We start from the raw sequence: 115,343 nt of genomic DNA, 5'->3' as shown, positions 1-115,343 counted from the left end.
GAACCGTTTCCGGAAGAGCTCAAAATAGACGTTTCGGATGTTCCGGTACGATTGGCCGCAGACGAGAGCGTTCACGATTTGCATGACGTATCGGAACGAATCGATCTCGGATACGGGGCGTTTGCGCTCAAGCCGGTAGCCAAAACGATGAGTTTGAGCCTAAGGATGGCCAAACTGGCGCGGGATAGAGGCGTCCCTTGCTTCTGTGCCGATTTGACCGCGAATCCCGTTCTTGTTGACTGGAACAAAAATTTGGCGGCCCGGCTCGAGCCGATCCCCGGCCTCAAGGTAGGCGTTATCGAAACGAACGGACACCAAAATTATCGGAACTGGGAACGGATGAAAAGCTGGCATCCGCGTGCCGGCTCCGACTGGATCGAAGCGGACAGAGGCGTATTCCGGTTGAACGACGGCTTCTATGTTCATGACGGCGGCGCCTTGGAGACAGGAATTCACTATGCCGCTTTATGCAGAGGAGGACAATCCGAATGAACAGATTGCGCATCGGTCTCGTTGACCTGGATACGTCGCACCCCGGCAGTTTTATCCCGGTATTAAAAGAAATGGGGCATGAAGTAGCCGCCGTATACGATGGAGGGTCGATCCACCCGCCTGGCTATGCGGAAAAGTTCGCGCAAGATCACGGCATTGCCAACGTCTGCGCCACAATCGAAGACATGGTCGGGCTTGTGGATGCAGCGTTTGTTCACAGCTGCGATTGGGATTTGCATGTCGAACGATCCAGGCCGTTTGTCGAGGCCGGCATTGCTGTCTTCATCGACAAGCCGATTGCCGGGAACGTCCGTCATTTGCGGCAAATCGCGGAGTGGGTCCAAGGGGGGGCGCGCATTACCGGCGGATCGTCCTTGATGTACAGCCGCGAACTGCAGGAATGGCACGCACTCGGCGTACCGAAAGAAGAATGGGTGTACGCGGTTGCAGGCTGTTCCGTTGACGAGTTCAACTACGGCATCCATGCTTTCTCGCTGCTGCACGGCTTGATGGGTCCGGGCGTCAGACATGCCCGCTATATCGGAACGGGAGGCGGCCAACGGCAATTGGAGCTGACTTGGAAGGACGGCAGGCGGGGAATCGTAAGCGTCGGCAAGACGGCAGCCTATTTGCCAAGCTACGCAAACGTAGTGACGCAGAGGCGCGTCGATTTCATCAAAATCGACAGCAGCAGGCTGTACCGAGCCTTGCTCGAAGCGATCATGCCTTATTTGGCAGGCGATGGGCCGGCCCCGTTGCCGATAGGGCAACTGATAGAGGTGGAGCTGTCCGCGATCGCGGCCAAACTTTCTCATGAGCGTGGGGGCGCTATCATCGCGCTGCCTGAAATACCCGACGATTACGCCGGTTATGACGGTGCCGCCTTTACCGTATCTTACAAGGAAATGAAATATCCCAAGGCATAACAAAACGCGGATATAATTAAAAAGGAGGCATAGTCGTCAGATGAACATCGGCATTACGGGGGATCGAGTTCTGGTTCGAAACCGGGCAGGAAACGCCTGTCGTTCTGCTGCGCACGATCCAGCGGGTCGGCACAAATAACCTGGGCATTAATTATGACCCCGCGAACCTGATCCTCTATGGGAAAGGCAACTCGGTTGAAGCGCTTGACATGATCGGGCCATATATCCGGAACATTCATGTGAAAGACGGATTCTATCCGACGGACGGTGAGCATCTGGGACGACAAGTTGCGGTAGGCCAAGGCAAAGTCGATTTTCCGCGGCTGCTTGCCGGCTTGAAAAAGCTGGGCTTTCAAGGAGAATAGATCATCGAACTCGAAGGCCAAGTAGGCGAAGACGAGAAAAATCGCGACATCGTAAACACGATTCAATATCTGGAAGAAAGTGTTGACTGGTAGTCCGAGCGGATAACCGGTTGCAAGCGCATAAAGCTTATATTTGCCGGCGCGATCTTGAAAGCTTGATCATACGGCGAATCCGCATTTCGCTAAAGGAGTGTTCGGCATCATGCTCGCGATTCCGCCATCCCGGACGCAGGACAGCTTCGGCAAAAGCTACGGCGTGCTGCAAAGCCGCAGACGGTACAAGCGCAAATGGCACATGTGGAATCGCGAGCTGCTCCGCCGCTTTTCGGATCGCGGCGGCATCGAGCCGATCCCGCTGCATGTCAATCTCGATACGGCGCGCAACATGCCGGTCGAGCTGATCGAAGGCAACGCCCGCAACATGCGGACGGAAATTCGGCAAAACAACGGCGTCCATCCCGCGCCGGAAGGATATCGGCAAATGGCGGACGTTTTGTACGCCTGGCTCAAGCCGTAATCCGGCAGTCTTCCGGCAATCGGAAACGATGCGCCGCCGTACATTGACAAACCGTAATCTCCCATATAATATTATGGGATGAATACGGTTTTTTGCGCGTACGTGCAACTAACTTGAACGGCATATCGCCCAACGCCATGACGAAACGAGTAAGCCGTCGACCTTGATCCAGAGAGAAGGTTCCGGCGCCGGAATGCGGCCGCATCCGATGCCAGGCTGAGAGAACCTTTATGAAGAAGGATGGCCGAAGCTGCTTCGGAGCGTGGATAAACTCCACCGGTTCGGAACCGTTATATTCCCCTTAAGGCGATTGCGGGCCGCTGCCCGGTCGCGACGCACGTCTTGTGTTTGTTTCCCGAGGGGAGCAGGCGGCAAGGCAGGGCGCTTCGCACCGTACCAGCACGCGCAGTAACCAGGGTGGTACCGCGAGAACGATCTCGTCCCTGATATTCAGGGGCGTTTTTTGTTTTTTCGGAGAGTTCGGGCCCGATGCAATCGCGGTTCGGGTCGGAGTTTGAGCGATAGCGAACTGAATTTGCTTATTTACGAACCACATTTGCTTATGCGGCTTTAAATTGATGAATTAGCGGAAATAGTGAACTTAAGTAATCAATTACTGAACTTGAGTTCACTAATAATGGAGTAAAGTTCGCTAACTGCCCGAACGGACGAAAAACCGACCCATTAGCGAATTGAGGTTCACTAATTGTGAATGTTAGTTCACGATCGGATCCACGGCAGGAATTGAACCTATAACCCCAAATAAACGGAGGAGCATATCGATGAAAGCAAGTGAAATTCGCCGCAAGTGGCTGGAGTTTTTCGCAGGAAAAGGACACAAGATCGAGCCGAGCGCATCGCTCGTGCCGCACAACGATCCGTCGCTGCTCTGGATCAACGCCGGCATGGCCCCGCTCAAGCCGTATTTCGACGGCCGGGTCGTCCCGGAAAATCCGCGCATCGCCAACTCGCAGAAGTGCATTCGCACGAACGACATCGAAAATGTCGGCAAAACGCGCCGACACCATACGATGTTCGAAATGCTCGGCAACTTCTCGATCGGCGACTACTTCAAGGAAGAGACGATTACGTGGGCGTGGGAGTTTCTGACCGACAAGAAATGGATCGGCTTCGATCCGGACAGACTGTCCGTTACGGTATATCCAGAAGATACGGAAGCATACGAGTTCTGGAACAAGAAGATCGGCATTCCGGAGAACCGCATCTACAAGCTTCAGGAAAATTTCTGGGACATCGGGGAAGGCCCGTGCGGTCCGTGTACGGAAATATTTTACGACCGCGGCGACAAATACGGCGATCTGAACGATCCCGAATGCTGGCCCGGCGGGGAGAACGAACGGTTCCTCGAAGTGTGGAACCTCGTGTTCTCGCAATTCAACCATAACAAGGACGGCAGCTACACGCCGCTGCCGAACAAAAATATCGATACCGGCGCCGGTCTGGAGCGGTTCGCGTCGATTCTTCAGGACGTTGACTCGAACTTCGATACCGACCTGTTCCAGCCGATTATCCGGGAGACGTGCACAATCGCCGGAGTCGCTTACCACACGAACGCGGATCACGACGTTGCGCTGAAAGTGATTGCCGACCATATCCGCACGGTCGTATTCGCCGTTGGCGACGGCGTATTGCCGTCGAACGAAGGTCGCGGCTACATTATTCGCCGCCTGCTGCGCCGCGCCGTGCGCTACGGCAAATCGCTCGGCATCGACAAGCCATTCTTGTTCAAGCTGACCCCGATCGTCGGCGAAATTATGGGAACGTACTATCCGGAAGTCGTCGAGAAGCGGGAATTCATCGAGAAGGTGATCCGCACCGAGGAGGAGCGCTTCCACGAAACGCTGTCCGACGGTCTCGACATGCTGTCGACGATTATCGCCGGATTGAAGAAAGAAGGCCGCACCGTCATCGGCGGGCACGACGCTTTCCGCTTGTACGACACGTACGGCTTCCCGCTCGACTTGACCGAGGACTTCGCCTCGGAGAACGGATTTACCGTCGATCACGAAGGGTTCGAGAACGAGATGGAGGCTCAGCGCAGCCGCGCCCGTTCGGCCCGTCAGGAAACGGACAGCATGAAGGTGCAGGGCGGCCCGTTCGCCGATTATACGGTTAAAACCGAGTTTGTTGGGTATACTGATCTGGTAACAAGTGCTAAAATTACCGCTATCGTGCACGGCGATTCGTTTGTCGATATCGTCGGCGCGGGCGAAACGTGCCAAGTTGTGCTCGACCGCACGCCTTTCTATGCCGAAAGCGGCGGCCAAGTGAGCGATCGCGGCACGATTGCGAACGATCAGGTGCAGGCGGAAGTGGAAGACGTATGGAAAGCTCCCCACGGCCAAACCGTGCAAACGGTCAAGGTCGTGAAAGGAACGCTGCGCTCGGGCGATACGGTTCAAGCCGAAGTTCTGGCGGGCAATCGCGAGGATATCGTCAAAAACCATACCGCCACGCACTTGCTTCACAAGGCACTCAAAGAAACGCTCGGCGATCACGTCAATCAGGCGGGCTCGCTCGTCGAGCCGGACCGGCTCCGCTTCGACTTCTCCCACTTCGGCAGCATCAGCGCCGAGGAGCTGGCGCGGATCGAGCAGCGCGTCAACGAGCAAATTTGGAAGCAGACGGGCGTCAACATCGAGCAGAAGCCGATCGCGGAAGCGAAGGCGATGGGCGCGATGGCGCTGTTCGGCGAGAAATACGGAGATATCGTCCGCGTCGTGCAGGTCGGCTCCTACAGCATCGAGCTTTGCGGCGGCTGTCATGTGCGCAACACGGCGGAGATCGGTCTGTTCAAGATCGTGAGCGAGAGCGGAATCGGCTCCGGGGTGCGCCGGATCGAAGCCGTGACGGGACGCAGCGCTTACCTTTACTTGGACGGCCAGCTCCAGCTACTGCGCGAAGCGGCATCGCTGCTCAAGTCGAACGTCCCGGACGTGCCGAAGCGGGTCGAGGCCGCGCTTGCCCAGATCAAGGAGCTGAACCGCGAGAACGAATCGCTTCGCGGCAAGCTGAGCTCGATCGAAGCGGGATCGCTGACGGACAATGCGAAAACGGTCGGAGGCGTTACGCTGCTTGCGGCCAAGGTGAACGCCGGCGATATGGATTCGCTCCGCAACATCGTCGACCAAATGAAGGTGAAGCTGGGCTCGGCCGTTATCGTGCTCGGCGCCGTCTCCGACGACAAGGTCAATCTCGTCGCCGCGGTTACGCCGGATTTGGTGCAGAAAGGATTCCATGCCGGCAAGCTCGTGAAGGAAGCGGCAGCCCGCTGCGGAGGCGGCGGAGGAGGAAGACCGGACATGGCGCAAGCCGGGGGCAAAGATCCGTCCAAGCTTTCCGAGGCGCTTGCCGCCGTCGAAGCGATCGTGGCGGGGCATTCTTAAGCCGCTCCTTGACCGCTTTACGAACAAGTTGTGAATTTTTCTCCGATCCGACAGGAATTTTGCGGAGAATGACGAATAAATAGATTAGAGCGCATACTAAAATTTGACAAAGACAGTACACAAATGGCGTTTCAGCAATCGGGGGGTGTTCTGGTAATGAATCCGATGGACAAAACGATGAAATTCGACGTCAAAGCCGATGGCGTGGAAACTTCGCCGAAGGAGGTTCTTCTGGCGGTATACGATGCCTTGCAGGAGAAAGGGTACAATCCGATCAACCAAATCGTCGGTTATTTGTTATCCGGCGACCCTGCATTCATACCCCGTCATAACAATGCAAGAAGCCTGATCCGCAAAAGGGAACGAGACGAGCTGATCGAAGAACTGGTCCGTTTCTATCTGCAGCACCATAAATGACCGATGGCCGGTGGAAGTTTTTCCATCGGCTTCCGTGCTTATTCGCGGGGAGCGTGCAGCGGGAAGCCGGCCGACGGCGAAGGGGAACGCAATGGCTCGAACGATGGGATTGGACTACGGAGATAAAACGATTGGAGTCGCGGTCAGCGACGAGTTCGGATGGACGGCGCAAGGGATCGAAGTGATCCGGCGGCGCAAGCCCGAAGACGATTTGGAACGTTTGCGGCAGCTCGCCGACGAATACGAAGTAACGAGTATCGTGGTCGGGCTGCCGAAAAACATGAACAATACGATCGGTCCGCGGGGAGAGCTTTGCATCGCATTTTCCGATACGCTCAAGGATGCTCTGCAAATGCCCGTCATGATGTGGGACGAACGGCTGACGACCGTTTCGGCGCAGCGGACGCTGCTCGAGGCCGATGTGAGCAGGAAGAAGCGGAAGCAGGTCGTCGACAAGATGGCGGCCGCGCTCATTCTGCAAAACTATTTGGATTCCAAATCGAACAGGTGAGGTGTGCTTATGTCTAAGGAAGAAGAGTTGAACTTGGAAGAGCCGGAAATCATCTATATTCCGGATGAGGAAGGCAACGAGGAAGAATTCGAGGTCATCATGAAGTTCGAAGTCGAAACGGGACAATTCGCCGGCAACAAATACATGATGGTCGTACCCGTAGAAGTAGACGAGGAAGACGAAGAAACCGACGAAGTGTATGCATTCCGATACGAGGAAGACGGCGACGATCTTCAACTGTATACGATCGATAACGAAGAAGAGTGGAACGAAGTGGAAGAAACGTTCAACACGCTCGTAGCGGAGTCGGAGCAAGAGGAACAAGCATGAGCGGCCAACAAGGATGGGGCCAGGCGGAGCCGGTACGGCTGCTGCGCGAAGCTTACGGGGACGAAATCGAGCTGTTCGACGAGCAGGACGAATCGGTCGCTTATCGGATTATGGCCGAGTTCCGGTACAACGGCAGCGTGTACGCGGTTCTCCAGTCGGATGAACTGAGGAAAGAGAAGGAAGTCGCTATCTTCAAAATATCCGCTTCCGGCGACGGCGAGCCCGAGCTGGAAACGATCGAAGATGACGATGAATGGGAGACGGTCTCGGAGCTGTACGACGAAATGTCGTTTCCTATTCAGGACCGGCCTTGACCCGGGTGCGCGCACCCGGTCCGGCCGGATAGGAGACGGCGACCACGGGCGGCTGACGGACCGCTCTTTTTTTCGTATTCCGGCCCGGCCCGCCATTCTTGAAACGACATGGGAGAGGAAACAGATTGAAACGAATCGCATTCATCACGCTATCGGTCGTCCTGCTTGCTCTGGTGCTGGCCGGGGCGGGTACGGCGATGTATGTCGCTTATGCGCTGAAGCCTACCGAAGCGTCGGAGCAAGAAGTGAGGATAACGGTACCGCCCGGGATGGGGTCGGGACAAATCGCCAAGCTGCTCGAGGAGAACGGCTTGGTCCGCGACGCGAAAGTATTCCGCTATTATTTGATTTATAAGAAAGAAGGCGGCCGGTTCCAAGCCGGCGAGTATGTGATGCGGCCCGGCATGGAGCTGGACGAGATGATCGGGAAATTGAACGAAGGCGACACGGTCAAGCAGGAAGCTTTGCGGTTTACGATTCCCGAAGGGTACACCGTCCTGCAAATTGCGGACAGGCTGGAAGGAAGGCCGGGCTTCGACCGGCAGCTTTTTCTCGAACTGACGGATAAGAAGCAGGACTACGGTTCGGTCAAATGGGTGGCGGATATTCCGGACGACCCCGGGCTCCGGCACCGGCTGGAAGGGTATTTATTCCCGGAGACGTACGAATTCAAGCTGGACAGCACGACGAAAGATATGGTGCTGCGCATGGCTTCCGAGCTGGACAGGAAGCTCGCGGGGCTGCCGGCGGACTGGCCGGACAAGCTGAAGCAAAGCGGGTTGACGTTTCACCAAATGATGACGGTCGCCTCGTTGATCGAACGCGAGGTGGTCGATGATGAAGAACGGCCGATCGTGGCAAGCGTCATCTACAACCGGATCAAAATCGGCATGAAGCTGCAGATCGACGCCACGGTCCAATACGCGCTCGACAAGCCGAAGGAAAGGCTGTTCGAGAAAGATTTGCAGATCGACAGTCCTTATAATACGTACAAAATCGCCGGACTGCCTCCGGGTCCGATCGCAAGCCCGAGCCTGAAATCGATTCAGGCCGCGCTTTACCCTGTGGATACGAAGTATTTGTTCTACGTCACGAAAAGCGACGGAACGCAAAAGCATACGTTCGCGGAGACGTACGAGCAGCACTTGAAAAATATAGCGGATAGCAAGAAGAGGTGACATCCACGATGAGCGACAATGCGAAACAACTGGCTGCGGCATTCCGCAAACCGGAGCTGCTGATCGGCGCCGGCTCGATCGAGCAAATCGAACGCCTGGCGGATGCCGGCGCCGATGCTTTCTATATCGGGGATCAGCGCTTCGGGATGCGTCTGACGGGGGATATTCCGCCCGAACGGATCGGGGAAGCGATCCGGCTTGCCCATGGGAAGGGGGCGAAGGCGTATGTCGTATGCAACGGAATTTTGCATAACGAGGTGCTCCCGGAGCTTCCCGGTTATTTAAAGCTCGTTGCGGACTCGGGCGCGGATGCGGTCGTATTCGGCGATCCGGCGGTGTTGATCGCCATGAGGCAGGCAGGCGTCCAGCTTCCGCTCCATTGGAACGCCGAGATGACGTCGACGAATTACGTGACGGCCAACTATTGGACAGGCAAAGGGGCTACGCGCGTCTTTCTAGCCCGGGAGCTCAATATGGACGAAGTGGTCGATATCAAGCGGCATGTCATGGCCGAGGTGCAGGTGCAGGTACACGGCATGACGAACATTTACCATTCGAAGCGGACGCTGTTGAAAAATTACTGGGAGCATCAGGGGCAATCGGCGCAAGGCGAGCGTCTCGATGCGGACCGCAAGCTGTTTCTGATCGAAGAGGAGCGCAAGGACGAGAAATATCCGGTCTATGAGGATGCGAACGGTACGCATGTGATGAGCGGCGACGACATGTGCATGCTGGAAAGCCTGCACGAGCTTATGGAAGCGGGCATCGACAGCTTCCGGATCGAAGGGCTGCTTAAGCCGGTCGAATACAACGAGACGGTCGTCCGCTGCTACCGGAAAGCGATCGACGCCTATGCGGCCGATCCCGCCGGGTACGTCTTCGACGAGGAATGGCTGGAACCGATACGCGAGCTGCAGGACCCGGACCGGGAGCTGTCGTTCGGATTTTACTATAAGGAGCAAGTTTACTGATGCAGCTACAAACCGTTCATACGAAGCTGAAGCCGGGGCAGAAGCCGGAGCTGCTCGCTCCGGGAGGCAGCTTGGAGAAGCTGAAGTTCGCGATCCACTACGGTGCCGATGCCGTCTATATCGGCGGGCAAAAATACGGACTGCGTTCGAATGCCGACAACTTCACATTCGAGGAAATGCGCGAGGCGGTCGAGTTCGCGAACCGGTACGGAGCCAAAGTGTTCGTGGCGGCTAATATTTACGCGCATAACGAGGATATCGCCGGTATCGAGGACTATTTGCGCAATTTGCAGGATGCGGGCATCGCCGCCATTATCGTCGCCGATCCGGCGATTATCGAGACGTGCAAAAGGGCAGCACCGAAGCTGGAAATCCATCTGAGCACGCAGCAATCGACCGTCAACTGGCAGGCCGTGCAGTTTTGGAAGGAAGAGGACGTTCACCGGGTCGTGCTCGGCCGGGAAGCGACTATGGAGGAAATACTCGAGATCAAGCGGAACGTCGACATCGAGATCGAGACGTTTATCCACGGCGCGATGTGCAGCTCCTACTCCGGTCGATGCGTGCTGTCCAACCATTTCACGGACCGCGACTCGAACCGGGGCGGCTGCTGCCAATCGTGCCGCTGGAAGTACGACCTGTTCGAAGACGGCGATGTCGAGATCGAGCAGATCGTGACCGAGGAGCAGGCGGCGTCGGATCAGACGTTGAAGCGGTTCAAGGAAGGCATGACGGGGACCCCGCTCTTCCAAGGGGAAGATCCGTTCATGATGAGCGCCAAGGATCTGTGCATGATCGAGCATATTCCCGAGATGATTCGTTCCGGCGTGGAAAGCTTCAAGATCGAAGGCCGGATGAAGAGCATCCACTATGTAGCGACGGTCGTGAACGCGTACCGTCAGGCGATCGACGCTTATTATGAAGATCCGGAAGGGTATGAGCTGAAGGAAGAATGGCTGCAGGAAATATACAAGGCGGCGAACCGACCGCTGAATACAGGCTTTTTCTTCGATGCTCCGGGCCATGAGGATCATATTTTCGGACCAGAGGACAAACGGGTCGACTTCGATTTCGCCGGACTTGTCGTCGATTACGATGAGGCGACGGGTGTGGCCACGGTTCAACAGCGCAACCATTTCAAGCCGGGGCAGGAAGTCGAATTTTTCGGTCCGGGAGGGACGTTCTTCAAGCAGCAGGTTGGCGAGCTTACGGACGAGGAAGGCAACGTGCTGGACGCCGCGCGGCATCCGCTGCAGCTGGTGAAGTTCAAGGTCGAGCAGCCGGTCAAGCCGATGGACATGATGCGCAAGCAGGTCGGCCGGAAGAAGTGAGCCATCAATCGCATAGCGGAAAATGAAGGGAGCGGCCGCAGGGCCGCTCCTTTTTGCCATTACTTCGCCATCAATTCCGCGATTTTCTTGTCCGCTTTCTCTTGCCCTTCCCGGAGAACCGTATTGATATCCTTTTTGTTGACCGCCATTTCCTTGCGCATATCGCGAATGACCGTCTGCACTTCTTTGTCCGCAATATGCGGCTGTGGGGTTTTGGAAGGCGTATATTTGTAGATGGCCTCTATGTTTTTGCCTTTAAGCGACGGGGTATTCGCACCGAATTGCTTCACGACCTCGTCGTCCTTCAGGACGGTAAGCCGGGCATCCCGGGTCATCTTGATTTGCTGCTCGCGGGACGTCAGCAGTTGAATGACCTGCATCGCTTGTTCCTTGTATTTGCTCGGTTTCGTAATGATCAGCATGTCGGCCAGCACATGGCGTCCTTTGCCTACGGTATCCTCGAAGTTCGGAACCGTCGCGAGATCCCAGTTCGGTGCCGCCTGCTTCGCTTCGGCTTGGAGGAGATCGCTTACGAGCTTGCTGACCCAGTCGGCCTGCATGGCCAATATGTGAGTCGTCACGAATCCGCCCGGTCCGTAAGCATACTCGTTTTTCGGTCCGATATAGCCGGGCTGCTCATACACTTGCTTGAACAGCTCGAGTATTTTCCGGTAGCGCGGAATATCGATCAGCGCTTTGTTCGTTTTCGGATCTACGAATTCTTGCGTATACGGGCTGATCAAATGGTCGGGAAAGCGGGGGTCCCAACCGATATATTGAACGCCATTCTCGTTTCGGGTCAACTTTTTGGACAGATCGAGCACTTCGCTCCAGAGCATGCCATCCTTCGGATAAGGAACGCCGAACTTGTTGAAAATGTCTTTATTGTAGAAGAGCGCGCCCGTATTCAAGAAGAGCGGAATGCCTTGCAGCTGGCCGTTCGGGTCCAGATTCCGGATCGCTTGAACCGTCTCCGGGACGAACTTGCTCAAGTCGAAGCCGGATTTTTTGACCAACTCGGTCAAATCGGCGGGAAGGTCCAATTGTTTCAGCGGCATATGCCAATCGTTGTCGGACATGATCAGATCCGGAATTTCTCCGGCCGCCACGAGCTTGTCGATTTCGCCCTCCAGCTTTTGAAGCGTAATATACGGATACTTTTGTTTGATCGGCTCGACGAAATACGTTTGAAACTCGAGCTCCGACAGTCTCGTCACGTTGACGTAAAACTTTAAAGTTACCGGATCGGTGGATACCGTATAAGCGGAGTCTTTCGATTTGACCGCATCCCCCGATTTGGCGGAAGAGCACCCCGTCATCGATACCGCCGCGATAATAGACAGTAATGTAAGCCTTTTCATAAAGTTGGCCATATGTACTACCCCTCGATTCATTTTGGTTTCAATTCCTTTGCTTTAGCGCTTAACCTGGTGACGATGATACTCGCACGGAATGGTTCGCGGCAGTCCACCTCCTTTTTTCTGTACGAAAAAAGCACAAATAACCTCGGGCAATGACACCTCTTCGGAACGAATCGAAAAAGATGTATCGGCCTCGGGGTTCTCTCGTGGACTCCACCCTTATAACCAACAACATGGAACCGTTTTCAATTGGGTAATAAATATGATTCAATCTAGTATTAATTATGAAACAAAATTTAATAAAATGCAATACTTTTCTTTTTTCAGTTATTGCGAAGGCGAAATGCCGCGTTATTTCGGCGAAAATAAATAAATCTGATCGACCGGGAACGTTCCCTGCGACAGGTACGGCTTCGCGCCGGATTCGAACAGGACGGCGATTTTGTCTTTGACCGTATCCAGCCCTTCGGACATGGGCGGCATGATCCACGTATCGGTCATATTTTTACCGTCCAAGTACCACAGCGGCACTTCACGGCCGGCAAGCTGCAGGCGCAGATGAGGCTCTTCGCCGCGCACATCCGTGTAACCGAGCAGGTAGCTGTCGTTGGCGCGCCCGCCGGACTGGCTGAGCCATACTTTACCTTCGTGTACCGCGAAGCCCTGGATTTTATCGGCGACAGCAAAGATGTAGTCGGGAATCGCCCGCTGCGCAGCCGGGTTTACCGGATGGCTTTGACCGATCAGATCGGTGTCTTTATCGATTTTGTAGCCGGCCGCCCAAGCTTTGTATGCTTTATTGTCCCGGCTTGTCATATGGTGGCTCGCATCGGTCGGATACTCTTTGTCGGAATAGTCGCCCGCCCATAGGATACCGTCGGAATAAGCGAGGAAGGAAGCTTTGGTCTCCGTTCCGAACTTCTCTCGAAATGGGACGCGTCCCCCGTCTTTGGCATTGACGACATCGTCCAATCGGACAGCGCGGACCAGACTATCCGAGCCGACCCACAAATGCTCGGCGCTGATCGCGATTCCTCCGGCATGGCCCATGTACGGGGTCGTGTCATTCTCGTAAAGCAGCACGGTTTTCAGCAGCTTATTCGTCTTCAGATCGATTACGGACAGTACGCTCGGGGCTTTATCGCGGTAAGAGGAAATAACGATCCAGTTCCGGGAAGCGAAATAAGCGATGCCTTGCGGTACGAGCCCCTGCTGCAATCCGGGGATGACAGGACCCAAATCGCTTTTTTTGAAAAATTTCGTATAGGTTGGCGGAATCGTTCGTTGTTCGGGGGTTATCTTTTCCTGGGTGAATGCGCCTACCGTCACTTTGGCCGGAGTCGAAGGAGAGGCGTCGGCAGATGCGATAGACGTTTCCTTCGTGGAGCTTGCTCCGGCATCTCCGGTAGGAGCGGTCGAAGAGCAGCCGGATAGCGCGGCCGCTATGGATATGGCGGTGATGACCGCAAACTTGTTCAAGGGCAAGCTGGATTCCTCCTTGGATGTCGGACTTTCTACGGGAACTGGTCGATCGCGCTCCGCTGCCCGTAAGGGACAGGCTCCCACCAGCCTTTGGCCAGAGCGTCGCGGTACCATTCCGGGGAAAAGCAAAACCGGCTGTTCTTAGCGATGGAAACGATACGCTCCAAGTCGTATTCGACCCGGTGAAACGAAACCGAACGGGCGGCGGTATCGAGCATGAGGTAGGACGCTCTCCAGTCGCCGTCGAGTGAAAACCCTACCGCACCGGCATTGGCGAGTACCGTATTCCCGTGTCGGAACAGGAACGGTGTATGGATATGACCCATAATAATCCAATCCGCCCGGGCGTCGGCTATTTGCTCCCCGATCTTGGCCGCAGAGTCGTTAGGCATGATGGCGGCGTTGCAGTGCTGTGGCGTTCCATGCACGAACAGGAACGTTTGCCCGTCCGCCTCCAAACGGTATTCGAAAGGCAAAGCGCGCAAATATTCGATGTCGGCGGGGTCCATCCTGCTCGTATGCCATCGCAAATACGGCAGCTCCTGGACGTTCGGATGCGTGCCGAAGCCGGCGGCGGCAAGCAAATATTCGTCGGTATTGCCATAGACGCAAGGAATGGCAAGCTCGCGAACCGCTCGAACGCACGCTGAGGGAGCCGGCCCTTTATAAGCGATATCCCCGAGACAGACGAGCGTATCCGGATTTTGCGCGTCGATGTGCCGCAGGACGGCTTCCAGCGCCGTAATGTTGCCGTGAGTGTCGGAGAAAACGGCTATCTTCATCGATTCACCTCCTGAAAAGAAATTACCGTAATCATACCACACGCCGCCCTCTTTGCCAGCAGCAATCCGGTTTTGCCGCTCGGCCGCCCGGGTGCCGTTTGTCCGTGCGGCACTTTGTCGATACTGGTTGCATAGTAGTACAAGGCCGGATTTGGCTCCGGCTTTGTTCTGGGACACCAAAGAAAAAGGGATGAGCCTATGAGGCAGCGCAGAATATGGTTCGGGTTGCTCGGGATGACATTACTGTTATCCGTTCTTCTCGGGAGGCTCGCTTGGATTCAAGTGATCGATACGGGCAGCTTCTCGCGCCGGGAGATCGATCTGATCGGCAATTCGGTGGCGCAGCGGGAGTCGGGGATCGAGCTGGACAGCGGCCGCGGACAGTTTTATGACCGCAACGGAAAGCCGATGACGGGAGAGCGTGTACAGGCTCTGGTCGTGTTTCCGGTCAAACGGAGCGCCGAGCAAAACGACGACGCGATGCGCCGGATTGCCGGTATACTGGGGACGAACGAGAAGGGATGGCGCGATTTCTACACCGGTGCGAACGTGCCGAAAATGTGGACGGAGCCGGGGACGGGTCTGCCCGTTCCGCTGACGGCCGGCCAAGCGCGGCGCATCGAAGAGCTTCATGCACCGGGCGTGGAAGTGATGGAAACGGTCCGGCGGTATCCCGCCGATGCGGCGGCGAAACATGCGATCGGCTTTATCGGGCAAAATCCGCAGCGGATCGAATCGGAGTTCGCCAAGCAGCTGACTCGGGGCAGTTTGTCGCTGACGAGCCGGATCGGGGCAGCCGGTCTGGAGAAAACGATGGAGCCGTATTTGCAAGGCGTCGGCAAAACTTCGGTCGGCTTATTCACCGACGGGGCGAACCGGCCATTGGCCGGACTCGACGTGCGGCTGATCAAGCCGGACAATCCGTATTACCCGCTGCAGGTCCGAACTACGCTCGATCTGGACATGCAGCGCACGGTCGAGCGCCTGCTGGACAAAGCCGGTATCGCCTCGGGAGCGGCCGTCGTGCTGGATGCGGACAACGCCGATGTGCTCGCGATGGCAAGCCGCCCGGACTTCGATCCGTACCGGATCGCGCCGGAGGAAGGAAATTGGGGGAACAAGGCGCTCAAGGCGATAACGCCCGGCTCCGTCTTCAAAACGGCGGTAGCCGCGGCCGCCCTGGAGGAAGGCGTCGTGAAGCGGGACGAGACGTTCGAATGCAACGGCTCTCTCGGCAAATACGGCTTTACATGCTGGCTGCACGGCGGCCATGGAACGATTACGCTCGAACAAGCGTACGCCGAGTCGTGCAATATCGTGTTCGCCAAGGTCATGCAGCGCTTAAGCGGCGAGAAGCTGCAGGAGATTTCCCGGAAGCTCGGTCTGGACATGCAGGTCGGCTGGACGGAGGAAAGCTCCGGCGGCCGGCAGTGGAGCCAGTTGGACGGCGAGGAGCGCGGACAAATTTTTGCCGGAAGAACTCCGTCCGAGGACGAAGGTATCCGCATCCAGACGGCGATCGGCCAGCGGGACGTTCTCGTCTCCCCGCTGCAGGCGGCCAATCTCGTCGTAACGATGCTCCATGGCGGGGAAGTGCTGAGCCCGCGCATCGTCCGGGACGTCCGCTACCGGTCCGGAACCGTGGTGCAGTCGTTTCCCGCGCATGAAGCAAGCGCTCGCGATCACGGCGTCTCTTCGCGCACGACGCGCCAGATTGCGGAATGGATGCAAGAGGTCGTACGGACCGGCACGGGCAAATCGCTGCAGCAGGCGAAATGGCGGTTGGCCGGGAAATCCGGAACAGCCCAGACGGTTGCCGGAGGGCGCCCCGCCGTTCATCAATGGTTTGTCGGATACGGACCGGTCGAGCATCCCCGGTATGCGGTTGCGGTCGTAGCCGAGAACGAGCCGGAGAACGGCAAAAACCGGGCTATCGCGGCGTTCCGGGACATTATGGATGCTTTGGCCGAACGGTAGAAGCGGCGTATGCCCGGGGGCAAATGAACAGGAAGATGTCCCCGGCCCGGCATACGATATAGCGTTATCCGTACCGGTACTGCTGCAGCGCCACGATTCTGGATACGTTCGTTCGACATTCGGTATAGCTTGGCTTCTTCAAACGAAGGCTTCGGCGACATCGAACAAGATGGGTTCGTCAGAAACTTTTGAGGAGGGATATTAATGGATCAAACGATGCAAGAGGAGGGAATGGAAGCGAATATCGCCTCATCCGGGCCGGAAATTGCCGCCGGCGCAACCGACGCAGCCGAGGAGCCCGCCACGGCGGGCATTGCTGCCGCGCATCCGCCGGGTATTGAGGAGAAAGCGACAATATCGCGTCAAATCGCCAGCAAATGGGTAAAGACGTCCGTGCTTCGGCAGGACGGGAGAGTCGCGCAGCACATTCCAGAGACGCGCATTTTTACACCCGACAATTTGTCGGCCATGTTGGCCCGATACGGCAAAGTCGTCATGAAGCCGGTTATCGGCACGGGCGGGCAGGGCGTAATCATGATCATCAAATCCGGGTCGACGTATTCGATCCGCCATCGCCGCAAAGTAACCCGGTACCGCAGCTTCGGCGGCATGTTAGCGGCCGTGAAGTCTATCCGGCGCAAGCGGTCCTACTTGGTGCAGCGGGGGATTAACCTAGCTACGATCCGTGGACGGCCGATCGATTATCGGGTCAAAGTGGTAAAGCAAAATGGCGCATGGGTTACAAGATCGATGGTAGGGCGGCTCGCCAACCCCGGCATGTTCGTCACGAACTTGTGCCGCGGCGGCACGATGCTGTCGTCGGCAGAAGGTATCCGGCGTTCGCTGTCGAGCTCGCTCGTCCGCCGCAAGAAGGGCGAGATGCGGAACATTACCCGCATCAGCATTCATTTGCTGGAACGTCATTTCCCGGGGATAGGCGAGCTCGGCTTCGATTACGGTTTCGACCGCTCCGGCAGGCTGTGGATATTCGAAGTCAACACAAGACCGCACTGATCGGTTTAACTTAATAGCATTTGATTATAGCTGCCGACAACGTGGCGCCGCCGACATGCGGCGTCTTTTTTTTGTGGAGGATACCAGGCAAGAACTTCATAATACGGAGATACCGGAAAAGGTCAGTTTATGAAATATCCGATCACACTCTTCCGCATTGCAATGCATGTTCTCCTCTGACCCATGCACACCACGATCATATAGGTGCGCTAGACGCACTCCACCAGGCGTTTCCCGAAGTACCGGTCCATATTTCCGGCAGGGAAGTCACGGAGAAATACTTGAGCAGCCATATACCGCCATGGAGCATGCCATTGCCGAGGCGGAAATCAATATTGAATCTTGAGCCAGGAACGACAAACAGCAATGGATCGCCGGCAGCCCGACCGCGATCCATTGCTGTTTATTGCTGACCGACTGCCAAGTAGCGTGCATACTGGAACGGCAGCAGGAAACATTTTCGCGCCGCCTCGTCGCCGTATACTTTCCGGATAACCGATTTGCCGGGCTTGATGTTCGCCTCAAGCAGCCACAACGTTCCCGACCGGTCGACGGCGAAATCGAGGCCGAACTCGGTGAAGCGTCTGCCGTAGTCGGATTCCAGATGAGGGGGAATATGCTGGGACAGGCAGCAAAGCCGATCCGTCAGTTCGTCCACCTTAGCCGGCTCGAACAGCCGCTCGAGGTACTGCTTCGTATCGTAGGCGCGCCCTCCGCCGCAAATGTTCGAGGTTATGCTGTGCGGGGGTCCTTCACGGACCGCCGTACCGGATATTTCCCATTCGCCGCTGCCGTTCTTCTGAACGAGAGCGCGAATATCGAACACGCGGCCTTCCTTATTGCGGATATCGATCCACTTTTGCAGCAAATATCCTCCGCCGCCCGTCGCCCGCCGTAAGGCGGAGCGGACGGTCATCTCGCTCCCGGATACGGTCGCCCTGCCGTTCCGCCGCAGCGTCCATCCGTCGTTCGAGTCGCTCAGCTTCAGGATGCCCTTTCCGCCTTTGCCGTTGATCGGCTTGATCATGATCGTACCGTGCTCACGTGCGAAGGAGAATGCGTCCGCCGTCGCCTTCATCGGCTTCGTCGGCAGCAGATGCGGCTCGATCGTCGAGGAGGAGAGCAGGTGCTGCTGGATCGTCCATTTGTTTCCCGATGCGAAGCCGGTGAAGCGGATCGGGCTATGCTGTTTGACGCGGATCGACTGCATGACCGTCTCGCGCTTCGTATAATAGCCGATGTCGACCGCAACGGATGGATATTCGCACGACGACGTCTTCGTCCAATTCGAGCCGGGGACGTAAACAAATCCTTCGATTCGTTTTCGCTTCAGCCGGACGCCGTTCGGCGCGAACAGCACGACACCGGAGAAGCCGGCGGAGATGGCCGCCTGTGCGTGCCGCATGTAGCGGCCGGGCGTGCCGATCCGGTGCGTCATGATGCCTAACAGGTTTGTTTTCATACCGTATCACCCGAGATGTCGTTTGCTTGCGGTAGTTATTCATCATCGATTCAGCATATGCCGACCGGGGGGGTTGGTGAGCGGCATCGGCCGTAATCGGGCGGCCGTGTTTAAGGCTCCGGCGAAAGGTGAACAATGAAGGACGTATGGCCAATACGAGCATGATTTGGGAGGAAACAGCATGAAGGGTAAACAATATGGCCTGCTTACGCTCGGCTTGCTTCTGCTCGCTGCCACGGGCTGCGGGTCGAAGCCGGTTTCGGGGCGGGCGGCGGCCGAGTCCCCGGAACCGGCGGTCCGTACGACGATTGTGAACACCGAAGGCAAGACGATCGGAAGTGCGACGTTTACGCAAGAACCGGGCGGCGTGCGGGTTCGAATGGAAGTAAGCGGAATAACGCCGGGAGTTCACGGATTTCATTTCCACGACACGGGGAAATGCGATACGCCCGATTTTACGACGGCGGGCCCCCATTTGAATCCGACAAGCAAAAAGCACGGTTTGCTCAGCATGGAAGGGCCGCATGCCGGCGATATGCCGAACTTGACGGCAGGAGCCGATGGAGTCGCGAAGGCAGACTGGCTTGCCGGCGGCGTTACGCTGGCGAAAGGAAAGCCGAACTCGCTGCACAAAGAGGGCGGGACAGCCATCGTCATCCACGAGAAGGCCGACGACGGCATGACCGACCCGGCCGGAAACTCCGGAGCCCGCATCGCTTGCGGCGTTATCCGCTAACCCGTATCGACGGGGCCGCGGAGATTACGCGCCGCGGGCTGTCAATATGTTGTCTATAAGTACGAAGACCGCCCCGGGGCGGTCTTGCCTTTTTATTCCGGGGTCCCCGCAAAGTATTTGGAATAAGCTTCGAAGCAAGGCTCCACTTTGTGGGGTGATTCTGTTAAACTCCTTGTAGGAAGCGCTATCATTTGTTTAACGTGGAGGGATTCATTCATGGCGGCTGAATCGCGAACGAAAGTAGAACCGATAACCGCAATTATCGTCGGAGCCGGTCATCGGGCGATTATTTACGGTTCATATTCGAAGAAGCATCCGGATGAGCTGAAGATCGTAGGCGTTGTCGACCCTGATCCGATCAGGCGAAGCAGAACGGCCAATATGTTCGGATTACCGGACGAGGCGGCTTATGTCGATGTGGAGGATCTCGTCCGCAGGAGCGGGAAAATCGCCGATGCCGCCATTAACGGCACGATGGACTCGCAGCATGTGCCCACGACGCTGCCTCTGCTCGATGCGGGCTATGACGTGCTGTTGGAAAAGCCGATCGGCACCGCGCAAAGCGAGGTGCTCGAGCTTCTTGCCGGCGCGCGCAAAAACGGACGCAAAGTGATGATTTGCCACGTGCTCCGCTATGCGCCGTTTTACGTCGAGATTCGCAGACGTGTCGCGGCGGGAGACATAGGCGACATTATCAGCCTGCAAACCGTGGAGAACGTAAGCTATCATCATATGGCAATGGGCTTCGTGCGCGGCAAATGGAGAAGCAAGGCGAGCGGCGGATCGTCCATGCTGATGTCGAAATGCTGCCACGATCTGGATCTGCTCGCCTGGATGAAGGGGGGCATCGCCCCGACCGCGGTAAGCAGCTTCGGCGGTCGCAGCTATTTCCGGGCCGAGAAAGCGCCCGCCGGCGCAGGCGAGCGCTGTCTGGACTGCGCGATCGAGGAATCGTGCGACTATTCCGCCAAGAAGCATTATTTGGAGCAGAAGCTGTGGGCGCCTTACTTGTGGCCGGACTACCATCTGGGCGTCGTGCCGTCCATGGAGGAGCGGATCGAGTCGCTTCGTACGGATAATCCGTACGGCCGCTGCGTCTGGAAATGCGACAACGATGTAGTCGATCACCAATCGGTCGTCGTCGAGTTCGCGGACGGGTGCACCGCCTCCCACAATATGACGGGCGGCACGTCAAAGCCATGCCGGGCCATTCATCTGATCGGCACTCACGGGGAAATTCAGGGCGTCATGGAGGACGGCTATTTCGTCGTCCGCCGTCCGGATCCGCGTGCCGGTCACGAGTACAGCGAGGAACGGGTCGAGCTGAAGGTGTCGAAGGACATGCACGGCGGCGGGGATTTGCGGCTGGTCGAAGATTTTATCCGCGTCGTCCGCGGCGAGCAGCCCTCCATCTCGTCGACCGCGCTGGAGGAATCGATTTACGGCCACCTGATCGGCTTCGCCGCCGACCGCTCCATGGAGAGCCGGCGAATCGTCGGTCTGGAGACGCTGTGATCCGACCCTCCCGGCTCCTGGGGAATCGATTTCCTCGAGCTCTCGAATCGTAATCTGCAATGCCGCGGTTCCTTTCCGTATGTCCGCGATGCGCATCGAGCCGGCGCGACTTGACGGAACGAGATAAAACCGTTTTAATTGTAGTAAACGGTTTCCCGGGAGATTGAGGCGTTAGAATGAAAAAATCGTTAACGATTCACGATATTGCAAAAATGGCCGAAGTGTCGTCAGCAACCGTCTCGCGGGTGCTCAGCAACAGCAGTTACCCGGTCAGCCCGGAGCTGCGCTCCAAAATATTGCGTATCGCCAAAGAAACGAATTACGTTCCGAATTTGCTCGGCAAACAGCTCAAGACGAAGACGAGCATGACGATCGGGGTCGTCATTCCTACGATCACGAACTTGTTCTATTCTTCCATCATACTCGGCGTAGAAGAAATCGCCCGCAAAAACAACTACCAGGTGCTGCTGTGCAACTCGTTCCAGGATCCGGAGCTCGAGGATAAATATATTCAGGCGATGTTCGAGAAGCAGGTGCGCGGTCTTGTCATATCCTCGATTTCGAGCGACAAGAAGCAGCTGAAGCATTTTATCGACATGGGCTTGAACGTCGTGGCGCTCGATCAGAAGATGGAGATGGAGGACGTCTGCCAGGTTGATTTCGACTACCGTAAAGGCGGCTACATCGCGACCCGGCATCTGATCGCCAAAGGCCATAAGCGGATCGCTTACTTGACGGCTCCTCTCGATAGGCCGAGCCGGATCAGCATACACGACGGCTACCTGGCGGCGATGCGCGAAGCAGGGCTTGAACAGATCGTGCAGGAAGGCGGCAAAGAAACGTACAGCGGCACGTACGAGTTCGAGAACGGCAAGGAGCAGACCCGGAGATTGTTGGACAAAGGCGAACGGCCGACGGCGATTTTCGCCTGCAACGACATGACGGCGTTCGGCGTCGTCAACGAATTGTCATCGATGGGCGTCAAAGTGCCGGAAGATATGTCGGTCATGGGCTTCGACGGCATCGATTTCGGGCAAATGATGACCCCGCCGCTCACGACGGTTCTGCAGCCGACGTACGAGATGGGCAGGCTCGCCTGCAACATGCTGCTGGACATGCTGATCGACGGCAAGAAGCCAGAGACGGGCATCATGCTTCAGCCGAAGCTGCTGGAGCGCGAGTCAGTTGCGGATTTTCGATAAAATGGATAAGCTCCCGGACGATTCATTCCGGGAGCTTGTTTGTTTGTTATAGGACATATGGGGCAGGGAATCGTGGCTGCGTAATGGAAAACATACAGTTATTTTCCGGCTATCGGCGCGATTCTTGTTCGCGAGATGGAAAAATGCTGCTATTTTTGCCGTCAGGGCCTCTTTAGCCGATATTGCGCCGAAATAACTACATGTTTTCCAGCAAAAATCGCTTTTCGGCCTTTTTAGCCGTAATTAGATGGAGGTTTTCCATCTAAGTTGCCGGAGAGCGGGATTCGCCAGATTTAGGCAGACTTTAGCACCGACTAGCAGACTTAGCGCCAGCTTGCCTTTAGCACACACTAGCAGGCTCTATCACCGGCTAACTGGCGGCGACCAGCCAGCCACTTCGCGGCATAACGGGTAACCGCCTCGCCCGCCCGACTCAGTTCGCCTCCCGGCGCAGCGCCCATACTTGCTTATGCCCGTTCTCCGGGCGGGCGAGGCCGAGGTTTTCCCTGAGCGTGGAGCCTTCGTAGGCGGTACGGAAAATGCCGCGGTTTTGCAGCTCGGGGATCACTTTGTCGACGAACGTTTCGAGTCCGCTCGGGTAAATGGCCGGGAGCAGGTTGAAGCCATCGGCGCCGCCCTCGTTCAGCCATTTCTCGATGAAGTCGGCGACCTGAATGACCGAGCCTGTAAACGTCACGTGTCCGTGCCCGCCGTAGCTGCGGCTCAGAAACTGGCGAATCGTCATGTTGTCCCGGATCGCCGCATCGATCACGACCTCGTGCCGGCTCGTGATGCCGCCTTTGACCGTGCCGTACGGCTTCGCCCTGTCGACCGGTACAGGCGCATCAAGCGGATATTCGGACAGATCGACGTCGAAATAGTTGGACAGCCGCTTCAATGATTTCTTCGTATCGACCAGCGAATTGAGCTCATCCTCCAAGTCTTTCGCCTCGGCTTCGGTATCGGCGACGATCGGACCGAGCCCCGGCATGATCAGAAGCTGATCGGGGGTGCGGCCGTATTTGGCGAGCCGCGATTTGACGTCGGTGTAAAATTCCTGCGCGGCCCCGAGCGTTTGCTGGGCGGTGAAGATCACTTCGGCCGTCTTGGCGGCCAGCTCCTTGCCGCTTTCCGAGGACCCGGCCTGGACGAGCACGGGGTAGCCTTGCGGCGGGCGGGGGATATTGAGCGGACCTTTGACGGAGTAGTAGCTGCCTTTGAAGTTGATTTCATGCACTTTGCCGGAATCGATCGTCGTGTCCGTCTCCCGGTCGTAGACGAGCGCATCCTCTTCCCAGCTGTCCCACAGCTGCTTGGTCACCTCGACGAACTCGTCGCCGATGTCGTAACGCTTCGTCAGCTCGGGATGTCCCGGCTTGCCGAAATTGTCGGCGTCGGCCTGCGAATGGCCGGTGACGATATTCCAGGCGGCGCGCCCTTTGCTGATGTGATCGAGCGAGGCGAATTTCCGCGCCACGTGAAACGGATCGTTGTACGTCGTGCTGACCGTGGCGATAAATCCGATATGCTTCGTCAGAGCGGCCAGCGCCGACAGCAGCGTGAACGGTTCCAGCCTCCGTCCGAGCCCGGAGTAGTTGTCGGCCATAAACAACGAATCGAGCAGCCCCCTCTCGGCGATACGCGCGAGCTCCGCATAATGCTCCAGCTCCAGATCGCTCTTAGGATTTGCTAGCGGATGCTTCCACGCGCCCGCATGATGGCCCGCCCCCCGGATAAATACGTTCAAATGCACTTGCTTCTTCGTTTGTCCCGATTGTCCCATTACCCCGCACCTCGTTTTCGTTGATAGTTTGTTCCCCAAACGCCAGCATGCAAAAAAACCGGAGCATAGCCGCAAGGCCAGCATCCGGTTGTCCGGTAACACAATCATATTCGATAAATCCGATATGTTTAGTCGAAATATAGCATGGTTTGTTTGGGGTGTCAATCGCTCTTTTTGCGATAATCTGCGAAAGCATCTTTTATTTTCGAAAATGGACACGGTAAGCGTGGAGTAAGAGATGCAAACGACTCTTATTCTAGAACAGGAACGCGGCAAGCGGCGCAAAAGAGCTGTCTTGGACAGCAATTCTCATCAATGTGGCCTCCATCCTGAGCAATAAAGTTTTTTCGAGGCTCCCGCACAATTTGCCTTCAAATATGCGTCCAACAGAGCTGAGGAAGAGGCGGCCCAACCGAACGGAACGACGAAAATATACGGTTGACAACGAACTAAACCGCTTGCTATAGTAGGTCCCATCAACTTCAAATAAACAAAACCCTATCGATTTAGTGTGATTTAATCAATCGACGGAAAATACGAGGAGGACTGTACTATGGCAAATGTTCGGCGCTTGGGAAGAACGGGACTGAAAGTATCCGAGGTAAGCCTCGGCACGATGGCATTCGGACGGTGGATCGACGAGCGGGCTTCGGCCGACGTGCTCGATGCGGCTCTCGACAGCGGCATCAACCTGATCGATACGGCGGATGTGTACGGCAAAGGAGCGGACCTCGGCAATCCGGACTCGATCGGGGAGTCGGAGCAAATTCTCGGCAACCTGCTGAAGGAACGAAGACACCGCATCATACTCGCGACGAAGGTGCACGGACGGGTAGGAACGGGAGTGAACGATGCCGGCCAGAGCCGGTACCATATTTTCCGCGCGGTGGAGAACAGCTTGAGACGGCTGCAAACCGACTATATCGATTTGTATCAGGTGCACCGCTTCGATCCGGAGACGCCGCTCGAGGAAACGCTTGGTGCCTTGGACGATCTGGTCCGCCAAGGCAAAGTGCGCTACATAGGGGCATCCAACTTCGCCGCGTGGCAGCTGGCCAAAGCGCACGGCATCAGTGCCCTTCATCGTCTGCACCGGTTCGAGAGCATCCAGCCGGAGTACAGCCTCATCTCCCGCGAAATCGAGCAGGAGCTCATCCCGTTCGCGCGGTCGGAGAACGTCGGGGTCATCGTGTACAGCCCGCTCGGCCGAGGCATCCTGACCGGCAAATACCGCGCAGGGGAAGCGCCGCCGGAAGGTTCCCGCCTAGCGGCCGGCGAGAAGCGGCTCGAGCTGCTGCTGCAAAAAAACCACAGCTTGACGCTGCCGGAGGCGCTTAAGGCGCTGGCCGACCGCCGCGGCCTTACTTTGGCGCAATTTTCGCTCGCATGGGTGCTGAGCCGCCCGGGCATTACATCGGCGATCCTCGGTGCTTCCAAGCCGAAGCAGGTGACGGAAGCGGCGAAGGCGTGGCATGAAAGACTGAGCCCGGAAGAGCTGAATGAAGTGGATGAGATTACGGAGCGGCTGCTCGCGCCGAAGCTTCCGGTCCACAGCTAAGGAACTTTAACGGAATAACGTACCTGTTCTCTGACGCCCGGGACTTGCCTTTACAAAGCCACGGTCGTCCATCAGGGAGGTAAATCCGTTAAAGTTCCTAAACGAAACCGAATAATCGACCGTTCAAACGGAGGTTGTCCAGCCGGATTCCAAGCGGAATGGGAGCGGACACCCTCCGTTTCTTTTTTTCCATTTATCCATAGGGAGGGGGGGACGTATGGCGAGTATTCGCATTCATCATCTGTATAAACGATACGGCAAAGACAAGCATGCGGTCGTCAAAGACTTCCACATGGATATCGAGGATAAAGAGTTCATCGTGTTCGTCGGCCCTTCCGGTTGCGGGAAATCGACTACGCTCAGGATGATCGCCGGACTCGAGGAAATATCCGAAGGGGAGCTGTATATCGGCGATCGGCTCGTCAACCATGTTCCGCCCAAAGACCGGGACATCTCGATGGTGTTTCAAAATTATGCGCTGTATCCGAACATGAGCGTATTCGAAAATATCGCCTTCGGCCTGCGCATGGCGAAGCTGCCGAGGCATGAGATCGACCAGGCGGTCAAAAACGCCGCCCGCATCCTGGAAATCGAATCGTTTCTGAGCCGCAAGCCGCGCCATTTGTCCGGGGGACAGCGCCAGCGCGTAGCTTTGGGCCGGGCGATCGTCCGCAATCCGAAGCTGTTCCTGATGGATGAGCCTTTGTCCAATTTGGACGCCAAGCTGAGAGTCTCGATGCGGATGGAAATTATAAAGCTGCACAAAAGCTTGGAAACGACTTTTATTTACGTAACCCACGATCAGGTGGAAGCGATGACGATGGCCGACCGGATCGTCGTCATGAAGGAAGGAGTCATTCAGCAGATCGACTCACCGGAGCGCATCTACTCGATGCCCCAAAATACGTTCGTAGCCGGGTTCATCGGATCTCCGCAAATCAACTTTTTGCGGGGACGCGTGCAGGAAAACAAGCTGGGGGGCTTGGAGTTTCATACGTCGCGCTTCAAACTGCCGATTCACGAAGCGCATGCGGCCGCCTTGCGCAAACATAAGCAGGTCGACCGGAACGTCATCGCCGGCATACGGCCGGAGCATATCAATCTGGAGGCGCTGTTTTCCGAGGCGGTCATTACCGGCACTTATAAATTTACGGAGCTGATGGGGGCGGACCGCTATTTGTACGTCGATGTCGGTCAAGAAAATCTGCTGATCGCCCGAGTCGATCCTTCCGTCTACTTCCAGGAAAACGAAACGGTCCGAATCGGCGTGCAGACGCTGAAAGCCCATTTCTTTCATCAAGATACCGGCGTGCGGTTCTCGGAGTAGTCCGGATGCAGGAAGGGGGAGTGATGCAAATATGGCCCCGAGCACCCGCTGGTTAAGCGGATTATGCAGCTTTGTGTTGATATTGAGCTTGATCGCATCCCAATCGGGCTATGCGCAGTCCGTTCCCGGCAAGCAGACGGCGCCGGACGCGAAGAATGAGACATCCCCGGTCAGGGCTAACGCCACCGCAGTTGCCGGCGCATCGCCTGCCGGCACCGTTACGGAACCGAAGTTCGGCGAAGCCGCGCTTGCCTGGAGCAAGCAAGGTATCGGCAATGCGACAGCGACCATCACCGTAAACGCGGGGCAACCTTCCGCCGTCTCGGATGCTTCGCAGCTCGCGACCGGAGATTACGCTGGAAAATCGCGCGTACTGCTATGGAGAGCGTCCGGCAAAGGATGGGTCGAATACACGGTCAACGTTCCGGAAAGCGCGCTGTACGAAATTCGCCTCTCGTACCGCCCATTGACCGAGAGCGGCGGCACGGGTCTCATCCTCTGGGAAGTTACGGTGGACGGGGAGCGGCAGTTCGCGGAATCGTCTTCGACGGCGCTGTACCGGACGTGGCAGGACGTCCGTCCGATTTTGAAAAACGGGGACGGGGACCAGATTCGTCCGAGGTCCAAGGACGTGTCCGATTGGAGCGTGAAGCCGCTGGTCGGTTCCTCGGGAGCTTATTCCGAGCCGCTGCAATGGTTTTTCGGGAAAGGCAGCCATACCGTCCGATTCACCGGAGCCGAGTCCGTCGCCTTGGAAACGATCCAGCTCGCCCCGAGAGCGCCAATCGCACCTTACAAGGAGGTGAACGCGGCTTACCCGGATACGCCCGCGGCGGCGGAGGCGCAGACGCTGACGCTGCAGGCCGAGGAGTTCGACAGCAAGAACGATACGGCGATCAAGCTGTTCTCCGACCGCAACCCGCGAAGCGTCCCGCGCGCCAAAGGACGCATCACGTACAACACGGCCGGCGGCATCCGCTGGGTGGAGCAAAATCAGGAAATCACATGGTCGTTCGAGGTGCCTGCGGACGGCCGGTACAAAATAGGATTCCGGGCACTCCAGAACACCGTATCGCAAAAGACTTCGTTTCGCACCGTGCGCATCGACGGCAAGGTTCCATTTCAGGAATTTCTCGCTTACGGCTTCCCTTATTCGGCTAGCTGGAAAGGCCGGGTGCTGGAGGATACGGATGGCAAGCCGTATTCGGTTTATTTGAAGAAGGGCAAGCATACGCTGTCGCTGGCCGTCACCCATGCGCCCGTCGAGCCGGTCATTACGGAGCTCGAATCGATCTCGCGGTCGCTCGATGCGATCGATTGGGATTTGCGCTCGCTTGTCGGCGCGGTCGTCGACCGGAACCGGACATGGAACATAGATCAAGATTTTCCGGGGTTGACGGGCAAGCTGGAGCAGACGGCGGACCGTATGGAGCGGCTCGCCGCGCATGCGATTCGCATCAACGGGAATAAAGACTCGATCAGCCAAGGTCTCGATACGGCGGCGAAAGACATACGCTCCCTGCTGAAAAAGCCGGAGGAAATCCCGTACAACGTGAAAGAAATTTCTTCGATGCGGGACAAATTCAGCTCGTTCATCGAAACGCTGCTCAAGCAATCGCTGCAGCTGGACGAAATTTATATCGCCCCGCTGGACGGGAGGCTGCCGACTATGGAGGCGTCGCTGTGGAGCCGGGTATGGGGCGGCTTAGCCAATTTTTATTACTCGTTCGACAGCAGGGACAGCATACGCAAGCTCGACTCCGGCAAGCTGAACATTTGGGTGCAGCGGGGAAGGGATTACGTCGACCAGCTCCAGCAGCTCGCCGACGAACGGTTTACGCCGGATACGGGCATTCAGGTGAAAGTCAATTTGATGGCCAACCCGGAGCTGCTGCTCATGTCCAATGCGGCGGGGGTGCAGCCCGACATCGCGCTCGGGCTGACGCAGGACTTGCCGGTCGATTTCGCGATCCGCGGCAGCTTGCACAATTTGGCGCAGTTTCCCGACTTTCCCGAGTTTTATAAAGGCTTCAGCCCGGGCTCCTGGCTGCCGCTATTTTACAACGGAGGCTATTACGGGATTCCGGAAACGCAATCGTTCCAAGTGTTGTTTTACCGCGACGATATATTGAAGAAGCTCGGCATCGGCGTTCCGCAGACGTGGGAGGACGTATACGACCTATTGCCGACGCTGCAGCAAAACTATATGAATTTTTACGTGAACGCGAGTCAATTTTCCCAGTATTTCTATCAGAATAAGGTGGAGCTCTACGAGCCGGACGGCTTGAAGACGGCGCTCGACAAGCCGGAGGCGTTCCGCGCGTTCAAGCAGTGGACCGATTTATTCAATACGTACGCGATCGAGCGCGAGGTGCCGAGCTTCTACCAGCATTTCCGCGACGGGACGATGCCGATCGGGATATCCGATTACAACATGTACGTGCAGCTGGCCGCGGCCGCGCCGGAGCTGAACGACCGCTGGAAAATCGCGGCGATGCCGGGCGTCAGGCAGACCGACGGCACGATACTCCGCTGGGCCGGCGGCGGACAGCGTACGGGCGTCATCTTCGAGAAGTCGGACAAGAAGGACGAGGCGTGGCGGTTTCTGAAATGGTGGCTGTCCGCGGACATTCAGCAGCAGTACGGCGCTGACCTGGAAGCGGTGAACGGAGTCGCCTTCAGGTGGAACACCTCCAATGTGGAAGCTTTTACCCGGCTTCCGTGGAAAAGAGAGGATGCGCAGGTGATTCTGAATCAGTGGAAATGGTACAAGGACATTCCGAACGTGCCGGGAGGCTACTTTCTGGAGCGGGAGGCGAACAACGCCTGGATCCGTACGGTCGTCGGCACGACGAATTACCGGGCTTCGCTCGAGCAGGCGGTGCGGGATATTAACCGGGAATTGCGCAGGAAGCAAGAGGAATTCGGATTTGTCGACAAAGGAGGCAACCGGCTCAAGCCGCTGCAAATTCCGCTTGTCGACCGCCCGTGGGAAGGAATAGACCGTTATGTGGACTAGGCTGTGGTCGCACCGGACTTCCTATTTCTTCATCGCCCCGTTCATGCTCTGCTTCATCGCCTTCATCGTCGTGCCGGTCATAGCCGCCATAGGGCTCAGCTTCACTTATTACAATGCGATTGCTAAGCCGGTTTTCATAGGCTGGAGCAATTTTCAATATTTGATATCCCAAGATTTGCTGTTCCTGAAATATGCGCTGCCGAACACGTTCAAGTTCGCCATTATCGTCGGCCCGGGCGGCTACGCGGCCGCGTTCGCGCTGGCGTGGCTCATCTCGCTCTTAAGCGCCAAGCTGCGCAAATGGATTGCGCTCGCGATGTACACGCCGTCGCTCACCGTCGGCATCGCGATGACGATCATCTGGCTGCCGATGCTGTCCGGCGATCGGATCGGATATTTGAACAGCTTTCTGCTAAATCAGGGGCTGATCGACATTCCGAAGCTGTGGGTGACCGACCCGAAGCTGCTGATGAACTCGATGATCGTCGTCACGCTCTGGTCGAGTATGGGAGTCGGTTTTCTGGCGATGCTGGCCGGCATTCTCAATGTCGATCCGACGCTGTACGAGGCGGGCAAAATCGACGGCATCCGCAGCCGGCTGCAAGAAGTATGGTACATTACGATTCCGTCGATGAAGCCGCAGATGCTGTTCGGGGCCGTCATGGCGATCGTGACGACGTTCAAGACGGGAGCGATCGGCGTGGAGCTGTCGGGCAAAAATCCGACGCCGGAGTATTCCGGCCATCTCATCGTGAACCACATTAACGATTACGGGTTTGTCCGTTTCGAGATGGGGTATGCGGCGGCGATATCCGTGTTCCTGCTGGTGCTGATGTACGCATCGAATAGACTGAGCTGGCGACTGTTCGGCGCGAAGGGGGAGTAGGCATGGCCAGAAAATACAAAATATCCCGGATCGCGCTCGCCGTGCTCATGCTGCTTTTCTCCGCTCTGATGCTTGCGCCGATCGTATATATTTTCAATCACGCGTTCAAGCCGTACCACGAGCTGTTCGTCTATCCGCCGAACTTTCTCGTGAGGGAGCCGACGATCCAGAACTTTATCGAGCTGCTGTGGGTGACGTCGAATTCGATCATTCCGCTGTCCCGGTATTTGTTCAACAGCTTGATCATTTCGCTCGTTACGGTCGTGCTGACTACGACGGTAAGCGCCTTGTGCGCCTATGCGCTGGCGAAGCACGAGTTTCCCGGACGCGCCTTCATCTTCTCGACGATCGTGCTCATGCTCATGTTCGCCCCGGAAGTCGTGCAAATTCCGCGTTACCTCGTCGTCAGCGGCCTCGGCCTGCTGAATACGTACCCGGGCCATATTTTGCCGATGCTCGCCCTTCCGGTCGGCGTGTTCCTGCTCAAGCAGTTTATGGAGCAAATTCCGAACGCCCTGCTGGAATCGGTCAGGCTGGACGGGGCGAACGAATTCATCGTGTTTTTGCGCATCGTCGTGCCGATCTGCATGCCCGCCGTCGCAACCGTCGCGATCCTTTCGTTCCAAGGCTCTTGGAGCAATTTGGAGACGTCGACGTTGTTCATGCAGGATGACGAGATGAAGACGTTCCCGTTCTTCCTGTCGACGCTGACGAACAATTTGGCCAACAACGTCGCGCGCCAAGGAGCCGCTGCCGTCGCGGCGCTGATCATTTTGGTGCCGAACCTGATTTTCTTCGTCGTCCTGCAACGGAAAGTCATCGATACGATGGCGCATTCCGGTATTAAATGATTCGGGGGGAGGAACCATCAATGAACAGGCGGCGATGGCTTCGTCCGACCATACTGCTGTTGCTGGCGTCGCTGCTCGCGGGAGGGTTCGGTCTTCCCGGGGCAAGCGCGTATACGCCCTACACGACTTATTACAAGGATGCCTACGGACAGCTGGTGCAAATTCAAGCCGCATACAAGCCGTCCGACGTTATCGGTCGCGACCTGGCGGGGGCGGACGGGAACGCGGCGGCCCGGGATGCATCTTTCGCCGCAACGCTGAACCAGCCGCAGGATCTGTTCGTCGACGCACGGGACCATCTGTACATTGCCGACACGGGCAACAACCGTATCATCCATCTGGACGAACAAGGCCGTTTCGTGCGGGCGTTCGATGGGAAAGGAAGTCCGCTGAACCGTCCAAACGGGGTGTTCGTCGATCCGGATGGGAACGTGTATGTAGCCGATACCGGCAACCAGCGGGTAGTGAAGCTGGATCGCGAAGGGGCGCTGCTGCGCGAGTACAAACGGCCGCAATCCCCCTATTTGCCGGCTTCGTTCAAATACGAGCCGACGAAGCTGGTCGTCGATAAGCGCGGCTTTCTGTACATTACGACGCTGGGCGCTTTTCAAGGGCTGCTCCAGCTCGATCCCGAAGGAAGCTTTCAAAACTTCTTCGGGGCGAACAAAGTGGCGTTCTCGCTGTTCGACTCGTTCAAGCGGCTGTTCTATACCCGCGAAATGTACCGGAGAGAGCTGAGCAAGCTGCCGGGCGCGATCGTCAATACGGCGATCGACCGGAACGGGTTCATTTATACGGTAACGAAGGAGATTCAGACCGATCAGATCAAGAAGCTGAACATCGCGGGCTTGAACCAGCTCGAGACGAGAGGGGAATTTATCGCGGCGAAAGACGCGAGCTACGGGGAAACCGCCTGGTGGGCCGAAAAGTCGGTTCCGCAGCTGCAGGATATCGCGGTCGATGCGGACGGCAATATGACGGTCGTCGACGCTCTGCTTGGGACGATCAGCCAATACGACGAGAACGGCAACCTGCTGTTTTTCTGGGGAGGCCGGGAAATCGCGGCGACTTCGAAGCTCGGACTCGTCAAAACCGCCTCGGCGATCGGAACGACCTCGAATGGCGATCTGCTCGTGCTGGACAACGTCAACCAGCTCATTCAGCGGTTCAAGCCTACCGAGTTCGGGGCGCTCGTCCATAAGGCCAACAAGCTAACCCAAGAGGGGCGGTACGAGGAAAGCGAGCCGCTATGGAAAGAGGTCGCCCGCATCAACGCTTTCTATACGCCAGCTTTGATCGGTCTCGCCAAAGCGGCCTTCAAGAAAGAGCAGTTCGAGGAAGCCGAGCGGCTGTTCCTCCAGGCGGGAGTGGGCCAGGGATATTCGGACTCATTCTGGCAAACGCGGCTGCTCTGGTTCCAGAATCATTTCGCGCTGCTGATGAATATCGTGGCGGCCGCCGTCCTGCTTGGCTTCTTGACGGAACGGCTAACGCGCAAATCGCCATGGCGCGGCAAACTGAGCGAGCGGCTCCGCTCGCGGCGGAAGCTGCTGCTGCAGCTGAAGCACGCGGGGTATTTGATCAAGCACCCGATAGACGGCTTCCATGCGATCCGTCACGAGAATAAGGCGGGCTTCGCCAGCAGTCTCATTATCGGCGTCCTTGCGGCTGCGTCATTCTCGTTCGTGAAAGCCGATACGAGCTTCGTGTTCAATCCGGCCGTCTATACCGGCGTCAAGCTCGGGCCGCTGCTCGTCCAGTTTATCGTGCTGTGGTTCGGCTGGGTCGTCTCGAACTTTCTCGTCAGCTCGCTGATGCGGGGGGAAGGGCGGCTCGCGGATGTATTTAACGGCAGCGCGTATGCATTGTTTCCGCTCATTCTCGTCGGTGTTCCGCTCACGCTGCTTTCCCATCTGTTCACCTTGAGCGAGCAATCCATATTCGGCTTTCTGCAGCTCGGCTTGATCGGCTGGACCGCTCTGCTGTTTTTCTGGATGGTGCAGGGCATTCAAAATTACAGCGTCGGGGAAGCGGCTCTGAATATCGTGTTCTCGCTTTTGTCGCTCGCGGTCATGGGCGCGCTTGTCTTTATTTTCATCAGTCTGAGCGGCGAATTGGTCGGCTTCGTCTATTCCTTGTACCAGGAGGTGGTGATCCGGTGACCGGAACAAAATTACGTCTTATCTTTACGCTATCGGCCGCCGCGGTCGTGCTGGCCGCCACCTTGTGGCTGGGGCTGCAAATATGGAGCTGGCAGAAGCAGGCGTCGACGCTGAGAAAAACGGCGCAAACGGGGAGTTCGTTCGCGAGTCCGGGCAGCACGCTGCTGCCCCCGCAGCTGCCTTCGGAGGAGCGGTTCAAGCAGGTTGCCGAAACGGCGTCGTTGAAGCTGCTCGCCGACAGCGTGACCGGACATTTCCAAGTCGTCGACAAGTCGACGGGGTACGTGCTGCGCTCTTATCCGGACCCGGCGTACTGGTCCGGGGAGACGCTGCCCGCAGGCTGGAAAAACAATTTGCTGTCTCCGATCATCGTGGAATACGCCAATATTTCCAACTACAAATCGGCGACGAAGACGGTCGGCCTGATCGGGGAGGACGGCTACTTGGAGCAGTTCCAGACGACGCCCGCGGGCTTCAAGGCGACGTTCGTGTTCGGCAAAGGCCAGTTTAAAATCCCGGTCGAGGTCGCTCTGAAAGACCGGTACGTGGAAGCGACGATACTGGACGGCGGCATCGTCGAGGGCGGCGCCTTCAGCCTGCTGAACGCCAAGCTTTATCCGATGTTCGGCAGCCAGCCCTCTTACGGTCAGGACGGCTATATTTTCATCCCAGACGGGTCGGGAGCGCTCATCCGCTTCAAGCAGGACCGGATCATGCCGCAGCTTACGTACAACGAGAGCATCTACGGCAGCGACGGCTCCTTCTACAGCGAGAACACGGGGAGGCAGCCGGTGACGCTTCCGGTATTCGGACTGAAGTCGGGCGGCCAAGGGTTCGCGGCCGTCGTAACCGAAGGCGCGGAGACGGCCAACGTATACGTGGCTCCGTCCGGCTCGGTCGGCATCTCCAACTGGGTGACGGCGGAATGGCAATACCGCAAACGTTTTTTTCAAAGCATCAGCAAAAGCACCAACGAAGGCTTCTATACGTACGGCGCCGACAAATTCGTAGTCCCCCGCAGGACGGTCCGCTATTACGTGCTGAGTCCGAAGGCTAGCGACTACGTCGGCATGGCTTCCGTCTACCGCTCGTATTTGACCGACGAGTTGAAGGTGAAGCCGCTGCAGCCGTCCAAGGACGGCATTCCGCTGTATCTCGATATAATCGGTGGCGATATCGAGAAAGGGCTGATGCTGGATAAATATCAAACGGCGACGACGACGTCCGATGCGATCCGTCTCGTACAGGACGTTTACGACCTCGGCATCCGCAACATGACCGTTCATTATGCCGGGTGGCAGGAGGACGGCTACAGCACCCACGGGAACTATTTCCCGGTAGATTCGAAGCTCGGCGGCAACCGGGGGATGAAAGCTTTTATCGACTTCGCCCATTCGCTCCGCATTCCCGTCTATTTGACGGCGAATTATACGGTCAATACGGACGGCGACGGCTTCTGGCCGAGACGCGACGGCTTGCGGGATTTGGCGGGGAACGTGCTGGAGGCGAACGTGAACCATAAGCAGGACCCGGCCGCGCTGGTAAGCCCGGGATTTTACCGCAAGAGAATCGAATCCGACTTGTCCCGGTACAAAAGCCTCGGCGCGGATGGCATTTATTTCGAGGACGGCATCGGCCGGCTGCTGAGCACGGACTACAACGGCCGCTATCCGGCCAGCCGGGGCGACTCGATCGGCATCCAGCGGGACGTTTTCCGGCAAACGAAAGAAGCACTCGGCTCGGTGGCGGCGAACAATGCGAATGCATTCGCCTTCGATCAGGTAAACCATATTCCGCGGTTGGCCGACGATTACTCGTACGATATTTTCGTCGACGAAGCGGTGCCTTTCGCACAAATCGTCCTGCACGGCCTGGTCGGCTATACGTCGAATTGGTCTAATATGCGCAACGAGTCCCACGCCGAATTTTTGCGCAGCATCGAATACGGAGCTTACCCGACCTATGTGTTCACGGGCTCGTCGTCGGATAAGCTGAAGAACGCTTACTCGGTGTGGCACTATAGCTTGAACTACAAAGATTGGCTCGGCAGTCTGGCGGAGGAATACCGGAGAAGCAGCGAGGCGCTCTCGCAGGTGCAGGATAAGGCGATTACGGGACACCGCACTCTCGCTCCGAACGTGAAGGAAACGGTATACGAGGGCAACTATCGGATCATCGTTAACTATAACGTCGCGGAGTACGTCAAAGATTCGCTGCGGGTGCCCGGCCAAGATTTCATAGTCGTCAAGGGAGTGGCTGCACCATGAAACTAAGCGAGAGATTCAGTACGACCACGCTCCGCAAGCTGGAAGGCTCCCTGTTCATCGCGCCATGGATTTTCGGCTTCTTTGCCTTCGTCGCTTATCCGCTCGGCTATTCGCTGTACATGAGCTTTTTCCAGGTGAGGATTACCGTCAATTCGGTCGTCTATACGTACGTGGGCTTCAAAAACTACAAAGAAATTCTCGTCTCGAACGGCAGCCTGCTGTACAACGACTTGATCCCGTTTCTAAGGGAGTCGGCGATGATGATCCCGATCATTCTCGTATTCTCGCTTCTGGTGGCGATTCTGCTCCATATCCGGTTTCGGGCACGAACGATGTTCCGCGTCATCTTCTTCCTGCCCGTCATCTTCTCTTCCGGCCAGATCGTCCAAGAGTTCATCAACCAGGGCGAAGGCTCGCTTCTCATTATGGAGGCGCTGAAAATCGACGCGTACTTGCAGGACTACGTGCCGGCTTCGTGGGCGAAGCCGATCCAGACCGTATTGGGTTCTTTCGTACTCGTGCTCTGGTATTCGGGCGTGCAAATTCTGATTTTTCTGGCGGGAAGGCAAACTTTGTCCGCCTCGATGTACGAAGCGGCCCGGATCGACGGCGCCACGCCGTGGAACACGTTCTGGAAAATTACGCTGCCGGGTCTCGTTCCGTATATTTTCCTGAACCTGATGTATACGGTAGTCGATTTGTTCACGTTTCCGTCCAATCCGATCGTGAGCAAAGTCAATACGACGAATTACGGCAGCTCGAGCGCGCTGGCGTGGATTTATTTCAGCATCATTTTGCTGTTCGTCGGGCTTACGCTGCTGCTGTACAGTCGGGTCGATAAGGCGCTCGCCGGAAGCCGGGCCTAGGGAACTTTAACGGAATTACCGCCATGACTTACGACCGGGGCTTTGCGGACCGGCAAGTCCGGCCGTCAGAGAGCAGTAACGTAATTCCGTTAAAGTTCCTAGGAGAGAGGGAGAGAGGGAGAGAGGGGGAGGAAGCCGCCATGCTGCCGCAAAAAAGAGCAGGCCGGCCGAGATGGGTGTCGGAGGAAACGATCCGGAGCTGGGTCGAATTTCTGAAATACCGGGTGATCGGTGCGGAAATGGACAAAGGCATTTTGTTCAAAATTTTGTTGTACGTCATCCTGATCAATGTGGCGTTCATCTACATCAAGCCGATTTTGTACATGGTGACGACGATGGTCAAGGACGCGAAAAACATTCTCGACCCGACGGTCATCTGGGTGCCGAAATCGCTTTATTTCGGCCATTTGGCGGAAGCGACCCGGCTGCTGAATTATGTGAAAAGCTTTATGATCAGCGTGTCGCTGTCGGCCGCGGTGTCGGTGCTGCAAATTTTTTCTTGCGCCGTAGCCGGGTACGCGTTCGCCCGTCTCGATTTTCCGCTCAAAAATTTGTGGACCGTCCTGCTGCTGTTCACCTTCATCATGCCGCCGCAGGTGATCATCTTGCCTTCGATTATGCTGTTCAAAGGGTTCGGCTGGATGGACACGGTGCTGCCGATGGTCGTCCCTGCGCTGTTCGGACACGGGCTGAAGGGGGCGATGTTCGTAATCATTTACCGCTCGTTTTATTCGAACCTTCCGAAGGAGCTGGATGAGGCGGCGCGAATGGACGGGGCGAACGGGGTGAAGCTGTTTTTCCGCGTTATGTTCCCGCTCTCCAAGTCGGCGATCGTCGTCGTCCTGCTGTTCTCGATCGTCTGGAATTGGAACGACTTCTATCTTCCGTCGATCTTCATGTTCACGGCCCAGAACGTTCCGCTGTCGATTACGCTGGCTCGGCTCGCGGCCGAGCTGAAGCTGGCAGCCGGAGCGGGAGAGATGACTGTGTACGGGGAGTCGATCAAGATGGCGGCGGCGTTTCTGATTATATTCCCGCTGCTGATCGTCTACTTCTTCGCCCAGCGCTGGTTCATCGAAGGGGTGGAGCGGACGGGGCTTGTGGAGTAGGGGGAGTCAAACCGGGCCGATCCCAAGTAGATAGTGCTCAAATGTACCTTATCCGCGAGAAAAGTCGCGTTCGGCCGCCAGATAGTGTTCAAATGTACGTTATGAGGATTGGACCGGGGTGCGAAGGGGGTGCCAATTCTGTAAACTCCGTCTTCCCCTCACAAAAGGGATGCTCCTTTTTCGTGGCTTAAATCTGACTAACGAGCTATGAAAAGTTGGTTTTTGAAAGAGGTGATGTCCGGATACGAAGGTGTACAGGGCGAAGCTGCCCGATAGGACGATGCGACAGAAGGGGATAGCCGGCATAGGAACGGCGAAATCGGCGGAATGCCGCAACACAACTTTTTAAACTCAATCAGGCGGTGACTCATTCATGAAGAAGCTTACTTTGGCATTAAATTTTCTACTCCTTACGAGCCTGCTCGCGGCTTGCAGCAAGGAAGGCGCCGACAGCGCCGGGAAATCGGCCGACGGCAAGTCCGGAGAGAGCGCGAGCTACAAGAAGCTCGGCGACGAATCGTTGAAGCTGACCTTTTTCAATACGAGCGGCACGTTTCCGGATGTCGAATTCAATACGCTGATCGCGGCCCCGATCAAGGCGAAATACCCGAACGTAACGATCGAGCGGATCACACCCGCCGCGCAAACGACGAATGAGGAAGTGCTGTCGACGTACACGCCCGACATCATTTATTCGTCCTCTTCTTCCCATCAGAGGATCGTCCGCACCGGCGCGTACGAGGATTTGCGCGGATTGATCAAGCTGCACAAGTTCGACGAATCCAAGATCAAGCCGATTTTGTACGACTACATCAAGGAAATTACGAAAGGCAAAGGCGATGCGATCCTCGCGATTCCGTTCAACGCCAACCAGCATGTCCTTTATTACAACAAGGATATCTTCGATAAGTTCGGCGTGCCGTATCCGACGAATAAACAGCAAACGTGGGACGAAGTACTCGACATCGCCCGCAAGCTGACCCGGACGGACAACGGCAGCCGCTACATCGGACTTTCCGTCGACAACTTGACCGGACTCGCGAAAGGACTCGGACTTCCGTATTTGGACCGCGAGACGGGCAAAGCGGCGCTGGATACGCCCGGTTGGAGACGCATTTTCGAGCTGAACAAAAAAATATTCGAGCTGCCCGGCTACGTCGCCCCGGACAAAAAATGGAATTACGGGAGAGAGGATTTCTACAAAGATCAAAAGGTCGCGATTCGCGTGACGTGGCTCGCCAACATGGTCGGCCCGATGGAGGAACTGCGCCAGCAGGGCGTCGAGTTCAACTGGGATATCGCCCCCGCGCCGAACTTCAGCGATCAGCTCGGCAAGACGCGGGAAGCGCAAATCCACTCGCTGTCGGTCAACAGCAAGAGCAAGCATAAGGACGAGGCGTTCCAGGTCATCGCGGAAATATTGTCGAACGACGGGCAGCGCATTTTGGCGAGAAACGGCCGGGTTCCGGCGATCATCAACCCCGAGCTGAACAAGGAATACGGTCTCGACATTCCGGTGCTGAAAGGGAAGACAGTGCAGAACGTATTCGTCGGCGACCCGCTACAGGAGCACTATGTCCACCCGTATGAGCTGGAAATCGGCAAAAGGCTGGAGGAAGCGGCGGCCGACCTAGCCATTAACGGACTGGACGTCAACTCGGCGATTCGCAAAGCGACAGAGGCGATCAACAAAGATGTGGAGACGTTGAAGACGACGCTCGGCAATCCTTAATATGATGCGAGCGGCACTTCTGCCAATGATGCAGGGTCATTTTCCGGGAAAGGCGGTTTACTTGCCATAGCAGGCATCTTGTCGCGGCATCAGGGAAACGTTGTGGCGAAATCAGTTACAAACCTGAGCGATAGGTGGTGTACGTTCTGATGCCAAAAAGTATCTTTACGTTTAGCTTGCTGATGCTGGCAGCGCTCCTCGCAGGCTGCTCGTCCGGCGGCGGGGCGTCTTCATCGGGAGCCGAATCCGCGGGCTCCTCCTTCAAAAAGCTCGGCGACGAGCCGGTAAAGTTGTCTCTTTTTACGACCGGCGCTACGTTTACCGACGTCGAATTCGCGACGATGATCGCCGACCCGATTCGCAAAAAGTTCCCCAACGTCACGATCGAGCGGATTCAGTCCGCGACGAATGCCAGCGCCACGGAGGTGCTGTCGACGTATACGCCCGACCTTATATTCGGCAGCCTGACGCCGACGGTAATCCGCACCGGCGTCTACGAGGATTTGCGGGAGCTGATCAAGCGGCACAAGTTCGACGAAAGCCGCCTGAAGCCGGTCGGCTACGACTACATCAAGGACATTATGAAGGATAAAGGCGGCGCCGTAATGGCTCTTCCGTTCAATATTAACCAGCACATTACGTATTACAACAAAGATATTTTCGACAAGTTCGGCGTTCCGTACTTGACCGAGAAGCAGCTGACGTGGGACGAAGCCGTAGAGCTCGGCGCGAAGCTGACGAGAACGGTGAACGGCGTTCATTATGTCGGTCTGGTCGTAGACAATTTGACCGGACTTGCGAAATCATATGAAAATCCGGTGCTCGACCGGAAGACGGGCAATGCGGTCATCGATACGCCGGACTGGAGACGTATTTTCGTGCTGCAGAAAAAAATATTCGATACCCCGGGCTATATCGCGGCCGACAAGAAATGGAACTGGACGCGCGATCATTTCATGAAGGACCAGATTGTCGGCATGCGGGTCTCCTGGCTCGCCAACATGGTAGGACCGCTTGAGGAGCTGCGCCAGCAGGGCGTCGAGTTCAACTGGGACATCGCACCGACGCCGACGTTTCCCGAGAAGTTAGGCTACACGCGCGGGGCGCAGATCCATTCGCTCGCCGTCAACAGCCAGAGCAAGAACAAAGATTTGGCGTTTCAGGTCATCGCGGAAATATTGTCGGATGACGGCCAACGGATACTGGCCCGCAACGGTCGGGTACCGGCTGTCGTAACCCCGGAGCTGCAGAAGGAATACGGTCTGGACATTCCGGTGCTGAAGGGGAAAAACGTGCAAAATGTTTTCATCGGCAAGCCGCTGCAGGAGCATTACATCCATCCTTACGAGTCGGGCATTACGGCCCGTCTGACGGAAGCCGCCGAAGATTTGGCGATCAACGGCCTCGACGTCAACTCGGCGATCCGCAAGGCGACGGAGGCGATCAACAAGGACGTGGCGACGCTGCGCACGACGCTCGGAGACTATTGATGCACGGCCGGTCCTTATCACGGCGGAAGAACAAGCAGGAAGTCAAACAGTCCAAGGAGGCAGGAAACGATGAGTCAATCGGAGAGAAAGCTGCATCTGAACGCTTTTTTGTACGGAACCGGCCATCATGAAGCTTCGTGGAGGCTGCCTGACGCGCAGCCGGAGAAAAATACCGATTTCCGGCACGTCCGGACGATTGCGGAGACGGCCGAGCGAGGCTTGCTGGACTCATTGTTTTTGGCGGACGGGTACGAGGGGCGGAGCAACAGGCTGGAGCCGTTTACGCTGCTGTCCGCGCTCGCTGCGGTGACGAAGCGGATCGGGCTGATCGCTACGGTCGGCACGACGTACAACGAGCCGTTTCACGTTGCACGCAAGTTCGCATCGCTGGACCATATCAGCAAAGGACGCGCCGGCTGGAATATCGTCACAGGCGCCGGACCGGCGGCCCGCAACTTCAGCCGCGACGAGCATCCCGAGCACGACGAGCGGTACCGGACGGCGGAAGAATTCGTCGAGGTGGTCACCAGGCTGTGGGACAGCTGGGAGGACGATGCCGTCGTGAACGACAAAGCCGGGGGCGTGCATATCGACGGGAACAAAGTGCATGACATCGACTTCGAGGGCGAACGGTACAAGGTACGGGGACCGCTCAATATCGCGCGGCCGCCGCAAGGCTATCCGGTGCTTGTGCAGGCGGGCTCGTCGGAGACGGGCAAGTCGTTTGCGGCGAAATACGCGGAGGTGATCTTCACCGCCCAGCAGACGCTCGGGGATGCGCAAGCTTTCTACCGCGACGTGAAGTCGAGGCTCACCGCCTACGGCCGCCATCCGGACGAACTGAAAATATTGCCGGGCATCAGTCCGATTCTAGCCGCGACGGAAGCGGAAGCGCGTGAGCTGGAGGACGAACTGTTCAACCTGATCGACCTGGAGAGCGCGGTTCGCAGACTGTCGCAGCGTCTCGGTCTCGATCTCGCCGCTTTCGGGATCGATGAGCCACTGTCGGTCGAGGGCATCCGGGGCACGGAGCAGGTGAACGGCAACCAGAGCCGCCACCAGCTCATCCTCGACCTGATCCGCAGTGAGAAATTGACCCCGCGCCAGCTGGTGAAGCGTCTTGGCGGAGCGAGAGGGCATTTCACGTTCACCGGCACGCCGCTGCAGCTTGCCGACGTCATCGAGAATTGGTTCCGTGACGGCGGCGCCGACGGGTTTAACGTGATGCCGCAAATTTATCCCGGCGGATTGGACCTATTCGTCGACAGGGTCGTTCCGGAGTTGCAAAATCGCGGCTTGTTCCGCACCGAATACGAAGGCGAGACGCTGCGAGATCGTCTGGGGCTGGCCCGGCCGGCGAACCGTCTTTTTCCGGCCGCCGGGGCTGCGGGCTACGAGGAGGTGGGTGGAGCATGAGCGCACAAGTACGGAAAGATCCGCATGTGCATCTGAACGTGTTTTTGCGGGCAACGGGTCATCACGCCGGCTCGTGGCGTCATCCCGACGCCCGTCCCGAGCGGGAGCTGGACATCGACTACTTGATCGGGCTGACGAGAATCGCCGAGCGCGGGCTGCTCGATTCGGTATTTCTCGCAGACGGCTACTCGGGCCGCATGAGCAAGCTGGAGCCGTTCACCCAACTGGCGGCGCTTGCCGCGGCGACCGAGCGGATCGGTTTGATCGCCACGGTAGGTACGGTATATAACGAGCCGTTCCACGTCGCCCGCCAGTTCGCTTCGCTCGATCATATAAGCGGGGGGAGGGCCGGCTGGAACATCGTGACCGGAGCGGGCTCGGCGGCGCACAACTTCAGCATGGAGGAGCATCCGCAGCTGGCCGAGCGATACGAGAGCGGCGAAGAGTTCGTCGAGGTCGTCAAGCAGCTGTGGGACAGCTGGGAGGACGATGCGCTTCTTTACGACAAGAAGGCGGGCCGTCTGATCGATCCGGGCAAAGTGCACGAGATCCATTTCAAAGGGAGCAAATATTCGGTCAAAGGGCCGCTCAACATTCCCCGTCCGCCCCAAGGGTATCCGGTGCTCGTGCAGGCCGGATCCTCCGAGGCGGGCAAGGAGCTGGCGGCGAAAACGGCCGAGGTCGTCTTTACCGCTCAACAGACGCTGGGAGCCGGACGCGAATTTTATACCGACGTCAAAGGGCGTCTCGGCAAATACGGTCGCACTCGCGACGATCTGGTCATATTGCCGGGACTGGCGCCTATTATCGCCGATACGGAGGCGGAAGCGAGAGATATCGAGGAGGAGTTGTTCGGCCTGCTGAACAAGGAGGCGGCGCTGAAGCATTTGTCCCATTATTTTACCGTCGATTTGGCCGAATATCCGCTGGATGGCCCGGTTCCGGTCGACAAGGCGAAGCCGTACGGCTCGATCACAACCGGTATCTCCAGCCGTCACGAGGTCGTCGTCGATGCGGCGGTACGCGACGCGATGACGATCCGGCAATTCGTAAGCCGCAGCGCGGGGGGGCACGGGCATGTGACGTTTACCGGCTCGGTCGTGCAGGCCGCCGACTTTATCGAGAACTGGTTCCGCAGCGATGCGGCCGACGGCTTCAATTTGCTCCCCCAGCTGTTTCCGAACGGGTTGGAGACGTTTGCCGACAAGCTGATTCCGGAATTGCAAAATCGCGGACTGTTTCGGAGCGAATACGAAGGCTCGACGCTGCGCGAGCATCTGGGCTTGGCCCGGCCTGCCAATACCCGTCATGCCGCTGTCGGCGAGTAACGCATCAAATTGAAGGAAAGGAAGTGTTGCAGATGACATCTATCAACAACGTCGAACCCGAATTTGGCTGGTATATGCCAACGAGGGGAGACGGTCCATATATCGGTGTAAAACCGGAGCGCGTGGTCGATACGGCTTATTTGATCCGGGTGGCGCAAGCGGTGGAGGACGCCGGCTATACGTTCGCGCTCATTCCGACGGGCGGCGAATGCTCGGACGCGTGGATTATCGGCGCGACGCTGGCCGCGCATACGAATACATTCAAGCCGCTCGTGGCGATGCGGCCGGGACTGATCGCCCCCGGTCTCGCCGCCCGCATGGGAGCGACGCTCGACGAGGCTACCGGCGGCCGGGCGCTCATCAATATCGTGACGGGCAGCTCGCCGGAGGATATGAAATCGATGGGCGATCCGCTCGCCTTCGACAAGGATGCGCGCTATGAGCGGACGCTGGAATATATCAAGATCGTCCGGCAGCTGTGGACGAACTCGCACGGTGCGCCAAGCGGCCGTGCGCTCGCGGAATACGGCAAAGTGAATGCGATAGAGCCGGTAAACGTAGAGGGCAAATATTTCACGATCGAGGGCGGGGTCAGCTATCCTCCGACCGTGCAGAAGCCGCATCCCCCGTTCTACTTCGGCGGGAGCTCGACCGCGGCGAAGAAGACGGCCGCGGAAATCGCCGACGTCTACCTCATGTGGGCCGAGCCGCTCGACTGGATCAAGGAGCAGATCGACGAGGTGGAGGGATACCGGAGGGAACTGCTGCGTACGCAAGGCATCGACCGTACGATCCGTTACGGCCTGCGCGCGCAGGTCGTGATCCGGGAAACGGAGGAAGAGGCGTGGGAGGCGGCCAGAAGCATTATTAGCAAAATCGATCCGAGCGTCAAGGAAGCATCGCTGACCCGCCATCTCGGGGCGGTGTCGACCGGCCAGCAGCGCCAAAATCAAGTGCGCGAGCAGGCGGCGGCCAACGATTACGTGATCGGTCCGAACTTCTGGGCCGGCTTGTCGATCGTGCGAGGTGGAGGGGCGATGGCATTCGTCGGCACTCCCGATCAGGTGGCGGACCGGTTGATCGAATATGTCGATATCGGCATCTCCTCGTTTATTTTGTCCGGTTATCCGAACCTGGAGGAAGCGACGATCTCCGGCAAGGCGCTCATCCCCGCCGTGCGCCGGAAGCTGCTCGAACGGCAAACGGTGGCACGAGCTTAAGAACTTTAACGGAATTACGCCCTGACTGACGGCGGGGGCTTTGAGGAACGCAAGTCCCGGTCGTCAGAGAACAGGTACGTTATACCGTTAAAGTTCCTTAGTCCGGATGAAAAGCCGAAAGCGAAACATCCCGACCACATGTGGTCGGGACGTTTCGCTTCTTAGGCCCGCTATCCGGTTAAACGACTTCGACCGGAAACAGCTCCGTCGATAAATACCGCTCGCCCGTGTCGGGAAGCAGGACGACGATCGTTTTGCCCGCATGCTCCGGTCTGTTCGCGATTTGCAGTGCCGCATAAGCCGCCGCTCCGGAGGAAATGCCTACAACCAAGCCTTCGCTTCTCGCGAGCAGGCGCGCCGTTTCAAAAGCGTCCTCGTTTTTGACGGTAACGATCTCGTCGACCGTATTTTTGTTGAAGTTGTCCGGCACGAAGCCGGGCCCGATCCCTTGGATTTTATGAGGGCCGCGCGCTCCTCCGGATAGGACGGGCGAGCTTGCCGGCTCGACGGCAAAAATTTGCACCGATTTTTTCCGTTCCTTCAATACTTCGCCTACGCCGGTAATCGTGCCTCCCGTGCCGACACCGCCGACGAAGATGTCGACCTCCCCGTCGGTGTCGCGCCATATTTCTTCCGCGGTCGTTTTTCTATGAATGTCGGGATTTGCGGGATTTTTGAACTGTTGGGGCACGAAGGAGTTCGGAATCGAGGCGGCGAGCTCTTCGGCTTTCTTGATCGCTCCCGGCATCCCTTCCGAAGCGGGAGTGAGGATAAGCTCGGCTCCGAGAGCGATCAGCAGCTTGCGCCGCTCGACGCTGAAGCTTTCCGGAAGCGTTATGATCAGCTTGTAGCCTAACGCCGCGGCCGCGAAAGCGAGTGCTACCCCGGTATTGCCGCTCGTCGGCTCGATAATGACCGAGTCTTTATGCAGAACGCCGCGGTTCTCCGCATCTTTGATCATGGCGAAGCCGATCCGGTCCTTGACGCTCCCCGCCGGGTTGAAATATTCCAGCTTGGCGATAATTTTCGCTCCCGCATTCGTTTGCTTGTTGAAGTTGGCGAGCTCGAGTAAAGGGGTATTACCGATCAGTTGCGTAAGATTCGTTGCGATGTTGGCCATTTCGTTTCCTCCCGCCGATTCGGTGATCGCTGATTATTTCCATTTAAACCGATAAGAATGATTGGGTATATAAACTTTACTACGAACAGGTAAAAAATACAATACCGTACCGGGTATGAGAAGCACTCGTTTATTCATTTTTTTAAGGCTGACTTTTTTTATCCCGTACGCCGGGAAACAGCGAACGGCTTGTCGGCGAAGGCTCCGGCCCTTTGGCCAAAACTCCAATAAAAGACCTTGCTCATTAGCTTTTTGTATTGGCAAACCGGCGAGGGTGTGATACACTTTAAGAAATCGATTACTACAAACGCTTTGCGTTTCCCGATCCATCCTCACCGGCCGGAAACGGCCAAAAACCGGTAAACGGTCAATGCGCTGTGACATTAATCGATTTCTTCCGAGAAATAGCAGGGGAGAGCTTATGGAAATGTTTAAAAGAACGGGTAAAATCGCGGGCACCGGAGCGATCGTCGATGTTCACGTAGCGAACGGCGTCATCGCGAGTGTGGAGCCGTCCGCCGGGACGCCGGAAGGCGAAGTGCCTTGGATATCGCCCGGCTGGATCGATTTGCAAGTAAACGGATACGCAGGCTTCGATTTCAATGCGCAGCCCGTCGAGACGAAGGATGTATTGGGCGTAACGGAGCGCATGAACCGGTACGGGGTCACTTCGTATTTGCCGACCGTCATCACCGGCAGCTTCGAGCGGATCAAGCAAGCCGTCGGTCAAATCGGGCGCGTATGCGACGAATACGAATCGGCCGCCGCCTCGATTGCCGGCATCCATGTGGAAGGTCCTTACTTGTCCGGGGAAGACGGACCGCGCGGCGCCCATCCGAGGGAGCATATCCGCGAGCCCGATTACGAGGAATGGCGGCAATTGCAGAAGGAAAGCGGTAACCGGATCAAAATGATCACGGTGGCGCCTGAGCGCGAAGGGATGGCGGATTTCGTCAAACGGCTGGCCGAAGAAGGCATCGCGGTGTGCATCGGCCATACGGCGGCTTCGCCGGATCAGCTGGACGCGGCCGTGGAAGCCGGGGCGGTATTGTCGACCCATCTCGGGAACGGCTCCCATCCAGTGCTCGCCCGGCATCCGAACTATATATGGCACCAGTTGGGCGATGACCGCTTGTGGGCTTCCTTTATCCCGGACGGCCATCATCTCGCCCCGGCGGTATTGAAATCGATGGTGCGCGCCAAAAGGGACCGGTTCGTGTTCGTGACGGACTGCGTCGCTCTCGGGGGCATGCCGCCGGGAACATACCGCTCGCTAGTCGGAGGCGAAGTGGAAGTTCATGCGAACGGACGGTTAAGCACGGCACACAACCCGAATATATTGGCAGGGTCGGGAGTGACAATGCCGGAATGCGTGGCGAATGGGATCCGCTTAGCCGGGCTGTCCATGAAGGAAACGATCGAGGCGGTAACGGAACGGCCGGCGCAAGTATTGGGCCGGATGGATCTGGGTCGGCTTGTGCCCGGCGCGGCAGCCGATATTACGCTGTTTCGCACCGATCGAGACGGCAATGTCGCGGTGGTCGAGACGATCGTGAAGGGCAAAACCGCGTATGTGGAATAGCGGGGATGAGGCGGGACCGGGACGCGGCCGCCGAATATTTCAGGGGAGAGAGTGAACTCAAATGAAGAAATACGCTATCGTCGGTGCAGGCGGAAGAGCGCTCGGCATGTTTGCCAAACCTTTCGCATCCGAGCTGAAGGGAGTTGCGGAGCTGGTCGGGGTTTACGACGTCAATCCCGTGCGGGCCCGAATTTTGAGCGAGCAAGCGGGCAACACCCCGATCTTCGACGATTTCGATACGATGATCAGCGTGGCCAAGCCGGATGCCGTTATCGTAACGACGCCGGACCATCTGCACGACTATTACATCATCCGCACGCTTGAAGCCGGATGCGACGCCATATCCGAGAAGCCGATGACGACCGACGCCGAGAAGTGCCGCGCGATTATCGAGGCCGAGAAGCGTACGGGCAAGCGGGTCATCGTCACGTTCAACTGCCGGTTCATGCCTTATGTCGTCCGCATCAAGGAGCTTCTCAAGGAAGGGACGATCGGAGACATTCTTCACGTCTCACTGAACTGGTCGCTTGATACGAGGCACGGCGCCGATTATTTCCGTCGTTGGCACCGGCAAATGAAAAACAGCGGCGGTCTGCTGCTTCACAAGTCTACGCATCATTTCGACATGGTCAACTGGTGGCTGAACGATGAGCCGGAGACGGTGTATGCCAACGGCTCGCGGCTGTTCTACGGCCCGACGCGGGAAGAACGGGGCCATACTTGCTCGACCTGCTCTCATACGAGCACCTGCGAATTCCACTTGGATATATCGGCCAACGAATTTACGAGATCGTTCTACAAGGAAGCGGAGGTACACGACGGATATTTCCGGGATCAATGCGTGTTCGGCGAAGATATCGACATTTACGATACGATGTCGCTCAGCGTCAAATACAAGAAAGGCACGCAGATGTCGTACTCGCTGAACGCATACAGCCCGTACGAAGGCTGGAAAGCGACATTCGTGGGCACGAAAGGCCGGATCGAAGCGGAAGACAACCACAGCGGTCCCGGTCACGACGATCCGAACAATTACATTCGCATCTACAATCGCAACAACGAGCTGATTACGCTTCAAAGCCGCAAGGCCGGCGGCGCGCACGGCGGCGGCGACCAACGTTTGCGCCGGATGATTTTCGTAGGCGACGTGGCCGATCCGCTCGGTCAAATGGCGGGTTCCCGGGCGGGAGCGATGTCGCTCTTGATCGGAGCGGCCGCGAACCTTTCGATCGCCGGCAGCAAGCAGGTCGTCATCGAGGATTTGCTCAAAGAAACGGTAACAAGCTGACTTATACGTACATGGGAGGATAACGGGATGACAGTCATAATTTCGGAAACACCGGAGCAATTGGGGGAGGCTGCGGCGAAGCAGGCGGCGGAAGTCATTCGCGGCGCCATCGCGGCCAAAGGGAAGGCGCGTATCGTGCTGTCCACAGGCGCTTCGCAATTTCAATTTATTCAAGCGTTCGTCAAACAATCGATCGAATGGGATAAAGTCGAAATGTTTCACCTGGATGAATACGTCGGCTTGCCGCAAACGCACATAGCCAGCTTCCGCAAATATTTGAAGGAACGGTTTGCCGATATCGTGCCCGTCGGACGCGTTTTTTATGTCAACGGCGAAGGCGACGTGACGGCCAACATTAAAGCTTTGACCGAGGAGCTTCGTAGGGAGCCGATCGATTTGTCCTTGATCGGCATCGGCGAGAACAGCCATATCGCGTTCAACGATCCTCCGGCCGATTTCGATACGAGAGAGGCGTACATCGTCGTCGATTTGGATGACGACTGCAAGAAACAACAGGTCGGAGAAGGCTGGTTCGCCACGATCGACGACGTGCCGAAGCATGCGATCTCGATGACGGTTCATCAGATCATGCAGGCGAATACGATCATCTCCTGCGTGCCGCACAAAGTGAAAGCGAACGCGATCAAGCTGACTATGGAGAACGATCTTACGAATCAAGTGCCTTCCACGATGCTGAAGACACACACGGATTGGACGCTTTACCTCGATCGCGAATCGGCTTCGCTGCTTGATTCCGCGGCTGTGCAGAACGCTTAAGCTCTTATATTTGTTCGTATGACGCATCTCCCCGTATCTATCCGATACGGGTTTTTTTTCATTCTGAATTGGTTATTGGCTGTAACGAACCATATTTCACTTTTACTGAACACTATTGCGCTAATCGTTTGCAAGATGGGCTTGTTCAGTAAATAGCGATCCAAATTTTACTAATACTGAACTTAAGTTAAGTAATAATTGCTCCAGGTTCACTATTTCCCCAATTGCCGAGAAGTAGAGCCGAACAGCGCCATGAGGTTCACAAATAAGCAAATTCGGTTCGTTGTTTGTCAGCGGCTTTTTTTACGGATGTCATGAAAGTCCATGATGATGTCATATCGGTCATATGGCGGTACTCCACCCGCTCTTCTACAATTAAGTTATCCGGCGGTGCCGACTCGTATGCGGATATTGCGACATACTGCTATAGTAGAGGCATACGACAAAGGGAGATGATCGGCATATGGACGCAGCAAGGCGCATGGCGGCGATCCGGGCAGCACCGGCAATCTGGATACTGCTGGGAACATGCTTGATCGCGGGATGCCGGGCAGAGGGGGACGCCGGATCGGCAGGAGGGAAGGCGGCGGAACCCGGAAGCGGGGTACCCCCGACGGTACGCGTCGTCGCCAACGGCCTGAACGCCAAATATCCCGAAGGAATGGATATTGACAGCAATCCGTATATCGAGAACATCCGCAAGCGCACGAATCTCGATGTCAGGTTCACGATACCGCCAAGCGACGGATTCGACGCGAAGCTTAACGTCATTATGGCATCCGACGACATACCCGATCTGATCAGCACCAGCAATGCGAACTGGTTCGTTCATTACGTCAACCGGCAAGCGCTTATGCCGCTGGATGAGCTGATCGACCGGTACGCCCCCGGCTTGCGCAAGCGGTTCCCGCAAGAGGCGTGGGACCAAGTGACGGTTGACGGGCGCATCTATGCGATTCCGAGCCTGAATGAAGCACCCGGCGGATATTTGATGTACACGCGCAAAGATTGGCTGGACCGTCTCGGTCTGCAGCCCCCCACAACGCTCGACGAGTATTATGCGGTCATGAGGGCGTTCGCGGAACAAGATCCGGACGGCAACGGCAAGGATGACACGGCCGGCTTATCGATCCGCGAAAATATGGGGGGCGCGTCGCCGCTGTTCGGCGCATTCGGAACGCAAGTATCGATCTTGGCCTGGTACGAGCGGGACGGACGGCTAGTAAACGGTACCGTGCTGCCGGAGACAAAGGAAGCTCTCGCTTTCATGGCCAAGCTATACAAGGAAAAGCTGCTGGATCAGCAGTTCATGCTGAACAAGACGGCCGTATTCAACGAGAAAATCGCGAACGGCAAAATCGGGCTGTATGCCGCTTCTTGGTCCGATACGCGCGGACCGATCTTGGATAACCGTCTGAACGATCCGAAGGCGGAATGGATCCCGCTCGATTTCCCGGTCGGCCGGGACGGCCGCAAAGGCACGAACGCTTCCCAGCCGGTGCGCTATTATAGCGTCGTTCCGGCAGCCGCCGCCAATGCGGCAGGCGCCGTGAAGCTGCTCGATTTTTTGTCGGGAGCAGGATACAGGGACATCAAGCTCGGTTTCGAGAATGAAATATGGACCCGCAAAGACGGGAAAATGGTCATCGATTTCGCGGAGCACAACAAACATTTTTACCGAGGCGTCTATTCCAATCTGGCGGACATTGCTGAACCGGGGGTAACGAAGGACCGGCTGGACGGACTGGGCATGCAGTTCCGCTTGAACGAGAATTTGAGCCGCATCGGCGAAAACTTGATCAAGAGCGATTTCACCGGAACGACGGTACCGGCCATGGGCATATACGGGGCGAATCTGGAAAAGGACATGCAAGAGACGTTCACCAAAATTGTCGCGGGGGCGCTGCCTTTGTCCGAATTCGACGTGTTCGTCGAACGATGGTATAAAGCGGGCGGCGAACAAATGACCGCCGAAGTGAACGCCTGGTATGCGGGCAGGAACAAGAAAAAATAACGGGATAAACCGCAAGAGACGCCGAAAAGCGGTCTTGCGACGATATTAAGAAATCGATTTCTAAAATGAAAGGAGGTGATGCCGAAGCCCGAATCAAGCCCACTGCGCGGCTTGAGAAACCGGGCAAAAAAGCGGAAAACGAACACGGCAACGACTGTATAACGGAACCGGAACGCACAGCGGAAAAAGGGAAAGGGGCAATCAACATGCAACGGAGAACATGGACAACTGGTTTGCTCGTACTATCGATCGCATTCGTAAGCGCTTGCAATGGGACGAAGACGGGCGGTGAAACCGATAAGGGAACGGCGGTGCAGCCGAAGCCGACCGAGGCGCCGGCAAATCCGTATTCGAAGCTCGATCAGCCGATCGAACTGACGTATTACTTGAACGCCGGAGGCTACTCTCAGGAATCTTTCATGAAAGGAGTCGGTAAGTCGCTCAAGGAGAAATTCCCGAACGTCACGTTCAAAGTGTATTGGCGCGACAAAGGGACGATGCTGGCCGATCTGATCGCGTCCGGCACGAGCATCGATATTATCAACGCATCCTCGGGAACGATAGCGGACATCGTGGAGCTCGGACTCGGCAAAGACATTACCGATCTGATCCAGCAAAACAAATACGATTTGAACAAGCTCGAGCCTATGGCGGTGGAAGGGATGCGCAAGCTTTCCGGCGGCAAGCTGTACGGACTGCCGGTGCAAGTTTCGACGACGGCGATGTTCTACAACAAAGACTTATTCGACAAGTTCGGCGTCGCCTACCCGAAAGACAACATGACCTGGGACGAAGTATATGAGCTGGCCAAGAAGATGACGCGGACGGACGGCGGCGCGAAATACAAAGGCTTCGGCGTCTCGTTCAGCCACCTCGCGCTCATGAACCAATATTCGCAGGAATTGGTCGACCCGAAGACGGAGAAGGCGGTTCTGAACAGCGACAATTGGAAAAAAATATTCAACAACATGGTGCGGTTTTACCAAATCCCAGGCAACGAAACGACGATCGACGAATTAAACAGCCCGTCCACGGCGTTCAACAAAAACAAAAACGTGGCGATGATGGCGATGATCGGCGGTTCGTCGTTCCCGCCGGATACGACGAACTGGGATATCGTGTCGCTGCCGCTGCTGCCCGAAGTGAAGAGAGTCGGCTCCGCTCCTTATTCGACCTATTATGCCGTGCCGAACAGCAGCAAAAACCGGGAAGCGGCGTTCCAGGTCATCTCTTGGCTGACGTCGGAGGAGTACCAGAAGACGCTGATCGACCAAGGCTATATTCCGGTATTGAAAGATAAGCAATACAAAGACCAGATGGGCAAAAATATCCCTGCTCTCGCGGGCAAAAACGTCAAAGGGGTCGTACCCGATCAATACGCCTCGCCGATCACGCTCAGCCCGTATATGAATTTGGCGACCGCTCCGTTGTACGCGGCGTTCAATTCGGTCGCGCTCGGAGAAAAAGATGTCAGCACCGCTCTGCGGGAAGCCGAGGAGAAAGCCAATATCGATATAGCGGCCAAGAAAGCTTCCAGCAAGTAACAGCCCCGTATCGGCGCTTCATGAGCAAAACGGCTGTCCGCCGCGCCATGATCTCCTTTACAATGAAAGAAAGGAATGCCGGCGCGCCGCCGCGAGGGACGGCAGCCGGCAAACGCGGAAGGAGAAGCCGGCGTGACGAGATGGGGACGATGGTTGTACGATAAATTTTCGCGGCATATTCAAGTCAGACTGACTTGTTACTTTTTGCTCATTTTGCTGCCGCTTGTCGCGGTCAGCTTATATGCGAACATGCGGTCGCAGACCATCTTGGAGGAGCAGATTTCGCTTCGGACGAAAGGGGCTCTCGATTCGGCGATCGGCTATATCGATCTTGCTCTGCGGAACGTGGAGGAGCTCGCGGAGCTCATCTCGACCGATCCGCAGACGGTATCGACGATCGAGCGGGCGGGGGAGCGGCCTTCGGCCGGAACGCTGCTAGACTTTGCGCAACTGCTGAAGACGATGACCAGCTTCTCGACCGTCAATCCGCTGCTGTCCAACTTGTCAATGCTGTTGTCCCCGTCGAGGGCGCTGCTATCCACCAATTATGGCGGCAAACGGTTCGAGGATGCCGAACGGTACGACCGGATTGCCGGATGGCTCGGCCAATCGGGCGGCAGGTTGACCGTCGCGGTCGTGCCGGGCGAGGCGTTCCCGACAGGAGGGCGCGACGAATGGAACGGCATCTTCGATCCGTCAAACGTATCGATGGTGCGTTCGATGGACATGGTGCCCCGGCGGAGCATGCCGAATCTGCTTGTCGTTACGATCAAGAAGCAGACGCTGCTCGAGCTGATTATACCGCTCGTACCGAGCCGGGATGCGCAAATATTTTTGTACGCCGCAGGCGGCACGCTTGTCACGCGAACCGGCGCTTCGGGAATACCGGAATGGGACGATGAAGCCAAGGACGCCATTATTAGGCCGTCCGCCGATACGGGCGAGCCGTTGCTCATGATTCGGGCGAAGTCGAAAGCTACCGGATGGTCCATCGTCATGGCGCAGCCGGTATCGGAGCTTAACCGTCCGGCTACACCCGTACGGTGGAGTACGTATATGATTATCGCGATCAGCGTCATGCTTGCGCTGTGGATTTCGTGGGTCGTCTACCGCAGCATTTCTTCCCCGCTGGAGAAGCTTGCTTACGGCATGAGACAGCTCGGGACAGGCAATTTGCAAATTCGTCTCGCGAGCAAACGGCGCGACGAGCTCGGCTATTTGATCGCTTCGTTCAACCGGACGGTGGAAGACCAGCGCCGGTTGATCCAAGGCCATTACGAGCAGCAGCTGCTGCTGTCCAAAACCGAGCTGAAGTTTTTGCAATCGCAGATCAATCCGCATTTTCTGTACAATACGCTCGATTCGATCTATTGGTCGGCCAAAGAGCATCATGCCGAGGAAATAAGCGAGATGGTGCTCCATTTATCGAAATTTTTCCGCCTGAGCCTGAACAAGGGGCAGGAGACGTTTACGCTCGGGGAGACGGTCCATCATCTCCATTACTATATTCGGGTGCAGCAAATCCGCTTCTCCGAGCAGTTTTCCGTCGAATATGACATCTCGGACGACAGCCGGGACTTGCGCCTGCTCAAGCTGCTGCTTCAGCCTTTGGTGGAAAATGCGATTTTGCACGGCTTTGCCGACTTGGAGCATGCCGGCTTGCTTCGCGTCGCGAGCGCGGTAGAGGACGCTATGCTCGTCATAGCTGTGGAGGATAACGGCTGCGGCATGACAGCCGATCGTCTCTGGGCGATCCGGGAGCAGCTCGCCCGCCATGCGCGCGCAGAGCGGGCGATGTCATTTACCGAATCGGACCATGGTACGGGCCGGGACGATTTTTTCGGTTTGCGCAACGTTGTCGCCCGGATGAAGCTGTATTACGGGGAAAGCTCGGAGCTGCTGCTGGACAGCGCGGAGCAATCCGGAACGAGAGTGACGCTGCGGATTCCGCTGGGTCGCGTCCGGGACGAAGGCGAAGATGCGGATGATTTTACATCGGAGGTACAGTCATGAAGCTGCTCATTGTGGAGGACGAGAAGAAGCTGCGGATCAGCCTGGCGAACAATATTCCATGGGAGAAGCACGACATCGAGGTCGTAGGACTGGCGGCGAACGGACGCGAAGCGCTGCAATGGATCGAATCGCGCAGACCGGAGCTCGTGCTGCTGGACATCCATATGCCGAAAATGAACGGCTTGGAGCTGGCCGAAGCGGCACGCCGGATCGATCCGGATATCCGCTGCATCGTCTTGAGCGGACACGACAATTTCGGCTACGCCCGGCAGGCGATGGAGCTCGGCATCAGCCGATATTTATTGAAGCCGGCCGGAGATACGGAAATATTGAACGCCGTGCTTGAAGCCGCGGACCGCATCCGCAGCGAGCTGGCGCGGCGGCATAATATGGCCGAGCTGCACGGCAGGTGGAGGCAGCATTTGCCTCATTTGCAGGAGCTGTTTATGCAGCAATGGATTTCCGGCACGTTAGGCGAGGACGATCTCGCTCGCCGGGGGCAGGAGCTGCAAATCGTATGGCCTGCGTCAGAGGCATTTGCCGTAGCCGTCATCGATATCGACGCGGCCGGCGGGACCGGGACGGCATCTTGCCCGGGCGCGGACGACTATCCGCTGCTGCAGTTTTCCCTGACGGATATAGCGAAGGAGTCGCTCGGCAGCTTGGCTTGGCGTGTTTTCCGGGACGGGTCCGGCGCGACCGTGGCGGTATTCGCGGCGCCGGAAGGCGTCCATCCGAATCAACTGCTGCTGCACATTCATACGGCTGCGGTCAAGCTGACCGGTACCGCGAAGGAATGCCTGAAGCTGACCGCAAGCGCCGGCATAAGCGGTACGGCCTATGGTACGGGGCAGTTGGCCTTGCTGTACCGCCAAGCCCGCAAGTCGCTCGAAGAACGGATCGTGCACGGCAACGACATCGTCATTCCTTACCGGGACACCGGTGCGGCGGGACGGGGGATGCTTCCTCCGGTTTCGCTCGAGAAGATGTTCGAGTCGAGCTTGGAAACGGGACATGCGGAAAAAGCCGCGGAAGTACTGAAGAAGCTGCTTGCGTGCGGCGCAGCCGCGACCGCTTCGGCGGAGGACGTCCAGGAGCGGCTGATCGCGCTCGGCGGAACCGTCGCCAGGCTGATCCACCAGCAAGGCTGGACGATCCGCGAAGTGGCGGAGGACGACTTCGACGTATACGCCCATCTGAGCAGGCTGAAGACGAGGGAGCAAGCTTTCGACTGGCTGCTGCGGCTCGTGAACCGGTACTGCGCTTATTTGCAGAAGGAGCGGAGCGGCACCGTTCACGAAACGGTCCGGCAAATGCTCGCTATCGTCGACGAGCAGATCGGCAAAGAAATATCGCTTCACGACGTCGCGGAGCGGCTGTTCGTCAACTCCTCCTATTTGAGCCGGCTGTTCAAGCAGGAGGTCGGAAAGCCTTTCTCCAATTACGTTATCGACAAAAAGATGGAGCGCGCCAAACGGCTGCTTCAAGAAGGCTGCAAAGTGTACGATACCGCCGAACGGGTCGGCTATAAGGACGTCGGCTATTTCTCGCGATTATTTCACAAATATTGGGGCGTCACGCCCGGCGACGTCAAAGACAGCTCCCGATAAGCCCGCAATCTGGGATATCGGGCGAGGCCGATTGACCAAATGAAGGAGTGTTTTGCATATGACGAAAGAAATGAAGGCGGACGTAGCCGTTATCGGCGGAGGACTCGGCGGCTGCGCGGCTGCGCTGGCGGCAGCAAGAGCCGGGCGAACCGTCGTGATGACGGAGGAAACCGACTGGATCGGAGGTCAGGCGACGAATCAGGGAGTTCCGCCGGACGAGCACCGCTGGATCGAGAAGTTCGGCTGCACCGCATCGTACAGACAGTTCCGCGACGGCGTGCGCCGGTATTACCGGGCGCACTTTCCGATGACGGCGGAAGCCCGCGCCGAAATGTACTTCAATCCGGGCAACGCGCTCGTCAGCAAAGTGAGCCACGAGCCGCGAACGGCTTTGGCGGTGCTTCGTGATATGCTCGCGCCCCATATTCACGCCGGGCAGTTGGTCGTATTGACCCGCCATCAACCGGTCGCGGCGGAGACGGATGGGGATATGGTTCGTTCCGTCACGCTCCGCAGTCTCGATAGTGGGGAGCGGGTCGTACTGACGGCGCCGTATGTGCTCGATGCGACCGAATGCGGCGACGTGCTCCCGCTCGCGGGCGTCGAATACGTGACGGGCTCGGAATCGCGCGAACAGACCGGGGAACCGCATGCGCTGGATGGACCGGCCGATCCTTACGATGTGCAGGCGATTACGCATTGCTTCGCGATGGACTATATGGATGGGGAAGACCATACGATCGCGCGGCCCGAAGATTACGATTTCTGGCGCGAGTACCGTCCCGGCTTCTGGCCTTGCCGCATGTTCGACTGGGTGGGCCCCCATGTAGTCACGCTGGAGCCGCGGCAGTACGTACTGTTCCCGGAGGGCGAGCACTTCCCGCTGTATCCGTACCGCCGCATCGCCGATAAACGGAATTACGCGCAGGGTACGTATGAAAGCGATATCACGATGGTCAATTGGCCGCAAAACGATTACTTTATCGGTTCGATCCTCGACGTATCCGAGGAAGAAAAGGAGCGGCATTTGCGGGCGGCCAAGCAGATGAGCCTTTCGTTCCTGTATTGGATGCAGACCGAGGCGCCGAGGCCGGACGGCAAAGCCGGATACCCCGGTCTACGTCTGCGCGGCGACGTATTCGGCACGGAGGACGGGCTCGCGATGGCGCCTTATATCCGCGAATCGAGACGAATCCGGGCCGAGACGACGGTCGTCGAGCAGCAGATCGCCAGATCGTGCCGGAGAGGCGGAGCCGAGAAGTTCGCCGATTCGGTCGGAATCGGCTACTATGCGATCGACCTGCACCCGAGCACGGGGCAGCGGCATTACGTCCACGTCTCCCCGTATCCGTTCCAAATCCCGCTCGGCAGCCTGCTGCCGGTCCGCGTCGACAACTTGCTCGCGGCATGCAAAAACATCGGGACGACGCACGTTACGAACGGCTGTTACCGGCTTCATCCGGTCGAGTGGAATATCGGCGAAGCGGCCGGTTCGCTCGCGGCCTACTGCGTCGAACGGAACATCCGGCCGCGTGAAGTGCGCGCCAATAAGGAACTGCTTGACGATTTCCGCAAACGGCTCGTCCATCAAGGCATCGAGCTGGAATGGCCGTTTATGCCGGCATAAAGCCGCATTGTAGATATCGATTTCTGAATATTCGCCCGATTCCGCGTCAAGGAGGTCTAATATGTCTTATACATCTTACGACGACCACGAACGGCCAGGCAAACTGAAAGACGGTCGAGAAGCCAAATATTCCCCGTACTGCGATCTCGTCTATTACGAATCTTCCCGTGAAGCCGGGCTGATGCTGGCCGCCCGAATCGTGAAGCCGGCGAAGCCGTCCTACATCGTCGTCGGAACGCACGGCTGGCATGCCAGCTTGTCGCGATACCGGCCGATGGAGGAGCCGGACCCGAACAACCGCTATTTGCGCATCGAGGTCGATATGAGGGGAAGGGCGTTCTCCGACGGAGCGGCGGACTGCAACGGCTGGGAGCTGCTGGACGTGATCGACGCCGTGGAATATGCCAAAGAGCAGTACAAGGAATACATCGTCGATCCGGAAGTCGTCTACTTCGAGAGCGGCAGCGGCGGCGGGGGCAACGGCATGGCGATCGTGGGCAAATTTCCCGACTATTTCGCCGCAGCGACGGCGTTTTGCGGCATTTCGGATTACGGGATGTGGTACGACAACGATACGGTCGGCGAATTTCGCGACGACATGGACGTTTGGATCGGCTGCACGCCGCAGAGCAATGCGGAAGCTTTCCGCGCGAGAAGCGGCCTTCATTTGATCGGCAATTTGCATACGCCCATCTATTTGGCGCATGGCGATCGGGACGTGCGCGTGCCGGCCAAGCATTCCCGCCTGTTCGCGGCGAAGGCGAAGGAAGCGGGGAAAGGCCGTCTGGTCCGGTACGACGAGCTTCCGGGGGTGGGGGCGGCCAACCATTGGGACCAGGCGTCCGACGAGCAGCTGGCCTACATTTTCGGACAAAGCGACGTCAATCGCAGCCTGCACCGGGAACCGATCCGGCTTGCGCCGAAAGGGCGGCTGGTCGTCGGCGGGTATGTGATCACGAAGCATTTCGAAGTTGTGCTCGATTCACCCGACCGTATGGCGATTGTCGATTATGACCTGCATTCCGGTTCGTTCGCCGTAACGTGCGAAAGTCCGGGCGGATATACGATTCGGAGATTCGGTTGAACTGCCGCGAAGAGAATGCCTGTACAAGGAACCCCATTCCATGGAAAAGGTGTGTTATCGTCGATGAACCATTTTATCGCATTACGCATGGCGTTTCGGACGTGTGCGGTGTCCCTGATCCTCTTGCTTTTCACTTTCGGGACTTGGGCTGCCGCGAAACAGTCGGACGTGCAGCTGGACATCGTGATCGGCGGTCAGCCGCGCGCCGTCGTTCTCATCCCTGAACCCGACAGCTTCACCGGTCCGATTCCAGGTTGGTCCCCCGCCGCAGCGAGCAACGGCAAAATTGCTTTGTCGAACGCTAAGAAGCATGGCGGGGCTTACAGTTTGCAAATCAACGACAATGATACCAAATCGTATGCGGTGCAGAGCGACTATGTCGGCATCACGGCGGGGCAAACATACACGGTAACCGGTTCCGTTTACTTGGAATCGGGCGCGAAGCCTTCAGTATTTATCCGCTACTACGATGCGAACAAAACGATGCTGACGCAAAGCTCGGTCAGCGCCGGAACTCTCGGCCAATGGACGGACTTCGCTTTAACCAAGGCGGCACCGGCATCGGCCGTGTACGCGGCTGTCCTGCTGTATGCCGATACCGCCGGGATCCGGCTCGTTTATTTCGACGATATCGGCTTGACCGGTCCGTCGTCCGCCGGTTTGCCGCTGCCGAATCCCGGCTTCGAGCTGTTATCGGACGCCGCGTCGGATACGCTCGTCCAATATGTGAAGAAATCAACGGGAGCAATGCTTCCGATTATGACGGAAGCCGGCTTGAACAGTCAAGGTCAAGCTTACCAAGGGTTTACGAAGCTGTATGTCGGCACGCAGGGGGCAGGCAATCCCGATATGACCCAAAGCTTCGCCGGGATGGACGGACAAGGATTTGTGATCTGTCCCCATAAAGACACCATTACGATCATCGGTCCGACCAAAGACGGGACGCTGAACGGGGTGTTCGAATTCCTCGAACGGTACGTCGGCGTGCGATGGCTTATGCCGGGACCGAACGGAGAAGATGTTCCGCAATCGGCCGATTTGTCCGTTCCCCCGGGCAACGTCCGGGAGCAGCCCGTCTTCGCGAACCGCGTCATCTCCCCGGCATGGGGGGACCCCGCGACGCCGGGAAGGACGCAGGCGATCAACGAATGGGCGCAGCGCAACAAGCTGCAAGGCTTTCATAACCAGCCTTTCGAATACAAGGAAAACTTGCATCAATTGTTCCCCGCTGAGACGTACGGGACGATGCATCCGGAATTTTATCCGAACGGGGTGCCGCCCGCACCGGGGGTCCGCTCCGGCTGGCAGCCGTGCTTCTCCGTTCCCGGAACGGTCGATGCCGCCGTATACGGTATCCTTCAATATTTCAAGGCCAACCCGGATAAACACTCTTACTCGCTTGGCGTTAACGATACCGGCGGGTTTTGCGAGGCGAATCCGTCCCATCCGAGCTATCCGAACGCGACGAACTCGATGGGTTATGTAAACATGTCGAATATTTACTACGATTGGGTGAACAAGGTCGCGGAAAGGGTGCTTCAAGTATATCCGGACAAATGGTTCGGGCTGCTCGCTTACCGCGAGGTGAACGATCCTCCTTCGTTCGCGCTGAATACCCGCGTTGTTCCGTTCCTCACGAAGGACCGGATGGCTTGGGTCGACGAAGGCGTGGAGGCCGACGAGCATGCCCGGACGGAGGCGTGGAACCCCGTTGCTTCCCAAATCGGCTGGTACGATTATATGTACGGCTCGCTGTATTTGCTGCCGCGCATCTATGTCGGGCAAACGATCGAGAACTGGCAGTACGCCGCCGATCACCATGTCGTCGGTACGTACACGGAAATGTACCCGACAGCCGGCGACGGGCCGAAGGCATGGCTTATGGCCAAGCTGCTGTGGAACCCGGACCGGAATCCGCAAGCGCAGCTTGACGACTGGTACATTCGGGCCGTAGGACCGCTTGCCGCCCCCGATCTGAAAGCTTATTTCGGCTTTTGGGAAAATTTCTGGACTGAGCGCGCGAAAGGAACCGCATGGTTCGAGAAGCGCAAATCGAACATTTATTTCGATTTCTTGAACCATTCGTATTTGAATATGTTGACCGAGCAAGATTTGCACAATGCGAGAACGCTGATGGATTCCGTCGTCGCCAAAGCCGGAACGGCGCCGCAGCAGGCCAGGGCGCAAATATTCCGTCAAGCGTTCGACTACTACGAGCTGACAGCCCGAAGCTTCCCGCGCAAAGGGGAGCCGATCGCGAGCGAAGCCGATGCGCTGGATATCGTGAACAGCCTCCCGAATTCGATTCCTGAGCGGCTGCAGCTTGCGGCAGACCGCATCAACCTGATTAGCGCCTTCGAGAGCGAGCCGGCGCTGCGGATGATCTCGAAGCCCGCAGCGGTATGGTCCGGCTGGAACGGATTCGAGTTTGCCGCGCTTGCCGACTACATGGCTGCAAACGAGCCGGGCGGAGGTACAGTAACGAATGCGGTGTATGCGCTCGCAAACGGCGCCGCGGCTTCCCGCGAGCGGGATTACGCGAAGCTGCTGTTGAAAGCGAGAGCCGGAACGGCAGGCTCGTTGACGGCCAATCCGTCCTTCGAATCCGGAACCGGAACGACAGCTGCGTCATGGCAGCGGTGGATCGACGCGACGGGCACGGTGGAGCGGGTGACGGGGACTTACGCCCATAGCGGCACGGCGAGCTTGAAAGTAGCCGGCCTGATCGCGGGAGCGAAACGGGGCGGCGCGATCCAATCGTTCACGGCGCATTCCGGACTTACCGCGGCTTCGGTATACTACTATTCACCGGCAGGAACCGCAACGGGTAACATACAGTTGTATTTGTACCCGAGAGATTCGTCGGGAAAACGGTTGGCTACGTATCAGACGATTCGGGTCGATTTGGCCGACACGGCCGGTCAATGGTCGAATATCGGACTGCTTGAGAATATCCCTTCCGCCATCAACGGCAAGCAGGTGGCGGACGTCCAACTTGTAATCGCCGTCGACGAATGCGACGAAATTTATTTGGACGATGCGGCCGTATACCAGCAATAAGGAGGATGCTTCCAGATGACGAACCGCAAAGTGGCGGTTGTGACAATCGATTCGAGCGACTTGCTCGATTTTCTGCAGCAGCATGCGGAAGTAACCATATTGCGTCCGGAGGAAGCTTCCTCGGTCGATCTTGGCCCATACGAAGCAATCGCGCTGCTTGGCGGCGTTTCGGACAAACCGATGCTGCTGCCGGCCGCATCGAGGAATGCGGTGGAAGCCCAAATCAAGGCGGGGAAAAGGGTATTCGCCGAGTATGTAAGCAGTATCGGACACGTCTATACCGCTCAGCCGGAGAGCACCCGGTTCGAACGGCTTGCCGTCTGCCCGGGCGGCGTTATCGAAGGGCTTGCAGAAGGCGTGCTGATCGACGCTCAAAGCAACATGCGGATCAAGCCGTACGCGGTTTCGTACAATCACGAAATGCCGATCCTGCAGTTCGTGAAAGTGCACGCCCACGACCGGGTGAGAATGGCGCCGGAGCTGCTGCGGGAAATAGGCGACCGGGCACTCTGGTTCGACCGGCCCGGCAATCTGCTTCTGTGCTCGTTCCGGTTGGCCAATTTCGCTCGCGCCCGATTCGCTCCGAAAGAGGAGGCGGGCAAGCTCGTCGCCTATATCGCCGGATGGCTGCTCGGGAAGAAAGCCGATCCGAGCATGATCGAGTTTGTCTACACGACGGGCTGCGCCGATCCGGAGCTGCCTTTTCTTGATAGGGTACTCCAGAGCGCATCACGGGCTCTGTGCTGGTTCGAACGATCCGGTGTCTTATACGACGAGGGAGTAAGCGGAGCCCTCGAAGGACCCGGCACGGAGGTGTATCCAGACGGCACTCAGCGGATGAGCGCGGTTCACCGGGTAGATTGCATCGGGGAAATCTCGCTCCCCTATTTGCTCGATTATTTGGCGTCGGGGAGCAGGAAGTCTCTCCGGGTAGCCGATAACCTGCAGAAGCACATTTTCGACCAATATCAATGCAAGGAAACCGATGTCCCGTGGCACGGGATGATTCGCTGGACGGAGGAGGCATGGGGCGTTTGTTACCAAGATGACGTCGCACGCGCCATAATCCCGCAGCTGTTGAAATGTCTGTATATGAACACCCGCGAACATTTGGATGATATCGTGGCCGCGCTTCGCTTTCTAATCCGGACAACGGGAACCGACGGAACGCGCGTATTCCGCACCGTAAACGCCAAGCTTGACGACGAGATGATGGAACGGCTGCGGACGAGTCCGGGCAACTTGCCGAGCGCGCACTACAATGCGTATTATTACGCCGCATTGCTGCTGGCGTACAAGCTTACGGGGATCGGCGAATTCCGGGATACGGCGGTAGGGGGATTGACGACGCTCATGTCCGCTTACCCGGACACGAAACGCGAGCAGAGCCAGACGCAGGAGTGCTGCCGGCTCGTTCTGCCGCTGGGGTGGCTGTATTGGGTGACGGGTGATAAGCATCACAAAAAGTGGCTGTATCAAGTCGTCGACGATCTGCAATCGTTCCGCCATTCTTCCGGAGGCTACCTGGAGTGGGACGAAGGATACCGGGCGGCGATGCGCCATACGGCCGGCACCGGGGAAAGCTCGCTTCTGGCGAGCAACGGGGACCCTGTCGTAGACTTGCTTTATTCGAACAACTGGCTGCCCGCCGCTTTTATCCAATGTTATTTCGTGACGGGGGATTCGATGTTCAAGCAATTATGGGAGGATTCGGCGGCCTTCCTGATGTCCGCGCAAATTGTCAGCTCCGATCCGCTTATTGACGGTGCATGGGCGAGGGCGTATGATGCGAAGAAGAGGGAAGTGTTCGGCTCGCCGGCCGACGTCGGCTGGGGACCGTGGGCCATAGAGTCCGGCTGGACGGTGGCGGAGATCGCCGCAGGCCTTATGATGGGCTTGCTCGAAGAGCGGCTCCTTCCTTACTATCGGTCAACCGCCAAGGAATGAGAGGGTACATATGAAACTTGCTTGTTTCGGAGACAGCATTACCGCGGGTCAATATTTGTCCGATGCGGACACTTACGCGCGCAAGCTGGCCGACCGCTTCCAATGCGAAGTCATCAACGCCGGGGTTCCCGGCAATACGACCGGCCAAGGCTTGGCCCGCTTCGAGCGGGATGTGCTTGGGCACCGCCCCGAACTCTGCGTCATTGCGTTCGGCATGAACGACCATGTGAACAAGGAGCCGGGAGTAGCGAAAACGCCGATAGCCGACTTCCGCGCCAATCTGACGCAAATCATCGACCGGCTCCGCTCCGAGAACATTATACCGGTGCTATGCACGGCCAATCCGATTATCGAAGGCGATGCCGACAGTTATTACTATCACAGACATCCAAAAGAATGGTATCGGAATCCGGATGGGGCTCAGGCGTGGATCGATCTGTACAACGAAGAAATCCGTGCGCTTGCCGGGTCTCTCGGTGTCACGCTGGCCGATGTGGCGCTCAAGTGGCGTCAATATACGGAACAGGGCGGGCAGCTGAGCGATTTGCTGCGGACGGTCGAGAACAGCGGTACCGACGATGGCGTCCATCCGACGGCTGCCGGACAAGATTTGTTTGCCTCCTGCATCGGCGATGCGCTGGAGCCGCTGATCCGGATTTGACCGAATCCGTCATTGCGATGACCGACCCGATCATGATACGATGAAAGTGCCATAAGCAATTAAGGCACCAAATCGAGGCGTAAGGAGATTCGACGATGACGATGAAGCCTGGCGGCGCCGGGATGAGCCGGATCATTCCGATTTTGCGCATGTTCGATGAAGGCAAGACGAAGGAGTTTTACATCGATTTTCTGGAGTTCGGCATCGATTGGGAGCACCGATTCGACGATGACGCTCCGCTCTATATGCAGGTTTCTTCCGGACCATGCGCGCTCCATCTGTCGGAGCATTTCGGAGACGGGAGTCCCGGCGCGGCGATTCGGATCGAGATGGCCGATATCGAGTCGTTCCACGCCAAGCTGCTGGCCAAGGGCTACAAGCACGCGCGGCCCGGGCTGGAGAAAACCCCGTGGAGCACGGCCGAATGCACGATTCAAGACCCTGCGGGCAACAAGATCATTTTCTACGAAAATTTGTAATCGACAAAAAGTAAGGACATCGACCGTCTCCCGGCCGATGTCCCTTTTTTCTATACGACGGTTATGGCTGTACATTGATGAAAGGCGTTGCGCCACCCGTAACGTTCGGCAGCTTCCCGTCCCACTTCTCGATCGCTTTCAGCTGCGCTTCGATTTGCCGCAGCGAGATCAGCTCCTGCGTCACTTCCTGCTTCTGCAGACGGAGCGCCTCGGCTTGCGCCTGCGCGCGGGTAATTTCCTGCTCCTTCTCGATTTTGATTCTCTCGAGATCGAGCTTCGACTTGAGCGCCTGCTGCTCGGCGATTTGCTTCTGCTCGATGGCGCGGTCGAATTCCTCGGAGAACTTGAACTCCGTAATGTTGATATCGTCGAGAATCATATTGTACAGGCTAAGCTTGGCGGCCAGCACTTCTTTCACTTTGGCGCTGACTTCGGAACGTTTGGAGATGAGATCTTCGGCCGTATACTGGGCGGTAACCGCCTTGAGCGATTCCCCGATTGCCGGATCGACGATCCGCGCCCGGTATTCCATCCCTACGTTTTGATACAAATTGTTGATGGTCGCCCCGTCCAAATGATAGTTCACGGCCAGTGTCGTAGTGACGGTCTGCAAATCGCGGCTCGCGGAAACTTGGTTGGACTCGGCTTTCTGTACTCGCACTTCGATCGGAATGACCGTCTGGATGAACGGCATTTTGAAATGCATGCCTTCCGTAAGCACTTTCGGCTGAACCGCGCCCAATTGAAGAATGACGCCGCGGTGTCCGGCCTGCACGATCGTAAACGATTGAAAAGCGAGAAGTGCGACTACGATCACGATAACGAGTGCGGAAATTCCTCTGGACATGGCTTTCGGATTGGGGGGGCGGACTACTCTCGGTTCGGACATGATCAGACTCCCTTCTAAATAGCTCGCATCTGTATGTTTTTTTACGGAGCAGCCGTGAAAAAGTTTCAAGAAGAGCGGCCCGGATTTCGGCCCGGTTTCGGCAAAACGGCAAAAAGCCCGGCGGCTAGGGCCGGGCGTTCCGCTTGATCCGAAACGGTCACTTTAGAATGGCGTCGATCCGATTCAACTCGTCGGAGGTGAATTGCAGGTTGTTCAAAGCCGCCACGTTTTCTTCGATCTGCGAAACCCGGCTTGCTCCGATAAGCGCGGACGTTACCCGTCCACCCCGCAATACCCAGGCGAGCGACATTTGTGCGAGCGATTGTCCGCGTTCGGCGGCGAGGTCGTTCAGAGCGCGGATTTTGTTCAGCTTCTCTTCCGTCACGTCCTTCGACTTCAGGAAGCCGGACGGCTTGGCAGCCCGGGAATCTTCGGGAATTCCCGCTATGTATCGGTTGGTCAACAGCCCCTGCGCGAGCGGACAGAACGCGATCGAGCCCGCCCCGACTTCGTCCAGCACGTCCTGTAGTCCGCCTTCGATCCAGCGGTTCAGCATGGAGTAGGACGGCTGATGGATGAGCAGCGGCGTACCGAGCTGCTTCAGAATGGCGGCAGCCTGAGCTGTTTGTTCCGCGGTGTAGGAGGAGATGCCCGCGTACAGCGCTTTGCCTTGACGGACGGCTTGATCGAGCGCCATCATCGTTTCCTCGAGCGGCGTTTCCGGGTCCGGCCGGTGCGAGTAGAAAATGTCGACATAGTCGACGCCCATCCGCTTCAGACTCTGATCGAGGCTGGAGAGCACATATTTGCGGGAGCCCCACTCGCCGTAGGGACCGGGCCACATGTAATAGCCCGCTTTGGTCGAGATGACCAGCTCGTCGCGGTAGCCGGCAAAGTCGGTTTTCAAGATGCGGCCGAAATTTTCTTCCGCGCTTCCCGGCGGCGGTCCGTAGTTGTTGGCCAAATCGAAATGGGTGATGCCGAGATCGAACGAGCGGCGCAGCATCGCCCGCATGTTCTCCAATGCGTCGACGCCGCCGAAGTTATGCCACAAGCCGAGAGAGATGGCCGGCAGCTTCAGGCCGGATTTGCCGCACCGATTGTACTTCATCGTCGCATAGCGGCTATCGAAAGGGGTATACGTCATGACGGTTTCACGCTCCTTCTTCTTTTCCTCCCCATCATAACGCCTTGTCCCCGTTGCCGCAATTTTTTTCTCCACTACCGCATTTCCATACCGGTGTTGCGCAGCCTGACATCGTAGTCAACCCGGATGTCCGCTTCGGGATACTGCTTCTCCCAATTCATCTTTTTCCACATGGCCGGATGCCGGGCTTTGATGTGGCTGCCGATGCCGAAGGCGTCGCTTTTGTACTCGTGCTGCAATTTGCCGATGAGCTTGGCCGTGTTGTCTTCCAAATACCGGGCCGCGTCATCTTCCATTTGTTTAATCGTTTGCGAATCCATCAAATCCGCGTCGAACGTTTTCTCCAGCAAATTGCTTTCGATTTTCACGACGATTCGTACGATAGCTTTGTCGCCTTGAAACGAAACCTTCATCTTGGAGCTGACGAATTCGGTGTTGATCGTCGCCAAATGCCCGGGATTATCCCGGTACTGAAACACGATGTTGCCGCCGTCCTTTTTCTCGCGGATGCGCATCACCCGCCAAGTATCCCGTTCGCTCAGCCTGCCGACCATCCGGTCGCCGCGGAACAAGGCGACTCCGCTCCATTTGATGTCGTCTTTGTTGACTTCGACGTAGTTCAAGTACGGATCTCTGGACCGGGACGACAAATCGATGAAAAAACTGCCCAGATTGATGTCCGGAATACGGCCGCTTTTGGCTCCGTTCTCGATCAGCGTCATGATATAGACGGTCGGGATTTGTTCGAGTATCGGCTTGGCTGTCAACAGCTCGCGGCCTTCGCCCTTCACGACGATCGGCCATAGGAGGCGGCGTATTTCCGGATCGCGGCGGAACGGATCGAGAATATGGTTCAATCCGGCTTTGGCCGCATCTTCCCCGATCGCGATAATGCGCGTATGTCCATAAAAAAGCTCTTGATTCAACCGTTTCTGCAAGTTTTGAAACGCGTCGACGACCGTTCTTCCGGTAGCGGACATCACTTGAACCGAATCCTTACCTCCGCCGCCACCGCCGCCGCCGCCGGCCCCTGAACCGGCGATCCGGATCGGAATCGGAATTTGGACCGTCAGCAGGATCATGTCCGGATGCTCCTTGGACTTGTCGATTGCGATCGCTACGACGGATGTCCGTTCTTCGATTTCTCTGCGATCCCAGCAGCCGGTCAATAATAGAGGGAGGAGGCACAAGGGAAGAGCGAGACGAGTCATGAGCCGGAGATGTTTGATCATGTTAGGACTTCCCTGCCTTTCTGCCTCTCTTTGTCTTTTGGCCCACACCCCGGATGTAAGAAAGGATCAGCAGGACGATGGGAACGATGAAGGCGAGGAAGATCCCGGCATAGCCGCCCCACTTCTTGTACTCCAACAGCTTCTGCATGTTGGGCGGCATTAAGGAGAGCCAATAAAATGCGGGCAGCAAAATAACGGCGACCCACCGGTGGCTGCGCAGCTTGAATGTTTCGCGGACTACCACCGCGGTCGCGTAATACATATTGCCGACGGACGTAAATACGGACGCCACCCATACTCCGAGAAACGCCGATTCCAGCCGCTCCAGGATCAATCCGGGAACTTCCGTCGTTTTGATAAGCTCCAGGGTGGGCCAGGCAAGCAGCCGCATCTCGTCTACCCCGAACACAGATATGCCGGATATGACGATCAGAACGTAGATGAACCCGGGAATGGCGATGCCGATCATACTGCTGGACATTCGCTTCTTGCCCTGCTCCGTATAGGCGAGAAACATCGTCATCACCTCGAACCCGAGATACGAGCCGGCTGTGAGGACGATCGCTTTGAGCATACTTGTCCAATTCCCGGTGAACAATGGCAAAATATTGTCCAGCCGCGCGCTTTGAAGCGAGGACAACGCGATGACAAGCACCGGGATGACGATGATAGGCAGCAATATTTCGTTTACCCGGGCCAGCACTTCCTCGTCGTACATGACGAATATGAAGGCGGTGATCAGCATGGTGGAGATGATTACCTCGAGCGGCGTTTTGGTTAATACCGTCGTAATGACGACCTCTCCGAATGTGCGCGCGACAAGGGCGGTCGAGATGGCCCAGAACGCGAAATAGGCAACGAATAAGGGAAAGCCGACTATTCGACCCACAAGTGGGTGCTTCGCCGGACACAATATGCGGGCCGTGTACTCCACAATCGTTTGCCCGGCGTACCGATTGGACAGCTTGACGATAACCGCCATCGCCAGCATGGCGAGCAATGCTCCGCCGATCGCCGCAAGCCATGCGCTCTCTCCGGCCGCTTCCGCCGTCTCCCTAGGCAGGGTCAGTACGCCGACACCGATCAAGGTGCTGGCGATTAAGGCACCCGATTGCCGGATGCTGATCGGATATGCTTTATTCGTCCCTCCCGCCGAGGGCGCTTGCGGAGCTTGCTTCGCGCTGCTGCCTGTTGTTTGATCCATGTTGTCCGCCCTCCGTTCGTCCGGTCCCGGTTTTGTCGCGCCGCTTGTCTAACGGTTTGAAAAAGCTCGGCCGCTTCTTCATCCACTGAAACGGCGCCCGGATGAAAGCGTCCTTGAAATCTCCGAACCGGCTCGGCGTGAGCGGCGACAAATACGGGACTCCGAAAGATTTCAACGAGCACAAATGCATTATGATCAGGATAAGCAGCAGCATGATGCCGTACAGCCCGAACATCGCCGCCGCGGCCATCATCGGAAATCGAAGCATGCGCAGGGCGATTGCCGCGCTGTAGCTCGGGGCCGCGAACGAGCCGATCGTCGTCAGGGCGACGATAATAACCATGATCGGGCTGACGATGCCGGCTTGGACGGCGGCCTGTCCGACGACGAGAGCGCCTACGATGCCGATCGTCGGACCGATCGGGCCCGGGAGCCGGACGCTGGCTTCCCGCAAAATTTCCATCGTCACTTCCATCAGAAACGCCTCGACGATGGACGGGAACGGTACGGTCGATCGCCCCGCGGCCATGGCGATGACGAGCCGGGACGGAATCATCTCCGGATGGAAGGAGCTGAAGGCGATGTACAGCGACGGCAGCAGCAGCGCCATCACCATGCTGATGACGCGGATCAGCCGGATTAAGGTGCCGATCAGAAACCGCTCGTAGTAGTCTTCCGGACTATGGTAAAACTGCGAGAATACGGCGGGCGCGATCAACACGAACGGCGTTCCGTCGCAGATGATGATCACTTTGCCTTCCAGCAGGTTCGCCGTCGCCTTGTCCGGCCGCTCCGTATTTTGAATAAGCGGGAACGGCGTCCAGTGGCTGTCCTCGATATATTGCTCCAAATACCCACTCTCCAGAGCCGCATCGATATCGATCGCTTGGATGCGCCGGATGACTTCCTCGACAATTTGCGGATTCGTAACTCCCTCCAAATAAACGACGGAAATATCGGTATTGGATCGGCGCCCGACCGTCAAGTTGCGGATGCGCAGGTTCGGATCTTTCAGTCTTCGGCGAATTTGCGCCGTGTTGACGCATATCGTCTCGGTAAAGCCGTCGCGCGGGCCGCGAACGACCGATTCGGTACGCGGCTCGTCGATACCCCGCCTTTCCCAGCCCTTCGTATTGAGCAGAATGGCGGTATTGACGCCATCCAGCAGCAGCGCGGAGTCACCGGCCAAAGCGGTGCGGATTACCTGGTTCAGCTTGTCCGACTTGGATTGCTCCCCGACCGGAATGCCGGTTTTCTCCAGCCACTCGTTAACCGGCATAGACTCGATGTCATGGTCGGGTAAACTATACGCCGACATGAGCGGCGCGATAATATTTTCGTTGATTGTCTCGGTATCGCCGAGCCCGTCGAAATATAGAATGGCCGCTTTCAGGTTATGCTTCGCCACAATGAACCGGCGAACGACCAAATCTCCGCTATCCCCGAACGTCGACCGGACAGCCTCGAGATTCGTCTCCAAATCCCCGGTTAACGGGAAATCGTTCAAGGCGGACACTTTGTTTTCGTAACGGCGGTCGAGCTCCGCCTGGAATCGTATCGAACGGCGCTGCATCAAGTTGGAAAGCGCAATCGGTTTGCGATAATTGGAGCCCATGCCGCAATTCACCTCGTCGTCTTAGGTTTCCCAATGCAGGAAAATTATACGACTGAACTAAGAAAGGGATAGACTCCGGGAACGCGGACCCGGGTCTATCCCTTATGATCATTTATTGCGGCAACGCGGGCAGCAGCTTAGTCAGAAGAGCGTTTCCGTTCTTTGCCACTTTCACCTCCGCATATTTGGCCGTACGTTCCGTTTCCAGTCCCGTTCCTTCCTGGACGAAATAAGTTTCGATGCCGTATTCGATCCGGTCCCATCTCCATTTGCCGTTGATGACCGCCTCGTCAGGCAAAAGCTCATACTCTTTCGAGTACAGCCGTTTGAATTCGTAGACGCCCGAAGGAGAACGGGCTAGAACTACCGCTACCTTCGTCCCGACCTTCAACGATTCGGGCGCAAGCGATGCCGGCGGTTCGGAAACGGCATACCGGAGCTCGACGTAATCTCCCTGCAATAACGAACGCGGGTCGCGCGGCAGCAATTCGAGATAAACGGTCGCGCCGTTCGCGAGAATCGTTTCGCTTCGGCCGATTTGGACGGACATCACAAGCAGCTCGGCCAATACGGTTGCCGTGATCCAAATGATACTCAGGCGAGGGCGTACCCGTACGGCTTGCTTCGTGTCGTTCTTCATCAGCTTCCGTTCCAGCAAATAGGTCATAGCGAGGACGATCGCTCCGATAAGAGCCAAGCTCCATGACTTGTGCAGCAGCTTCCAGGCGGTATCGTAATATTTCCACAGGACGAAGAGCGCCCAGAAACCGAACCCGACTTTGTACGCCCAGCCTTCCCGCTTGCGATAGGCCCATACGATGCAGGCGGACAGCGTAATGAAATAGATCCCGTCGTATGCATAATGGCCCGCCGCAAAGGTGAGGAACAGAAATACGGTCAGGAACGCGTAATAGCCGCAATGCCGTATGGCTTGACGCATCTGCAGGTCCTTCACGGCAAGATGCAGCAAGTAAACGGCGGGCATCGCGACCGTCAGCACTGTCAGTGCCGCAGTATGATTCTCCATTACGGCTCCGAGCCACAGCTCCGCGATGATGGCCCCCGCCGTGAACCAGATCGCCCGCTCTGCCAAGCCAGAGCCGAAGAGGAATGCTGCCACGGTAACAGCCAAGTAGACGAGCAGCAGCATCGTATAGTCGGCCGCGATCGCCGTGCCGACCCCGGTGCATAGACCGATCGCGAGCAGCGTATAGCGGAAAACCGGATTCAGTTTGCGCGCCGCCGTCATTCCGATCGTCACGATCAGGCCGAATCCGCTCAGTGTGTATTCGGGGTTTTCGAATCCGAGCACGAGCAGGACGAAACCGATCAAAGTGACGGTGCCGATAATAGTCCCGATGGCGATGACGGATACCGTAAGCGCTCTGACTACCATGGCGCGGGCCGGGGCTCCTCGCTCCTCGTCCTTATTCCCGGCATCGGCATCGGCCGGGCCGACCGAAGGCCCGAGAGACTTGACATATTGGATCCATTTCGCTCCGCCCCAGATGAATAAGGCGACGAACAAAAGCGCGGTGACGAAAAACGATTCATCGAAGTAACGGAACAGCAGCTCCACATATTTCATGACGAGAAACGCCGATACGAGCAGGCCGTTCCACAGCAAATAAGTTTGATTGGCGGAGCGGATGAACGTATAAGTAAACCATGCGATCAGCAGGACTACGGCCGCGTTGAAAATCCAGAACGTCTTCTCGAAAGCAAGCGAGTTCGATAAAACGATTCCTGTCCCGATCAGCATCGAGTAGGAAAGGAACTTAAGCAGCGGGGAATGGAGCCTTCCCGTTGCCGTCCATACGTACACGAGCCCGTTTATCGCCGCCAGCACGGACAGAATACCGACGATCGTCCCTTCTTCATAATCGGAGAAGCCGACGGTCGGAAAAAAGTACAGCCAGTAGGCCAAATGCGCAAGCACATAAGCAAGCGCGTAAAAAGGCTGCCAGCGAATTTGCAGGGCGAAAGCCGATGCCGCCACGAACCAGACCGCGAACAACGTGTAGCTGTCGGCGTGGGAATTGTACGTTTGCCCGACGACTGCGAGTCCGATTCCGAATGCGATGCAGCATGACAAAAGCGAGAGCTTGCTTAAAAACTGCCGGTTCGGGCGTACCCGCAAGAAGGCGTACAAGCCATATAAGGCGACGACGAGCAGCAGCATGGGCGACAGCTTCTGCCACCGTTCCAGGACGCCCCAGTTGGATGCAAAAAAATAGACGAGGGAAGCAAGCAGCGAGCTGCTGGCGAGCGTATATCCCGCATTGAAACCAAGCCTTTTCGTTTTCATGGGCCCCTCCTGCGAAACCTGACCGTGTAGGAAATCAGGCTCTTCTATTCCTTATTGTACGGCTTCGGCCGGTTGAACCAAAGTACTAACTTTTTATAGTACCAGGTCATAACACAAAATAAGCAGTCCGCCTAAATCAAGGCAGGCTGCTTATTTCGTTGAACGCGTCGAAGCGCCTTATCGGATTATCGGTCCAGCCAGCCTCTGACGGCGCCGATCAGCGCCTCCTTCGAGCGGTAACCGACCGTTTTGTTGACAGGCTCGCCTCCGCGGAACAGAACGAACGTCGGAAGGCCCATAATGCCGAGCCGCCCCGCCAAAGCGGGATTGTCGTCCACATTCATTTTCGCCACGGCCACGCGGTCCCCGAGCTCTTGCTCCAATTGCGCCATTGCCGGTTCGGCCGCTCTGCACGGTCCGCAGTACGGGCTGCCGAAGCTGACGAGAACGGCTTCCCGTTCGCTTACGATTTGCGGCCAATTGTCATCCGTCATCGTTATCGCTGCCATAAGACAGTTCTCCCTTCGATCGTTCCGGCGCCGGTTGTCCCTGTTCCTCCATAATCGCCCGGACACGCTCTTCCAAATTCGATTTGATCCGGCAAAGCAGCCGGATTTGATCGTCCAGATCGGCGATTTTCGTCTCATAGACGGGCAGGACTTCCCGGCAGAACGATTCTTTATTTTGCAGCACGCAATGTAAAAAACCGGCGATTTGTTCGGTCGAGAATCCGAGGTTCAAATAAAACCGGATCGTCTCCACCTGCTCGACCGCATAAGGGCTGTACTCCCGATACCCGTTGCCGGTGCGCATTGGGGACAGCAGCCTCTGCTGCTCGTAGTACCGCAGTGAGCGCAAGCTCGCTCCGGTTCGGCGGGACAGCTCTCCGATTTTCATCCGCGACGCCTCCATCTATCGATTCGTATTCTGCATACCGCTGCAATTCCACTATAAACCTTCACATTGATGTCAAGGTCAATACTTTTTTTAAATGATGCAATAACTTTTATTGTAGCGGATGACGTCTCGGCTGTGTAGTCGGCAGGAGATTTCAGTTTCTTGACGGGAGGCGGAAGCGGATATATAATCAGGGTATCTTTGTACCGGGAGAGATTTTGATGTCGGTGAATGTTCTTAACTAACAAATTCCATAGCGAGGCTAGTCAAGGTTAGGCGGTAAATGGCCCGAAAGGGATGTTTATTTCGTTATGCCTGCCGCCGGTCTCCGAATTTGAGTTAAGAACAGCGGATATCATACCAAAGCCCGGAAACCTTGTTTCCATGCGCCGAAATCCGTGCTGTCTTCAGCACGTTTTTTGTTTTTCGGCATACGTGGAAAAAGGAATAAGGAAGGCAAGGAATGAGACTTTTGCTCATTCTTTGCCTTCCTTTTTTTGTTTGTCACCCCCTAATAGAAGGAGCGATCGAAAGATGAATGAACGCAATATGCAACTGCTGGAGTACGGGAAAGTGAAACAAAAGGTGGAAGAGTACGCGGTGTCGTACTTGGGGAAGCGGCATGTCGACAATATGCTGCCGATGACGGTGCTGAAGACGGCGAAGAATGCGCTCGACGAGACCGCGGAGGCGCTTGTCATTCTGAATAACGGAGCGAGTGTACCGATCCCTTCGCTCGGCGGGATCGAGACGGTTCTTCAGCTATCGGGGACCGGGTATGTGTTCGACGAGCGGGATTTTGCCAACATCCGCCTTTTTCTGCAAGGCTGCGGGCAGCTTGCCGCATACATGGCTTCGAAGACGGCGCTCGCCCCTCGAATAGCCGCTTATGCCGATTCGCTGCATGAGCTGACGACCTTGAAGCGGGAAATCGACCGATGCATCCGGAACGGACAGGTGGATGACGGAGCGAGCCGGGAGTTGACCAAGGCGCGCAGAAAAATCGCCGCGATCGCCGAGAAAATCAAGACGCGGATGGATGCACTCATGAGCAGGCACCGCTCGATCATGCAGGAAAATTTGTACAGCATGCGCTCCGGACGATATGTGCTGCCGATCAAGAAGGAGCACAGGAAGCTCGTCGGCGGAAGCGTGCTGGATGAATCGTCCAGCGGCCAGACCGTGTACATCGAGCCGCAGGAAATCGCGCATTTGCAGCACGAGCTTGCCGAGCTGCGGGCCGAGGAGGTCAGGGAGGAGACGAAGGTGCTCGCCTACTTGACCGGACTCGTGGAGGAATCCGATCATGAGCTGCGGATTAACGTCGAGACGATCGGGGTCTATGACTTCCTGTTCGCCAAAGCGAAATACGCGCTAGCCATCGGCGGACGGAACGTCGGTTTGAACGACCGAGGCTTCATCCGGCTGCGCGGCGGCAGACATCCGCTGCTTGGCCCGGGGACCGTGCCGCTCGATTTTACGATCGGCAAGTCGTATACTTCGTTAATCATTACCGGTCCGAATACCGGGGGCAAGACGATCGCTTTGAAAACGGTCGGACTGCTTACGCTGATGGCCCAATCCGGGATGCTCGTACCGGCCGGGGAGGGCAGCGAGCTCGCCGTCTTCGCGAACGTGGCCGCGGATATCGGTGACGGACAGAGCATCGAGCAGTCGCTCAGCACGTTCTCCGCCCATATCCGCAACATGGTCGACATCTTGAAGACAGCCGACCGGTCCACGCTCGTGCTGCTGGACGAGATGGCTTCCGGCACCGATCCGGGAGAAGGCGTCGGACTATCGATCGCCATATTGGAGGCGCTGCACCGGCGGGGGGCCACAGTGGTGGCGACGACCCACTTTAACGAGATCAAGCATTTCGCCGCGGAAACAGCGGGATTCCAGAACGCGCGCATGGAGTTCGATGCCGAGACGCTTCATCCGCTCTATCGGCTCCGTATCGGGGAAGCTGGGCAAAGCTACGCTTTTCACATCGCGAGTAAGCTGGGCATCCCGCCGGAAATTATTGCAAGGTCGCAGGAGTTGTCTTCCAGCCGCGGAATCGATAGAGCCGAGGCACGAGAGGTGCCTGTATCTTTGCCGGATGAAGATGAGGAGCCGGAGGAGCAGGTGAGTGAGCGGGAGGCGACGGGGCAGGCGGTGACGGAAGAGAACGGAGTCGGGTCGGAGGCGCCCGCGAGACAGTTCGAAGTCGGCGACAGCGTCCGCATCCCGTATTTGGGCACAACCGGTATTGTATACGAGACTGAGGACTGGCGCGGCAACGTCGGGGTGATGATCCGGAAGCAGAAATGCAAAATCAACAAAAAGCGGCTCGTCCTGCATATCGAGAAAAAAGAGCTGTACCCGGACAATTACGATTTCGACATCGTATTCGAAACGAAAGAAAACCGGAAAAAGAAAAAGCTGATGAGCCGCAAGCATGTGGAAGGCGTCATGATCACGAAGAAGCCGGAGGATTGAAAAGAGGCACACAATAAGAGGCCGGGAACGCCGCATCCCATGATGCAGCATTCCCGGCCTTCAGGCGCTCCCGATTAACGCAGCAGCTCGGCCGTCTTCTGGGCCCATTCCTCCACATAATGATCCGTCGCCCACTGAGCCATAATGACGGTTTCCTTCGACTTCAGCTTGATCGACAGCGCCGGCTCCCCGGACAATTGACTCGGGCTGCCAAATACGAGCAGCAGGCTGTCCGTGGCGACGACGGTCATATCTTTGCCGGGCGAGGAAAACGTGTCGTTCGCGTCCGGGAACCGGGTGCCGATGTCGGTCCATGTGCAGCAAGGCTCGTCATGATTGATGACCGATTTGGGAAGCTGTACGCCTACCTGCTTGTAATCGTACGCGAGCTCGCCCTTGCTCGTTCTCGAGGGGGCCGATTCGGCCGCCATCGCTACCCAGCGTCCTTGGCTGCGGGAGACGAACCACTCATCCGTCGTATACTCGCGGGCCGTAAGCTTCGTCTGCAGCACTTCGTTCAGCGTCACGGGATTGCGCTTCGCCGCCAAGTTCGGGATCGTCGTCGTCCATGCGCGGCTGCTCGAGCTGGAAGCGTTTCCGGCGATAACTTCGCTCGTATCTCCGATCGAAACGTATTCATTGGCCGCGAACAATATTTTCTCCGCGTGAATCAATTTCTCATTCGGATTATCTTTGAACAAGCCCGGCCCGACTTTCCTTCCTTCGGCGACCCGTTCGGTCGCGGGATGTGCGACGATAAACTGGTACCGGTCCGTTACCGTTTCATAATGAACCGGCTCGATTTTCCAAAAATCTCTTTTGTACGGCACGAGAATGCCGCTTCCTTGAGCGACGATAGCCGGGCGCTCCTTCCTCGGAGCAATGTACAAAGTCCGGTAGGACGGTTCTTTGTCGTCGGTTCGCAGGCCGATCAGCAGCCCGGAGGTGAAGGATTGCGACTGCAAGGCGGCATCGCCGATCGTGAGCGGCTCGATCACTTGCTGCAGCGTGACGACGTTTTCTTCCGGCAGAGCCGTCTTGGCGGAATCGTCCTCGAACAGGACAAAGGCAGCAAAGGCGGCTACCACTACGAAAACGGACAAGAGGGAGCCGGCCAAAGGAAACCACGACCGGGAACATTTCGTGTTCTCGTCGACGCGTTCTTCGATCCGCTTGCGCAATTCATTCGTAAACCCTTTGCGCCGCAATGGGGCGGATGACAGTTCGCGTTCCAGTTCGGCTTCGAAATCGGCGTCAATCCGTTTCATCGTTCCCGCGCTCCTTCGCCTTCAAGATGTTGAGCCTCGCATGGTGCAGCCTCGATTTGACCGTACCGACGCTGATGCCCAGCACGTCCGCAATCTCTTTCATCGACAACTGATGATGGGCAAATAAGATGAGGACTTCTCTATATTTAGGCGGAAGCTGCAGCACCTGCGTCCAAATGCCGCTCACCGTCAAATTTTCCAATGCTTCGTTCTCCGCGGAACGGTGTGAGCCGTGCGGCGAGATCATATCCATCAATGTGACTCTCCGCCAGAACGCCGATCGTTTGTAGTCGAGCGCCGTGTTGCGGGTTATCGTGAGCAGCCACGTCTTGACGGACGATTCTCCGCGGAACGATGTAAGTCTGCGGTATACTTTCAGAAAAACGTCCTGCGTAATGTCATCGGCCAAATCGGTTTTTCGGCAAATGCTGAACGCATAATTCCATACGTCGTCACCGTAGGCGGCCATCAGTTCGCGAAGAATCGCTTTCTGATCGGTCGTCTCGGCTATGTATCTCAAATAGTCGAATTTTTCGCTGGCGCCGGTTTCCACTTGTTTCACCTCTTTCATTAGACGGTGCCTCCCCTTCGCCGGTTCAAATCCGACCTCTTCCAATTTTAAACACTTTTCTTATTATAACAGGGGAGCGGCCGGGGCGCACCGGAAATTGTTGGTTCGGCTCGATTTATAGGTAATGATGGAGAAATCGTTTTGCCGCGTTAAAGCTTCCCCGCAGCCTATTGCATGAATCGCGCGAATCTTCTATAATCTCACTAATATCTGTAAGACGATGACGGAGAAAAGTATGCGGGAGAAGGCCGTGACAGGGACGGAGCGCCGATGGACTGAGAGCGCCCGATGGTACATTCCGCTGAAGTTCGCTCCCGAGTCGGGCCTTGAAAGACGGCGGACCCGAAATGAAAGTCCGCACGTCCGTGTAGAGACGCCCCGGCCGCACGCCGTTAATGTGCTTCAAGCGAGAACGACGAGCGGCTAGCCGGCAGCTGCCGTTTTTCTAATAAGGGTGGTACCGCGGTTCCCCGTCCCTTGAGGACGAGGGGCTTTTTTTGTTTTTCATCATCATCTCAAGGGGAGCGATTACGGATGAATAGGAATCGGCTGCATGAACTGAGAGGGCAATTGGATGAATTGAACGGGAAGCTGCTGGAGCTGCTGTCCGAGCGGGCGGCTATAGGGCAGCAAATCGGCGAGATCAAGCGGGAAGCGGGTTTGCCGCTGCACGACCCGGCGCGGGAGGGCGAGATGCTGGAGAGGCTCGCGGCCCAAAACGACGGACCTTTCGACGATGCCGCGATCAAGCATCTGTTCAAGGAAATTTTCAAGGCGACGCTGCAATTGCAGCAGCCCAAGCGCAAGCCGCTACTCGTCAGCCGCAAGAGCAAGGCGGAGGATACGGTGATCCGGATCAAAGGAACGGCGATCGGGGGAGGCGACTCGGTGCTCGTAGCGGGGCCGTGCTCGGTGGAAAGCGCGGAGCAGGTAAGAGAAGTCGCGGCCGCGCTGAAGCGGGTCGGCGTGCCCGTCATCCGTGGAGGAGCGTTCAAGCCGCGTACGTCGCCGTACGATTTCCAGGGGCTCGGCTTTGAAGGGCTTATGCTGTTGAAGGAAGCGGCGGATGAATACGGCTTGCTGACGATCAGCGAAATCGTCGATCCGAGGCATCTCGAGCGGGCTGCGGACTATGTCGATATTATCCAGATCGGCGCGCGCAACATGCACAATTTCGAGCTGCTGAAGGCGGTGGGCGAACTGCGCAAGCCGGTGCTGCTGAAGCGCGGACTGTCGGCGACGATGGACGAGTTCGTGCATGCGGCCGAATACATCGTATCCGGCGGCAACAGACAGGTCATGCTGATCGAACGGGGAATACGCACGTACGAGAAATGGACCCGCAACACGCTCGACATCTCGGCGGTGCCGTTATTGAAGCAGCAAACCCATTTGCCGGTGCTGGTCGACGTCAGCCATTCGACCGGTCGCAAAGAAATTATGGTGCCATGCGCCAAAGCGGCCCTCGCGGCGGGGGCCGACGGCATTATGGTGGAGGTTCACCCGAATCCGCCGATGGCGCTGTCCGATGCGGATCAGCAGCTGGATATCGGCGAGTTCGAGCAGTTCGTCCGGCAGGTGAAAGCGTCGGGGTTGTACCGGCAGGGCGTCCCGGTGTTGTGAGTGGGCCGCGTCACCAGGTAACGCGGTCTTTGGAGAAAAAGGCGGAGATCGCGTAGCTCGCCGCACCCAGCACGGCCGAATGCGTGTCCAGCGAGGCGAAACGGAACTGCGCCTGCTTCCGGTGGTACGGTAGCGAACGCGCGGCCGCGACCCGCTCGATCGGGTTGCGGATCCATTTCTCCGCCCGGGTCATCTGGTTGCCGATCAAAATCAACTCGGGGTTGAACGTGTTGAGAATGTTGGCGATCCCGACTCCCAAGCTTTCGCCGACGTCATGGAACAGCTTGACGGCTTCGGGGGCATCCTGCTGCGCCAGCTCGATCAGTTTGTCGAACTTCGCGATGCCGAGCGGCTTCGCTTTTTCCATTACGGCGCTCTCCGAGGCGTACTGCTCCCAGCAGCCTCTGTTGCCGCAGCGGCATTTTTTGCCGTTCGTCTCGATCGTCGTATGTCCGATTTCTCCGGAATAGCCGCTCGTGCCCTTCATGAGCTGCTTGCCGATGACGATGCCCGCCCCGATTCCGGTGCCGACGCTCAAGTAGACGATGTCGGACGCTTCCCGCCCCGCCCCGTACTGCAGCTCGCCCAATGCCCCGGCGTTCGCTTCGTTGTCGATCGTTACCGGAATGCCGAGCTTCTCCTGAAGCAGACGCTGCAGCTCGACGTGCTCCCATCCGAGATTCGGCGCGAGCAGGACGACGCCTTTATCGTCCACGATACCGGCTACGCCGATGCCCGCACCGATAATCCCGTAAGGAGTCGGGGGCGCTTGCGCCTTGAGGGAGTCGACGGCTTCGGCAAGAAGCTTCAGGACGCTGTCGGGTTCGCGGCTTTCCATATCAAGCTGAATCTCCCCGACGATTTGTCCGTCGAGATCGGTCAGCACCGCAAGAATATAGCGGACGCCAAGATCGATGCCGATCGCGTATCCGGCCGTCTTATGAAAGACGAGCATGACCGGCTTGCGTCCGCCGCTCGAACGGCCGAGGCCGATTTCGTAAACGAGCTTCTCGTCGATCAGTTCGTTAACGAGCGTGGAGACGGTCCCTTTATGAAGTCCCGTCATATCGGACAGCTGGGCCCGCGATAGCGGACTATGCTTGATGACCGTGTCCAGCACGATCGATTTGTTTATTTTTTTGACGAGATATTGGTCTCCGGTCGTCTGCAAGTGGGATCCTCCATTTGTATAACCGTTGCACTAAGGGGCTGTGGCTTCCCGCGATGCTGGGTACATAATAGTTCCTAATAGATACAGTTTATTTTACTTCGTTGGAAAGTTCAAGTTAAGAAGCGATGCAAAAGGAACTAAAAAAATTCAATCAACTTAGTTTAACCGATATACAAAGTTATCGGCTTTTGTTATGATGGAACCATCTTAACAACCATTTCATCACGGAGGGATTCCGCATGTCCTATTTTTCCAGCGTACCGAATATCGATTATGAAGGTGCGGCTTCGACGAATGCATTTGCCTTTAAGCATTACAACCCGGATGCAGTCGTCGCCGGCAAAACGATGCGGGAGCATTTGCGTTTCGCGGTGGCCTACTGGCACACGTTGACGGCTGGCGGCGCCGATCCTTTCGGGGCGGGCACCGCTGTGCGCAGCTGGGACCGTTTATCCGGGATGGATCTGGCCAAAGCGCGGGTCGAAGCCGCTTTCGAGCTGCTCGTCAAGCTGAAGGTGCCGTACTTCTGCTTCCATGACCGCGATATCGCGCCGGAAGGGGATACGCTGCGGGAAACGAACCGCAATCTCGACACGATCGTGGACATCATCAAAGAGCATATGAAGGCGACGGGCGTAAAACTGCTGTGGAACACCGCCAATATGTTTACGCATCCGAGGTTCGTTCACGGAGCCGGTACGACCAACAATGCGGATGTGTACGCTTATGCTGCGGCGCAGGTGAAGAAAGGTCTCGAAGTCGGCAAAGAGCTGGGCGCGGAAAATTACGTGTTCTGGGGCGGCCGCGAAGGCTACGAGACGCTGATCAACACGGACATGCGGCTGGAGCTGGACAATTTGGCGCGGCTGTACCGTATGGCGATCGAATACGCGGACGAGATCGGCTTCGACGCCCAGTTTCTGATCGAGCCGAAGCCGAAGGAGCCGACGAAGCACCAGTACGATTTCGACGCGGCGACAACGATTGCCTTTCTCCAGCATTACGGGTTGAAGGATCGGTTCAAGCTGAATTTGGAGGCGAACCACGCTACGCTCGCGGGGCATACGTTCGAGCATGAGCTCCGCGTCACCCGAATGCACGGCTTGCTCGGCTCGCTTGACGCGAATCAAGGGGATACGCTGCTCGGCTGGGATACCGACGAGTTCCCGACCGATCTGTATGCGACGACGCTGACGATGTACGAAGTGCTGCAGAACGGCGGAATCGGTCGCGGCGGCATTAACTTCGACGCGAAGGTGCGCCGCGGCTCGTTCGAGGCGGAGGATCTGTTCCACGCCCATATCGCAGGTATGGATGCCTATGCGAAAGGACTGAAGGTGGCGGCCAGGCTCATAGAGGACCGCGTCTTCGAGGATACGATTGCCCGCCGCTACGCCAGCTTCAAGGAAGGAATCGGTTTGGACATCGTGTCGGGGAAGGCGACTCTTGCCAGTCTGGAGCAGTACGCGATGCAGAACAATCCGATCCGCAACGCGTCGGGCCGTCAGGAGCAATTGAAAGCCATCTTCAATCAATATTTGCTGTCGGAATGAACAAAAGAGAACGAAGGAGCTGCCGCCCATGAACTATGTGATCGGAGTCGATTTGGGCACAAGCGCCGTGAAAGCGCTGCTCATCGACCGGGAAGGCCGCGTCTGCGGCGAAGCGTCCGAGGCTTACCCGCTCATTCAGGAGAAGCCCGGCTACAATGAACAGGATCCCGAGCTGTGGGTAAAAGCGACAATTGTGTCTCTGCGCCGGCTCATACGGGATTCGGGTGTAAACGGCTCCGATGTAGAAGGCTTGAGCTTCTCCGGACAAATGCACGGGCTCGTACTGCTGGATGAGGAACATCAAGTGCTTCGAAACGCGATATTATGGAACGATACGCGTACGACCGAGCAGTGCCGGGAGATCGAGGCGAAGCTGGGAGAGCGCTTGCTCGCGATCGCCAGGAACCGTGCGCTGGAAGGCTTCACGCTGCCGAAGCTGCTGTGGGTGAAGTGGCACGAACCGGAGCTGTTCGCCAAGGCCTCCGTGTTTCTGCTGCCCAAAGATTATTTGCGTTACCGGCTGACGGGTCATATCGCATCCGAATATTCGGATGCGGCGGGGACGCTGCTGCTGGACGTGTCGGGTAAACGGTGGAGTGCGGAAATCGCCGATACGTTCGGAATCTCGCCGTCGTTATGCGCCCCTCTGGTCGGATCGGGAGTGAAGGTCGGCACGCTGCTGCCGGATATCGCCCGTGAGACGGGGCTACCGGAGACGCTTGGCATATTTGCCGGCGGGGCGGACAACGCTTGCGGCGCAATCGGCTCCGGCATTTTGTCCGAGGGCGAGACGCTGTGCAGCATCGGAACGTCCGGTGTGGTGCTGTCGTATGTGGGCGGCGGAGACGCCGACTATAAAGGAAAGCTGCATTTTTTCAACCATGGCAAGGAAGATGCGTATTACGCCATGGGCGTTACGCTGGCGGCCGGGTACAGCTTGACTTGGTTCAAGGAAACGTTTGCGCCCGATGTTTCGTTCGACGCTTTATTGAAAGGCTTGGACGAAACGGCACCCGGCGCGGGCGGGCTTCTGTTCACGCCTTACCTCGTCGGAGAGCGGACCCCGCACGCGGATGCGCTCATTCGAGCGAGCTTCGTCGGCATGGATGCCTCTCACCGTCTGCCGCATTTTACGCGGGCCGTAGTGGAAGGGATTACGTTCTCGCTTAAAGAGTCGCTCGACATATTGCGCGGTGCGGGACATACGATCCGTTCGCTCGTCTCGATCGGCGGCGGTGCCAAGAACGAGCATTGGCTGCAAATGCAGGCCGATATATTCGAAGCCGACATTCACCGGCTCGACAGCGAGCAGGGGCCGGCGCTCGGCGCGGCGATGCTGGCCGCATGCGGCAGCGGATGGTTCGATTCGCTCGAACAATGCGCTTCCATCTTCATTAAGCGCACCAAGACGTTCCGGCCGAACAAGGAGCAGGCGGAACGGTATGCCGGCTTGTTCCGGATTTATCAGCGCGTTTATGCGGATACGCGCGGCATCAACGAGGCGTTGTCGGCTTTCCGCACATCATGATCCGTCGTCATCGAATCCTGTTACACCTAGGGAGGATGAACTAAAGATGAATCAAGTCCGAGTCGGCATGATCGGCTACAAATTTATGGGCAAAGCGCACAGCCATGCATACCGGGATATACCGATGTTTTTTCCGGACACGCCGACGCCCGTCATGAAGGTCATATGCGGAAGGAACGATGATGGCGTAAGACAGGCGGCCCGGCAGTTCGGCTGGGAAGAAGCGTCGACCGATTGGCGGGAGCTCGTCCGCCGCGACGATATCGATCTTGTCGATATTAACGCTCCGAGCGACGCTCATAAGGAGATCGCCCTCGCGGCGGCGAAGGCGGGCAAGCATATATTGTGCGAGAAGCCGCTCGCCTTGACACTGACCGATGCGCGGGAAATGCTGGCGGCGGCGGAGTCGGCCGGCGTCAAGCATATGATCGGATTCAACTATAGGTTCGCCCCGGCGGTACAGCTTGCGAAGAAGCTGATCGGGGAAGGGCGGCTCGGACGCATCTATCATTTCCGCGCCGTGTTTCTGCAGGATTGGATACTCGACCCCGGCTTCCCGCTCGTCTGGCGGCTCGATAAGACGGTAGCCGGCTCCGGCGCTCACGGCGACCTCGGGGCGCATCTGATCGATATGGCCCGGTTTCTCGTCGGCGAGATGGAGGAAGTAATCGGGATGAGCGAAACGTTCATCAAAGAGCGGCCTCTCCCCGGCTCGATGACCGGATTAAGCGCCACAGGGGGCGGGTCGGGCGCTACAGGCCCCGTCACCGTCGATGATGCGACGCTGTTCCTGTCCCGCTTCGCGAACGGGGCGCTCGGCAGCTTCGAGGCGACCCGCTTAGCAGCAGGCCACCGCTGCACGAACTCGTTCGAAATTAACGGCAGTCTCGGCAGTGTGAAGTTCGATTTCGAACGGATGAACGAGCTGCAAGTGTACTTTGCCGGCGATCCGGCCGACGTTCAAGGCTTTCGCCGCGTGTTGGCGACCGACCCCGCTCACGCGTACTCGGAGGCTTGGTGGCCGCCGGGGCATACGATCGGCTATGAGCATACCTTTATCCACGAAGTGGTAGAAATGTTGAAAGCGTTGCAGGAAAACCGACAACCGGTGCCGAATTTCCACGACGGTGTGCTTTGTCAGGCGGTATTGGAAGCGGTGGAGCGCTCGATCGACGAGAAACGCTGGGTGCAAATCGGCGAGATGTGAGGGAGGTTCCGTACCTATGGACAGCAAACGTGCGTTAATCGTATGGGGCGGCTGGCTAGGTCATGAGCCGGAGCAGGTCGCGGCCATTTTCCGGAACGTGCTTGAGAGCGACGGCTTCGAGGTCGAAGTGTCCGATACGCTGGAATCGTTCGCCGATGCGGATAAGCTGGCGGCGCTCGACCTGATCGTGCCGGTATGGACGATGGGACAAATCGAGCAGGCTTGGGCCCGCAACGTATCGACCGCCGTTCAAAGCGGCGTCGGGATCGCCGGCTGTCACGGCGGCATGTGCGACTCGTTCCGCACGAACGTCGATTGGCAGTTCATGACCGGCGGACAATGGGTAGCCCATCCGGGCAACGACGGCGTCGAGTATACGGTCAACATCAAGCCCGCCGCCGGCCCGATACTGGAAGGCATCGGCGATTTCAAGGTGAAATCCGAACAATATTACCTGCACGTGGATCCGGCCGTCGAGGTGCTCGCCACGACCCGTTTTCCCGTTGCACCCGGCCCGCATTCGCTCAACAAGCCGGTCGATATGCCGGTCGTCTGGACGAAGCGCTGGGGCGTAGGCCGAGTGTATTACTGCTCGCTCGGCCATAAGGCCGACATCGTAGAGATGCCGCAAGTGAAGCAGATGATGCGCCAGGGTTTCCGTTGGGCTGCGGACGGCAAACGTTCGGCCCGCGTCGACGCGGCCGCATCGTCCAAGAACGCTGACAAGCAAACGTACACCGGCATGGCGGACAGCCAACTTTAAAGGTGGAGGGGACCTGTTTCTCATGGATAAGGTCAAAGTAGGCATTATCGGCTGCGGCAACATTAGCGCCATCTATTTCAAAAACTGCAAGCTGTACCGGGGATTGGAAGTCGTAGCCTGCGCCGATCTGGACGTATCGAGGGCGCAAGCGCGAGCGGAGGAGTTCGGCGTACCGAAAGCATGCTCCGTAGACGAGCTGCTCGCCGACAACCAAGTCGAGCTCGTCATCAACTTGACGATTCCGGCCGCTCACGCGGAAGTTTGCCAGAAGGCGCTGCAAGCCGGCAAGCATGTCTATGTCGAGAAGCCGCTTGCCGTCACGCGCGAAGACGGACAGAGAACGATCCGGCTCGCGAAGGAGAAAAATTTGCGCGTCGGCTGCGCTCCGGATACGTTCCTCGGCGGCGGCATTCAAACGTGCATCAAGCTGATCCGCGACGGCTGGATCGGAGAGCCGCTGGCCGCTACCGCCTTCATGATGGGGCGCGGGCCCGAGGGCTGGCATCCGGATCCGGTGTTTTTCTACAAAGCGGGCGGCGGGCCGATGTTCGATATGGGGCCTTATTACTTGACCGCGCTCGTCTCCATGCTCGGACCGATTAGCCGGATTGCCGGGATGACGAAGGCGAGCTTCCCCGAGAGACGCATTACGAGCGAGCCGAAGTACGGGCAGATGATCCAAGTCGACATCCCGACGCATATCGCCGGCCTGCTCGAATTCGGTTCCGGTGCGATCGGAACGATCGTGACGAGCTTCGATATTATGGGCGGGGCGAATTTGCCGCGCATTGAAATATACGGCAGCGAAGGGACGCTTAGCGTACCCGATCCGAATACGTTCGGAGGGCCGGTCCAGTTCCGCCGCAAAGGCGCCAAGGAGTGGGGCCAAATCCCGCTCACGCACGGCTTCGCCGAGAACAGCCGCGGTGTCGGCGTGCTCGACATGGCGATGGCGATCGCCGAGAACCGGCCGCATCGGGCGAATGGCGACCTGGCGTACCACGTGCTCGAAGCGATGCACGGGTTCCACGATGCGTCGAATCAAGGCAGCCATTACGAGATGAAGAGCAAGTGCGAGTCTCCGGCTCCTATGCCGATGAATGCCGACAGCTTGTGGCTGTAAAATAAAGCAAAGCATAATTTAGAACCCCGATGCCGCATTGGCACCGGGGTTTTCCATTTCCCTCCAGAGATATTTCAGCTTGTCGTAATTGACGTGGACGGTTTCTAGATCGTTCCCGATTAGCATGTAATGGTCGTTAGAGTTCTTTAATGGAAATTCCTTCGGAAGATTGAACCTTTCCTCCGTTCTTTACAAAACCTTAGTTTTTTTTGTATAGACAATTTATGTAAAGGATGATTTAATAGAAAATAAATGACACCGGTGTCATGAATATAGGTGAGAAAGATGGAAAGAAAATATACGATCCGCGATATTGCGGACCTGTCGGGCTTCTCGTTCAAAACCGTTTCACGCGTCATTAACAATGAGCCAAGTGTCAAACCGGAAACCCGCGACAAAATATTAAAGGTCATTTCTCAAACAAATTTTAAACCGAATCTTTTTGCGAAAAATTTAAGCACGAAGACTATGAAAAATGTTTTAGTCTCCATTCGCAAAACATACGGGCAAAATACAACGCAATGGTTTGATATCCTGATGTCGTATATGAACCAGTCGGCCCGTAGCAGGCACTATAGTTTGATTCAGGAAATCATTTACGATGATGGCGATTTGATCAATTCCATGCTGGAGCAATCCAGCGGCTTTATCGATGCGGCCATTTTGTTCTATCTTCAGGAAAATGACAAACGGATTGAATTAGCGCAGAACAACCGGATTCCGGTTGTTTCGTTTGAAAGCAACAAGCAGGTTCCCGTTTCGATCAGCAATAACAACAAGAAAGGCATATTGGAAGCGACACAGTTTTTGTTCGGTAGGGGACTGACTCGTATTTGTCTGCTTTTAGGTGGAAGGATTGGAGTGAATCTGGAGAGAGCGGAGGCGATCAGGGACGTTTACCTGCGAAGCGGCATATCGCTCGATCAGTTGGAGATTGTGCATGACATGAATAACCTGGAAAGAATCAAGCAGTTTGTGGACGGCAAAATAGCAAGCGGCGATGTTCCTCAAGTTTTCTTCGTTTCCGGGGATGAGAAGGCGATTGCCGTCTACCATTCCGTTTATGCTAACGGCTTGTCGATTCCGAATGATGTCTCGATCATTGGATTCGACAACATCCCGATTTCGAAATATTATTATCCTCCCTTGACTACGATGGCGCAAGACTTTGAGGCGCTAGCAAATGAGATGTTCGAAGTGATCGACAAATTGCTGCTTCAAGCGGAGGATGTTTGCTCCATAGAAGTCGATCCGCAGTTGATCATCCGGGAGAGCGTCAAATAAACGTCGGCCGTCGGCAGTTCTTTGGTAATCCAATGGAGGAATTTTTTTGAGGGAGGTGATGGATTAGGGGGCATGGATCTAATCCAACCAAGAAGGTAGAGCAACTCGTACGAAAATGACAAACATGAGGTGTTACTGATGTCCAATAACTATACCAATGTCGTCGGTGAGCGAAAAAAATTCAATGAGGACGGTTCCTTCCGTTCGTTTCCGGGCAATACGATCGTATGCAATTTAGCCGACCAGCCCAAGGTGCTCGATGAAATTGTTTGGATACAACAAGAGCATTCCACCAAGCTCCCATTTGCTCATAAATTTACATGGAATCCGCTCGAATCGTTTCATATGACTGTCTTTGAATTGCTGTGTCACTATAATCGGTTGACTCCGTACTGGTCGTCCCTTTTGGATTTGAAAACGCCGCTTGAAGAAGTCGATCGTTTTTTTGCAAAAGCGCTGGAACCACTTGAGTTCCCTGAACGTTTTACGATGAAGGTGGAGCGGGTCAGTAAAACAACGATTATTGTAATCCCCTACGATCAGGCAACGCATCAGCGCCTTCATGAATTCAGAGACCAAGCATCCCGTGCGACGGGGGTCCGTTTTCCAAACCATGATACATACGGCTATCACATTTCCTTCGGATACCAGCAAATACAACTGACCCCAGAGGAGGAGCTGCAGTTCAAGCAGTTTCAACACGATTTTTCCAGGCTGCTTGTTGAGAGACTGAACGTGATTGAAATGGAAAAAACGGATTACACTGTTTTTGAAGATATGACAAAATTTGTTCCTTATACGGAACATGCGCGGGCGATGCTTCAGCGGGAGAAGCAATTAGGCGCGATCAAAAAATAATAGACCAATTTGATTGTCTAATGTAGCGTAGTGACGCGAAATTTCGTTCAAATTGGATCAGCCATTTTTTGATCGCGCCTTAGTCTAAAAAAAGAATCACAATATTTATTTTTGACACCGGTGTCATTATTAATTATTTGTAAAGGGCTAATTGCGATTCCGCTCAGGCTGGCTAGGAAAAGGTAGGATCAGAGCAAATTAAAAACCAGTAAAAAATGAATGACATTGCGGCGAAAAATCGAATTACTTTCGATTTACTTGAAAACGTTTACAAAAACTTTACAATAACAACTCAATGCGAGGAGTGTTTCCATGATGCCTGTCTGGAGAAAATCGGCAAGTATATGGACGAAATGCATTCTGATTCACGGCCTACTATTGCTTCCCCTAACATGGTCTTCTCCGCTGTCTGCCACCGGGGAGGAAAGCGATATGAGCCGAGTCGGCAAGGAACGCTTTCAACCCGTAGCGGGAGTAATTCACGAGAAAAAGACGGTGCAGTTTGAGACCTTGTTCCGTTTTTCCGATCTTAGAAGTCAACAAAGCAAGCTGTTCGAGGGAAGCCGTGTAACCAATGTTCTTAACACCGCAGCAATCGATACTGGAAATCCGCATGTGAAGCTGGAAATCGTATCGCCGGCGGGACGTGCTACCGGAAGAAACACGCTTGTCAATATCGCGGGCCAGTACGACAAAGCGGGGCACCGGGTCGTCGCCGGCTTTAATCTTGATTTTTTTTATCCGGCTGGGATGTCGACGGGTTTCCAGATCATGGGTGGGGAAATTATGACGACTCCGGATAATTCGACTACAACCCATATGGCCATTATGCCGGACGGTACCGTCAAGATGGGAGGTCCAGTTGCCATCCGCTCGGTCTTGACCGCTGAGGACGGTTCAACAATTGTATTAAACGGCGTTAACCGGGTACGGGAGGAAAAGCATACCGATCATGTATTTATCGTCTCGGACCGCTACGGTGCCTCGACCTTATCGAAAGGTGCGGGTGTGGAAGTTGTTATATCCCCGACCGGATCGGATGGGAAAGTTAGACCGGGCATGGATATCAAGGGTGTCGTCGAAGCGGTGTATGAGAAACCGAACAATAAGATCCCTGCAGGGAAGCTCGTACTTACCGCTAGCGGAACAAAGGCGAAATGGGCTAAAGACCATTTGACTGCGGGCAAAAAGGTATCGTTCCGGACGGATTTTGACCAAGGAGTGAATGAGGCTGTCTATGCAATGGGGAGCGCAAATCAGGAGGACGGGAGGGTGCTGCTGCGGGGCGGTGAGGTTCCAGAGCAAATCTTGGACATGTCCGATCTGAAAAATGTGGATCATCAGCCGAGAACGATAGTGGCCATGAAAGGGAAGAACTTGCATGTGTTTGTGTTTGACGGAAGACAAAGGGGATACTCGGATGGCGTATCGCTAATTGAAGCTGCGCGCTACCTTCAAACGCTTGGTATGGAGGAGGCCATCAATGTGGACGGGGGCGGATCATCGACATACGCTGTCCGCAAACCGGGCGATACACAGCTTACCGTGACGAACAGGCCTTCCGACGGGGCGGATCGTCCGCTCGGCAACGCGCTGCTTGTAATTTCGGACGAAAACTAATGGAATGAAGGGCTAATACTCATCGCCAATAAGAGGAGTGTGGATGAACGACATGTTTCCGCCAAGAAAACGATACGTTATTGCAATCTCATGTTCACTTGCTTTTACCGCGTTTTTTGGAAATGGAATCTTACAAGGCATTGCTACCGTTTCCGGGGAAGGTAACGGACCGACAGCAAATGACGTTGTTCAAGTTGCCCCAGGGGTAGATCATGAGAGCAAATCGTTCAATGTGGCTTCGAGGTACCGCTTTATAGAAGAACCCGATGGGGAGAAGAATCCGCAGCCGCCAAGCGAGACCTATTCGGGAAGCGAAGCGGTCGCGGTGACTTACATGATGAAGATCAATCCTCTGCACCCGAACATCGGGCTGGAAGTGGTTTCCCCTGACGCGAGCATCGGCTCCAAAGAAAAAGTGACGGCAATGGCCCAGCGTCATGATCGTGAGAATCATCGGGTCGTCGCCGGCTTCAACTTCGATTTCTTTGATATTCAAACAGGGGTTCCAACAGGATTGCAGATTACCGATGGCGAGATTGTAACATCGCCGGGCGGTACCGCGAAGACATTCCTTGCCGTAATGCAGGATCGGAAGTTAAGAATAGGCGAAGATCTCTCCATTACGTCGGAGTTTCAGGCTGCGGACGGGAAAAAGCTGGAACTGGACGGGGTTAATAAAATCAGGAAAGCGGCTCTCGGCAACAGTGCATTCTTTCTTACCGATCGATTCAACACCACAACCAGATCCGAAGGGATCGACTCCACAGGCACTCCTCTCGGAGTAGACGTACGGATATTGCCGGTTAATCCCGACGAAAAGCTGCAGCCGGGCAAGAAGCTGGTCGGAAAAGTCGAAGCGGTGTACGCGTCGAACAACACGGCGCTACCCAAAGGAACGTTCGTTCTCACGGCGAGCGGAAAGAAAGCGGAATGGATCAAAGAGCACGTCAGCATAGGCGACAGCGTATCGATCCGAATCGATTTTGGAGAAGGATTGAATCAGGCATCCTATGCTGTGGCCGGTGCCGATCATCCTGCTGCACGGGCTCTGCTTCATAAAGGAAATATACCGGCAAATATAATGGACATGGCCGATTTCCGAAATGTGGATATTCATCCCAGAACCATTTTCGCATCCAAAGACGGGCAATTATATGTCTTCGTATTCGACGGGCGGCAAAAAGGGTATTCGGATGGAATATCCTTCCTCTCAGCGGCGCGTTATCTGGAATCGCTTGGTATGGAGGAGGCTATCAATGTGGACGGGGGCGGATCATCGACATACGCTGTCCGCAAACCGGGCGACAACTCATTGACCGTCTTGAATCGTCCATCCGACGGGTCTGAACGCCCCGTCAGCAATGCGCTTCTCGTCATTTCCGAGGCCCCTTAAGAAGAACGGCTGATCATAAACTTATAACCGAGGTGTTATCATGATGCTCAAAAAAAGTATACCGTTATTTTTAGTACTGAGCTTGTCGCTTTCCCAGTTGTCTGCCTGCACCAACAAAGACGGCGGCAATCAAGCGGCAGGGGATGCGGGCGCAACTGTCAAGGAGCAGAAGCAGGAGCCGGTGGATTTGTACTTTTACTCGACTTCCGGCCTCTTGAACGAGGAAGATTTCATGAAAGTGTTCGGCAGCAAAATCAAGGAGAAGTTTCCTCACGTGACGCCCAAGTTCATTGTGTATGGCAAGGACACGACGATGGACAAATTGATGGTCAACAATCAAACCATCGACATCTTCTTCGATTCGATGGGCGCAACGGTGCAAAAGTACGAGCTGGAATACGATATTAGCGATCTGATCAAGAAGAACAGCTACGATCTGGGCCGCCTGGAGCCGTCATCGGTAGAGATTCAACGGCAAATTGCAAAGGGCGGAATTTATGGATTCCCTGTGTTTACGGCGGCGCCTACGGTTTACTACAACAAAGATCTTTTTGACAGATTCGGCGTTCCGTATCCGAAAGACGGTATGACGTGGGACGAAATGTTCGAGATCTCAAAGAAGATGTCCCGCACGGACGGAGGCCGGCAATATTGGGGCACCATTCTATCCTTGCAGCATGTGGCGCTCCTGAATCAGTTTTCCGCCCCGTTAGTTGATCCGAAAACGAACAAGTCGATGGTTGCAACCGACAAATTCAAGACCGTATTTGAAACGTTTACTCGTTTCTATTCCATTCCGGGCAATCAGCCGGACAGCAAGACCGTGGCTTACGGCAAACAACTGGAAATGTTCGAAAAAGACCAAACCGTCGCCATGTATTTGGGGATGAGCTCGCTCGGCGCCATTCGCTTTAAAAACAACTTCAACTGGGATGTGTTCGCCTATCCGGAGTACAAGGAGATGCCGGGGATTGGTCCACAGACTTACCCGACGTATTTCTACGTAACGAAAACAAGTAAAGCCAAAGACCAGGCGTTCCAGGTGATCTCCTACTTGACCTCGGACGAAATGCAGAAGCATGTATCGCGTAACGGTATGTTCCCGACGCTGAAAAGTCGGGATGCGCTGAAGGAGTACGGGAAGGATATCGACTACTTGAAAAGCCGTAACATTCAAGGCTTCCTGCCGAACAAGTTCGCTCCGCCCGTCGAAGCGACCAAATACCAGGGGACTGCTTTCACCCATTTAAACGCTGCCTTCACGGACGTATTGTTGGGCACGAAGGATGTGAACACTGCGCTTCGGGAAGCGGAGGAGAAGGCCAATAAGGACATCGAAGCCGATTTAAAGAACAGCAAATAAAGAACGGCTGCTGTCACTCATCGCAGAGTGTAATCATGGATCCGCACCCTTTGAATATGCCGGCATGGAACATTCCACTATGCTGCCGTCATATTCCCGAGGGTGCTTTCTCTCATTTTTCCGGGCACGATCGATCAGTAATTCCGCCTCACCCCTCCGCAATCCGCTTCCCGCGCCGGTATTCGAGCGGCGTCAAGCCGGTCAGCTTGCGGAACATGCGGGTGAAGGAATTGGCGTTCCGGTAACCGACCCGCGCCGCCACCTCGTGGATTTTGCAATCGGTTCCTTCCAAAATTTGCTTCGCTTTACTTACGCGCACTTCATTCAACAAGTCGGTGAATGTCTCGCCGGAGCGGCTCTTGATGTAGCTGCACATGTAGCCGCTCGATATGTTCAGCTTGCCCGCTACCGTCTCCTGCTGAATCTCTTCCCCGTAATGCTTCTCGACATAGCTGCGGACGTAATCGAGTATCGGATCTTTCTCGCCCGACTTGGCCGCGATCCATTCCGCCGTTTTCCGTACCCATGACTCCAGAACATGCGAGCACTCGTCCACGGTCATGAACTCTTTCAACTGCTCGTAAAGCGGGCGATCCCCGCTCCATTCGCCGGCATCGATTTGGTGCGCCGTCAGCGCCATGAGCAATTTGGTCGCGATCGTATGCGCGAACTGCCGGTACTGCCACGAAACCGCTTCGTTCCTTTGCAGCCGCTGCATAATCCGCCGGACAAGCTCGATAGCTCCGGCCTCGCTGCCGGATTGCAGATGAGCGTCGAATTCCCGTTCCTCCGGGGGGCTGAACCATAAATCTTGACGCGCCTCGGTCTTCCGCGTTATGATCTGGGTTTCCCCGTTCAGGCGGCGCTGGCGCAGCAGGTCCATGCCGTCCTCGTAGGCGGCGGTGAATTCGCTTGCGCTCCGCAATGCCGGATTGGCGGCTATGGTCAAATAGTAGAAGCCGCAATCGCGGTCGAAAACCTGCTTCATCCGGGCCAGCAGCGCGTTTAAGCCGCCGCTGTCGTCCCTTTCCGCGAAGACAATACTGAATACGATGTCTTTCTCGCTCTGCGCCGTGACCGATCCGGGAAACCTCTGCTGCATGCTCAGGTTGATAAACTCCACGATATGGGTGGTGAGCTGCTGCTCTTCGATGCCCAGTTCGCGGAATCGCGGAGTGCGCTCGATTTGGAACAGGACGAAGTAGGACGACCTTGACGTATCGACCAAGGAATGGACATCCTTATGGTTCACGTTAATCCGTTTGACGAGATCCAAGTAGCCGTATTTCTCCAGCATTTTCGTTTTGCGCCGCAAATCTTCGCGTATCGTGTCCGCCGAGACGATCATATGCCGGAGCCGGTCGCCAATCATATTGAATTCGGCGATGGTGCTGCTTAGCTGAATGTTCGGATTCATCCGCTGAAGAGAATGAACGAGCCTCTGGATCGGCTGCTTGAACTTGAAGCCGAATAGAACCGATAGGGCTACGCACGATAGGACGGATAAGGACAGCATGACGTATAGAACCGCGTTCAGCCGGGAAATTTGCGCCGAGATGTCGGAGTTCGGCACGATATTGACATAAGTGAGCCCGGTCATTTTCCCGCCTCGCCCGAAAACGTAGTTGCCGTTGCCGGCGAAAAAGCCGCTCGACTCCGCAAGCGGGACAGGTGTCACGATCGCCTGGCCGGTCGGCTGAAGGGGATCCGAGCTGTAGATCAGCCGGCCGCTTCGATCAAGCAGTTGGAACAGATCCCCGCCCGACAAAGAATAGCTGCGGAAGACGGCATCCGCATCGACGAAAGTGCCGATATAGAACGAATGATTGATTTTGTGCTTGAATATGACCGGAAAATACGATTCGGACTCTTGGATCGTGCCGTCCAGCTGCTCCTTCTTGAATCGTACGGCCGGAAAAAGGCGGAACCGGTACCGATCGGCGAACGGCTCCGCCCAGAAACGTTCCCCGTACATCGGATTGGCATAATTACGCCCGAACATGTCGGGCACGGAGACGAGTCCGGTTTTGTCGATCACGAACGGCTTATTTTCAAAGGCGATAAAAACATTATGTACGAACAAGCTGTTGGCGTTCGAGGCGAGCCGCGCAAACTCGTCCTTAAGTCCGTTTACCGCCGAGAAGTAGCCGTACTTGTCCGGGGAATCGGCGATAGCGGCAATGTTCGGGTTATTTAGGAGAGGGGCGACGGCCTCTTCCAGCTTGAGGAAATGATCTTCGTAGTTGGATACGGTGTAATTCATGCGCGAATCGGTATTTTTGACGATCTCTGTCCGGATGTTGTCAATGAAGAAATTGAGGGCGACAAGGTGGAACAGGAACGGGACGGCGCCGACAACCAAAAAAGCGAGCAGCAGTTTCGTAAAAAAAGTGTTTCGGCGTACGCTCCAAATCGTTGTCATGAAAGCCCCTCCCAAAAAAAACGTTTTCATCTATATTGCACATTATATATAATTTAAGGAAAAGGCGAAATGGTGTTCTCGCCGAAATTCATCATTTATTCCCGGATTCACATTTGTGCGGCTTTTCTTAAACGGAGTGCGAAATATAAGAACTTGCGACTTTCGAATTAGGCAGTCGTCGGCTAATCTGCAATTGCCGGCAAATAATTCGGAGGAGGCGATAACAAAAGAGAGGGTGAGCCGGGTGACGTTCGGTTCCGTAGTCAGAACGATCGCGGTATTGATGTTGGTAAGCTTGTCCGGATGCGAAGCGGGGCATTCAGCGGCGGACGCGCCTATAGTGGGTCATTCAATCGGTACGGGCAAGCCGTCGGCGGAGGGACAGTACGTTCCGCCTATCGAGCTGACGACGATCCGATCGGCCGAGCCGAGTCTCCGTTTCGACGAAGGAGATTCTTACGGCAGCAATACGTGGATTCGCGCCTATGAGCGGGAGCTGGGCATACGGGTCAAGACGCTTTGGGCCGACGATTCGGGCCAATACAACCGTAAGCTGGACTTGATGATCGCTTCCGGAGATATTCCCGATTTTTTCCGTGTGAACGCCACCCAGCTCAGGCAGCTGATTGAGAGCGGACTCATCGCCGATTTGTCGGACAGCTATACTTCGAGCGCATCGCCAAAAGTGAAGAAGCTGCTCGAGGAGCGGGGCGGGGATCCTTTCCTGGAAGTTGCGGTCGACGGCAAATTGATGGCGATTCCTTTCATGGGCATGCTGCACGAGAACGCGGCCGTGCTTCATGTGCGTTCCGATTGGCTTGCGAAGCTGAAGCTTCCGGAGCCGCGGACGATGGACGATGTGTTCGCGATCAGTAAAGCATTCACGACGATGGACCCGGACGGCAACGGGAAACACGATACGTTCGGACTTGCCGTGGATCAAAACTTCGCGATGGCCGGCGGCTTGTTCAACGGTTATCACGCCTACCGGAGCATTTGGATCGAATCCGGAAGCAAGCTTGCGTTCGGCTCGATACAGCCGGAAATGAAGTCCGCGCTGAACGGCCTTCGCCAGTTATACGCCTCGGGACAAATCGATCCGGATTTCGGAACGAAGGACGAAGCCAAAGTGGCCGAGTCGATCGCGGGCGGCAAAATCGGCATGTTTTACGGTACGCCGTTCGCCGGCTCGTTCCCGCTCCAGCAGGCGAAGAAAAGAAATCCCGGGATGGAGTGGAAGGCGTTCCCGATCCCTTCCGTCGACGGGAACAAGGCGCTGCCGCAAGTATCTCCCGGGAGCGGCTACTGGGTCGTAAACAAAGAGACGAAGCACCCGGAGGCGGTATTCCGGCTGCTCGACTTCTGGGTGGATACTTTCTATGACAACAAGTCGGACGACTTGTATTACGAGTTCAACCAGACGAAGGACGATAACCCGGCATGGAAAATGAACGCGATTGCCATTACGAAGGAATATAAAAACGTCGACGAAAGCTTGCGCATTATCGAAGCGATCGAGACGAACGACCGGTCGAAGCTGACTCCGGAAGACAAAGGCGTGCTCCAAAGAATCGAAGGCTACAGGAAAAACGGCGGCACGAACGGCTGGATGTGGGACTATATGTTCAGCAAAGGCGGGACGCTGTCGGTAGCCGACTATTACCGGCGAAACGATTTGTATATGCGCGAACGGTTCACCTCCATACCTAAACTGGCCTTCCAGCGGAAAAATGCCGAGCTCAACAAATTGCAGTCGGAAACGTTTATGAAAATCGTGCTCGGCCTGCTGCCCGTCGACGAATTCGACCGGTTTGCCCAGCGTTGGCGGTCGCTTGGCGGGGACGACTTGACGAACGAAGTGAACGATTGGTACGCAAAAAACAAATCATAGCGACAATGAACGGGGGATGTCAATGGCAAGAAAAATGTTTTCGTTGTTGTGCGCATTATCGGTTGTCGTCTTGTCGGCTTGCGGAGGAACGGGAAGCGGCCAGGATAAAGCGAAATCGGCGGATCAAACAGGGAAAGGCGGGGAAGCCGCCAAAGAAACGGCCGCGCCAAGCGGACCGGCGGAGCTCGTCTTCCATACGAGCACTTCGGATACGGAGGATACGTTCAACGGACTGTACGGCAATATGCTCCGCAAAAAATTTCCGAATTTCACGATCAAATTCGTCCAGAGCAAAGCCGGCCAGACGCTGCCCGAGCTGCTGGCGCAAAAACAGCAGCTCGATATTTTGTACAATTCGATCTCCTATTACCCGGCCATGGTGGAAGCTTCCCAGATCCAGTACGATATGACGGACTTGGCCAAGAAGCACAATGTGGACTTGAGCTCGTTCATGCCTACGCTCGTCGACGGAATCCGCAGCTCGAGCGGAGGCAAGCTGACCTCATTGCCGGTCACCAACACGGTGCAGGCGCTCTATTACAACAAAGGGATTTTCGACAAGTTCGGCGTGCCTTATCCGAAGGACGGCATGACTTGGGACGATACGCTCGAGCTTGCGAAAAGGCTGACGCGCAAAGACGGCGACAAGCAGTACCTCGGCTTCGCCTCCTCGCCCGCCAACATGCTGGGCAGCAACCAGTTCTCGCTTCCTTATCTGGACCCGAAAACGGAGAAGGCGACGTACCAGGACGATGGCTGGAAAAAAATGTTCAACGCGTATTACATCGCCCCCGGCGAAGATCCGGCTTACAAAGACCGGGTGGCCGCTTTGAAAGCGCTCCCATATCGGCTGGAGCTGACGAACAGCCAAGAGCTCGCGATGTTCGCCTTCCATTCGCAGTTCCCGTTCGCCGTGCCGAAAGATATGGAGAAAATCCAGTGGGATCTCGTGTCGCTGCCGACCTTCAAGGAGAAGCCGGGCCTCGGTTCGCAAATGATCCCGTTCGTATTCGGCATATCCTCGACATCGGCGAACAAGGACGCGGCGATGGAAGTGATCAAATATCTCGTCTCCGCGGAAGCGCAAACCGTGTTCTCGAAGCAGGGCATCATGCCGGTCATCAACGACGAATCGGTGAAGAAGGCGTTCGCCCAAGAGTCCCAGTTCAAGGACAAAAACTGGAAAGCGCTCTTCCTGAATCAGCCGGCCCCGATGGCTCCCAAAACGAGATATCAGCTTCTGGTCGAAGGGATGCTGACCAAAACGCTCCCCGAAGTCGTAAGGGGAACGACGGATTTGAATACGGCGCTGCGGACGGCCGCGGAAGAAGCGGATAAAGCGGTGGCGGAGGCGAAGAGAAAGTAACGGGGGGAGGGCAGGCTCCCTCGCCCCTGCTTACGGTAGAATGGCGATTATAATCGGAGGATGGAGAGATAACTATGACTTTATACCGCAGCACGACCCGCAGAGGGCTGCTTGATTTCCACGCGGGAGAAGCGGTGCCGGAGATCGATTTCGACGTTCCGCGCTACATGCGGGAAATGGCGGAAGCCGGCATGCAGACGCTGACGTTCATGACGAAGGACGCTTTCGGGACGTCCTATTACAACACCCGCATCGGGCACAAAAACTCGAAGCTCCGCACGGATCTGCTGGCGGAGGCGGTCCGGGAAGCGGGCAAATACGGCATCAAGCTGATCGCGTACTATAACGTCGGGCTGAACAGCTACGTCGCGAACGCCAACCCCGATTATCGGCAGCGGGACAAGGACGGTGCGCCCGTAACTAACGCATTCGGCTACTACGATTTGCTCTGTCTCAATTCCCCGTATCGGGACTACGTGGCTGCGCAGCTGACGGAGATTGCGCAGGGGTATGAGGTAGACGGATTTTTCTTCGATATTACTTACGTATGGCCGTCCTCTTGCCACTGCGAATATTGCCGCAAATGGTATGTGGAGAAATACGGGCAAACTCCGCCGCCGCAGCCGCAACCGGGTTCTCCGGAGCTGCGCCGTTGGCAGCAGTTTCAGAAAGAGATCCGCGCCGATTTTCTGCGCTTCATCACGAGGCGGGTGAAGTCGGTCGCGCCCGGACTGCAGATCGGCTGGAATCACGCGGGCGACTTGGCGTTCGCCCATGTGGAGCCGGACGCATATGCCGATTACTTGACTTCCGAATTCCACCCGCCGATCTATTTGTACGGCAGCCTGCTGGCCAAGTGGAAGCGGACGACGGGCAAGCCGTTCGAGCTTATGATGCCTAGCGAGATGGGCAGTTGGGGAGAATGGACGCTCGCTCCCGCGGCGACGCTGAAGACGGCTGCGGCGATCGCCGTGGCGGGAGGCGGCTCGATCAGCTTCGGGCATGTGCCGATCCCGTCCGGAGCGCTCAAGGGGGCGCTGCCGCCGCCTGTCGTAGCGGCGATCAAGGAAGCGAACGAGTTTGTGCTGGAGCGGGAGGAATGGCTGCTGCATGCGGAGAGCGTACCCGACGTGGCGGTGCTGTACGGCGTCGAGAACAGGCGGATGATCGAGTCGACGTCGCTTCCGAACCATGTCGACGATGCGATGGGCGGGGCGAACCGGATGCTGATCGAGGGGAACATTCACTTCGACGTCATTTCCGGCGGCAACTTGCCAAAGCTTGCGGGAAGCTACTCGATGCTCGTTCTACCGGACCAAGCCTACATGAGTCCGGACGTCGAGAATGCCGTCCGCGACTACGTGCGCGATGGCGGCCTGCTGATCGCGAGCCACCGGACGTCCCTTTACGGAGAAGATGGCGTCAGAAAAGCCAATTTCGGATTGGCCGACGTGTTCGGCGTCGATTTCGACGATACGTCTCGGTACAGCGTCGCCTACTTGGCCGATTTTGCGGGGGAACATTTTCCCGACGTGCCGGACATGCCCGTGCTGCTCAAAGGCGTGAACGCCCCGGTTCTGCGCGTGCGCCCCGCCGCGGAAACGCGGGTATTGTCAGCCTTCATGGAGCCGGCGATGGAGTCGAAGACGTACCGGCACGTGTATCACCAGCATGCCCATCCGGCGATCCGCACGAACGATCCGGCGATCACGATTCACCGCTTTGGCAAGGGAGCCTGCGTCTACATTGCCGCTCCGATCGAAGCGTCGTTCTGGAAGACGGGCTCCCCTTGGCTGCGCCGCCTATATTTGGACTGCTACAAGCTGCTTCGTCCGAAGCCGCTGCTTGAGGTCGAAGCTCCGATCGGCATCGAGGTCAACTTGATGCGTCAAGGGACCAGGTGGATCATCCATCTCGTCCAGGTACGCGAGGAGAAGGCGGCCGGCTCGAAGACGTTCATCGAAGAAATATGGCCTTTGTACAATATCAAGGTGAAGATACGGAAAAAGCCCGAGCGGGTCTATTTGGCGCCCCAGCTTCAGCCGGTTCCGTTCGACGAAGAGGAGGACGGCATTTCGTTTGTCGTTTCGGAGGTCGGACTGCACGCGATGGTCGTGCTGGAAGGATGTTGACGGGATTGTATTAGTTGAACTAAAGTTGTAAGCCCGTTCCATTCCGAAAGGGATTACCTTGCAGCTTCAGACAGTTGTTTTGAGTTTTTTGATTTGATTGGCCTTCGGGTTGTAAAAACTCCAGGCTTACGAAGCAAGCTTTCTGACGAAAGCTCTCAAAGCCAAAACTCGCTCACAAGGTAATTCCCTTTCTCCATTGCACTAGGTGTCCCGTTAGTTCAACTTATAATTAGGAGGAAAAGAAATGGACATGGAGACGAGCAATCGCGAATCTGCTACGAATCCGCAATCGAAGCTGAGCCGCAGAAAAGCGCTGGCAGCCCTCGGGGCGGCGGGCGTAGCAATAGCCGCGGCGGGAGTTTCGTTCAATCCGGCCGTCTACGCCAAGAACAAAACGGCGGAAAATTTCGTTATCGCGGTCAATTCCGTCATCGATTTGCTTGGTCTGGATACGTCGACCATTGCGGACGGACTGACAGTCCGCGTCCAATCGGTATTCGCGGTCGTTCCGGGAGGCGCGCCCGGTCCTTCCCGGCCGCTCGACGTAAGCGGAGGCGGGGATTTCATCTGGAAATCGGCCGAACCGAAAGCGAATCACGACGGGGGCGTCGTCATCAGCCCGACTGTTCCATGGAACGGGCAGCTCGCGACTTTGGCCGGTTTTTTGGCCGGTACCGGCGAGACGGCTCCGACGGGGAATGGCTGCTGGGTGAGAACGTTCGGTGGCGGCATCAATCCGACGTGGTTCGGCGCGATTATGGACGGCGCGACCGACAACGGCGTGCCGCTTGCGGCGACGATCGAGTGCGCCGTATCGAGCGGGAGACGATCGATCGTCCTGCCCAAAGGCGTATGCGCCACCTCGACAAGTCCGAACTTCGGGTACTCGCATATGTCCGTTAGAGGAGCCGGCAAGCACGATACCGTTCTGAAATATACCGGTTCCGGCCGCGGTTTCCAGTTGGACGGGAGTCCGTTCGGGCCCGCCGTCATATACGGGATAACCGTGGAGACGTTGACGGTCGAAGGCAACGGGGCGATTTCCGACTTGTTCTACACGGAGAACGCTTCCCACCTGGTCGTCCGCAACGTAAATTTGCGGGAAGCCAATTCGGCGACGGGAACGGCAATGAAGCTGCTCTGGACGGTGGCGAGCACGTTCGAGGGCGTCACCTGCTCGATTAACGAGCAGCCGATGACGAATAAGCCGTATAACGGGATTTTTCTAGGCGCATCGCCTTCCCGGAATTTGCGAACGACCTGCAATACGTTCATCAATCCGATCATCGAAGGCTTAACGGGCATCGGTATCCGGATCGCGGCCGCGGACCAGAATACGTTCGTAGGCGGCACCTCGGAGGCGATCGGGATCCACGGCGTCGTTGTTGCTCCGGGATCCAGATTCAATACGTTTATCGGACTCGGCTTCGAAGGCAACGGAACCGACGACTTGATGGACCAAGGGCAATTTACGAAGCTGATCAACTGCTATTCCGCGAGGAAGCTGCATTTTGCGGTAGGCTCGCTGAATGCCGAAGTAAGCGGCGGCTTGCACGAACGGATTCAGACCGACGCGGGCGCGAGTCATACTTTGATCGAGAAGCTGACGGTCAATTACTGGAATACGTCGGCGGGCGGGGTGTTCGATAACGGGCAAGACTCGACGATCCGCGATATATACGATCACGATACGGCACAGTTCATTTATGTCAAAAAACCGAGAACCGGCGTCACCGTTGGCGCTTCGCCGTATACGTTCAAGAACGGCTCGGGATATATCGAGCAAGTTGCCGTCCGGGGCGGCACGGTAACCCAAGTGCTGTTCAAGCGCGGTGGCGACCAGACGATCGTAGGAGGCGGAACGAGCGGGCTGCCGGCCAACAATTTGTACGCCTTGATGCCGGGCGACGAATTGGTCGTCTCGTACTCCGCCGTGCCGGAAATGTTCGTCATTCCGATGGGCTGATTAAAAAAAAGCGTGAACCTTTTGCTCCGCCGAGTATGCGGGCGCACGGGTTCGCGCTTTTTTCGTATCGTGCGTGCTTGCAATAACGAATTAGAGTTCCGTTACTCGATTCGGTCCTACATCGCGCCTTTCATGGCATAAACCGCCATACCGATCACATAAGAGATGCCCGTCGCACTGACAAACTCATTGACATAGAAGGCGAGGCGCGGGGATAGCCCGAACGGCTTCTCCTTGCCCATCGATTTCAGCTTGTCCATGTACTGCTCCTTGCGGCCTTTATACGAGCGGAGCATAAAGGCGCAGAACACGATGCCCCACAGCACTGCGGCAACAAATACCATCGACCAGGCCGCATTGAAATACCCGACGAGTATGCCGGCTACGATATGGATTTTCAACGATTTTCCCCCCCGCGTAAACTAAGTTGTCTTCCGATTATAGCATGTTTGTCCGGCTTTCGCGGTTTCCATTCCGGTGCGACATATGACGGAAAGGCTGGCGGAATACTCGGGCTTCCATTATAATGAAGCTGTACAAGCAAGAGAAGCGGAATCGTCGATCTATATAAGTTGAACGATTGATTGGCTGTCGTTCCATTCCGAAAGGGATTACCTTGCAGCTTCAGACAGGTTGTTTTGAGTTTCCTTTATTGGATTGGCCTTCGGATTGTAGAAACTCAAAGCCAAAACTCGCTTACAAGGTAATTCCCTTTCTCCATTGCACTTGGCTTTCTCATGGCAGCTTTAGTTCAACTTATATATATCCATAAAAAAATAAAAACATTAAAAATTGCTAAAATGACCTCAACTTGGCAGGGATTCTAAACTTTTTGTCAAAATGTTTTCCCATACACTACAATTCTCCGAATAAGAAAAGCTTCTGATCGAAGCTTTTTCGATGATGTACATTCGTGGTTTAGCGGTGACTTATTCTTGGTAAGGAAAGTCTCTCTTCGCTTCAGTGATTTAGCGAAGATAAACTTTCCTTATCGTACATAGAGGGATGACTGGCGAATGGCAAAAATATCGGATTACGTTGGAACTATGTACGAGCAATTGCTGAAGTCGTTTATGGCCCATTCGAGCGACGGTATTGTAGTAGTAGATTTGGAAGGCAAAGTGCTTGATGTTAACGCGGCGTTCGAGACGATGCACGGTTGGACGAAGGAGGAGGTGCTCGGCACGGTGCTGCCGATGACGCCGCCCCATCTGCTCGAGGAGGCCGGAAGGCTGCACGAGCTCGTACTGAGCGGCAAAAGTGTAAACGGTTACGAGACGTTCAAGATGAAAAAGGACGGGACGATGTTTCATGCCAGTGTAACGATTTCTCCGGTTTTGGATGCGGAAGGCGGCGTCATTGCACTGGTCGGTGTGGAAAGAGATATTACGGGTCAAAAAATGGCCGAGAAAAAGCTTATGGACAGCGAAGAACGTTACCGGCAGCTGGTTGAGTTTTCGCCCGAGCCGATTATGGCGATAACCGATTACTGCATTTACTATTCAAATCCCGCCGCTCTGCATTTTATCGGAGGGCAGCATATCGACGAGCTGCAAGGGAAATGTGTCCTGGATTTCATACATCCAGAGCATGCCGCCTACTTGACTTTTCTGCTGGAGCGATCGATCGGCGGCAAACTGCCGTCCGACATCGTTCCGATCAAGCTGCTCCGGCTCGACCGGCAAACGATAGAAGCCGAGCTGAAAATCGTGCCGATCGTCACTAACGGCAATACGTCCGTCCAATTGCTGTTCCGGGATATCTCGAAGCGCAAAACGGCGGAGCAGTCATTGCAGGAAACGGAAATGCTCTATGAATGTCTGGTGGAAAACGCCATGGCGGGCGTGTACATGTACCAGGACGAGAAGCTGGTCTACGTAAACCCGTATTTATCCAAAATGTTCGGCTATTCCCGTGACGAAATGATGCAGACGAGGCTGGAAGCTTTTATTTATGCCGAAGACTTGGCGACTTTCAAAGAAATAGCGGTACAAACGCTGGAGGAGCGCATATCCGCGTTTCCTTTCTCGATTAGGGGCATGAAGAAGGACCGCAGCATCGTTTATTTGGAAGGGCTCGTTACGTTAACCAAGTACAAGGGGAAGCCTTCGCTGCTCGGAACGTTTCAGGACGTCACGTATAAGAACGAAGTGGAAGAAGCGCTTCGCGAAAGCGCGCTCCGGTACCAGCGGCTCATTAAATTTCTCCCCGAACCGATCGTCGTCAGCGATGCGGGGATGCTCATATACGCCAACAAATCGGCCATGAAGCTGTTTCGGACAACGGTGGAAAGCGATCTTGTCGGCAAAAGCATATACCATTTCGTCCATCCGGAGCATCAGCAGGAAGCGATGAAAATCGAACGGGACGTCATGAAGACGGACAATCCTTCCCAATTCAAGGAGATCCGGATCATTTGCTTCGACGGCGAGATCATCGAGGCGGAAATATCCAGTATCCGCATTCATCACTATATGGGGAAGACGGTTACATTGACCGTGCTGAGAGATATTACGGACCGCAAGCAAGCGGAAGAGCTGATGATCCGTTCGGAGAAGCTGTCGATCGTCGGGCAGCTCGCCGCGGGTCTCGCTCACGAAATCCGCAATCCGCTCACTTCGCTCAAAGGGTTTACGCAGCTGTTGAAGTCGAAGAGCAAGGAAGACTCGTTCTATTATGATACGATGTTGACGGAGCTTGAGCGGATCAACTTGATCGTCGGCGATTTCATGACACTCGCGAAGCCGCAAATGTCGCAATTCGGCTACGGCAGCGTAAGCGGGATGCTCGAGCACGTCATTTCCGTATTGAACCATCAGGCGATTCTGATGAATGTCAGCTTGATCTCCAAGGTGAGTACGGCGCTGCCCGACATTTACTGCGACGAGAATCAGCTGAAGCAAGTATTCATCAACCTGATCAAAAATGCGATAGAAGCGATGCCGCGAGGCGGGAACGTGGTCATCGCCGCCGATCAAATCAATGCCGAAACGATATGCATCAAAATCAAGGACCAAGGCGACGGCATTCCCGACGCGATCGTACATAAGCTTGGGGAGCCGTTCTTGACGACGAAGACGAACGGAACGGGCCTCGGTCTCATGATCAGCTACCGGATCGTGGAGCACCACCGCGGCTCCTTAAAAATTTGCAGCAAGGATAAGCAGGGGACGACGGTCAAGCTGCTGCTGCCCGTACCCGAAGGACGGCCGGGAAGAGAACCGGCGCCCGATTCCGCCGATTGGGCGATATGACTTCAAACCAAATGTAAGATGCCGCTTCAAGTTCCTTCGTGTACTTGAAGCGGCATCTTTTTTTGACCTAGGATCCTAATTTTCTATTGTAACGTAAGATCCGGCAATGTAACGGTACGAGTCGGCTTGATCGTAGTAGTAGTATGTAATGAGCACGCGTCCGTCCGCCAATTGGACCGAGCTCGTATAGCCGATGTCCGTTCCCAGCCCGTCGTCGCGCACGACGCTTTCTTCGGCCGTATCGAGGTCGGAGCATTCCGGATCGAGCAGGAGCGCCCGCACGCCGAATGGCTGAAGCCGGTAGCCATAGGTGATCAGCACGCGGCTGTCGTTCAGGCGCAGCACATGAAACGGGCTCGGGGAGTAGATTTCGTGCTTCGCCGGCTCGCTCCACGTTTGCCCGTCGTCCGACGACTGCGCCGTGAACAAAGGCGATCTTTTGCCTTCTTCGCCTTTGACGGATTGTTTCTTCAAGCTTCTCGTGAACAGCAGCAGCTTGCCGGAAGGCGTCCGGTACAAGTTCGGCTCGTGAAAGTGATAGCCGTCGGCCGCGGGGATCGTAGCAAGCCGCGTCCATGTCAAGCCCCGGTCCTCCGTTTTGGCGATAATGACGTTGAACGTATCGTTCTCTTTGCCGTAGAGCGGCGCCACGATCGATCCGTCCTCCAGCTCCACGCAGTTGCCTCGGATCGCCATATCCGCGATCGGGATCGGAATCGGGCGATCCCACGTCTTTCCGCCGTCCGTCGAGCGGATCGAGTAGCTGCCCTGGTTGTGTCCGGCCCATTCGCCCAGCACGTCGTGCCAAATCCCAGTGCCGCGGTCGGGTGCATCTTTCTTCTCATACACTTTCCACATAAAGCAAGTGGCGAATACCGTGCCGTCCCGAAGCGCGTTTAAGCAAGGGTCCTGAACGCCGAAGAAGAAATCGTCGTACAAAATCTCGGCCGTCGAATCCCACGTATCGCCGTCCGGGGAAGAAATCGTGACCGCCTTGGACGAGGCGTCTACGTGAGTTATCGTGTTGTAAATTCGGCTGCGGTCGGGCGCCTGGCGGAAGCCGAGCAGGTATGTGCCGTCGTCTCGTCGGATCACGCTCGGAAAGCTGTTGTACTGTTTGTCTTTGTAAAGTACGGTATGATGCAATGTTCGAATGTCCGGCATGCGGATATTCCCCTCTCCATATGGAAATGCGCTTGCTTCATTACGAACTAACTATAACATAAACCGGTTTCAAATTGGTTGATTACCGGAACGAAGTAACTTAATTATTTATAACGTATCATAATAAGAGACACTATGTTGTGCCAAGTTTGTTCATTGAAACAGGAAGAGTGAAAATAAGTGCATATTTTATTAAATTGTTGTATCGTTTTTGTCGGCCGAGGGGCTTTATACTGTAAGCAGATTGTTAAATAAATGCATATTCATTCACGATGGGAGAGGGAACGAGTGGGAAGTAGTTTTACCGAATTCGATGTAATCGTTGCAGGAGGCGGACCGAGCGGGATCGCCGCGGCTGTCGCTTCCGCGCGTGTCGGGGCCAAGACGCTCTTAATCGAACGTTACGGCTTTCTCGGCGGAGCGGGAACGGCGATGATGGTCAACCCTTGGATGTCCTATAGAGCGGGGAACGGAGGAGACCAAATCATTTTCGGCGTGCTGCAGGAGCTGATCGACGGCATGAGCGCGCTCGGCATGTACGGACATCCGAAAGCGAGAAATGCTTTCGATCCGGAGGCGCTTAAAGTCGTCGCCGAGCAGCTGTGTATCGAAGCGGGCGTTACTTTGCTGTACCATACGTTTCTAGCAGGCGTGAATATGGACGAGGACGGGAAGACGATCCGATCGATTCAAGTGGCCAATAAGCAGGGATTGGTCGAGATGAAAGCAAAGATGTACGTCGACACGACGGGCGATGCGGACTTGGCGGCGCTTGCGGGTGCGGTCGTGGAGAAAGGCCGGGAAGTGGACAGCAACTGCCAGCCGATGACGCTCAACTTCCGGATGGCCGACGTCGATATAGAGCGCATGCCCGACAAAAATGAAATTACCCGTCTATTCCTGGAAGCGAAGGAGCGGGGGGAAGTGAACTGCCCTCGAGAGGATGTGCTGTGGTTCTATGCGAACCAGCCCGACGTCATCCATTTCAATACGACCCGGGTCATTCTGAAGGATGCGACCGACCCTTGGCAGCTGACCGAGGCCGAAATCGAAGGAAGACGCCAAGTGCAGCAGCTGGTAGCTTTCTTGAAGCGGGATGTCGCAGGGTTTGAAAACGCTTACCTGCAAACGACCGCCCCGCAGATCGGCGTTCGCGAATCGCGCCGGGTCATCGGAGAGCACATCCTGACCGCCGAAGAGCTGTTATCGGCGTGCAAGTTCGACGATGTGATAGCGAGAGGCGCATACCCGGTCGACATCCACAACCCGACCGGCAGCGGAACGATCATCCAAAGCTTGAAGCCCGGCGAATGGTACGATATCCCGCTTCGTTCGTTAATTCCTCTCAAGATTGAGAACATGCTTGTCGGAGGTCGTCCGATATCGGCCACGCATGAAGCGCATTCCGCTATCCGGGTGCAGCCGATCGCGATCGCGATTGGTCAAGCCGCGGGCACCGCAGCGGCACTGTGCGTGAAGGACAACGTCAGCCCCCGGAACATTCAAGTAGGCAGCGTGCAGGAATCGTTAGTCAAGCAAGGAGCGCGGCTGCACTAATTTTTGTCAGCATCTATAAGAGTAAAGAGAGGATGGATCAAATATGAATCAAAGGGGTCGCAAGTTTTACGGTTTGTTCGCTACGGTTACGGTTGCAGCTATCATCACTTCGGCCTGCGGGAATTCCGCAAAACCGGCCGAGAAGAGCAAGGAAGCCGACTCCGGGGCGCCGCCTGCCCCGGTTACGCTCAACTTTTTTACCCACGGCAATTCGATCGTGCTGGCGGAAACGATCGAGTCGCTCGTTAAGAAAAAATTTCCGCACGTTACGTTGAAAACGATCAAGGACGCCAAAGGCTCGACGATATTCGACGTGCTGAACGGCGGACAAACGCCCGATCTGATTTCCTATTCGCTCGGAAGCCTGCAGGATCTGAGAACGCTGCGTCTGCTCGGCGATTTGACGCCGCTCATCCAGAAGCACCGCTTCGACCTGGGGCGTCTCGTTCCCGGCGCCGTCGATACGGTGAAATCGTATTCCGATAAAGGCGAATTTTTGCTGATGCCGTTCGAGCTGAACAACAACGCCATCTACTACAACAAAAACATTTTCGATAAATTCGGGGTTCCATACCCGAAGGACGGCATGACTTGGGAAGAAATGCTCGACGTCGCCAAGAAGGTTACGAGAACCGACGGCGGGGTTCAATACAAGGGCTTTCAATATAATGCGCTTAACGTCGTGTACAAGGACCAATTGGCGCAAGGGTTCGTCGATCCGAAGACGAACAAGGCGGCGATCAACACCGACTCCTGGAAACGTTGGCTGGACGTCATGACTTCGTTCTACAAAATCGACGGCAACGCGCAGGCGGGCGACGAGAAAGTCAATTTCTTGAAAAACCAGACGGTGGCCATGCGCACCGGACCGAACTATATAACCGAGCTGCCTGCGGCGATGGACGCCGGCCTGAACGTCGATTTCGTCTCGCTGCCCAAATTCAGCGGGATGAGCGCGTCAAGCTCGCAGATGAACGCGCCGTTCTATGTCATTCCGCCGTCCACCCCGCATAAGGATACCGCTTTCCAGGTAATCGCTTACCTGATGTCCGACGAGGTGCAGACGATTATGGCGCGTCAAGGCCGAATTCCGATCGTCAATCAGGAGAGCGTCAAGAAAGAGTACGCGAAAGATTTGAAAGGGATGGAAGGCAAAAACTTGGCGGCCTTTTTCCAAGATGCGATCGCGAAGCCGGTACCTTCTACGGCGTACGACGGGCAGGCGAAGTCGTTATTCACCAATGCCGCGCTCGTGCCGGTGTATCAGGGCAAGAAAGATATCAACACGGCACTTCGCGAAGCGGAGGAGCAGATCAATAAATATATCGAGTCGGAAATGAAGAAGTAGGCTTGGGAAAGCGGTTTATCGTCTTGCGGACCTTATAATTTTCGAGGAGGAACGATAGCGGATGAGCGAGCACCCGATGAACGATGAAGAACGGAAAGATGGCAAGGAGAGCCGGAACCTGTTATCGCGTCGAACGTTTTTGTCCTTTACATTGGGCGGGTCGGGTGCCGTGCTCGCCGCCGGAATTGCCGGAGCCTTCCCATCCGTGCCTAATGGCGCGACGGTCAGGGCGGCTACCTATGGGAATCCGGGCGACTGCGGCTGCCTGGAAGCGCATTTCGAATCGGTCGCGAGCATGAAAGCCGCAGCGCTTCAAGCCGGAATCACCGTGCAGACCGCGTCCTATTACGCGATCGCGAATGCGGCGGCGGACAAGCCGCGGGGCGGGGCCGCGTATCGGATCGTCTCTCGTGCCGATTATGATACGATGCGGGGGAATACGCTCGGACCGGATGGCGGACCGAACGGGAGCGGCTATATCGATCATTTGCTGACGAACGGCAATGTGGCCGTATTGAGCGGCGGAGGCGCAGTCGATCTGGCATCGGTCGGATTGCGGGAGCAGCACGATGCATATGCGGTCGGCAATTCGGCCGCTCTGCAGGCCGCCCTCGCGTACCCGCTATCGGTACTTACCGCTTACGGAACATATGCTTTCGCGAACGAAAGCGTCGCCGATCTCGGGCAGAACGGAGAGCTGGACCTATCGGGAGATTGCCGGTTCCGGCTCGCCGCCGGCTCGATCGTCAATACCGATTCGAACTACGGCAATCATAAGGCGATCCTTCGCGTGCAGGGAGGGAAACGGTTCAGCATTCGCGGCGTCGCCTTTGACGGCAACCGGGACGGTCAGACGTATCCGGCTACAAGGAACAGCTTCGGCAGAGGGACGGTTCCGAGAAGAACGAACGGCATCCTTGAAGTGTGTCCATCGGGAAGCGCCTACCGGCCGCAGACGGTTATAGTCGAACGGTGCTCTTTTGAGAACGCTTACCTGAGCGGCGCCATGTTCATTCAGTGTGATAGCGTGATCATCCGAAACAATGAATCCGCCGACAACACGATCAATGGATTCGGCGGCGCCGGGTTCGCCTCGCTTCTGTTCGAAGGCAATACGAGCCGGCGCGACGGATGGAGCGACATATACACGTCGGACCGGTACGAAGGGGACAGGGCGCAGCTGCAAATCCGGGAATGGCCGAAGGACTATACGGCCGCGACGGAAGGGATACCGGTCATCGCGATAGCCGAGTCCGAACGGAACAAGCAAATCGTCGTCCGCGGCAATACGAGCGATCAAGCCGGAGTGATCGGGCTCTTCGTCCGCTCCTGCGAGCAATGCCTCATTACGGATAATGTCATTCGCAACGTAGGCTACAAGCGCCGAAGCGGCAGCTATTCTCCGACCGCCATATGGGGCGACTTCGGCAAGTTTACGATAAGCGGGAACGATATTATGACACAAGCGGTGCAGCCCGGGGACATGCTGCCTGACGGAATACGCGTCGTCAGCTTCACGGGCAACGGCATCGACAAAACCGGCGGGCCTTGGATCTCGATGCGCGGCCGCTACTATTCGGTCATCTCCGATAATCAGATTACGTGCGGCCAGACGTTCGGAACCGGCTCGTTCAACGACAACGCCAACAAGCGGCTGCTGAACAACAAAGGCATTATCGTCACGAGCGAATGCCTCGTTCGAGGCAACGTTATAGAAGGCTGCGCCAATATTCCGATCGAGGCGATCAACGACGACAATTTCAACAATGAAGCTTTGCGGGATGTCGGGGTTTGCGGCAATGAAATATTCAACACGACGGGAAGCAGCATCATCAATCTGAGAAGCTACGGTTCTCCGACGGGGAATCCCCGCAGCTTCGATATTAGCGGCAACAAAGTGTACGACGTGCGTTCGGCGACCGCCGGCTCGGACGCGAGACAGATGGTCCAATTTTCCCAAGCTTGGGTCGGGATCGAAGTCCAAGACGTCACGGTCGCGGATAACCGTTTCTATTGTTTAAACACGGCGGATGCCTCTAAAAACTACAGCGGTGTCCGGTTTCGCGGAAGCTCGGGAAGCCGGGGCATCGTCATTCGCGACAATCAATTCGTCGATACGCTGAACGCGGTTCGTACCGAATCCTTTGCCGAGCTTGGCATAAGGGGCAATACGGTGAGGAATGGATTACGGCTGCTGTATGCGGATATTTCGGCGGGAGGAGATGCCGGGAAACTGATGGTCGACGGCAACATCTGCTCGGGAATTACCTCGCAGTGCGTCAATATCAATGCAGGCGCGAGCGGTAAAATATTGTCCGAGCTTACGGCGATCGGCAATTCGTGGAGCGGAACCGGCAGTACGTATGCCGGCGTGACTCCCGGAGTTTCTCCGGCCGCGTACAATATGGATCGGAACATCGATGCGATGACGACCCGCGTCGTACCGAGACGGACGTTCTCCGGCGTTCCCGTCTTTAACGCCCAGCATTTGGGGGAGATCGTAAGGAGCACGGACGGACCGACGGATTACATCGCCGTTCAGGTCGGAACGGGTGCCGGCGATTGGAAAGCATTGTAGTCCGGCAGCGCTATTGATGGGGGGACGAAACTAGGGTACCATGGATGAAAGCTTAGCATTTGAAACGGAGAATCCGGCGATGCTCATCCATCCGATTCGTTTGATCAGCAACAGCTACTGGAAAGAAAAGCCCGCATTCGTGCAGCAGGTCGAGCATGAGCGGTGCTGGGTCATGATCGCCGTCGAAGCGGGCCGTTTCCGGTACGGGATCGGCGAACTGTCGGGCGAGGCCGGGGCGGGGGATATCGTCCTTTGTCCGCCGTATGAAGATTTCCGCCGCGAAATGATCACGCCGCTTTCTTTTTTCTATATCAAGTTTTATTACGCGGGAGAGGACAAGAGCGGCGAGGAGCAGTTGTCGGAGCAATTGCGCCGGCTGTTTTCCTGCAAATTCACTACGTCCGAGCGGGACCGGCTGTTCAACGACTTCCGCCACTTGCTCCGTGCGAGCCGG

Annotated in this window: 85 protein-coding genes and 2 pseudogenes (2 of these 87 cut by a window edge); 67 read left to right on the top strand and 20 right to left on the bottom strand. The window is 56.3% G+C overall.

All coding sequences use genetic code 11. The features are described from left to right. From FE783_RS00620 to FE783_RS00565, 12 genes are all read left to right on the top strand, one after another. On the top strand, positions 1-492 hold the end of the coding sequence (locus tag FE783_RS00620; protein WP_138877375.1) for an enolase C-terminal domain-like protein. The gene continues 810 nt to the left of window position 1, outside the view; only the last 492 of its 1,302 coding nucleotides appear in the window; the start codon falls outside the window, past its left edge; the stop codon is at positions 490-492. Continuing rightward, positions 489-1,418 (top strand): Gfo/Idh/MocA family oxidoreductase, encoded by a 930-nt coding sequence (locus FE783_RS00615; protein WP_138877374.1) that lies wholly within the window; start codon positions 489-491, stop codon positions 1,416-1,418. Before FE783_RS00620 ends, FE783_RS00615 begins: the two co-directional genes overlap by 4 nt. Positions 1,419-1,480: 62 nt before the next feature. Further along, complete coding sequence (locus FE783_RS00610; RefSeq protein WP_138877373.1) at positions 1,481-1,783, top strand: sugar phosphate isomerase/epimerase family protein; 303 nt, start codon at positions 1,481-1,483, stop codon at positions 1,781-1,783. Between the two features lie 202 nt (positions 1,784-1,985). Then, positions 1,986-2,300 (top strand): hypothetical protein, encoded by a 315-nt coding sequence (locus tag FE783_RS00605; protein ID WP_138877372.1) that lies wholly within the window; start codon positions 1,986-1,988, stop codon positions 2,298-2,300. Between the two features lie 782 nt (positions 2,301-3,082). Next, positions 3,083-5,707, top strand: coding sequence for an alanine--tRNA ligase (alaS, locus tag FE783_RS00600; RefSeq protein WP_138877371.1), 2,625 nt, complete (start codon positions 3,083-3,085; stop codon positions 5,705-5,707). 156 nt (positions 5,708-5,863) lie between these two features. Further along, entirely contained in the window at positions 5,864-6,124 is a 261-nt protein-coding gene (locus FE783_RS00595) for an IreB family regulatory phosphoprotein (protein WP_120749027.1), read from the top strand. A gap of 91 nt (positions 6,125-6,215) precedes the next feature. Then, the gene (gene ruvX / locus FE783_RS00590) at positions 6,216-6,635 is read left to right on the top strand and encodes a Holliday junction resolvase RuvX (protein WP_138877370.1); all 420 of its coding nucleotides are present in this window, start codon (positions 6,216-6,218) and stop codon (positions 6,633-6,635) included. A 9-nt stretch (positions 6,636-6,644) separates the two neighbouring features. Beyond that, positions 6,645-6,965 carry a DUF1292 domain-containing protein gene (locus tag FE783_RS00585; RefSeq protein ID WP_138877369.1) on the top strand — a complete coding sequence of 107 codons (321 nt, stop codon included), beginning with the start codon at positions 6,645-6,647 and terminating at the stop codon, positions 6,963-6,965. Continuing rightward, a complete protein-coding gene (locus FE783_RS00580) occupies positions 6,962-7,279 on the top strand; it encodes a DUF1292 domain-containing protein (RefSeq protein WP_138877368.1) in 318 nt (105 codons plus the stop codon). Before FE783_RS00585 ends, FE783_RS00580 begins: the two co-directional genes overlap by 4 nt. 125 nt (positions 7,280-7,404) lie before the next feature. Then, on the top strand, positions 7,405-8,457 hold the full coding sequence (mltG, locus tag FE783_RS00575) for an endolytic transglycosylase MltG (RefSeq protein ID WP_138877367.1): 1,053 nt from the start codon (positions 7,405-7,407) through the stop codon (positions 8,455-8,457). Positions 8,458-8,465: 8 nt separating this feature from the next. Next, complete coding sequence (locus tag FE783_RS00570; protein WP_138877366.1) at positions 8,466-9,428, top strand: peptidase U32 family protein; 963 nt, start codon at positions 8,466-8,468, stop codon at positions 9,426-9,428. Then, a complete protein-coding gene (locus FE783_RS00565; RefSeq protein WP_138877365.1) occupies positions 9,428-10,759 on the top strand; it encodes a peptidase U32 family protein in 1,332 nt (443 codons plus the stop codon). The genes FE783_RS00570 and FE783_RS00565 overlap by 1 nt, the downstream gene beginning before the upstream one ends. A 59-nt stretch (positions 10,760-10,818) precedes the next feature. Here FE783_RS00565 and FE783_RS00560 read toward each other — a convergent pair whose 3' ends face one another. The 3 genes from FE783_RS00560 to FE783_RS00550 form a co-directional block, all read right to left on the bottom strand. Next, a complete protein-coding gene (locus tag FE783_RS00560) occupies positions 10,819-12,132 on the bottom strand; it encodes an ABC transporter substrate-binding protein (protein WP_158301542.1) in 1,314 nt (437 codons plus the stop codon). Positions 12,133-12,471: 339 nt separating this feature from the next. Further along, positions 12,472-13,605 (bottom strand): hypothetical protein, encoded by a 1,134-nt coding sequence (locus FE783_RS00555; protein ID WP_138877363.1) that lies wholly within the window; start codon positions 13,603-13,605, stop codon positions 12,472-12,474. A gap of 29 nt (positions 13,606-13,634) precedes the next feature. Beyond that, positions 13,635-14,384: a metallophosphoesterase family protein gene (locus FE783_RS00550; protein ID WP_138877362.1), complete on the bottom strand. Its 750-nt coding sequence runs from the start codon at positions 14,382-14,384 to the stop codon at positions 13,635-13,637. 198 nt (positions 14,385-14,582) lie between these two features. On the opposite strand from FE783_RS00550, the gene FE783_RS00545 reads away from it, so the two are divergent. The 3 genes and pseudogenes from FE783_RS00545 to FE783_RS38630 all read left to right on the top strand — a co-directional run. Next, positions 14,583-16,361: a peptidoglycan D,D-transpeptidase FtsI family protein gene (locus FE783_RS00545; RefSeq protein ID WP_138877361.1), complete on the top strand. Its 1,779-nt coding sequence runs from the start codon at positions 14,583-14,585 to the stop codon at positions 16,359-16,361. Between the two features lie 204 nt (positions 16,362-16,565). After that, the gene (locus FE783_RS00540; RefSeq protein ID WP_238402811.1) at positions 16,566-17,375 is read left to right on the top strand and encodes a YheC/YheD family protein; all 810 of its coding nucleotides are present in this window, start codon (positions 16,566-16,568) and stop codon (positions 17,373-17,375) included. A gap of 176 nt (positions 17,376-17,551) precedes the next feature. Beyond that, a pseudogene (locus tag FE783_RS38630) lies at positions 17,552-17,788 on the top strand (MBL fold metallo-hydrolase); the annotation flags it as partial. Here FE783_RS38630 and FE783_RS00530 read toward each other — a convergent pair. Further along, positions 17,779-18,837 carry a YheC/YheD family endospore coat-associated protein gene (locus FE783_RS00530; protein ID WP_138877359.1) on the bottom strand — a complete coding sequence of 353 codons (1,059 nt, stop codon included), beginning with the start codon at positions 18,835-18,837 and terminating at the stop codon, positions 17,779-17,781. The pseudogene FE783_RS38630 and the gene FE783_RS00530 sit on opposite strands and share 10 nt — an antisense overlap. Before the next feature lie 181 nt (positions 18,838-19,018). Between FE783_RS00530 and FE783_RS00525 the strand changes: the two genes are divergently transcribed. The 3 genes from FE783_RS00525 to FE783_RS00515 all read left to right on the top strand — a co-directional run bounded on the left by FE783_RS00525 (position 19,019) and on the right by FE783_RS00515 (position 22,290). Continuing rightward, positions 19,019-19,573: a superoxide dismutase family protein gene (locus tag FE783_RS00525; protein WP_138877358.1), complete on the top strand. Its 555-nt coding sequence runs from the start codon at positions 19,019-19,021 to the stop codon at positions 19,571-19,573. 216 nt (positions 19,574-19,789) lie between these two features. Beyond that, entirely contained in the window at positions 19,790-21,088 is a 1,299-nt protein-coding gene (locus FE783_RS00520; RefSeq protein ID WP_138877357.1) for a Gfo/Idh/MocA family protein, read from the top strand. Positions 21,089-21,264: 176 nt separating this feature from the next. Further along, entirely contained in the window at positions 21,265-22,290 is a 1,026-nt protein-coding gene (locus FE783_RS00515; protein ID WP_138877356.1) for a LacI family DNA-binding transcriptional regulator, read from the top strand. Between the two features lie 433 nt (positions 22,291-22,723). On the opposite strand, the gene FE783_RS00510 is transcribed toward FE783_RS00515, so the two are convergent. Then, positions 22,724-24,073, bottom strand: coding sequence for an LLM class flavin-dependent oxidoreductase (locus FE783_RS00510; protein WP_138877355.1), 1,350 nt, complete (start codon positions 24,071-24,073; stop codon positions 22,724-22,726). Positions 24,074-24,626: 553 nt separating this feature from the next. On the opposite strand from FE783_RS00510, the gene FE783_RS00505 reads away from it, so the two are divergent. The 14 genes from FE783_RS00505 to FE783_RS00440 all read left to right on the top strand — a co-directional run bounded on the left by FE783_RS00505 (position 24,627) and on the right by FE783_RS00440 (position 45,304). Further along, a complete protein-coding gene (locus FE783_RS00505; RefSeq protein WP_138877354.1) occupies positions 24,627-25,631 on the top strand; it encodes an aldo/keto reductase in 1,005 nt (334 codons plus the stop codon). 217 nt (positions 25,632-25,848) lie between these two features. Then, positions 25,849-26,958 carry an ABC transporter ATP-binding protein gene (locus tag FE783_RS00500; RefSeq protein ID WP_138877353.1) on the top strand — a complete coding sequence of 370 codons (1,110 nt, stop codon included), beginning with the start codon at positions 25,849-25,851 and terminating at the stop codon, positions 26,956-26,958. A gap of 31 nt (positions 26,959-26,989) precedes the next feature. Continuing rightward, entirely contained in the window at positions 26,990-29,977 is a 2,988-nt protein-coding gene (locus FE783_RS00495) for an extracellular solute-binding protein (protein WP_138877352.1), read from the top strand. Then, a complete protein-coding gene (locus FE783_RS00490; RefSeq protein WP_138877351.1) occupies positions 29,967-30,863 on the top strand; it encodes a carbohydrate ABC transporter permease in 897 nt (298 codons plus the stop codon). Before FE783_RS00495 ends, FE783_RS00490 begins: the two co-directional genes overlap by 11 nt. A 47-nt stretch (positions 30,864-30,910) precedes the next feature. Continuing rightward, positions 30,911-31,714, top strand: coding sequence for a carbohydrate ABC transporter permease (locus FE783_RS00485; protein ID WP_420799701.1), 804 nt, complete (start codon positions 30,911-30,913; stop codon positions 31,712-31,714). Between the two features lie 20 nt (positions 31,715-31,734). Then, positions 31,735-33,876, top strand: coding sequence for a YIP1 family protein (locus FE783_RS00480; RefSeq protein ID WP_138877349.1), 2,142 nt, complete (start codon positions 31,735-31,737; stop codon positions 33,874-33,876). Then, positions 33,873-36,143, top strand: a complete 2,271-nt coding sequence (locus tag FE783_RS00475; protein ID WP_138877348.1) for a DUF5696 domain-containing protein — start codon at positions 33,873-33,875, stop codon at positions 36,141-36,143. Before FE783_RS00480 ends, FE783_RS00475 begins: the two co-directional genes overlap by 4 nt. Continuing rightward, positions 36,140-37,009: a carbohydrate ABC transporter permease gene (locus FE783_RS00470; protein WP_138877347.1), complete on the top strand. Its 870-nt coding sequence runs from the start codon at positions 36,140-36,142 to the stop codon at positions 37,007-37,009. Before FE783_RS00475 ends, FE783_RS00470 begins: the two co-directional genes overlap by 4 nt. 140 nt (positions 37,010-37,149) lie before the next feature. Further along, positions 37,150-38,118: a carbohydrate ABC transporter permease gene (locus tag FE783_RS00465; RefSeq protein ID WP_138877346.1), complete on the top strand. Its 969-nt coding sequence runs from the start codon at positions 37,150-37,152 to the stop codon at positions 38,116-38,118. 373 nt (positions 38,119-38,491) lie between these two features. Further along, positions 38,492-39,850: an ABC transporter substrate-binding protein gene (locus FE783_RS00460; protein ID WP_138877345.1), complete on the top strand. Its 1,359-nt coding sequence runs from the start codon at positions 38,492-38,494 to the stop codon at positions 39,848-39,850. A gap of 149 nt (positions 39,851-39,999) precedes the next feature. Continuing rightward, positions 40,000-41,340 (top strand): ABC transporter substrate-binding protein, encoded by a 1,341-nt coding sequence (locus FE783_RS00455; protein WP_138877344.1) that lies wholly within the window; start codon positions 40,000-40,002, stop codon positions 41,338-41,340. A gap of 69 nt (positions 41,341-41,409) precedes the next feature. Next, entirely contained in the window at positions 41,410-42,756 is a 1,347-nt protein-coding gene (locus FE783_RS00450) for an LLM class flavin-dependent oxidoreductase (RefSeq protein WP_138877343.1), read from the top strand. Beyond that, on the top strand, positions 42,753-44,084 hold the full coding sequence (locus FE783_RS00445) for an LLM class flavin-dependent oxidoreductase (protein ID WP_138877342.1): 1,332 nt from the start codon (positions 42,753-42,755) through the stop codon (positions 44,082-44,084). Before FE783_RS00450 ends, FE783_RS00445 begins: the two co-directional genes overlap by 4 nt. Positions 44,085-44,116: 32 nt before the next feature. Then, entirely contained in the window at positions 44,117-45,304 is a 1,188-nt protein-coding gene (locus tag FE783_RS00440; protein ID WP_138877341.1) for an LLM class flavin-dependent oxidoreductase, read from the top strand. 178 nt (positions 45,305-45,482) lie between these two features. On the opposite strand, the gene cysK is transcribed toward FE783_RS00440, so the two are convergent. Next, entirely contained in the window at positions 45,483-46,424 is a 942-nt protein-coding gene (gene cysK / locus FE783_RS00435) for a cysteine synthase A (RefSeq protein WP_138877340.1), read from the bottom strand. Between the two features lie 421 nt (positions 46,425-46,845). On the opposite strand from cysK, the gene nagA reads away from it, so the two are divergent. The 13 genes from nagA (at position 46,846) to FE783_RS00370 (ending at position 66,110) form a co-directional block, all read left to right on the top strand. Further along, positions 46,846-48,006 carry an N-acetylglucosamine-6-phosphate deacetylase gene (nagA, locus tag FE783_RS00430; RefSeq protein ID WP_238402810.1) on the top strand — a complete coding sequence of 387 codons (1,161 nt, stop codon included), beginning with the start codon at positions 46,846-46,848 and terminating at the stop codon, positions 48,004-48,006. Between the two features lie 61 nt (positions 48,007-48,067). Then, a complete protein-coding gene (locus tag FE783_RS00425) occupies positions 48,068-49,294 on the top strand; it encodes a Gfo/Idh/MocA family protein (protein ID WP_138877339.1) in 1,227 nt (408 codons plus the stop codon). Positions 49,295-49,321: 27 nt separating this feature from the next. After that, positions 49,322-50,071 carry a glucosamine-6-phosphate deaminase gene (locus FE783_RS00420; protein WP_138877338.1) on the top strand — a complete coding sequence of 250 codons (750 nt, stop codon included), beginning with the start codon at positions 49,322-49,324 and terminating at the stop codon, positions 50,069-50,071. A 463-nt stretch (positions 50,072-50,534) separates the two neighbouring features. Beyond that, entirely contained in the window at positions 50,535-52,085 is a 1,551-nt protein-coding gene (locus FE783_RS00415; RefSeq protein ID WP_138877337.1) for an extracellular solute-binding protein, read from the top strand. A 206-nt stretch (positions 52,086-52,291) separates the two neighbouring features. Then, on the top strand, positions 52,292-53,629 hold the full coding sequence (locus FE783_RS00410) for an extracellular solute-binding protein (protein ID WP_158301541.1): 1,338 nt from the start codon (positions 52,292-52,294) through the stop codon (positions 53,627-53,629). Positions 53,630-53,761: 132 nt separating this feature from the next. Continuing rightward, entirely contained in the window at positions 53,762-55,642 is a 1,881-nt protein-coding gene (locus FE783_RS00405) for a sensor histidine kinase (protein ID WP_158301540.1), read from the top strand. Beyond that, positions 55,639-57,252, top strand: coding sequence for a response regulator transcription factor (locus FE783_RS00400; protein WP_138877334.1), 1,614 nt, complete (start codon positions 55,639-55,641; stop codon positions 57,250-57,252). The genes FE783_RS00405 and FE783_RS00400 overlap by 4 nt, the downstream gene beginning before the upstream one ends. Before the next feature lie 58 nt (positions 57,253-57,310). After that, positions 57,311-58,879 carry an FAD-dependent oxidoreductase gene (locus FE783_RS00395; protein ID WP_138877333.1) on the top strand — a complete coding sequence of 523 codons (1,569 nt, stop codon included), beginning with the start codon at positions 57,311-57,313 and terminating at the stop codon, positions 58,877-58,879. A gap of 61 nt (positions 58,880-58,940) precedes the next feature. Continuing rightward, entirely contained in the window at positions 58,941-59,963 is a 1,023-nt protein-coding gene (locus tag FE783_RS00390) for an alpha/beta hydrolase family protein (protein ID WP_138877332.1), read from the top strand. 63 nt (positions 59,964-60,026) lie between these two features. Beyond that, positions 60,027-63,023 (top strand): DUF4838 domain-containing protein, encoded by a 2,997-nt coding sequence (locus FE783_RS00385; protein ID WP_158301539.1) that lies wholly within the window; start codon positions 60,027-60,029, stop codon positions 63,021-63,023. Positions 63,024-63,038: 15 nt separating this feature from the next. Beyond that, positions 63,039-64,970: a hypothetical protein gene (locus tag FE783_RS00380; protein WP_138877330.1), complete on the top strand. Its 1,932-nt coding sequence runs from the start codon at positions 63,039-63,041 to the stop codon at positions 64,968-64,970. A 10-nt stretch (positions 64,971-64,980) separates the two neighbouring features. Continuing rightward, positions 64,981-65,631, top strand: a complete 651-nt coding sequence (locus tag FE783_RS00375) for an SGNH/GDSL hydrolase family protein (RefSeq protein ID WP_138877329.1) — start codon at positions 64,981-64,983, stop codon at positions 65,629-65,631. A 95-nt stretch (positions 65,632-65,726) separates the two neighbouring features. Further along, entirely contained in the window at positions 65,727-66,110 is a 384-nt protein-coding gene (locus FE783_RS00370) for a glyoxalase superfamily protein (RefSeq protein WP_338015757.1), read from the top strand. Positions 66,111-66,171: 61 nt separating this feature from the next. Here the strand turns inward: FE783_RS00370 and FE783_RS00365 are convergent, their stop codons facing one another. From FE783_RS00365 to FE783_RS00330, 8 genes are all read right to left on the bottom strand, one after another. Continuing rightward, positions 66,172-66,957 carry a prohibitin family protein gene (locus tag FE783_RS00365; RefSeq protein ID WP_420799700.1) on the bottom strand — a complete coding sequence of 262 codons (786 nt, stop codon included), beginning with the start codon at positions 66,955-66,957 and terminating at the stop codon, positions 66,172-66,174. 199 nt (positions 66,958-67,156) lie between these two features. Further along, entirely contained in the window at positions 67,157-68,221 is a 1,065-nt protein-coding gene (gene mgrA / locus FE783_RS00360) for an L-glyceraldehyde 3-phosphate reductase (protein ID WP_274381421.1), read from the bottom strand. Next, positions 68,221-69,378: a Ger(x)C family spore germination protein gene (locus tag FE783_RS00355; protein WP_138877327.1), complete on the bottom strand. Its 1,158-nt coding sequence runs from the start codon at positions 69,376-69,378 to the stop codon at positions 68,221-68,223. Before FE783_RS00355 ends, mgrA begins: the two co-directional genes overlap by 1 nt. A gap of 1 nt (position 69,379) precedes the next feature. Then, the gene (locus FE783_RS00350; protein ID WP_138877326.1) at positions 69,380-70,582 is read right to left on the bottom strand and encodes a GerAB/ArcD/ProY family transporter; all 1,203 of its coding nucleotides are present in this window, start codon (positions 70,580-70,582) and stop codon (positions 69,380-69,382) included. Then, positions 70,515-72,197, bottom strand: a complete 1,683-nt coding sequence (locus tag FE783_RS00345; protein ID WP_420799697.1) for a spore germination protein — start codon at positions 72,195-72,197, stop codon at positions 70,515-70,517. The genes FE783_RS00350 and FE783_RS00345 overlap by 68 nt, the downstream gene beginning before the upstream one ends. A 112-nt stretch (positions 72,198-72,309) precedes the next feature. Continuing rightward, positions 72,310-74,505 carry a GDYXXLXY domain-containing protein gene (locus tag FE783_RS00340; protein ID WP_138877325.1) on the bottom strand — a complete coding sequence of 732 codons (2,196 nt, stop codon included), beginning with the start codon at positions 74,503-74,505 and terminating at the stop codon, positions 72,310-72,312. 185 nt (positions 74,506-74,690) lie between these two features. Then, positions 74,691-75,014 (bottom strand): thioredoxin family protein, encoded by a 324-nt coding sequence (locus tag FE783_RS00335; protein WP_158301538.1) that lies wholly within the window; start codon positions 75,012-75,014, stop codon positions 74,691-74,693. Continuing rightward, complete coding sequence (locus FE783_RS00330) at positions 74,989-75,402, bottom strand: MerR family transcriptional regulator (RefSeq protein ID WP_138877323.1); 414 nt, start codon at positions 75,400-75,402, stop codon at positions 74,989-74,991. The genes FE783_RS00335 and FE783_RS00330 overlap by 26 nt, the downstream gene beginning before the upstream one ends. Positions 75,403-75,936: 534 nt before the next feature. Between FE783_RS00330 and FE783_RS00325 the strand changes: the two genes are divergently transcribed. Continuing rightward, positions 75,937-77,886: an endonuclease MutS2 gene (locus FE783_RS00325; RefSeq protein ID WP_138877322.1), complete on the top strand. Its 1,950-nt coding sequence runs from the start codon at positions 75,937-75,939 to the stop codon at positions 77,884-77,886. A 74-nt stretch (positions 77,887-77,960) separates the two neighbouring features. On the opposite strand, the gene FE783_RS00320 is transcribed toward FE783_RS00325, so the two are convergent. Together FE783_RS00320 and FE783_RS00315 are read right to left on the bottom strand one after the other, a co-directional pair. Further along, a complete protein-coding gene (locus tag FE783_RS00320) occupies positions 77,961-79,154 on the bottom strand; it encodes a hypothetical protein (protein ID WP_138877321.1) in 1,194 nt (397 codons plus the stop codon). Then, positions 79,141-79,725: an RNA polymerase sigma factor gene (locus tag FE783_RS00315; protein WP_138877320.1), complete on the bottom strand. Its 585-nt coding sequence runs from the start codon at positions 79,723-79,725 to the stop codon at positions 79,141-79,143. The genes FE783_RS00320 and FE783_RS00315 overlap by 14 nt, the downstream gene beginning before the upstream one ends. 534 nt (positions 79,726-80,259) lie before the next feature. Between FE783_RS00315 and FE783_RS00310 the strand changes: the two genes are divergently transcribed. Beyond that, positions 80,260-81,348 (top strand): bifunctional 3-deoxy-7-phosphoheptulonate synthase/chorismate mutase, encoded by a 1,089-nt coding sequence (locus tag FE783_RS00310; protein ID WP_138877319.1) that lies wholly within the window; start codon positions 80,260-80,262, stop codon positions 81,346-81,348. Between the two features lie 10 nt (positions 81,349-81,358). Here the strand turns inward: FE783_RS00310 and FE783_RS00305 are convergent, their stop codons facing one another. Then, complete coding sequence (locus FE783_RS00305; protein ID WP_138877318.1) at positions 81,359-82,519, bottom strand: ROK family transcriptional regulator; 1,161 nt, start codon at positions 82,517-82,519, stop codon at positions 81,359-81,361. 239 nt (positions 82,520-82,758) lie between these two features. Here FE783_RS00305 and xylA point away from each other — a divergent pair, with 239 nt between their 5' ends. From xylA to FE783_RS00255, 11 genes and pseudogenes are all read left to right on the top strand, one after another. Continuing rightward, entirely contained in the window at positions 82,759-84,072 is a 1,314-nt protein-coding gene (gene xylA, locus FE783_RS00300) for a xylose isomerase (RefSeq protein WP_138877317.1), read from the top strand. A 28-nt stretch (positions 84,073-84,100) separates the two neighbouring features. Continuing rightward, a complete protein-coding gene (gene xylB / locus FE783_RS00295) occupies positions 84,101-85,600 on the top strand; it encodes a xylulokinase (protein WP_138877316.1) in 1,500 nt (499 codons plus the stop codon). Positions 85,601-85,646: 46 nt separating this feature from the next. Then, positions 85,647-86,807 carry a Gfo/Idh/MocA family protein gene (locus FE783_RS00290; RefSeq protein ID WP_138877315.1) on the top strand — a complete coding sequence of 387 codons (1,161 nt, stop codon included), beginning with the start codon at positions 85,647-85,649 and terminating at the stop codon, positions 86,805-86,807. 16 nt (positions 86,808-86,823) lie between these two features. Continuing rightward, the gene (locus tag FE783_RS00285; RefSeq protein ID WP_138877314.1) at positions 86,824-87,570 is read left to right on the top strand and encodes a ThuA domain-containing protein; all 747 of its coding nucleotides are present in this window, start codon (positions 86,824-86,826) and stop codon (positions 87,568-87,570) included. Positions 87,571-87,592: 22 nt separating this feature from the next. Continuing rightward, positions 87,593-88,693 carry a Gfo/Idh/MocA family protein gene (locus tag FE783_RS00280; protein ID WP_138877313.1) on the top strand — a complete coding sequence of 367 codons (1,101 nt, stop codon included), beginning with the start codon at positions 87,593-87,595 and terminating at the stop codon, positions 88,691-88,693. A 285-nt stretch (positions 88,694-88,978) separates the two neighbouring features. Then, positions 88,979-89,119 (top strand): annotated as a pseudogene (locus FE783_RS38895) (LacI family DNA-binding transcriptional regulator); the annotation flags it as partial. A 153-nt stretch (positions 89,120-89,272) separates the two neighbouring features. After that, a complete protein-coding gene (locus FE783_RS00275; protein ID WP_338015756.1) occupies positions 89,273-89,977 on the top strand; it encodes a LacI family DNA-binding transcriptional regulator in 705 nt (234 codons plus the stop codon). Positions 89,978-90,115: 138 nt separating this feature from the next. Then, entirely contained in the window at positions 90,116-90,835 is a 720-nt protein-coding gene (locus FE783_RS00270) for a DUF1868 domain-containing protein (protein ID WP_138877311.1), read from the top strand. A gap of 432 nt (positions 90,836-91,267) precedes the next feature. Continuing rightward, complete coding sequence (locus tag FE783_RS00265; protein ID WP_158301537.1) at positions 91,268-92,455, top strand: phosphodiester glycosidase family protein; 1,188 nt, start codon at positions 91,268-91,270, stop codon at positions 92,453-92,455. 232 nt (positions 92,456-92,687) lie between these two features. After that, complete coding sequence (locus tag FE783_RS00260; protein WP_158301536.1) at positions 92,688-93,848, top strand: phosphodiester glycosidase family protein; 1,161 nt, start codon at positions 92,688-92,690, stop codon at positions 93,846-93,848. A gap of 40 nt (positions 93,849-93,888) precedes the next feature. Then, entirely contained in the window at positions 93,889-95,211 is a 1,323-nt protein-coding gene (locus FE783_RS00255) for an ABC transporter substrate-binding protein (protein ID WP_138877308.1), read from the top strand. A 148-nt stretch (positions 95,212-95,359) separates the two neighbouring features. On the opposite strand, the gene FE783_RS00250 is transcribed toward FE783_RS00255, so the two are convergent. Then, on the bottom strand, positions 95,360-97,633 hold the full coding sequence (locus FE783_RS00250) for a helix-turn-helix domain-containing protein (RefSeq protein ID WP_158301535.1): 2,274 nt from the start codon (positions 97,631-97,633) through the stop codon (positions 95,360-95,362). Positions 97,634-97,877: 244 nt separating this feature from the next. On the opposite strand from FE783_RS00250, the gene FE783_RS00245 reads away from it, so the two are divergent. The 4 genes from FE783_RS00245 (at position 97,878) to FE783_RS00230 (ending at position 104,988) form a co-directional block, all read left to right on the top strand. After that, on the top strand, positions 97,878-99,524 hold the full coding sequence (locus tag FE783_RS00245) for an extracellular solute-binding protein (RefSeq protein WP_138877306.1): 1,647 nt from the start codon (positions 97,878-97,880) through the stop codon (positions 99,522-99,524). A gap of 22 nt (positions 99,525-99,546) precedes the next feature. Continuing rightward, entirely contained in the window at positions 99,547-100,890 is a 1,344-nt protein-coding gene (locus FE783_RS00240; protein ID WP_158301534.1) for an ABC transporter substrate-binding protein, read from the top strand. Between the two features lie 74 nt (positions 100,891-100,964). Then, positions 100,965-103,022, top strand: a complete 2,058-nt coding sequence (locus tag FE783_RS00235) for a beta-galactosidase trimerization domain-containing protein (protein WP_138877304.1) — start codon at positions 100,965-100,967, stop codon at positions 103,020-103,022. A 244-nt stretch (positions 103,023-103,266) separates the two neighbouring features. After that, the gene (locus tag FE783_RS00230) at positions 103,267-104,988 is read left to right on the top strand and encodes a glycosyl hydrolase family 28-related protein (RefSeq protein WP_138877303.1); all 1,722 of its coding nucleotides are present in this window, start codon (positions 103,267-103,269) and stop codon (positions 104,986-104,988) included. Positions 104,989-105,104: 116 nt separating this feature from the next. Here FE783_RS00230 and FE783_RS00225 read toward each other — a convergent pair whose 3' ends face one another. Continuing rightward, complete coding sequence (locus FE783_RS00225) at positions 105,105-105,389, bottom strand: hypothetical protein (RefSeq protein WP_138877302.1); 285 nt, start codon at positions 105,387-105,389, stop codon at positions 105,105-105,107. A gap of 615 nt (positions 105,390-106,004) precedes the next feature. Here FE783_RS00225 and FE783_RS00220 point away from each other — a divergent pair. Next, entirely contained in the window at positions 106,005-108,242 is a 2,238-nt protein-coding gene (locus tag FE783_RS00220; RefSeq protein WP_138877301.1) for a PAS domain S-box protein, read from the top strand. Positions 108,243-108,317: 75 nt separating this feature from the next. Here the strand turns inward: FE783_RS00220 and FE783_RS00215 are convergent, their stop codons facing one another. Continuing rightward, complete coding sequence (locus FE783_RS00215; protein WP_138877300.1) at positions 108,318-109,406, bottom strand: sialidase family protein; 1,089 nt, start codon at positions 109,404-109,406, stop codon at positions 108,318-108,320. 288 nt (positions 109,407-109,694) lie between these two features. On the opposite strand from FE783_RS00215, the gene FE783_RS00210 reads away from it, so the two are divergent. The 4 genes from FE783_RS00210 to FE783_RS00195 form a co-directional block, all read left to right on the top strand. Then, entirely contained in the window at positions 109,695-110,963 is a 1,269-nt protein-coding gene (locus FE783_RS00210) for an FAD-dependent oxidoreductase (protein ID WP_202916104.1), read from the top strand. A gap of 43 nt (positions 110,964-111,006) precedes the next feature. Further along, positions 111,007-112,311 (top strand): ABC transporter substrate-binding protein, encoded by a 1,305-nt coding sequence (locus FE783_RS00205; RefSeq protein WP_138877298.1) that lies wholly within the window; start codon positions 111,007-111,009, stop codon positions 112,309-112,311. 61 nt (positions 112,312-112,372) lie between these two features. Continuing rightward, on the top strand, positions 112,373-114,889 hold the full coding sequence (locus FE783_RS00200; RefSeq protein ID WP_138877297.1) for a right-handed parallel beta-helix repeat-containing protein: 2,517 nt from the start codon (positions 112,373-112,375) through the stop codon (positions 114,887-114,889). A gap of 79 nt (positions 114,890-114,968) precedes the next feature. Further along, positions 114,969-115,343: the 5' portion of a helix-turn-helix domain-containing protein gene (locus tag FE783_RS00195; RefSeq protein WP_158301533.1), read on the top strand. 438 nt of this gene lie beyond the right edge of the window; only the first 375 of its 813 coding nucleotides appear in the window; the start codon lies at positions 114,969-114,971; the stop codon falls past the right edge of the window.

The organism is Paenibacillus mesophilus (genome assembly GCF_005938385.1).
Taxonomy (GTDB): domain Bacteria; phylum Bacillota; class Bacilli; order Paenibacillales; family NBRC-103111; genus Paenibacillus_AB; species Paenibacillus_AB mesophilus.
This window is presented reverse-complemented; position numbering and strand designations above follow the sequence as displayed.

Bases quoted from the DNA above. Each gene is read 5' to 3' on its own strand.
- FE783_RS00615 (WP_138877374.1), top strand. From the start codon at position 489: ATGAACAGATTGCGCATCGGTCTCGTTGACCTGGATACGTCGCACCCC.
- FE783_RS00605 (WP_138877372.1), top strand. From the start codon at position 1,986: ATGCTCGCGATTCCGCCATCCCGGACGCAGGACAGCTTCGGCAAAAGC.
- alaS (WP_138877371.1), top strand. From the start codon at position 3,083: ATGAAAGCAAGTGAAATTCGCCGCAAGTGGCTGGAGTTTTTCGCAGGA.
- FE783_RS00595 (WP_120749027.1), top strand. From the start codon at position 5,864: ATGAATCCGATGGACAAAACGATGAAATTCGACGTCAAAGCCGATGGC.
- ruvX (WP_138877370.1), top strand. From the start codon at position 6,216: ATGGCTCGAACGATGGGATTGGACTACGGAGATAAAACGATTGGAGTC.
- FE783_RS00585 (WP_138877369.1), top strand. From the start codon at position 6,645: ATGTCTAAGGAAGAAGAGTTGAACTTGGAAGAGCCGGAAATCATCTAT.
- FE783_RS00580 (WP_138877368.1), top strand. From the start codon at position 6,962: ATGAGCGGCCAACAAGGATGGGGCCAGGCGGAGCCGGTACGGCTGCTG.
- FE783_RS00570 (WP_138877366.1), top strand. From the start codon at position 8,466: ATGAGCGACAATGCGAAACAACTGGCTGCGGCATTCCGCAAACCGGAG.
- FE783_RS00565 (WP_138877365.1), top strand. From the start codon at position 9,428: ATGCAGCTACAAACCGTTCATACGAAGCTGAAGCCGGGGCAGAAGCCG.
- FE783_RS00560 (WP_158301542.1), bottom strand. From the start codon at position 12,132: ATGGCCAACTTTATGAAAAGGCTTACATTACTGTCTATTATCGCGGCG.
- FE783_RS00550 (WP_138877362.1), bottom strand. From the start codon at position 14,384: ATGAAGATAGCCGTTTTCTCCGACACTCACGGCAACATTACGGCGCTG.
- FE783_RS00545 (WP_138877361.1), top strand. From the start codon at position 14,583: ATGAGGCAGCGCAGAATATGGTTCGGGTTGCTCGGGATGACATTACTG.
- FE783_RS00540 (WP_238402811.1), top strand. From the start codon at position 16,566: ATGGATCAAACGATGCAAGAGGAGGGAATGGAAGCGAATATCGCCTCA.
- FE783_RS00530 (WP_138877359.1), bottom strand. From the start codon at position 18,837: ATGAAAACAAACCTGTTAGGCATCATGACGCACCGGATCGGCACGCCC.
- FE783_RS00525 (WP_138877358.1), top strand. From the start codon at position 19,019: ATGAAGGGTAAACAATATGGCCTGCTTACGCTCGGCTTGCTTCTGCTC.
- FE783_RS00520 (WP_138877357.1), top strand. From the start codon at position 19,790: ATGGCGGCTGAATCGCGAACGAAAGTAGAACCGATAACCGCAATTATC.
- FE783_RS00515 (WP_138877356.1), top strand. From the start codon at position 21,265: ATGAAAAAATCGTTAACGATTCACGATATTGCAAAAATGGCCGAAGTG.
- FE783_RS00510 (WP_138877355.1), bottom strand. From the start codon at position 24,073: ATGGGACAATCGGGACAAACGAAGAAGCAAGTGCATTTGAACGTATTT.
- FE783_RS00505 (WP_138877354.1), top strand. From the start codon at position 24,627: ATGGCAAATGTTCGGCGCTTGGGAAGAACGGGACTGAAAGTATCCGAG.
- FE783_RS00500 (WP_138877353.1), top strand. From the start codon at position 25,849: ATGGCGAGTATTCGCATTCATCATCTGTATAAACGATACGGCAAAGAC.
- FE783_RS00495 (WP_138877352.1), top strand. From the start codon at position 26,990: ATGGCCCCGAGCACCCGCTGGTTAAGCGGATTATGCAGCTTTGTGTTG.
- FE783_RS00490 (WP_138877351.1), top strand. From the start codon at position 29,967: ATGTGGACTAGGCTGTGGTCGCACCGGACTTCCTATTTCTTCATCGCC.
- FE783_RS00485 (WP_420799701.1), top strand. From the start codon at position 30,911: ATGCTGCTTTTCTCCGCTCTGATGCTTGCGCCGATCGTATATATTTTC.
- FE783_RS00480 (WP_138877349.1), top strand. From the start codon at position 31,735: ATGAACAGGCGGCGATGGCTTCGTCCGACCATACTGCTGTTGCTGGCG.
- FE783_RS00470 (WP_138877347.1), top strand. From the start codon at position 36,140: ATGAAACTAAGCGAGAGATTCAGTACGACCACGCTCCGCAAGCTGGAA.
- FE783_RS00465 (WP_138877346.1), top strand. From the start codon at position 37,150: ATGCTGCCGCAAAAAAGAGCAGGCCGGCCGAGATGGGTGTCGGAGGAA.
- FE783_RS00460 (WP_138877345.1), top strand. From the start codon at position 38,492: ATGAAGAAGCTTACTTTGGCATTAAATTTTCTACTCCTTACGAGCCTG.
- FE783_RS00455 (WP_138877344.1), top strand. From the start codon at position 40,000: ATGCCAAAAAGTATCTTTACGTTTAGCTTGCTGATGCTGGCAGCGCTC.
- FE783_RS00450 (WP_138877343.1), top strand. From the start codon at position 41,410: ATGAGTCAATCGGAGAGAAAGCTGCATCTGAACGCTTTTTTGTACGGA.
- FE783_RS00445 (WP_138877342.1), top strand. From the start codon at position 42,753: ATGAGCGCACAAGTACGGAAAGATCCGCATGTGCATCTGAACGTGTTT.
- FE783_RS00440 (WP_138877341.1), top strand. From the start codon at position 44,117: ATGACATCTATCAACAACGTCGAACCCGAATTTGGCTGGTATATGCCA.
- cysK (WP_138877340.1), bottom strand. From the start codon at position 46,424: ATGGCCAACATCGCAACGAATCTTACGCAACTGATCGGTAATACCCCT.
- nagA (WP_238402810.1), top strand. From the start codon at position 46,846: ATGGAAATGTTTAAAAGAACGGGTAAAATCGCGGGCACCGGAGCGATC.
- FE783_RS00425 (WP_138877339.1), top strand. From the start codon at position 48,068: ATGAAGAAATACGCTATCGTCGGTGCAGGCGGAAGAGCGCTCGGCATG.
- FE783_RS00420 (WP_138877338.1), top strand. From the start codon at position 49,322: ATGACAGTCATAATTTCGGAAACACCGGAGCAATTGGGGGAGGCTGCG.
- FE783_RS00415 (WP_138877337.1), top strand. From the start codon at position 50,535: ATGGACGCAGCAAGGCGCATGGCGGCGATCCGGGCAGCACCGGCAATC.
- FE783_RS00410 (WP_158301541.1), top strand. From the start codon at position 52,292: ATGCAACGGAGAACATGGACAACTGGTTTGCTCGTACTATCGATCGCA.
- FE783_RS00400 (WP_138877334.1), top strand. From the start codon at position 55,639: ATGAAGCTGCTCATTGTGGAGGACGAGAAGAAGCTGCGGATCAGCCTG.
- FE783_RS00395 (WP_138877333.1), top strand. From the start codon at position 57,311: ATGACGAAAGAAATGAAGGCGGACGTAGCCGTTATCGGCGGAGGACTC.
- FE783_RS00390 (WP_138877332.1), top strand. From the start codon at position 58,941: ATGTCTTATACATCTTACGACGACCACGAACGGCCAGGCAAACTGAAA.
- FE783_RS00385 (WP_158301539.1), top strand. From the start codon at position 60,027: ATGAACCATTTTATCGCATTACGCATGGCGTTTCGGACGTGTGCGGTG.
- FE783_RS00380 (WP_138877330.1), top strand. From the start codon at position 63,039: ATGACGAACCGCAAAGTGGCGGTTGTGACAATCGATTCGAGCGACTTG.
- FE783_RS00375 (WP_138877329.1), top strand. From the start codon at position 64,981: ATGAAACTTGCTTGTTTCGGAGACAGCATTACCGCGGGTCAATATTTG.
- FE783_RS00370 (WP_338015757.1), top strand. From the start codon at position 65,727: ATGACGATGAAGCCTGGCGGCGCCGGGATGAGCCGGATCATTCCGATT.
- FE783_RS00365 (WP_420799700.1), bottom strand. From the start codon at position 66,957: ATGTCCAGAGGAATTTCCGCACTCGTTATCGTGATCGTAGTCGCACTT.
- FE783_RS00355 (WP_138877327.1), bottom strand. From the start codon at position 69,378: ATGATCAAACATCTCCGGCTCATGACTCGTCTCGCTCTTCCCTTGTGC.
- FE783_RS00350 (WP_138877326.1), bottom strand. From the start codon at position 70,582: ATGGATCAAACAACAGGCAGCAGCGCGAAGCAAGCTCCGCAAGCGCCC.
- FE783_RS00345 (WP_420799697.1), bottom strand. From the start codon at position 72,197: ATGGGCTCCAATTATCGCAAACCGATTGCGCTTTCCAACTTGATGCAG.
- FE783_RS00340 (WP_138877325.1), bottom strand. From the start codon at position 74,505: ATGAAAACGAAAAGGCTTGGTTTCAATGCGGGATATACGCTCGCCAGC.
- FE783_RS00335 (WP_158301538.1), bottom strand. From the start codon at position 75,014: ATGGCAGCGATAACGATGACGGATGACAATTGGCCGCAAATCGTAAGC.
- FE783_RS00330 (WP_138877323.1), bottom strand. From the start codon at position 75,402: ATGAAAATCGGAGAGCTGTCCCGCCGAACCGGAGCGAGCTTGCGCTCA.
- FE783_RS00325 (WP_138877322.1), top strand. From the start codon at position 75,937: ATGAATGAACGCAATATGCAACTGCTGGAGTACGGGAAAGTGAAACAA.
- FE783_RS00320 (WP_138877321.1), bottom strand. From the start codon at position 79,154: ATGAAACGGATTGACGCCGATTTCGAAGCCGAACTGGAACGCGAACTG.
- FE783_RS00315 (WP_138877320.1), bottom strand. From the start codon at position 79,725: ATGAAAGAGGTGAAACAAGTGGAAACCGGCGCCAGCGAAAAATTCGAC.
- FE783_RS00310 (WP_138877319.1), top strand. From the start codon at position 80,260: ATGAATAGGAATCGGCTGCATGAACTGAGAGGGCAATTGGATGAATTG.
- xylA (WP_138877317.1), top strand. From the start codon at position 82,759: ATGTCCTATTTTTCCAGCGTACCGAATATCGATTATGAAGGTGCGGCT.
- xylB (WP_138877316.1), top strand. From the start codon at position 84,101: ATGAACTATGTGATCGGAGTCGATTTGGGCACAAGCGCCGTGAAAGCG.
- FE783_RS00290 (WP_138877315.1), top strand. From the start codon at position 85,647: ATGAATCAAGTCCGAGTCGGCATGATCGGCTACAAATTTATGGGCAAA.
- FE783_RS00285 (WP_138877314.1), top strand. From the start codon at position 86,824: ATGGACAGCAAACGTGCGTTAATCGTATGGGGCGGCTGGCTAGGTCAT.
- FE783_RS00280 (WP_138877313.1), top strand. From the start codon at position 87,593: ATGGATAAGGTCAAAGTAGGCATTATCGGCTGCGGCAACATTAGCGCC.
- FE783_RS00270 (WP_138877311.1), top strand. From the start codon at position 90,116: ATGTCCAATAACTATACCAATGTCGTCGGTGAGCGAAAAAAATTCAAT.
- FE783_RS00265 (WP_158301537.1), top strand. From the start codon at position 91,268: ATGAGCCGAGTCGGCAAGGAACGCTTTCAACCCGTAGCGGGAGTAATT.
- FE783_RS00255 (WP_138877308.1), top strand. From the start codon at position 93,889: ATGATGCTCAAAAAAAGTATACCGTTATTTTTAGTACTGAGCTTGTCG.
- FE783_RS00250 (WP_158301535.1), bottom strand. From the start codon at position 97,633: ATGACAACGATTTGGAGCGTACGCCGAAACACTTTTTTTACGAAACTG.
- FE783_RS00240 (WP_158301534.1), top strand. From the start codon at position 99,547: ATGGCAAGAAAAATGTTTTCGTTGTTGTGCGCATTATCGGTTGTCGTC.
- FE783_RS00235 (WP_138877304.1), top strand. From the start codon at position 100,965: ATGACTTTATACCGCAGCACGACCCGCAGAGGGCTGCTTGATTTCCAC.
- FE783_RS00230 (WP_138877303.1), top strand. From the start codon at position 103,267: ATGGACATGGAGACGAGCAATCGCGAATCTGCTACGAATCCGCAATCG.
- FE783_RS00220 (WP_138877301.1), top strand. From the start codon at position 106,005: ATGGCAAAAATATCGGATTACGTTGGAACTATGTACGAGCAATTGCTG.
- FE783_RS00215 (WP_138877300.1), bottom strand. From the start codon at position 109,406: ATGCCGGACATTCGAACATTGCATCATACCGTACTTTACAAAGACAAA.
- FE783_RS00205 (WP_138877298.1), top strand. From the start codon at position 111,007: ATGAATCAAAGGGGTCGCAAGTTTTACGGTTTGTTCGCTACGGTTACG.
- FE783_RS00200 (WP_138877297.1), top strand. From the start codon at position 112,373: ATGAGCGAGCACCCGATGAACGATGAAGAACGGAAAGATGGCAAGGAG.